Origin of the sequence: Actinoplanes sp. NPDC051851, from assembly GCF_040681165.1 — a bacterium.
Classification (GTDB): Bacteria; Actinomycetota; Actinomycetes; order Mycobacteriales; family Micromonosporaceae; genus Actinoplanes.
Genome location: NZ_JBFAYF010000007.1, coordinates 55,807 through 171,149, shown reverse-complemented (window position 1 = coordinate 171,149; position 115,343 = coordinate 55,807). Strand labels below are relative to the sequence as shown.

Sequence of the window (115,343 nt, the reverse complement as noted above, 5' to 3'; positions counted from 1 at the left end):
GCCCCGAGACGTCACCGCGCTGGACGGCCCCCACCAGCAAGACTGCGCACTTGAGGAGCCGGCACCGACCGCAACGCCCGCAGGAGCGGAGTATCGCACCGTCATATACCGAATGTCGGCTTCGGTCGCGCTGCCCGTCAGCCCGGCCCTCTGCCCCGGCCGGTCGCACATGAAGGCATTTCGATCGCTCGAACGGGTGTTGCCCCTACCCGGAAGCTCTCAAGCACCCGGTCCTGCCCCACCAGACGGTCGACGGCGACCACGTGCCCCCGCCGCGCACACCGACTCACCGGTGACGATCAGACGGTCTCCCGCGACTCCGGGCACTCCTCTTCGGGTTCCGGCTGCCCGGACTCCCGATGGCATTCCTCGATCACCTCGAAGAACCGGCGCTGACGGCGCGAACTCCCGAAGGCCCACCTCGGATGAGTCTTCGCCCACCAGCGATGAGCGGTCGGGTCCTGGAAGAAGGCCAGAAGCAGGACCCGTAGCTCGGGCTCGCTCATCACGCGGAGATCCCACTGCATGAGCCAGTAGCCGACCCACAGGTTCAGGTAGACGAACCGCCGCGTCTCCTCCAGGTCCTCGCTGAACGACCGGTCCCAGATCAACGTCGGATCCTCGAGCGAGAGCCTGTTCAGCTCGAAGTGGCGCTCACGAGCCGCGACCATTTTCATCTGCCGGTTCTGCTGCCACTGCAGGGTGACCGAGACCGCGATGCCACAGAAGGCCAACGCCGACAGCACCGCAGAGATCCCACCGTACGCCTGCCCGACGTCCGAGAGCGACGACCAGTCATCGGTCAGCCGCAACAGCCCGACCATGGCGAGCGGCGAGGCGAGAACCAGCCCTACGACGCACCCCGAGACGACCGCACCCAGGACGTACTGCCTCACGGATCGCTTCTCCACCGATCACCCCACGTGTCGAGCCGACTCCAGCACGCACACTATCCACAGTGGGCAAGCGGGACGACCCGGTCCTCGGGCCCGGCGTCAGGGGGCGAGCAACTCCCCGGTCCTCGGGTCCGGGCCCTCGCAGAAGCGCTTCAGCACCCGCTCGAACACGCCCGAGTCGTCGGCCCGGGCGAAGAGTGTCATCGACGAGCGCAGTTTCAGGTCGTCCGGGAAGCCGAAGATCCGCGAGACGTCGGCGCCCTCCGGCAACCCGAGCAGCGTCTCCGCGCACTCGATCAGCCGCGCGCCGAGCAGCGGGTGCGCCAGGTAGTCCCGCGCCTCGGCGAGGTCCCGGATCGCGTACCGCCGCGCCGTCGGGCTGGAACCCAGCCCGGCCAGCTGCGGGAACACGAACCACATCCAGTGTGACCGTTTCTGCCCCGCCGCCAGCTCTGCCAGGGCGCGTTCGTAGATCCCGTCCTGCGCGTCCACGAAACGCTGCAGTTCACTCATGGCTCCCCCGATCATCGGCCGTCAGCATGGATGCCCGGCCGGGGCTCAGGCAAACCGGGCGATGTGCGCGCCCGGATCCCCCGGCACCACCCGGGACGCGGCGCCCAGCCCGCTCACCCCCTCCACGGTCACCTCGACGATCCCCGCGTCGGCGAGGACCAGCGTCTCGCCGCCCACCGGCATCCGCAGGATCACCTCGCCGTGGTCCCGCACCTCCCCCCGCGCCGCGGAGAGCCCGCTGATCCCGCTGATCAGGTACCGGTCCAGGTGCGGGTGCGGCGTCGCCAGCAGCCGGCCGCCGTGCACCGACAGGATCCACGGCACGCTCAGCGTCCCCTCGTCGCTCCCGAGCCGCGCCAGCACCACCCGCCGGCCCCCGTCGTCGACGAAGGTGGCCGCCGGCCCGAGATCCCCGCGCCCGAAGACGTCCCAGCCGAGCGGCGTGAACGTCCGCCCGTCGTAGTCGCCGACCGCGTACTCGATCACGTCCCCGTTCCCCAGCAGCAGCACCCAGGCGCCGGCCAGCGGGAACAGCCGCGGACAGGAGGCACCGTCGCGCTCCACCAGCACCCCGTCGTAGTCCCAGCTCTCCAGGTCCACCGACCGGTACTGCAGCACCCCGCCGGCGCCCGCCACGATCATCCGCCAGCCCCCGTCCCCGTCCCCGAAGACGTAGGGATCCCCCAGCTCCCCCGCGATCACGGCGTCCGGTCCGGTGCTCCATCCCCCGAGACCGCTCGCCGCCTCGGCCTTGAAGACCCCTTCTCCGGTACGCCCGAAGAAGAGCACCGGCCCGCGTACCCCGTCGACGACGGACCCGCACCACCGGGGCCCCGCGCCGGGTGCCGCCACCACCGGCTGCTCCCGCCAGATCACCAGGTCGTCGGAGACCGCACGTCCCCACCCGCCCGGCGTCCCGTTCCCCGATCGATGCTCGTAGAAGAGGTGGTACCGCCCCTCGACGCGCAGCACCCCGAACAGATCGCCCACCCACCCGTCCCTCGGCAGGAAATGCAGCCGGGGACGCACACCCGCACTCGGCCCTGTGCTCATGCCCTCTGCCTAACATCACCGGCAGCCGTGCACCAGACCGCGATCTTGCCAATCCCGGACGTCATCCGGCCGCGCGCCGGTACCACTCGATCTTCTCGCGGACCCGGGACTGCTCCCGCCGGAGCCGCTCGACCTTCGCGTCGATCTCGGCGTCGTGCTCGGCGAGCAGGGCGACCCGCTGCTCGTACGTGTCGTCGCCGCCGCCGAGCAGCTCGGCGAACTGCCGCAGCCGGGCGATCGGCATCCCCGAGTCGCGCAGGCAGCGGAGCAGCCCCAGCCGCCCGAAGTCGTCCTCGGAGAAGACCCGGTGCCCCGTGGACGTGCGCTCGACCCCGTGCAGCAGCCCGATGCGCTCGTAGTAGCGGAGCGTGTCGATGCTGACCCCGAGCTTCCCGGCCACCTCGCCCGGCGTGTAAGGCACGCGTTACCCCCTCGGTTACCGTACGGTCGTGCGAACGGTACTTCACGTGGGCTGTGCGATGTGGTCCCTCAAGTCGTGGCAGGGCCGCTTCCTGCCGCATCCGGCGAGCCCGGCCGAGCGGTTGCGGGCGTACGCGAGCTGGTGCACCGCCGTCGAGGGCAACACCACGTTCTACGCCACGCCGACCCGGGAGACCGTCACCACCTGGGCCGAGCAGACGCCGCCGGACTTCCGAATGATCCTCAAGCTGCCCAAACGGATCACCCACGAGCTGCGGCTCACCGGCGCCGAACCCGAGCTGCGCGCCTTCCTGCACGCCGTCGAGCCGCTCGGCCCGCGCGCCGCCGCCCTCTGGGTGCAGCTCCCGGGTTCGTTCACCCCGGCCGACGCCGGCCTGCTGGTGCGCTTCCTGCGTTCGCTTCCGGATTCCTTCCGGTACGCCGTGGAGGTGCGTCATCCCGACTTCTTCGCCGCACCGCACCGCTTCGAGGACGCCCTCGGGCAGGTCGGCGCCGAATGGGTCCCGTTCGACACGACGACCATGTTCGCCGCGCCGCCGGCCAGTGACGCCGAGCGCGACGCGTGGACCAAGAAGCCCCGGATGCCCCGCCGCGACACGGCCCTGACCGACCGCCCGATCGTCCGCTACCTGGGCCGCGACGACACCGCCCGGACGATCGAGGGCTGGCAGCCGTGGGTCCCCCGGGTCGCCGGGTGGCTGCGCGAGGGCCGTTCGCCGACGTTCTTCCTGCACACCCCGGACAACGCGGACGCCCCCGAGCTGGCCCGCCGCTTCCACGCCGAGGTGGCCGCGCTGGTCCCGGGCCTGGAGCCGCTCCCGGAGCCGGAGCCGATCGCCCCGCTGACCCTGTTCTGACGACCATCCCGCCCCGGGGTGCAATCGGCCGCGACGGCGGTCGGGAAGGCGACACCTCACGCCGTCGAGTGAGCTGCCCCCGCGTTCCGTCAGACAGAATCGGAGCAGTCGGCTAGGGAGGTACGCGATGACGGAGAAGACGTACGCCGGAACCTTTGACCGGGACACCGCCAACTGGCTGCGCAGCACCCAGGCCCCCGACGGCACGGGCGAGTGCGTCGAGGTCGCCGGCCTGCCCGACGGCGGCCGCGCGGTCCGCGACTCGAAGGACCCCGAGGGGCCCATCCTGTTCTTCACCCCGGCCGAGTGGGACGCGTTCGTCGAGGGCGCCAAGGACGGCGAGTTCGACAACTGACGGCGGTTCAGCCGCGGTAGGCGCACCGGAGCACGACGAGCGCGTGCCGGACCACGTCCACCCGGCTGCCGGCCCGTGCCGTCCTCCGCCGGCGGGCGAGCAGCGGGTCCGCGGTGTGCGCCGCGATCTCCCACGCCGGACCGTACTCCCGGGACGGCAACGTGAACGACACGTCCTCGTCGAGGGGGTTGAAGAGCAGCAGGAACGAGTCGTCGGTGATCTCCTCGCCGAGCGGGCCCCGCTCCGGGATCCCGTGGCCGTTGAGGAAGACGGTCATCGTCATGCCGCTGCGGGTGTTCCAGTCCTCCTCGGTCATGATCTCGCCGTCGCGGCGCAGCCAGGCGATGTCGGGGAGCTTGTTGTCGTCCGCGACGGACCCGGTGAAGAACCGGCGGCGCCGGAAGATCGGGTGTTCGGCCCGCAGCCGGGTGAGCAGCCGGACGAAGTGGGTGAGCACGTCCTCCTCGCGCGCGGCCCGCCAGTCCACCCAGGCCAGTTCGTTGTCCTGGCAGTACACGTTGTTGTTGCCCTGCTGGGTACGCCCGAGCTCGTCGCCGTGCGCGATCATCGGCACGCCCTGGCTGAGCAGCAGCGTGGCGAGGAAGTTCCGCTTCTGCCGCTCGCGCAGCACGATGACGTCCGCGTCCTCGGACGGCCCCTCGGCGCCGCAGTTCCAGGACCGGTTGTAGCTCTCCCCGTCCCGGTTGCCCTCGCCGTTCGCCTCGTTGTGCTTCTCGTTGTACGACACCAGGTCGTGCATGGTGAACCCGTCGTGCGCCGTCACGAAGTTGATCGACGCGATCGGGCGGCGCCCGTCGATCTCGTACAGGTCGGAGCTCCCGGTGAACCGCGACGCGAACTCGCCCAGGCTGGACGGCTCGCCGCGCCAGAAGTCGCGCACCGAGTCCCGGTACTTGCCGTTCCACTCGGTCCAGTTGGGCGGGAACCCGCCGACCTGGTACCCGCCGTCCCCGACGTCCCACGGCTCGGCGATCAGCTTGACCTGGGAGACCACCGGATCCTGGTTGACCAGGTCGAAGAAGGCGGCGAGCCGGTCGACCTCGTGGAACTCGCGGGCCAGCGACGCGGCGAGGTCGAAGCGGAACCCGTCGACGTGCATCTCGGTGACCCAGTAGCGCAGCGAGTCCATCAGCAGCCGCAGCGACTCGTGGTGCCGGACGTTGAGGCTGTTCCCGGTGCCGGTGGTGTCGTAGTAGTACTTCCGGTCGTTGTCGACGAGCCGGTAGTACGCCGGGTTGTCGACACCGCGGAACGACAGGGTCGGCCCGAGGTGGTTGCCCTCGGCGGTGTGGTTGTAGACGACGTCCAGGATCACCTCGATGCCGGCCTGGTGCAGCGCCTTCACCATCGACTTGAACTCCTGGACCTGCCCGCCGCCCCCGCCGAACGAGGAGTACCCGTTGTGCGGGGCGAAGAAGCCGATGGTGTTGTAGCCCCAGTAGTTCCTCAGGCCCCGTTCGGCGAGCCCGCTGTCGTGCACGAACTGGTGCACCGGCATCAGCTCGACGGCGGTGATCCCGAGCTTCGTGAGGTAGTCGATCATCACGGGGTGGGCGAGGCCGGAGTAGGTACCCTGCACGTCGGCGGGGATCGACGGGTGCGCGACGGTCATGCCCTTGACGTGCGCCTCGTAGATCACCGTCTGGTGGAACGGGATCTTCAGCGGCCGGTCGTTGCCCCAGTCGAAGAACGGGTTGATCACCACGGACTTCGGCGAGAACGGGGCCGAGTCCGCCGCGTTGTACGAGTCCGGGTCGCCGAAGTCGTACGCGAAGAGCGCCTGGTCCCACCGGTAGTCGCCGTCGATCGCCTTCGCGTACGGGTCGAGCAGCAGCTTCTCCGGGTTGCACCGCAGTCCCCGGCCGGGGTCGTACGGCCCGTGCACACGGTAGCCGTACCGCCGGCCGGGGGTCAGGCGTGGCAGGTACCCGTGCCAGACCAGGGCCTCGCGTTCCGGCAGGTCGACCCGCGTCTCGGTGCCGTCCTCGTCGAAGAGGCAGAGCTCGACCCGCTCGGCCACCTCGGAGAAGATCGCGAAGTTGGTGCCGCCGCCGTCGTACGTCGCGCCCAGCGGGTACGGGTTCCCCGGCCAGATTTTCATGCGCCCAGCATTGCCCAGATCGAGGGCGCTCGAAAACGTGACCAACGTCCCCCGGAAACGGAATAGTTATAGGAGTACAACTAAAAGCGTGCCCCGCCGCTACCTGGTCCTGGCGATCTGCTGCATGAGCCTGCTGATCATCAGCCTGGACGTCACCATCATGAACATCGCCCTGCCCTCGATCCGCGAGGACCTCGGCGCCTCCGTCTCCGGTCTGCAGTGGACCGTGGACGCGTACACCCTGGTCCTCGCGAGCCTGCTGGTGCTGGCCGGCTCGACCGCCGACCGGGTGGGCCGCCGCCGGATCTTCCAGACCGGGCTGGCCCTGTTCACGGCCGCCTCCCTGCTCTGCAGCCTGGCCCCGAACCTGCCGATGCTGATCGCGTTCCGGGTGCTGCAGGCGGTCGGCGCCTCGATGCTCAACCCGGTCGCCATGTCGATCATCACGAACACCTTCACCGAGCCCCGCGAGCGCGCCCGGGCGATCGGCGTCTGGGGTGCGGTGACCGGTTTCGGCATGGCGATCGGCCCGGTGGTCGGCGGCTTCCTGGTGCACGGCCTCGGCTGGCGCTCGATCTTCTGGGTCAACGTGCCGGTCGGCGTCGCCGCGCTGGTGCTCACCACGCTCTTCGTACCGGAGTCCCGCGCGCCGAAGCCCCGCCGTCTCGACCCGGTCGGCCAGCTGCTGGTGCTCGCACTGCTCGCCACGGTCACGTACGGGATCATCGAGGGCCCCGCGGCCGGCTGGGCCTCACCGGAGATCGTCGGCTGCTTCGCGCTCGGCGCCGCCGCGCTGACCGGCCTGCTCCGCTGGGAGCCGCGGCGCCCCGAGCCGCTGATCGATCTCGGCCTGTTCCGCAGCCCGCCGTTCGCCGGCGCCACGCTGATCGCGGTCTGCGCGTTCGCCGGGCTGGGCGGCTTCCTCTTCCTGAACGCGCTCTACCTGCAGGAGACGCGCGGCCTCTCGGCACTCGAGGCCGGCCTCTACACGCTGCCGATGGCGGGTTCGGTCGCGCTCTTCTCGCCGCTCTCCGGCCGCCTGGTCGCGGCGCGCGGCACCCGCCTCCCGCTCCAGCTGGCCGGTGCCGGCATGGCGCTCGGCATGCTCCCGCTGACCTGGGCCGGAGCGGAGACCCCGGCCTGGCAGCTCTTCGCCGGCTACCTGCTCTTCGGGATCGGCTTCGCGATGGTCAACACGCCGATCACCAACACCGCGGTCTCCGGGATGCCCCGCGAGCGGGCCGGGGTGGCCGCGGCGATCGCCTCGACCAGCCGCCAGGTCGGCAGCGCCCTCGGCGTCGCGGTGATCGGCGCGGTGCTCGCCTCGGGCAGCACCCACGCCGGCTGGTGGATCCTCTGCGGACTCGGCGTGGCCGTGTTCCTCCTCGGGCGCCTCAGCACGGGAGAATGGGCCCGCAGCCGTGCCCGTACCCCCGAGAAGGCCCTCGCATGACCACCGAGCTCGCATGACCACCGGGATGGACCCGGCGATGGACCCGGGGATGGACCCGGCGGAGCGCGCCTGGCGCGCCCTGCGCGCGCTGGTGCACGACCAGTACGACACGAAGGCCGAGGTCAGCGCCGCGCTGGGGATGAGCTTCCTGCGGGTCAAGGCGATCGGCCTGCTCTCCGGCAGCGCCCTCTCCCTGCGTACGCTCGCGACGCGCCTGATCTGCGACCCCCCGTACGCCACGGTGATCGTCGACGACCTGGTCTCCCGTGGCCTGGCGGTCCGCTCCCCGAACCCGGCCGACGGACGCTCCCGCCTGGTCACCCTGACCCCGGCGGGCCACCGGGCGGCCGCCGAGGCCGACCGGATCCTCGGTACCCCGCCACCCGCCTTCGCCGCCCTGGACCCCGCCGACCTGGCCACGCTGTCCGAGATCCTGTCCCGGATCACCGGACAATGACCCCGTGACGGACCTTCTGGACATCACCCGGATCCACTACGAGCGGGCCGCGGCCGACCTCCCCGCGGCCGCGAGGTACTCGACCGCCGGCCGGGCGCGACGCTGGTCGAGGTGGCGAGCCATCAGCGGATCCCGGAGCTCCACGGCGACCTCCCGACCCACCACCGGGCGCTGCACGAGGTGAACCTGGGCTGGCACCCGCGCGCCGAGGACCTGCTCTGGCGCCCGGAACTCCAGCAGGTCAAGCGTTCGCAGAACGGCGACCTGAACGTCCGCTACCGGACCGGCGAGAAGGCCTCGTACGTGCGGGCACTGACCGCGCTGATCGCCGAGCACACCCCATATCTGAGGGTCCGGTACGCCTTCTGAAGAATGTCCCGGTGACTTCCGGCTACACCCCCGCACCCCTGCCTCCCCACGGATCGATCCACGACTGGATCTCCTCGGCGCCGCTGCGCGACCTCGTCGCGGAGTACGGCGCCCGCCCGCCGTCGGAGGCCCCGGCCGGCGAGCTGCTCGACTGGCTCGCCGACTTCTCCGCCGCGCACTGGGACTTCCGCCGGATCGGTCACGTCGAACGGCACCAGGTCACCGCGCCCGCGTTCACCCCCGCTCGCCGCGCGCTGATCGAACGAGTGGCCACCGCGCTCGGCTTCGTCACCGCCGTGCCGCCCCGCGAGGACGCCTACGACCACCTGCTCGTCCTCGGCGGTCTCGCCCGCACCTGCCTGCAGCGTGCCGAGTTCGCGGGCCGCCTGATCACCGAGCGCGGCCTCCGGGTCCCCGAGGTGACCGGGCTGGGCAGTCTCCGCCCACTCGGCCCGGAGGAGACGGCGACGCTGCCGGCCGGTGCCGAGCACGAGGTCGACGCCCTCGACGCCGCGTTCCGGGCCCACCTGGACGGGGTGCGGTTCCGGGCCCTCGCCGCGCCCTCCAGCGAGCCGGGTGTCCGCCGGGCCAACACCGCGGACACCTATCACTTCTGGGCGGAGCGGGCACGGCTCGGCGTGGGCGACCGGGTTCTCGTGGTCACCTCGCCGATCTTCGTGCCGTTCCAGCACTGTGACGCTCTCCGAACCCTCGCCGTACCGTACCGGTGCACGATCGAGACCGTGGGTCTCGACGCGGCCCGGGCCACCCTCCCCACGCCGCCGGAGGCGACCGGGCCGGACCGCTACCTGCAGGAGATCCGGTCCGCGATCCTCTCCCTGCGGCGGCTGTTTGCGGCGCTCTGAAAGGATCTTGGAATGGCACGGGACGTTTTCGACGAGGTGGCGGCGGAGTACGACAACCTGGGCGTGGACTTCTTCACGCCGATGGGCACGGCCCTGGTCGAGGCGGCCGGCGTGAAACCCGGCGACCGGCTCCTCGACGTCGGGTGCGGGCGGGGCGCGGTGCTCCTCCCGGCGGCCGAGGCGGTCGGCGCCACCGGGCACGTGACCGCGACCGATCGCGCTCCGGCGATGGTCGAGCTGACCCGGCGGTCCACCGCGCACCTGCCGCAGGTCACGGTCGAGGTCGGCGACGCGCAGGCCCCGGACTTCCCGGCGGGCTCGTTCGACGTGATCACCGCCGGACTGGTGATCTTCTTCCTGCCGGACGCGGCCGCCGCGCTGCACGCGTACCGGAAACTGCTCCGGCCTGAGGGGAAGCTCGCCTTCAGTACGTTCGCCGCGCAGGACCCGCGCTACGTGGCTGCCATCCGCGCGCTCTCCGCCCTGCTGGAGACCCCGCCGCCGCGGCCCGCGGCGATGACCTCGACGTTCCAGAACCCGGACTGGCTGCGTTCCACGGTCGCCGGAGCCGGTTTCCCGGACGCCCGGATCACGACGTTCACCGTCGAGTCCCGGTTCCGCGACGTGGCGCACCTGCTCGCCTGGACCGGCTCGCACGCCGGGGCCAACGTGGCGCGGCGCGTCCCGGTGGAACAGGCGGTCGGCGCGCTCACCCCGATCTTCCCGGACGGCCCGCCGTCGCTGACCACGACGATCAACCTGGTCGTCGCCTCGTAGGCTTCTCGCCTCCTCGGGCCACGACCAGGCTGACCGTCTCAGATCAGGCGAACCGGGCGGCGATCCAGTCGGCGACCAGGTCCGCGGACTGGATCACCGCCTCGTCGTGGCTCGCGCCGTCGATCACCACGAAGTCGACCGGCTGGGAGTACGCCTCCAGCTGCGGGATCAGCAGGTCCGCGGTGACGAAGTACGGGACCGCCTCGTCCTCGGTGCCCTGGACGACCAGGATCGGCGCGCTCGGGGCGGTCTGTGCCGGGTTGTCGTAGGTGGCCAGCTTGGTGAGCAGCGAGTCCGGCAGCGTCCCGCCCTCGACCAGCTCGGTGTCGCTGAGGTCCGCGTACGCGGCGAGGATCTCGTTGAGGCAACCGGTGGCGAGCACGGAGAGCTTCGCCTCGGCCGGGGCGGCCAGCACGGTCAGCGGGTTGAACGAGGAGTCCACCGCGGCGATCCCGAACATCGCCATCACCAGGTAGCCGTTCGCCTCGCTGCCCGGGATCAGCGGCGAGATCACGTCGGCGTTGGAGACCGGGGCGATCGCGGCCGTCCCCTTGAGCACCAGGTTCCCGTCGTACGACGGCGCCAACTGGTTGGCGAAGAGCGAGCCCTGCCCGCCCTGCGAGTGCCCGTCGATCGCGTAGTTCACCCCGAGCGACGAGTCCAGGTTCCGGGCCGCCTTGACGCCGTCGATCAGCGACCGCGCCTCACTGTTCCCGATCAGGTACGGGTGGGCCTGCGGCGTGCCCAGTCCCGGGTAGTCCGGCGCGGTCACCGTCCAGCCCCGGCTGATCAGCTCGGCGACCGCGATCCGGGCCTCCGCCCAGAACACCGCCTGGTTGGTCGAGGGCGCGCACCCGTCGGCGAGCCCGGTGGTGCCGTGCCCCCAGGCGACGATCTTGTTGTTCTTGCCGGTCTTCGGCGTCAGGACGAGCCCGGTGGCGGTGATCGTGGCACCGGTGATGGACGTGGTCACGTACGAGATCTTCTTGCCGGTCGCGACGGCGGAGAGCTCCGAGGGGAGCGACGCCGTGGTGCTGGTGAGCACGTAGCCCGGCGTGGCGTAGGCCGCGGCGGCCGGCGCGGCGGCCATGGCGGTCACCCCGCCCACGCTCAGCACCACGGCGAGGATCATGCGGAAGACAATCTTCATGTGCACCCCGTTTGGGATCCGAAGTGGATGATCGATAGGGTGCACAGCGTAATGCCGATCTCTATGTACCGCTCCGCATTCACGGCCAGAGATCAGTGGACCTTTCTCCTGATGATGCCGGTCAATTTAAGATCAACACCGGAAGAAAAGATCTACACCCCACTCGGGTACGTCTCCGGCTCGCGCGCGTCGACCCTCAGGGTGTGCAGTGGCCGCAGTGCGTGGGCCTCGTCGAACCAGAGGAACGCGTCGTACCGGTCCCCGACGACGCTCGGCACGTAGTTGCCCCACCGCTCCCGCTCCGGCCGGTACACCACCCCGATCGCCCGGTGCGGCAGCACCGTGGTGAGCAGATCCGGTCGCGCGTCCCCCGCCGGGAAGACGAAGAGCCCCCGCTCCGGCGCGCTCAGGTGCAGGATCTCCTCCAGCGAGCCCCCGCGCCCCGGCGGTACGCCCATCACCTCGGCCGGCGCACCCCAGGACGGCCCGGCCACCACGGTCCCCCGGTACGCGCCCATCCCCACGAGCAGCACCTCGTCCCACCCGAGGCGGTCCCGCGCGAGCTGCCCGAGCGTCAGCTCGCCCCGCCCCGCCTGATCGGTGGCCCGGGCGTCCCCGACGTGTGTGTTGTGCGCCCAGACGACCGCTCTCGACCGGGGCCCGTACCGGGTGAGCAGCCGGTCGAGCGTCTCGTCCATGTGCCGGTCCCGCCCGTTCCAGGCGTCCGGCCCGCCGCGCACCATGGTCCGGTAGTAGCTCTCCGCCCCGGCCACCACCGCCGCGTTCTGCCACACCCCGAAGTCCCGCCCGCGCAGCTCGGCGAGCATCCCCACGACACGGTCCTCGCAGGTGGCACTGACGAACTGGGTCGCCCACGCGTACGCGTTCGGATCCTCGCTGAACGGCTCGAAGCACCTGTACGCCTCCAGCGCGGCCGGCACCAGATCCGGATCGTGCTCCCGCAGCCAGGTGAGGATCTCCCGCATCGACTGCCACAGCGAGTACACGTCCAGCCCGTGGAACCCGACCCGATCGTCCGGCGGCGTGTGATCGTTGAACGCCCGCAACCACCGCGTGAAGTCCACGGTCTCCTCGTTCGCCCACATCCAGGTCGGCCACCGGTCATACCGCACGAGCGCGTCCCGCGGATCCGCCGGCACCCCGGGCCCACCCCGGACCGCGGCGTCCACCCGCTGACAGTCCGGCCAGTCCCCCTCCACCGCGACGAACGAGAACCCCCGCTCCGCGATCAGCCGCTTCGTCAGCTCCCCCCGCCACGCATAGAACTCATGCGTCCCATGCGTCGCCTCCCCGACCATGACAACGCGCGCGTCCCCCACCCGATCGATCAGGATCTCCAGATCCCCCGGGTCCCGTAACGGCCACGCCATCCCCGTCACTTCATCCCCAAACCTGATCACCCCACCTCACTACCCGCCCCGTTCCCCCACATACGTCGGATCTTTCCCCCACTCCGCAGCACCGAGCCACCCCGCCGCCGCGATCACTCCTCCGCCATTTTCAATTTCCCCAAGATCCCTCATCCAAGATCGACACCACCACCCCCACCCACCCGACCAGGGGGATTCCACCACCCAAAAAAAAGCGTCCCCGATTTCGCCGATCTTCGCTGACCGACTGTGGATAACAATCCGCTGTGGACAACGGCGGCCACGAATCCCACGACCCACCAGCCGACAACCCATCGCATGATCGTCTCGGATCCCGCTCACCACTCACCGCTCACCGCCACGCCGCTCACCGCTCACCGCCACGCCGCTCACCGCCACGCCGCTCACCGCCACGCCGCTCGCCGCTCACCGCCACGCCGCGCATAGCCCTCACCGTTCACGGCCACTGGGCGGTAGCAGCACACGACGGCTCAGCAGCGGGCGGTGCGAGCACACGATGTTCGACCGTGAAGCGTTGCCGCCCGCCCGGGGGCGCCGCGAGCACACAGAGTGCGATCGTGCGCCCCTACCGCCTCGAATCCACCATGATCGTGCACCCTCACCGCCCCACCCGACGCGAACGTGCACCCCCGCCGCCCCCGCCGACACGAACGTGCACCCGTGCTGCCCCCACGAACAGCCACGTGCACCCCCGCCGCCCCCGCCGACACGAACGTGCACTCCCGGCGGCGTTCGCCCGGCCCGGGTGCGCGGGCGGCTAATCGGCGACGATGCGGTTCAGCGTTCGGCGCAGATGCTCGCCATCGCCGGATTCGTCTCCGCGTAATACCAGATCGAGCCCATCGACTGCTGGAACGCCCACGCCCGCCCACGCGCCCATTCCCCGTCGTCACCGCCGAGCGCGGACCGCAGAATCCCCCGATCCGCCGATTCCAGCAGGTGCCATCCGCCGAGCAGATCGAGTGCCGGATCCGCCGCCCGCAACCCGCCGACGTCCAGCACCCCACTCAACCGCCCATCGGCGATCAGGACATTGCCCGGCATCAGATCCCCGTGGTTCATCACATCCGGCGTGTCCCCGCGCGGCAGCCCCCGCATCCCGGCCCATTCCCGCCGCAACCGCGACACCGGAACCCAGTCCTCCGGGAGCCCACCCCGCCGCTCCAGCAGCGCACTCTCCCGGAGACACTCCGCAACGTATTCATCATGGTCGAGGAGAATCCCGCCCCGGCCCGCACCGGAGAACCGCCGTCCCCCGGTCGGCATGGCACGGACCGCCCCGATGAACTCCGCGAGATCCCGCGCGAACGCCGCACCGGCACCGATCCCGGTGGCGACCGTTCCGGGAATCCACGTCTGCACCGACCACGGCAGCGGATACCCCTCCCCGGGCGCACCGGAAGCCACCGGCTCAGGCGTCGGGAATCGCGTCCACCCGGCCAGCCGGGCCGCTGCCGCCGCCTCTTTCTCAAGCTTTTCCCGTACGCCCGAGCGCTCCCCCGGTTCGAGCGGAAACCGGGCGGCGAGCCCCTCCCCGATCCGGAAGATGGCGTTCACCGTCCCGTCCGAGTCGACCGGTGTCACCGGCAACGGCGCCCACGCCGGGAACTGGGCCGCGATCAGGGACCGCACCGTCTCCACATCGACCGTCAACTGCCCCGCATGCATCATCGGCACCCGGCGAGCCTCACCAGTCCGGCGCCGGCCCCGCAACCGGATTTCGCCAGGCACGGGGAAAGCGCCCGACGGCTCGTACCCTGAGAGCATGGGTCGGTTGATCTGCACCGGGATCACCTCGCTCGACGGATTCATCGCCGACGAGCAGGGACGGTTCGACTGGAGCACGCCGAGCGAGGAGGTGCACGCCTTCGTCAACGATCTCGAGCGGCCGATCGGGACCCACCTGCTGGGGCGGCGTCTCTACGAGGTGATGCGGTTCTGGGAGAACGCGCACACCCGGCCCGGCATGTCGCCCGCGATGCTGGACTTCGCGACGCTCTGGCGGGCCACTGACAAGATCGTGTATTCGACGACGCTGACGAGTGCGGGCACGGAGCGGACCCGGGTCGAGCGCACGTTCGTACCCGAGGAGATCCGCAACCTGAAGCTGGCCGCCGACCGTGACATCAGCGTGGGCGGCCCGGACCTGGCCCGGCACGCGTTCCGGGCCGGCCTGGTCGACGAGGTCCGCGTGTTCCTGTCGCCCGTCGTGGTCGGCGGTGGCACCGCCTTCCTCCCGGAACGGATCCGGTGCACGCTCGACCTGATCGAGGACGAGCGCTTCACGAACGGCGCCGTGTTCCTGCGCTACCGCGTCAACACATGACGACCGGCAGCACGTGTAGACGACACGACCGGCAACGCGTGTAGACGACACGACCGGCAGCGCGTGCGGAACACGACGGCCGGTGACACGTGAGCGCCTAGGTCACGACGGCGGCGAGGATGCACGTGTCGTCGTCCGGGTTGGCGCGGCGCAGGCGGCCGAGCAGGTCGCTCAGCGGCTGGCGCGGGGCGGCCCGGACCGCGTCGTCGACCGTGTCGATCACCGCGTGCAGGCCCGCGTCCAGGCTCTCGCCGCGGTACTCGACCAGCCCGTCGGTGTAGAGCATCAGCACGTCGCCGGGGCGCAGCACGGTCAGCGCCGAGGCGTACCGGGCGTCCTCGACCACCCCGAGCATGGAACCGGCCGGACGGCCCAGCGGGATCGTCCGGCCGGAGCGGGTCAGCAGCGGGGGCGGGTGCCCGGCCTGGGCCCAGAGCAGTTCCCGGCGCAGCGGGTCGTACCGGGCCAGCACCGCGGTGGCGGCCAGCTCCGGCGTCTCCCGTTCCAGGTCGCAGGTGAGCCGGTTGAGGTGGCCGAGCAGGGTGCCCGGGTCGCTGTCCACCACGGTCAGCGCCCGCAGCGCATGCCGGAGCTGGGCCATCGTGGTGGCCGCCTGGGTGCCGTGGCCGGCCACGTCGCCGACGGCGAGCAGCACGCTACCGTCGCGCAGGGTCGCGGCGTGGAACCAGTCGCCGCCGACCAGGCTCTCCGTGCCGGCGGGCAGGTAGCGGACCGCAGCCTGCAGCCCGGCCAGTTCGATCGGCTCCTCCGGGATGGGCAGGATGATCTGCTGCAGGCGGGCGGCCATCTCGTGCTCGGCGGCGGTGCTGCGGCGCTGCTCGTCCAGCTCCTGCTCGACCTCGGCGAGCCGTTCGGTGAGCTGCTCGACATCCGGGGAAGGCGCGGAGACGTGCCCGGCGCGGGCGTCCACGGTGGAGGGAGTGCCGGCGCGCAAGCTCGCCTGCGCGTACGCCTGACCACCCACCAGCCGACCTCCCCGCCGCTATCGGGTTCCTGCTTACGCCAGCACGCGGCGGCACGGCATCCCCCGAACATCCGGGCAGCGCCCCGGCCTGCGGTGCCGTGGCACACGGGTCACCCGGTCGGGCGTCCGGCTTTCGAGTGTGCGGCGGTCCGCATGCCCGGACGGCTCAGCCGAGCCCGGCGAGGTCGCGCATCACAGTGGAGGTCCGCCGGGCCGGACGGCTCAGCCGAGCTCGAAGAGGTCGCGCATCGCATCGGTGAGGCGGGCCATGCTCGCGCCGGTGACCATCCCGATCCGCTCGGCGCCGACCGAGGCGGGCAGGCGGCGCATCCGGTTCACCACGACCACCCCGGTGATCGGGTCCTGCTCGGTCAGGGCTACCGCGTACGGCGGGAGCTCGGTGACCCCGCGCTGGCGCACGATCGGAGCGCAGTACGGCGAGGCGTTCTGCCGCTCGTTGTAGCTGTCCCCGGAGAGGACGAGCACGCGATATCGCAGGTCGGACCGATCCCCGATGGTCCAGATCTCACCGCGCCGCACGTCAGCACCGACCGGATGACGGTATGTTCCGGTTCGGCATGGCAGGAAGCGTACCGCCGCTCCGATCTCCATGGTGGCTTCCCCACCGGGCGTTTCCCGTTCGTTGCCAACCCGCGACCCGGCCGCCCACCGGAGTGCGTCACGCCGCGACCCGGCCGCCCACCGGAGCGCGTCATGCCGCGACCCGGCCGCCCACCGGGGAGCATCACGCCGCGACCCGGCGGGCCTCGGCGAGGGCTTCCTTCTCCAGGTACATCGCGTGATCGGCGGAGCGGATCAGCTCGTCGGCGCCGCGCCGCCCGTCGGAGAGGACCGCGCCGACACTCGCTCCCACCGTCACCGCCTCGCCGTCGATCAGCACGGGCTCGCCCAGGACCGTGCGTACGTGAGAAGCCAGCCGTTCCGCCGCCTCGGCCTGCGCTGGCTCCTCGCAGAGCAGGACGAACTCGTCGCCGCCGTACCGCGCCAGGGTGTCGCCGGACCGCAGCCCGGCACCGATCCGGGTCGCCACCTCGACCAGCAACCGGTCGCCGGCGAGGTGCCCGAAACGGTCGTTGACCTGCTTGAACCCGTTCAGGTCGCAGAAGAGCAGGACCACCGAGGGACGTCCGGCCGCCTCCTCCCGCGACAACGCGGCGTCCAGGCGCGCCCAGAGCTCGGCGCGGTTCGGCAACCCGGTGAGCACGTCGTGGGTGGCCTGGTGCCGCAGCCGCTGCTCGGCCCGCTCCCGCTGCCGGGCGAGCCGGCCGACCCGGACCATCACCAGCGGCACCACCAGCAGGTTGCCGACGAGCAGCAGCGGGACGTCCGCGGCCAGGCCGATCATCTCCCGCAGGGCGGTCATCAGCGGTACGGCGGCGACCATGCTCCCCAGGAAGACCAGGCGGCCGGTGGTGAGCCGGTCCTGCGGGGCGGGACCGGCGGCGGCGAGCTGCGGCGCGTCCGGGTGCAGCACGGCGAGGCCGAGGAAGACGTACGCCATCACGAAGAACAGCTGCCGCCAGGCGGTGGACTGCCCGCCGACCGAGCCGGTCGCGATGATCGTGACGACGTCGCCGCTCAGCTCCAGCAGGACCGCGCCGCTGAAGAAGAGCAGCGGCACCGAGTGTCCCCGGTTCAGGAAGACCAGGCGCAGCAGGGCGCCGAGCACACCGGCGAGCAGCAGCACCGGGGCCAGCATGGTCATCTCGCTGAGCCGCCCGACGCCCTCGGTCTCCAGCCGCGGCATCAGCACCGCGGTCCAGGTCAGGCCCGCCGCGACCACCGCGAAGACGGTACCGTCGAGCAGTCCGCCGACGTCGTTGCGGCCACGGCGGAGCACCAGCGCGACGGCGGCGGCCAGCATGATCCCGTTGGAGATGGTGACCACCAGGTCGAGGATCCGGGTGACCGCGTCCCCGCCGAACGCGATCAGATTGTTCAGCACCAGCCAGCCGGTCGCCGTCGCGAGCAGGATCGCGGGCGTCCGGTCCTCCCGGGGGACACGGGGGATGACCCGGAGGACCGCGGCTCCGGTCAGCAGGGAGACCAGGAGCATGATGACGTGACGCCCGGTCAGCGACGTGAACGGCATGGTCAGCACCATCGCACCGGTGGCGCAGAGGTAGGCGGACAGGCCGAGTCTGTGGGTCACATGGTGTGCTTTCGACACAGTACCGACCGACTTGAGCATGTCCGACACGTGGACGTGATCGAACTCCCCGGCCCTGGTTCCCGTAAGAATGACCGCGGGGCCCGTAACGGGTCGGTAACGAGGAAGGGTGTAGCAGCGAATGTCGCAGAAAGCGCAGATCGGAGTCACCGGCCTGGCGGTGATGGGCCGTAACCTGGCTCGGAACTTCGCCCGGCACGGCCACACCGTGGCACTGCACAACCGGTCGTACGGCCGGACCAAGGAGCTCGTGGAGGAGTTCGGCCACGAGGGCACGTTCCTCCCCGCCGAGACCGCGGAACAGTTCGTCGCCAGCCTGGAGCGGCCGCGCCGCGTCGTGATCATGGTGAAGGCCGGCCCCGCCACCGACGCCGTGATCGACGAGTTCGCCCCGCTGCTCGAAGAGGGCGACATGCTGATCGACGCGGGCAACGCGCACTTCGCGGACACCCGCCGCCGCGAGGCCGCGCTCAAGGCCAAGGGCCTGCACTTCGTCGGCGCGGGCGTCTCCGGTGGCGAGGAGGGCGCACTGCACGGCCCGAGCATCATGCCCGGTGGCCCGAAGGAGTCGTACGACGCGCTCGGCCCGCTGCTGGAGGACATCGCGGCGAAGGTCGACGGCGAGCCGTGCTGCGTGCACGTCGGCCCGGACGGCGCCGGCCACTTCGTGAAGATGGTGCACAACGGCATCGAGTACGCCGACATGCAGCTCATCGCCGAGGCGTACGACCTGCTCCGCCAGGTCGGTGGTCTCTCGCCGCAGGAGATCGCCGGCGTCTTCGGCGAGTGGAACGAGGGCCGGCTCGGCTCGTACCTGATCGAGATCACCGCCGAGGTCCTCAAGCAGAACGACGCCGTCACCGGCAAGCCGTTCGTCGACGTGGTGGTGGACCGCGCCGAGCAGAAGGGCACCGGCCGCTGGACCGTGCAGGCCGCCCTCGACCTGGGCGTCCCGGTCTCCGGCATCGCCGAGTCGGTCTTCGCCCGCGCCCTCTCCGGTGGCGCGGACGTCCGGGACGCGGCCGCCGCCGCGGGACTGCCGGGCCCGTCCGCCGGCGCCCAGCACACCGGTGACCTGAAGGCCGACGTCGAGCAGGCGCTCTTCGCCTCCAAGATCGTCGCGTACGCGCAGGGCTTCCAGCAGATCCAGGCCGCGAGCAAGGAGTACGGCTGGGACATCGACCCCGGCGCGATGGCCAAGATCTGGCGGGCCGGCTGCATCATCCGGGCCAAGTTCCTGGACTTCATCAAGCAGGCGTACGACAAGCAGCCCGAGCTCGCCACGCTGCTGGTGGACCAGTACTTCCTGGACGCGGTGAGCGGCGCCCAGGACGCGTGGCGCCGGGTCGTCGTCACCGCCACCCAGCAGGGCATCCCGGCGCCGGGCTTCACCTCGGCGCTGGCGTACTACGACGGTCTGCGGGCCGAGCGCCTGCCGGCCGCGCTGATCCAGGGCCAGCGCGACTTCTTCGGCGCGCACACCTACCACCGGGTGGACAAGCCGGGCGCGTTCCACACCCTCTGGGCCGCCGAGGGGCGCCCCGAGGTCGACGCCTAACCCGTACCTGATCGTTCTACCTGATCGGGTCGCGCCCCGGTCGCCTGCTCGGCAAGGCAGGCGACCGGGGCGTTCCGCTTTCTTTAGATATTCCTTATTTCTCCGTACGGCAGACCCATCCGGGACACCGCTCGCATCCGTAGTCACGGGCAGGACAACGGTGGCTGGAGGAACGATGAGCGAGGATTCCCCGTCCGAAGCTGATCAGCTGGTGACGTTCGCGGTGGGAACCCGGCCGCCGTCGGCGATATCCCGCCCGACCCTGCCGATCCCGGCCGGGCCCCCCGCGCCCGAGGCGGAGACGGAACCGGAGGCGGAGGCGGCACCGGAGTCCGCGGCGGACGACTCCCCGGAACTCCTGGAGACGCCCTACCTGGTGTCCGACAAGGACCCGGCCGAGCCCGCGGAGCCGCACGAGCCGACCTCGGAGTGGCCGGAACCACTCGCCACCTACGTCGAGGAGGACACCGATCCGGCCGGGTTCCCGCCGGCCGGCGAGCACGTCTATCCCCCGGCCACCGACCCGTACGACGACCCGGCCTTCACCTCGGCGTACCCGATGCCGGGCTGGACCGCGCCGCCGGACGCCGAACCGCTCCCCACCGAGCGCCAGCCGCGCCGCAGGCCGCTGCTGGCGCTCGCCGCGACCGTCGGGCTGGCCGGCCTGATCGGCGCGTTCCTGCTGGTCCCCCGGCAGAGCCCGGCCACCGACCCGGCCGCCGCCGACGCCACCTCGACCACCGCCCCGGCCTCGCAGGACGACGCCGACGGCGATGAGGCCGACGGCGACGGGGCCGGCGCCGACGGCGATGGGGCCGGCGACAACGGGGCCGATGCCGGCGGGGACGCGGCGGCGGGCGGCGCGCTCACCGGCACCGTCGACGGCCTCAGCGACGCCACGTTCCACCTGGTCGACGGCGCCACCAAGGTCCACCTGAGCGCCGCCGACCTGGGCGACGGTCTGTACCGGATCAGCACCGCGTCCGGCAGCGGCCTCACCCCGTCGGTGGACCGCGACGGCGGCGACGTCAGCCTGCACCTGGCCTCGGACGACAGCGGCGGCAACGCGACGGTCGAGATCGTGCTCAGCACCGCGGTCCGCTGGACGCTGAGCATGGAGGGCGGCAGCGCCAGCAGCGAGCTCGACCTCTCCGGCGCCGACGTGGAGAGCGTCGCCCTGACCGGCGGCGCCAGCCGGATCGCGCTGACCCTGCCCGACCAGAACGGCCTGATCCCGGTGACGATGACCGGCGGCGTCGACCAGTTCGTGGTGACGCTCCCGGACTCCACCCCGGTCCGGGTCCGGGTCGGTTCCGGCGCCGGCGAGGTGACCCTGGACGGCGCCACCCACAAGGGCATCGCCCCGGGCCAGTCCTTCACCGCCAACGGTTTCGACGGCGACGCGGGCATCGACCTCGACGCCGCCGCCGGCATGTCCACCCTGACCGTCAGCGACCAGTAGCATTCGTCGCACGCGCTCCCCTCACTGTCAGATCACGCTTGAGGGGAGCATCGTCACCGCGTCAGTCGCCGGGTTCACCGGGCTGGATCTGGGCAATCAGGTCGGCGACGAACTCCGCCGCGTTCCGGGCGGCCAAGGGCTGGTCACCGTCTGCTTTCTGAACTCCCCAGTCGGAAATACCCTTGATCAAGATCCAGTCACACTTGGCCTCCGCGGCTACCGCGTGCAGTCCTGCCAACTCCATCTCGCCGCCCACTGCCTCCTCGTGATGGGCACAGAGCCGCTCACGTTCCTCCCGGTTGTTGAGCAGGGTGTTACTCGACAGCACGGGGCCGAAGTGCACCTCAGGAGGCTTGGGCCTGCCACGGGTTAAGGCCCTGGCGTGGCTGAGCAGACCGCTCGCCGGTTCCGGACGCGGGCCACGACCGATCTCATGACGAGATCCGTCGGCCAGCGTCGTAACCTTCCGATGGTCGGCGGCATGCATCTGCGTCGAGACGACGATGTCACCGATCTCCTGGGTTCCTCCATCGATCTCTCGAGACTTGAGCCCATAGCAAACGCCGGTGAGTACCACGAACGTGGGCTTCACCTTGTTGATCAGGTTGTCGGCGGTCCTCGGCATCGCCCCAGCGCCGATGGTCGCCTGTTCACTCTGCGCCAAGACGATGCGCGCTCCGCCGAACGAACCCAACAGGTGCACGGCGTGCTTTCCCAGCGAGACGGTTTTCGGCACGAGACCGGGCGAACGCGAGCAGAAGGCCTCCACGACAGCGTCACGTTCGATCTCATTGACGACCAGGATCGCCACGGTCGGTTCCGCGGCCATCCGCGCGATATTGTTCTCCATGAGCTTCCTCCGGGCCTGCTGATACCGAACACGCTGGGAGACCGCGGCGACCGCGCTTCTGGCCATCACGAAGGTCGCGACCAGAGCCAACCCACCCAATACCTGTGACTGCCACGTCGCCGGACCCTGAAACCGGAAGACGAGGTGCTCCAACGTCCAGATCAGGGCCCGCTGGAAGGTCACCGGCCTATCGCCGCAGTCGGTGTCCGGGCAGACCCCACGCTCCTGGAGGGCGACGACCTGCGCGGTCGCGGCCAGACACATCACCGTGGCAACGACCATAAGCCGGAGTCCACCCAATGGCCGGACTGCGGCACGGTCGGGAGGCCGTTGCCAGCGTCCTCGCACACCGACGAGGAACCAGTCGGTTCCCTCATACGGAGTGACCGATTCCAGTGTTCCCAGCGCATTCCTGGCCTGAGGATCGGTGACGTGGGCAGCCCGGAACGCGAGAAGTCCGGACCCGAAGGCAGCGTCGGCCGGAAGCAAACCGGCCGTCAAGGCAGCAGAACGCTCGAACGCCTCCACAGCCATACGGTCCGCAGCCGCCGGCTCGGTGGCATGGAGCAGATTGATCGTCCAGTGATAGCCGCGCATTTCCGCGCCGATGATCTCGGCATCGGACGGTCCGGTCCTCAACCACGTTCCCAGCGACCACGTCGTCCGGACGACCCCCACGAGCAGGTCGGCGATGCCCGGCACCATGCCGCACAGAATGAGCGCCGTCGCGATGAGTGCCCACCCCCGGCCGGCCAAGGCCATGGGGACTCCAATGATCACAGCGATCAGGAGTGAACCCCAAGGCAAGAAGTACTCCCAGGCCCGAGCGACCCGGCTGAGCAACCGAACCCGCAGCGGCAGACACTTCATCGCTCTGGCCCATTCCGTCTTCCGGGCGATCGGGGGTTCGATCACCACGAAAGCGTCGGCCGACCGGCCGACCAGTCGACCTTCACCGGCCGCCAGATAGATCATCACAGCAAGCGAGGGCCCGGAACGACAAACACCGACACCCCGCGGACGAATGCCGAACAGGGCACGCCGGGTATCCCGGGTCCGTGGAAGAGCCGCAGCCCACAAACGACATTCCCGTAGCGTCAAGCTCATCCTCGCGCCAGCAGGCCAGGCGTCTTGCATAGCCGTTGACAATAAGGGAACGCGGGAGGGAGAGTTCGTGGAATTCCTCTGGGGAGTGCTCAGTTCCTTGGCAGCGAGCCTTCTGGTCGCCGGGGCCGCCTGGTCCGGCTCTCAGCGGCTTCGCAGCCGTCTGATCAGCTGGTTGTCCCGGTGGACAGGCGCCGGAGTGTTGCAGACGTACCCCAGCCAGTCGATGGCGAACTCCGCGCTGATCGCTGATCTGCGGAAGGCGAAGTGGGTATGCGCCTTCACCAGCAGAGGGAACGAGCTGACCCGTGACAGCTTCGCGGGTCTTTGGCAACGGCATTCCGGAAACGTGCCGGTGCGGGTCCTGCTTCCCGATCCGTCGACCAGCGGCACCGGAACATGGCTGGACCAGCGTGAGCACGAGGTCAGCGAGCATGATCACGCATTCCGCGCCGGGCTCCTCGGCCGACAGATCGATGCCAACCTCGACTATCTTCGGGCCCATGTGGCCGGGCGTCCCGATGTCGAGGTCAGGCTTTACGACTTCCCCCATCTCGCCCGGGTGATCGCCACCGATCGGGTCGCCTACCTGACCGTGTACTCGGCTCGGGAACACGGCCGCAATTCGCCGTGCGTCGTCTTCCAGCAACCGAGTCCGATGTATGACTTCTGCCTTCGTGTCTTCGACGTGGCTTGGGGACAGGCGAAAAGCAGCCCGACGTCTCACTGACCGGTAGGAGAACAGGCCCGGTGCTCCCCCCTCGCCAAGCACCGGGCCCGTCCCCACCGGGATCAGTAGTCCCGGAGCTGGAGGGTGTCCTTGTAGCAGGCCTGGTTCAGGCGGCCGCGGTACCGGCCGTAGAGCCCGTGGATGACGACGTTCTTCGGCACGCTCTTGCCGGACGCGACGGTACGGCCGGTGTCGACGTCCCAGACCGACCAGGGCGACTCGGTGCAGCCGAAGACGTCCGAGCGCGCGATGATCCGCAGATCGTGGGCGGCGTTCGAGTACAGGATCCCGGTCTTGCAGGTCCGGTTCCCGATCACCACGTACGGCAGCGCCGTACACGAGGTCGACGAGTTCGCCATCGCCGGCGCCGCGAACCCACCGACCAGCACCCCGCTCGCCACGACAACCGCCGCTATCCTCCGCGTCACTCCCATGTCTCTCCTCCCCGTGATCAAACAATGGTCACGGGGAGTGTAGTTGAGATGATCTTGCGAATCGGAAGCAGATCCCGCGATGCGGCACTGAGCAGCAAGGACACGCACTCCACCGACGCGACCGGCGATCGCTATCAATACGCAGAGTCACTCCACGGGAGTTCGCCACGGATGCCGGGCGAAAAAGTTACCGAGAGCGACCGCACCGAGGACCAGGCCGACGACGCCACCGTCGCCCCACCACCAGAGCGTGGCGGACACCCCGTTCCAGCCCTCCACGCGCGCCACCCAGACCGCGGTGTCCTCCGCCGACACGCAGATCGGCACCGTCGCCCCGGCCGTGACCGCGTCCCGCCGGTCGACGTGCAGCGTCCCGGCGTGCCGCACGCCGCCGAGGGTGTAGACGATCTCCGCGGTCCCACCGAGACCCCTGCCGTGCCACGCGCCCGTCTCGCCCACCTCGGCCGCGACACAAGTCCCGGCGAGCGCCCGCTCCTCGCCCCGGAACTCGCTCCGGAGCAGCAGCCCACCCCCGGCCAGCAGGACCAGCCCGACGACCACGAGCAGCCACTCACCGGCGTCCAGCCGCACCGCCTCCCGCAGCACGAACCGCGCCGGTGGCCCGGAATGACGTCCCATGACCGGGACAGTGGGGAACCGCGGCAAGGGCCGCGCCGGCGGACTCGGCGCGACCCTGGCCACGTTCTACCAGGTGATGCCGGACGACCAGGTCGACAGCTCGGTGCGGGCGGCGGTCAGGGTCGCGGCGGGGATCGAGGCGACGTCGGAGGTGTTGACGATCAGGGCGACGTGCACGGTGCCCGTTGTCGTCGTGGTCAGCTGGAGGCGCTGGGCGGTGGTGGCGCCGGACTCCGTCGTCGCGGCGATGGTGCCCGTGGAAGGGACGCCGGAGAGCGCGCCCAGGTCGCTGACGACCGTGGTGCGAGCGGGCAGGAAGGCGCCCGGCAGGTGCAGTTCGGTCGGGGCGGTGATCCCGGAGTCGCGCCAGACCAGGACGCCGTACTGGCGGCCGGAGACCAGCGAGGAGATCGTCGACAGCTTGGACGGGACGGTCAGCCACGCCTTCTGGGTGCCGGCTCCGGCGAAACCGTCGCGCGCCAGGTCCTCGTACGCGAAAGCAAGGGTCTTACCCGCGACCGCCGACGGATAGAGGCGGTCGAGCACCCGGCGGTCCAGGCGCAACGCCCCCGACGCGATCACCGAGTGGTCCTCGCCGTTCCAGGCGTCCCCGGTGGTCTGCACCTTGTTCGGGTTGAAGTTCATCAGCTCGGCGTGCTGTCCGCTGTAGATGTCCCAGTGCCACTGGGTGCCGGAGAGCACCACCCCCGAGGAGGCCGCGCTGTTCCAGAAGTTCGCGCCGGAGAGCCGCGAGTCGAGGCCCTGGTACATGGCGCGGACCATCCACGGCGTGCGGGAGCTGGACATCGCGTTGCCGAACTCGGAGACGAAACCGGTCGTGCCGAGCGCGACGGCCCGGTCCCGGATGCGGCTCATCGCCGACGAGTACGTGCCGTCGCCGGCCGCGGTCGGGTCGATCGTGATCCGGGCGCCGTCGTAGTAGTGGCTGTTGAAGACGTAGCGGGTGCCGAGCGCGGAGATCGTGGACAGGCCGCCCGCCTCACCGAACGTGGTGTTCCAGAAGACCAGCGGCTCGGCGTAGAGCGGGCGCGCGGACCAACCGGCGTTGTCCATCACCGTGCGGAACTTCGTGTAGAACGGCACCAGGTAGTTCTGTTCCCAGGTGGTGCCGGCCGCGCCGTCGAGGCCGCCGTCGAACGGCTCGTTGAACGGGTCGACGCCGAGCATCATGTCCATCGGCAGGTTCGCCGCGAAGTAGGTCAGCGCCGACTTCGCCTGGGCGAGATAGAGGTCCTGGACGGTGTACGTGTTGTGCCAGAAGTCGTACGCGGGCTCCCGAACGGCGTTGTTGGTCAGCATGTTCTGGCCCCAGAGCAGGCAGATCCCGCACGACTCGGTGGGGTAGTCGCCGAGGTCGTACACCCACTTCGGGGCGCCGTCCCCGGTGTACCAGCTGCCGGTGTTGAAGATGTAGGACGAGTAGAGGTCCTGGTGGTAGTCGATCAGGACCTTGATGCCGCGGTCGGTGAACTGCTTGATCTGTGCGGCCGCCTTGGCCAGGTACGCCGTGTCGATCACGCCCCGGGTGGGCTCGACGCCCTCCCAGCTGATCAGGAAGCGGATCGCGTTCGCGCCGGTCTGCTCGCGCATCAGCGCGGCGGAGGCGGCGGCGTCGGCGGTGCTGTGGAACGGCAGCAGGCCACTCTCGTGGAGCTTGGTGCTGCCGGACACGTTGAAACCACGGAGGGTGAGCTCTCGGCCGTAGGAGTCGGTGAACCCCGCGGGCAGGCCGGCGGCGAGAGCGGGCTGCGGCACGGCGACCGCGATCCCCAGGAGCACGAACACGAAAAACGCTCGGACTAGCGCCATGTATAGAAGTTAATGAATTTTTAAAAGTTGTGAAGCGCCCGAATACGCGTCAGGCGGCACGCACCGGCGCGGCGGCCATCAGCTTCCCGCAGTCGTCGGCGCTGAGCGGCTTGGCCATGTAGTAGCCCTGGCCGTACCGGTAGCCCATGTCGCGCAGCCGGTCGTACTGCTCCCGGCTCTCGATCCCCTCGGCGACCGCCTTGAGCTCCAGGTACTCCGCGAGCTGGGCGACGGCCGCGGCGACCGCGAGACGCCCCCGGTCCGCGCCGTCGGCGATCCCGTCGACGAACGACTTGTCCAGCTTGAGCACGTCGACCGGGAACGCCCGCAGCAGGCTCAGCGAGGACTGCCCGGTACCGAAGTCGTCCAGCGCCAGCTTCACCCCCATCGCGTGCAGCGCCTGCAACGTCTCGCGCACCTGCCAGCCGTCGACCACCGACGACTCGGTCACCTCCAGGATCAGGTTCCGCGAGGTCAGACCGGTCTCACTCAGCACTGCCGCGACCTCGTCGACGAATCCGGCCTCGCGCAGCTGGCGTACGGCCACGTTGACGTTGATCGCCTCGATCGCCCCGTCGCCGTACGCGGACCGCCAGCGGGCCAGCTGCTCACACGCCTCACGCAGCACCCAGGCACCGAGCGGCACGATCAGCCCGGAGCGCTCGGCCACCGGGATGAAGTCGCCGGGCGAGACGAAACCGCGCACCGGGTGCTGCCAGCGGACCAGCGCCTCGGCCCCGTGCAGCAGGCCGGTACGCAGGTCGAACACCGGCTGGTACACCAGGCGCAGCTCACCCCGGATGATCGCGTTGTGCAGTTCGCTGGCGATCCGGGCGTGCTGCACCATGTCCTGCCGCATCCGGGACTCGAACCGGACCCAGGACGCCTTGCCCGCCGCCTTGGCCGCGTACATCGCGATGTCCGCGTTGCGCTGCACCTCGTCGGCGGTCTCGCCGGTCTCCGCGACCGCGATGCCGGCGCTGGCGTGCACGAGCAGCTGCTGCTCGGCGACCCGGAACGGCTCGGCGAGCGCGGCGAAGAGCCGGGTGGCGGCGGCCTCGGCGGCGGCCGGGTCGTCGACCGGGAGCAGCACCGCGAACTCGTCGCCGCCGAGCCGGGCGGGCAGCTCGCCGGCCGGACAGTGCTGCCGGAGCCGCTGCGCGACCTGGTAGAGCAGCTGGTCCCCGGCGGCCGGGCCGAGCGTGTCGTTGATCATCTTGAAGTCGTCGACGTCGATCAGCAGGGCACTGGCCGGCTGGCGCGCGTCGAGCCGCTCGCCGAGCGCGACGCCGAACCGGGTGCGGTTGGGCAGGCCGGTCAGCGTGTCGGAGAGCGCCAGCCGTTCCAGTTCGGCCTGCTGCTGCCGGATGCCGCGCAGCGCCAGGGTGTTCTCCCGGAGGCTGAGCAGCTGGCGGACCACCACGAAACCGGCGATCAGCACGGCCCCGATCACCACCGTACGCTCGCGGGCGCTCATCTCCTGGGCGCTGACGCTGATCACCAGACCGGCGGTGGCGGTGGTGGCCAGGAACGGCAGCAGGTTGAAGATCGAGCGGCCGCGGTGCTCGGGCGCCTTCCGCGGCGCGGCGAGGGCCCGCCGCTGGAGGTAGGCCGCGCCGGCCAGCGAGACCCCGGTCATCGGGATGGCCAGCACGGCGAGGGCGAGACGGCCGCGGTCGGTGCCGGCGATCAGCAGCACGGTGCCGGCGATCGCGGAGAGCGGGGCGAGAGTCAGGAACCGCAGGGCGATCGGGTCGACCGTGGTCCTGGTCGAGGCGGCGGCCTTGCCGATCACCACGAGCAGCAGTACCCCGCCGACACCGACGACCGCGGCGGCGACACGCTTGGTGAGCGAGGTTCCGTCGGGGGCGAGGTCGAGGACGGCGTACCAGAAGATCAGCGCGCTGGCCACGGCGACCGTCGCGCCGTCCAGCAGCGCCCGGACCCAGCCCACCGGGGTCCGCTTCACGACCGGCAGGTGCACGAAGGACACCATGATCAACAGAACACCCAACATCAAGGGCATTCCCACGTACGGCGAGAGCCCGGCGTCGTTGTTGGCGTTCACGAGAGCCACCACGGCGGCCGCGAAGAGCGCCATCGCAGCCTGCTGGAGGCGTTTCCAGAACGAGCGGACCGGCCGTGGCAGCACGATCAGGCGGCCGAGGCGCTGACAGCCGAAGATCGCGGCCGCCATCGAGACCGGACCGGCGACGAACCCGAGGTGCAGGCTGCCCGGGGCGCCGATCGCGACCCAGACCCCGGTGGCGAGCGTCGCGGCCACCGCCACCAGGGCGGGCACGAGCCCGCCGGGGCGTGCGGTAGCGGTTGTGCTCACGGGCGGCTTCGGCTCCTCGCGACAGGCGGTCCTTCCTTGCGGACTTCCTGTCGGCCGCGCCCGCCCGAACCTGAGCGGAACCCGTTCCGCACCCGAGCGGACGCACGGCCCCGTGCCGGAAGCCGCGTTTTCCCGCTGCCCGGCCGCGTTTTCCGTCCCGCCCTCGCACGGGCCGGAGCCGCACGGGCCGGAGCCGCACGGGCCGGAGCCGCACGGGCCGGAGCCGCACGGGCCGGAGCCGCACGGGCCGGAGCGCGACGCCCCGGCCCGCGGCACGGCTCAGCCCCGCAGGGCGGCGGAGACCACCGCGCGGGCCTCCTCCTGGATCGCGGCGAGGTGCTCCCGGCCCCGGAACGACTCGGCGTAGATCTTGTAGACGTCCTCGGTGCCGGACGGCCGGGCGGCGAACCACCCGTTCTCGGTCACCACCTTCAGCCCACCGATCGCCGCGCCGTTGCCGGGCGCGCTGGTCAACACCGCGGTGATCGCCTCACCGGCGAGTTCCTTCGCGGTCACCTGCTCCGGCGAGAGCTTCCCCAGGATCGCCTTCTCCTCGCGGGTCGCCGGTGCGTCGATCCGGGCGTACGCCGGGTCCCCGAACCGCCCGGTCAGCTCCCGGTAGTGCTCGCTCGGGGTCCGGCCGGTGACCGCGATGATCTCGGAGGCGAGCAGGTCCAGCAGGATCCCGTCCTTGTCCGTGCTCCACACCCCGCCGTCGCGGCGCAGGAACGACGCGCCCGCGCTCTCCTCGCCGCCGAACCCGATCGACGCGTCCAGCAGACCCGGCACGAACCACTTGAAGCCGACCGGCACCTCGTCGAGGCGGCGGCCCAGGTCGGCGGCGACCCGGTCGATCATCGAGGAGGAGACCAGGGTCTTGCCGATGCCGGTCCCGCCGGGCCAGCCGGTGCGGTTGCGGAACAGGTAGTCGATGGCGACCGCGAGGTAGTGGTTCGGGTTCATCAGCCCGCCGTCCGGGGTGACGATGCCGTGCCGGTCGGCGTCGGCGTCGTTGCCGGTGGCGATCTGGAAGCGGTCCTTCTGCGCGATCAGCGAGGCCATCGCGTACGGCGACGAGCAGTCCATCCTGATCTTGCCGTCCCAGTCCAGGGTCATGAACCCGAACCGGGCGTCGACGGTGGGGTTGACCACGGTCAGGTCCAGCCCGTGCCGCGACGCGATCTCGCCCCAGTAGTCGACGCTGGCGCCGCCGAGCGGGTCCGCCCCGATCCGCACCCCGGCGTTCCGGATCGCGTCGATGTCGATCACGGCGGGAAGGTCGTCGACGTACGTACCCAGGTAATCGTATTTTTCTGATCTGTCCTTCAGGTTGGCGCGGCGGACGCCCTTGAGGCCCGCGGCGAGCAGCTCGTTCGCCCGGTCCTGGATCCACTTCGTGGCGTCGGTGTCGGCCGGGCCACCGTTCGGCGGGTTGTACTTGAACCCACCGTCATCCGGCGGATTGTGCGACGGCGTCACCACGACCCCGTCGGCTTTGACCGCGTTCTTCGCGTTGTAGGCCAGAATCGCATGTGAAAGCGCGGGAGTCGGGACATACCGGTCCCGGCTGTCCACCAGCACGGTCACGTCGTTGGCCGCGAAGACCTCCAGCGCGGTGACGGCGGCCGGCTCGCTCAGCGCGTGGGTGTCCCGGCCCAGGAAGAGCGGCCCGGAGACGCCCTGGTCACGGCGGTACTCCACGATCGCCTGGCTGGTCGCCGCGATGTGGTCCTCGTTGAAGGCGGCCCGCAGGCTGGAGCCGCGGTGGCCGGACGTGCCGAAGGCGACCCGCTGCTCGGGCGACGCCGGATCGGGGTGCGTGGTGTAATACCGGCTCACCACCCGCGGCACGTCGATCAGGTCGGCCGGCTCGGCAGGCAGGCCGGCACGGGGATGAACGGTCATAACGGCCTCCTCGGGGTGTACCCCGGATCGTATCGAGAGCAGCTCGTTGAACCTTTCCGCTCCCCCATCCGAACACTCCGGTGTGACCGGGCTCCCTCCACGCGTACTCCTGATGCTCCTGATCCTGATGGGAGTCATCCTCGCCCCGGCGAGTCCGGCCCTCGCCCACGCCGCGACGGTCGGCGCGGTCCCCTCGCCGGGCAGCGTCATCGGCACCTCGCCCACCGAGGTCACCGTCACCTTCAGCGAGTCGATCACCCCGGTCACCGGCCGCATCCAGGTGATCGCCCCCGACGGCGAGCGGATCTCCGGGCTGGCCACCGCGCGCGGCTCGATCCTGCACATCCCGGTCCGCAAGGCCACCCACCCGCTCGGCACGTACCTGGTCAGCTACCGCGTCATCTCGGCCGACAGCCACCCGGTCGGCGGCGCCGTCACCTTCTCGGTCGGCGCACCCTCCGCGCGCCCTTCGGCCGCGACGACCACCGGAACCCACCCGTCGGTCCGGGCCGCGGTCCCCACCTTCCGTTTCCTGGGGTACGCCGGCCTGACGCTGACCGTCGGTCCCGCACTCTTCCTCGCGTACCTCTGGCCCCGCCGCCGCTCCCGCACCGGCCCGATCCGCGCCATCCGCATCGGCCTGTCCCTGATCGCGGTGGCCGCCCTCGGCGCCCTCGGCACGCAGGCCCAGCAGGGCAGCGGCGCCGCCCTCTGGCAGGTCTCGGCAGGTGAGCTCGGCGAGGTGGCGTCCTCCCGTTTCGGCCTGATCCTCATCGCCCGCCTGGCCATCGTCGCCCTCCTGGCCTTCCTGCTCCCACCGCTACTCCGCACCCGCCGCCCGGCCCTGATCGTCTCCGCCGCCGCTTCCGCCCCGCTCTCCACCGTCGCCGAATCTCCCCGAACAGAAATATCCGATATGCCGCCTCCCGCGCGATCGCCGATCGGGGCACGGGTGCGGACCGGTCTCGTCCTCCTGCTCGCGATCGCCGGGATGACGACCTGGCCGCTGATCGGGCACGCCAGCGCCGCCCCGATCCCCGCCGTCAGCATCGCCGTCGACGTGGTGCACATCGCCGCCATGTCCGTCTGGCTGGGCGGGCTGATCACGCTGACCGTGTTCCTGCTGCGCGGCACCGACCGGCGGATCCTCGGCGTGCTGCTCCCGGTCTGGTCCCGCTGGGCCGCGCTGGCCGTCGTCTGGCTGGTCTTCGGCGGCGTCATCCAGGCCGTGATCGAGGTCGGCTCGGTGAGCTCACTCTTGGGCACCGGGTACGGCCGCCTCCTGCTCGCCAAGGTCGGCATCCTGGTGCTGGTCCTCGGGGCCGCCGCGCTGGCCCGCCGGATGGTGCGCGCGGCACGGTCCGGTGCGGGTCTACGGCGTACGGTGGGAATCGAGGTCGCCGCCACCGTCGTGATCCTCGCGCTGAGCGCCGTGCTGGTGCAGGTCAACCCGGGCCGCAGCGCCGCCGTGGACGACGGGGCGGTCACCGGCAACGGTGTCTCGGAGACCCTGACCTGCCCGCTCTACACGCTGCAGTTCAACATCTACCCGGTCGAGCTGGGCGAGTACAACACGGTGCACGCCTTCCTCTACACCCCGGAGGGCAACCCGCTCCCGCCGGCCGAGTGGCAGGTCTCCACCCGCCTGCTCGACCAGGACCTGGAGCCGGTCACGGAGCCACTGCTCGGCCTGACCCCGGCCAACCACGCGCTGGGCTCGGTCACCTTCCCGCTCCCCGGCACCTACGAGGTCGCGTTCACCATCCGCGTCGACGACCTGAACCGCGCCACGGTCAAGACCACCGTCAAGGTCACCTCCTGACCACCGGTCACCGTCCCGGCTGGCCCTCAGGGGTGTCCCGACGGCCCTGAGCCACCCCCGAACACCCACCGAACCGGTCAGCCGAGGCGTACGGCGGTGACCACGACCGAGGTGTACGACATCGTGAACGAGCCGCCCATCTCGTCGAGGAGGACGCCGAGCGCGGCCAGCAGTTCGGCGACCTTCGGCGGGGGCAGCCGGGTCAGCCCGCCGGACGTCGGGAGCAGGTCGAGCCACTCGTCGCGGGTGTAGACACGCTCCCACGCGTACTCCCACTGCTCGACCTCGCCGAACGCGCCCGCCGCGTGCATCCCGTCGGCGGCCCGGTCGAGCAGCGGCTGGTACCCGGCGAGCCCGGTACCGCCCGCGTTCTCCGCCATCGCCGGCGGGAGCTGCGGCAGCACCGTCCGGAAGACCGTGGCCAGCGGCTCCCGCAACTCCTCCGGCACCTGGAAGACGTGCCAGAACGGTGCGAGCCGCCCACCCGCCCGGAGCACCGACGCGGCCTTCGCGGCACCCGCCACCGGATCCACCCAGTGCCAGGCCGTACCCGCCACGACCAGGTCGAACATCCGCCCCCGCGACTCCCACCCCTCGATGGTGCCGACCTCGACGGCGACCCCGGCGCGCCGGGCGAAATCGGCCATCCGCGCATCCGGTTCGACCCCCAGGACCGTGCACCCGGCAGCCTGGAACTGCCGGGCCTCGATCCCCGTCCCGCACCCCACGTCGAGCACCTCGGGACCGTTCGCCACAAGACGTTCGATCAGAGCTTTCGGGTACGGCGGACGAGCACGGTCGTACCGCTCCGGATCCACGCCGAACGACTCGGCCACCGCACGCAGCTGATGGGGCTGTGTCTCGAACTCGTTAGTGGGCATCCGCCCACTCTAATGGGCACTCGCCCACTCGTCGACCCGGTAGGTTCGGGCCGAAAGCTTCGGGCCGACAGGCTCAGGCCATCGGGCTCGGGTTCGGGCCGACAGGCTCGGGCCGTCGGGCTCGGGTTCGCGACGGACGAGAAGGGGCGCCGGTGCCGACAGGGGTGGCCATCCGCGACGCGCGGCAGCAGTTGTTCGACGCGGCCGACCGGATCCTGCTGGGCTCGGGCCCGAGCGCGCTGACCAGCCGCGCGGTCACCGTCGAGGCGGGCGTCGCCAAGGGTGTCCTGCACCGCTACTTCACCGACTTCGACGCGTTCCTCGCCGAGTACGTACTGGACCGCGCCGACCGGATGGACCCCCACGCGGCCGCCCTGCGCGACGCCGCCGGCACCGGCACCGTGACCGGCAACATCACCGAGGCGCTGACCGCCCTCTTCGGCTCGGTCGCCGTCGCCATCGTCGCCCTGATCACCTTCCGCGACGAGCTCCGCGCCCGCCTGCGCCACGACTGGCCGGCCGGCATCCCGGTGCTCACCGAGGCCGCCCAGATCATCGCCGCGTACCTCGCCGCCGAACGCGACCTGGGCCGCATCTCCCCTGCCGCCGAGGTCGACTCCCTGGCCGCCATGCTGATCGGCACCGCCCACCTCCTCTTCGCCGACCGCACCGGCCCACCCCCGGACACCGCCCGCGTCCACCGCGCGGTCACCGCCGCCCTCTCCTCCGCCCTCCCCTGACCACACCCAGAGCGCCCACGCGCCCGAGCCACCCACACGCCCCGACCCACCCACACGCCCAGAGCCACCCACGCGCCCCGAACGACCCACGCGCCCAGAGCCACCCACGCACGCGCAAGCGGCTGCCCCTCCCGGCCGACCCCGCTGGTCCATTCCGGCCGGATCGTCACCGGCTGGGCGCCCTCCACACACCCCTCAGCACAGGCTGGACGAGGACGGTAGGTGACAGCGGGTCGTGAAGTGGGCAGAAGTAGGGTATGAACGTCTCGCTTCTCCACCGGGCCGGTGCCGTCGTGGTGACCGTGCGGGGCAACCTCGACCTGGACAGTGCTCCCCTCCTCGCCGACCGCCTCGACCAGGCGCTCGACCGTCCCCGCCCGCGCGTCGTCGTCGACCTCGCCGGAGTGGTGTTCTGTGACTCGACCGGCCTGAGCACCTTCGTCACCGGCCACCGCCGCGCCGAGGCGGCCGGCGGCTGGATCCGGCTCGCGTCCCCCGGCGAGTTCCTCGAACGCCTCCTCGACACCGTCGGCCTCGCCTCCCGCCTCGGCGTCTACCCCACCGTCGACGACGCCCTCTCCGGCCGCCCCGACGACGTCCCCGGCTGACCACGAACGGCACCCGGAAGCACGGCCGAACCCGCACCGCCCACCCCGAAAACGCACCCGGACCCGCACCCGGCCGCCCCGGGAACGCGGCCGGGCCCGCACCCGGCCGCCCCACGCGCGTCACCCTCTTGGCTGGTGCTGAGGGGTGTGTCAGGGCGCCCCACACACCCCTCAGCACCAGCCAGAAGCGGGCGGGAGCCTCCTGGCTGGCGCTGAGGGGTGTGTCGAGAGCGCCGATGCGGCCCTCAGCGCCGGCCGGGGGCCGGCGCGCTAGTCTCGCGGCGTGCTGATCCTCCTGCCGCCCTCCGAAGGTAAGACCCCCGCCACCGAGGGGGCGCCCGTCGACACCGCGAGCCTCTGGCTGCCCGCGCTCGCGCCCGCCCGCAGCCGGGTGCTGAACCGTCTGGTCGCGATGTGCAAGCGGAGCAGTGCCCGATCGATAGCGGACTCGCTCGCCGTGCTCGGGCTCAGCGAGGGGCAGCGTGGCGAGATCGGCCGGAACGCGGGGCTGCTCACCGCGCCCGCCGCGCCGGCCGCCGGGGTCTACACCGGAGTGCTCTACGAGGCCCTGGAACCGGGGAGCCTCGCACCGGAGGCGCGCGCGTGGCTGGACCGGACGGCGGTGGTCTTCTCCGGGCTCTGGGGTGTGGTGCGACTCGGCGACCGCATCCCGGCCTACCGCTGCTCCGTCGGCGTCTCACTGCCGGACCCGGTCGGCGGGCTCACCGCGTACTGGAAGCGGGAACTGAAGAAGGCACTCGACCCGGCGGCCGCCGACGGCCCGGTGCTGGACCTGAGGTCGGGCGCCTACGCGGCGATGTGGGCGCCGCCCGCGGAGACGGCGAACCGGACCGCGGCCCTGCGCGTGCTGCACGAGCGGGTGGTCGACGGCGTGCCGAAGCGGTCGGTGGTGAGCCACTTCAACAAGGCGACGAAGGGCCGGATGGTTCGCACCCTGGCGAGCGAGGCCGCCACCCCGGCGAGCGTGGACGAGCTGGTCACGGCCCTGCGGGACCTGAAGTTCACGGTGGAGGAACACCCCGCGGCGGCGGGCCGGTCACGCCGGCTGGACGTGGTCGTCACCGAGCTCTAGATCGGCCGAACGGCCGCGCCCATTGCGAGGCGCGGCCGTTGCGGGAAGCGGCCGTTGCGGGAAGCGGCCGTTGCGGGACACGGCCGTTGCGGGAAGCGGCCGTTGCGGGACACGGCCGGGCCGGGTCAGCTCGCCGAGAGGATGTCCACCACGAAGCGCAGGTCGCCCTGCTCGGCGCCGTACGCGAGATCCGCCGGGACGTCCAGCTGCACCCGGCTGCCCACCTTCTGCCCGGGGATCCCCTGGTCCCAGCCCTTGATCAGCTGACCGGTCCCGATCTGGGTGGTGAGCGGCTCGCCCCGGGTCCACGAGGAGTCGATCACGTCCCCACCGGCGTACGGGATGAGCTTGTAGTTGACCGTGATGGTCTGCCCGGCCTCGACCGCGGGACCGGTGCCCGGCACCAGGACCGTGGCGGTCAGCTTGTCGAGCGTGCCCGTCCCGCCCGCGACCTCGGGCTCGGTGGCGAGCTCGGCCGGAACACCGGCCGCGGACGTGGTCGCGGCCGGCGCGGCGGTCGACGCGGGCGCGGCGGCGGAGGATTCGTCGCCGGAGCGGACCACGAAGAAGACCACCGCCAGCACGACGAAGACCACGGCACCGGCGATCCCGCCGGCCACCGCCTGGCTGCGGCGCTTGCTGTCACTCATCAGGACTCCCGGAGGATCTGTCGGAAAACTCCGGACACCGTACTCGTCCCGCGACTCTTCGCAACCGGGAACCTCGGCCGAATCGCCGATGCGGATGATCACCCGTACGGTCCCGATCCGATCCCGGTCTTCTCCCTCTCCACCGAAGGTGAGATCGTTTCACCCGCCCGTCCGACCTCCTCCCCGCCCGGAGTGCCACTTGCCCCGCCGCCGCGCGAAGGTCCCGCCAGTGCTGTTGGAGCCGAAGGGTCCCTGGTGGAAGGAGTATCTGGGCCCCGCCGCCGTGATCCTCGCCGGGGTACTGGCCGTGCTGACCGTGGCCGGCGTGCTGTACGGCCTCTCCCATCCCCCGGCGACCGACGCCACCCCGCTGGTCGGTGAGGTCGCCGACCCGGCGACCGGGGTGCCGATCCCGCTGCCCAGCCCGTCGCCGTCGATGTCGACCACGCCGATCGACGACATCACCTTCGAGCGCGGCACGGTCCCGGACACGGTGAACCTGAGCAGCGAAGGCAAGATCGACTGGGTGCACTGGGGCGAGGAGGGCACGTACTCGCTGGAGCGCGCCACCGGGGGCGGCTTCGCGATTCTCGAGGGCACCCCGTCCTCGCCGCGACGGCGGCACACGCTGAGCCCGGAGAAGTTCCGCTGGACCGGCGGCACCCCGGCGCCGAAGGACACCGGCACCACCAGCGGGATCCGTACCTGCGGCAAGGGCCACGGATTCACGCTCTCGGCGCCCGCCGGGCCGGAACCGCAGACGCTGCGGCTCTACGTCGGCGCGGTCGCCGCCCGCGGCGAGCTGCGGATGAGCCTGAACACCGGCGGCGAGACGGTCACCACCACCTTCGAGCAGAAGGGGACGAGCATGGCCACCGCCCGGTACACGGTGAGCTACCGCGCCTCGGCGACTGGCAAGATCTCGATTGAATGGATCACCGACAAGTCCTACGACGAGGACTGCGGTGGGGTCGCGCTACAGGCGGCAACACTCTTCTAACCGTACGGAAGGGGACCAATCGGTGTTCGCGGGCTGGGGATCACGGGTCGCCCGACTCCGCTGGACGGTGCTGGCCGTCACGCTGGTGGCGGTGCTCGGCGCCGGATTCTGGGGACTGGGCGTTTTCGGACAGCTCATCGAGGGCGGATACGACGACCCACAGAGCGAGTCAAGCCGGGCCGCCGCGGTGGCCGCCACCGCGGTGGGCGAGGGTGGCGACGTCATCGCGATCTACACCCCGACCGGCGCCGCGACGATCGACGACGGGGCGCTGACCACCCGGATCAAGGACCGGCTGGCGACGATACCGGCGGCCTCGACGGCGAGTTACTGGGACGCCAAGAACGCCGCCTACGCCGCGAAGGACAGGTCCAGCGCCGTCGCGGTCATCACGCTGCCCGGTGCCGACGACGCCGCGAAGACCACCCGGTTCGCCGCGATCAAGGACGACTTCGCCGTCGACGGCGCCATCGTCCGGCTCGCCGGCAGCATCCCGCTCGCCGACGCCGCCAACACCCGCTCCACCGGTGACCTGGGCTCCGCCGAGGCGATCTCGCTGCCGCTCGTGCTGATCCTGCTGCTCTTCATCTTCGGCTCGCTGGTCGCGGCGTCCCTCCCGGTGATCGTCGGCGGGGCGGCGGTGCTCGGCTCGCTCGGCGTGCTGCACGCGATCTCGCTGGTGCACGACGTCAACTCGTTCGCGGTGAACGTGGCCAGCCTGCTCGGCCTCGGCATGGCGATCGACTACGGGCTCTTCATGGTCGGCCGGTTCCGCGAGGAGCAGGCCGCCGGGTGCACCCCCGCCGAGGCCGTGGAGCGGACCGTCGCCACCGCCGGCCGTACCGTGCTCTTCTCCGCCACGCTGCTGATGACCGCGCTGGCCGGCCTGCTCCTCTTCCCGCAGGGCTTCCTCAAGTCCCTCGCGTACGGCGGACTCGCCTCGGTCCTGCTCGCCATGCTGCTGTCCCTGACGCTGCTCCCGGCGCTGCTGGCGATCCTCGGCCCGAAGGTCGACCTGATCCCGATCCGGCTGCCGTTGCGGGGCCGCGCCGGAATCGGCTGGGAGCGCCTCGCCGCCGTCGTGCTCCGCCGCCCGGTCCTGGTCGCCCTGCCGATCCTTCTCGGTCTGATCGCCCTGGCGTGGCCGATCGGCTCGGTCCACTTCGGCGAGAACGACGAGCGCGTCCTGCCCGCCGCGGACCCGTCCCGGATCGCCGTCGAGACGCTGAAGGCCGACTACCCGCAGTTCAGCGCCGACGGCGTGCAGATCGTGCTGCGCGGCACCGACATCGACGTCACCGCGTTCATCGACCGGATCACCAAGATCGCCGGCGTCGCCTCGGTCGTACCTGCCGGGGAGAAGGGCGACGTCACCGTCCTCACCGCGGCGCTGAACAGCACGGACTCGTACAGCGACGAGGCACGCGAGGTGGTCGACGACATCCGTCTGCTCGGCCCGCCCGCCAAGGCCGGGATGCTGATCGGCGGCGCCACGGCCCGCAACGTGGACAGCCTCGCCGCGATCGGCGACCGCCTCCCCCTGATGATCGCCCTGCTCACCGGCGCGACGCTGCTCCTGATGTTCCTGGCCTTCGGCTCGGTCCTGCTCCCGGTCAAGGCCGTGGTGATGAGCGCCCTCAGCCTCACCGCCACGTTCGGCTCGCTGGTCTGGCTCTTCCAGGAGGGCCACGGCGCGGGCCTGCTCGACGTCACGCCGGCGCCGCTGGAGGCCGGCATCGTGGTCCTGATGGCCGCGGTCGTCTTCGGTCTCTCCACCGACTACGAGGTCTTCCTGCTCTCCCGGATGGTCGAGGCCCGCACGGCCGGCGCCTCGACGTCCGAGGCGGTCACCATCGGCCTCACCCGCACCGGCCGGGTGATCAGCGCCGCCGCCCTGCTCCTCATCGTGGTGACCGGCGCGTTCGCCCTCTCCACGGTCACCACCATGCGTTTCGTCGGCGTCGGCATGATCATCGCCCTGCTCCTCGACGCCACGGTCGTCCGCATGCTCCTGGTCCCGGCCACCCTCGCCCTGATGGGCGACGCCGCTTGGTGGTCCCCACCCTTCCTGCGCCGCTTCCAGCAACGTGCGTCTGTCTTTTCTCATACGCACGATCCGGCCGCCCACCGCGCTCAAAAGGCCGACCCCGACCCGGGCACCCCTACCGACGTCCTCGACTACGCCGCCGTCCAGTCCCACGTGATGTCCAGCCCCGACGCCACCGCCCTGGTCACCTCCCTGCGCTCCTCCTCCCCCGCCTCGTCCTCCCCCGCCTCGTCCTCCCCCGCCTCGTCCTCCCCGGCTTCCCCCTCTCCGGCCTCGGCCTCCCCGGCATCGTCCTCCCCGGCCTGGCCTTCCCCCCTCGTTTCTCCCCTGCCGCCCTTCCCTCCCCTGTCGTCTCCCCCCGAAGCCACCGCCTCGACTCCATCTGACGCTCCAGACTCGCCGGACTTTTCGGATTTGTCAGGCGCTCCGGAGCCCTCTTCCGCTCCCGCAGCCCTCGACCCCACCCCCACCACCCCGGATGAACCCGGCATCCCGGACGAACCCCTCACCGGTCCCTCCACAACGGACGCTGAGCCTTCATCCGCACGCCCCTCCACCCCCGTTGATCAGGACATGGCCACCCCGAAGATCGAGGACAACGACGCGGAACCCGCCCTGCTCGACCAGACCCAGGCGATCCCGATCTTCTCCGAGCCCTTCGACCCGGACGCCCCGCCCCCGGTGAGCGCCATCCCGAGCATCGACGACCCCGAGGCCCCCCTCTTCACCGAAACCGCCTCGGCCCACGTCATCAACCGTCTCCCGGTCCCCACCGACTCCGGCCCCACCCCGCTCTTCACCCAGGCCTCAGCCGACCTCCCCGACACCGACGAGCCCGACGACACCGAGCCCGGCGCCGCTGAGCCCACCGTCACTGAGCCCACCGTCACTGAGCCCACCGTTGCTGAGCCCACCGTTGCTGAGCCCGACACCGCTGAGGCCGACACCGCTGAGGCCGGTTTCCCCGAGTCCGCCGACACTGCCGCCGATCCCGCCGAGGGCCCTACCGACATGTCCCTTCCCGACGCGTCGTCCTCCGACGAACCCGCCGCCACCCCGGACCCGATCAGCACCCAGCACCCGGTGACCGCCGACCTCTGGGCCGAGGTGGAAGCCACCCTGGCCGCCGGCGCCGCCATCACTGCGGGCGACCTCCCGTCCATCGACGAGCCCACCCCTCCCCCCACCGAGGACCCCGGCGTTCCGACCGAACCCTCCCCAGAACTCACCGCAGAGCCCGAACAACTCACCGCAGAGCCGGAACCGGAACCGGAACCGGAACCGGAGCCCGAGCTGGCACCGGGACCTGAGCCGGAGCCGGAGCCGGAGCCGGAACTTGAGGCGGAGCCGGTCGACGAGACGGCCGACCCCGCGCTGGCCAGCTCATACTCGACCCCGGTCAGCATTCTCGACGACATCGACATCACCGACGTCGAGCCCGCCGCCGACTACCTGACTGCCCAGGAGCCCGCTCCCACCCCGCAGCCGGAACTCCCCGCCACCCCGCAGCCGGACCCGGTACCCGACCCCGAGGCGACGCTCCTCCCGGAACCCGAGCCGGCGTTCACGCACGAAACCGCAGAGGCCGGGCCGGCGTTCACGCACGAAACCGCAGAGGGCGAGCCGGCGTTCACGCACGAAACCGCAGAGGGCGAGCCGGCGTTCACGCACGAACTCGAGGGCGGGATCGAGCCGGGGGCTGAGGGGGCGCCGGAGGCGGCGGGCGGGGCGGCGGGCGGGGCGGCGGCCGTACCGGGAGAGGATTTTGAACCGCATCGGCCGGATCTCAGCGATCCCGAGATCGCGCAGGCCTTCGCCTGGATGAACGACCCCCGGCTCGCCTCGGTCGTCTCCACCGGGAACGGGCCGGACACGTTCCCCTGGCTCGCCGACGCGGGCGACCCCGAGACAGGCGATCCCGAGACAGGCGATCCCGAGACAGGCGATCCCGAGACAGGCGATCCCGAGACAGGCGATCCCGAGACAGGCGATCCCGAGACGGGTGATCCCGTATCGGGTGCTCCTGAGACGCGTGCTCTTGAAGCGGGTGACCCCGACGCGGCCGGGCCCGGGCTGGAAGTCGATGATCAGTCGGCGAGTCCGGACGGCGGCGAGTTCGCCGAGGTCACGGTCGGTGCGGCACCGGCGATGGCTGTGCCCGCGCGCAGGCCCCGTACGCTGGATGAATGGCTCAACGGGGACAAGGCCGCGCCGCAGCGGCCGCAGACCCTCGGTGACCTGCCCGCCTCCCCGGCAGTCGGCGTCAGCGAGTCGCCGGCGCCGCCGAGCCCCGCGGCACGGCGGCCGGAGACCCTGGACGAGTGGCTGCACGGGCCCACCACCACCCGGCCGCAGAGCCTCGAGGACTGGAAGCCCCGGGACGAGACCCCCGAACCGAACTGACAGCGAGCCGAACTGACAGCAGACCGAACTGACAGCGGGCCGAAACGGCAGCGAGCCGGGGCGGGATACCCTTCGCGAGCGCGCCCGGCGGCCGATAGGAGCCGCCGGGTTAAGTACAGTGCGTGCGGTAGAGGGCAAGAGAGGGACGTGGAGCATGACCGGCAGTGACTCGACCGTGGGCGTGGATCCGGACCGGCTCGCGGTCTGCCTCGCCGTCCTGGCCGAGGTGCAGACGCTGCCTCCGGAGCATCCGGACGCGGTGACCGTGCGCAGGGCCACGGCCGGGATCTTCAAGACGGTCAAGGTGCAGCGACGACGCGATCGTCGTGCGGCCGTACTGGAGAATGATCGTGCCGTGACCGAGGCGACCGCGACCGGTGCGCCGGGGCGGATCGACGACGAGACCGCGGGCATTCCGCTCACGAGTGCCACGCAGGGTGCCGTCGCCGGGGTGCTGAAGCAGGCGCGCGGCTGTTATGTCTGCAAACAGCGGTACACCGTGGTGGACGCGTTCTACCACCAGCTCTGCCCGGATTGCGCCAAGCTGAACCACGAGCGGCGGGACGCGCGGACCGATCTGACCGGCCGGCGGGCGCTGCTCACCGGCGGGCGCGCCAAGATCGGCATGTACATCGCGCTGCGGCTGCTCCGGGACGGCGCGGACCTGACGATCACCACCCGGTTCCCGCACGACGCGGTGCGCCGGTTCACCGCCATGCCGGACAGCGCCGACTGGCTGCACCGGCTGCGCGTGGTCGGGATCGATCTGCGGGATCCGGCCCAGGTGGTGGGCCTCGCGGACTCCGTCGTGGCGCGGGGACCTCTGGACATTCTGATCAACAACGCGGCCCAGACCGTACGCCGTACCCCGGGCTCGTACTCCGCCATCGCCGCCGCCGAGACGGCCGCCCTGCCCTCCGGAAACCTTCCCGAGCTGGAGTATTTCGGCACGGCCGGCACCCTCGGCACCTCTCCCGCCGCCGCCCTGACCGCCGGCAGCACCACGCTGAGCCCGCAGCAGATCACCGAGCTGGCGCTGACCGCCCGGTCGGTGGCGATCGACGCGGGCGGCCTGGTGCCGGACACGACCACGACCAACAGCTGGAGCGACCGGGTCCACGAGGTCGACCCGCTCGAACTGCTCGAGGTCCAGCTCTGCAACGTGACGGCGCCGTTCATCCTGGTCAGCCGCCTGCGCCCGGCGATGACCGGGTCGCCGCACCCCCGGCGGTACGTGGTGAACGTGTCCGCGATGGAGGGGATCTTCGCGCGCGGCTACAAGGGCGCCGGGCATCCGCACACGAACATGGCGAAGGCCGCGCTGAACATGCTGACCCGTACCAGTGCGGTGGACATGTTCGCCGACGGCATCCTGATGACCAGTGTGGACACCGGCTGGATCACCGACGAGCGGCCGCACCCGACCAAGATGCGCCTGCACGAGGAGGGTTTCCACGCCCCGCTGGACCTGGTCGACGGCGCGGCCCGGGTGTACGACCCGATCATCCGCGGTGAGCAGGGCGAGGACGTGTACGGCTGCTTCCTGAAGGACTACGCCCCGGTGGCCTGGTAACACGACCGCGGGCCACGCCCCCGGAGGGTGTGGCCCGTGATCAGGTGAGGCTACGTCACACTATTTCCGATATTTCAGGGCTGAGGCCAGGCCGCCTGGCCACGCGGCCCACTCCTGGGACCATGGTCATCCCGCCCGGGACCGTGATCGTCCCGCCCGGGACCGTGGTCATCGCGGCCAGGACCGTGATCGTCCCGCCCGGGGCCATGGTCGTCGCGCCCGGGACCGTGATCATCGCGCCCGGGACCGTGATCATCGCGCCCGGGGCCATGGTCGTCGCGCCCGGGACAGTGATCGTCGCGGCCAGGACCGTGGTCGTCCCGCCCGGGACCGTGATCGTCGCGGCCAGGACCGTGGTCGCGATCGCGGCCGGGTCCGTCCGGGATGTGGAAACGCTTGCCCGGGTAGTCCGGACGGTACGGCCACCCGCTCGGCCACGACCCGCCCCAGTCGTCCCAGCCCCAGTCGTCCCCGGCGACGACCAGCTGGTAGACCCGGCCCCGCGGACCCCAGTACGTCGGTTCGCAGTCGTAGTCGTACCAGGCCCCATTGTCGATCCCGGTCCACCCGGCCCGCTCGCACGCCCGCTCCGTCCGGAACGTCCCGGCGACGTAGTCCCCCCAGTGAGCCCCGGACCGCGGCGCCGCCTGCACCGGCCCGATCCCGATCATCGCCCCGGCGGCGACACCCATCCCGGCGATGGCCAGGAATCGCTGTGCCTTGTTCATGTCACACCTTTTCGGACATATGAGCCATAACGCGCCTAGCCGACCACGGCCGTCCGAGGGTTTCCGGGGTTTCGCGGTATCTAATCCGTTCGGCCGACCCCCTCAGTGTCCGAAAGGTGCTGATATGCCGGACGAAGCACCTCGTTTATGGGACGCCCGTGGTGCGTGAGCCGCGGCGGATCCAGCTGATCGAGGAGCGCGTCCGGATGCCCACCGGCGTCACCGAGGTCCAGCGCGAAGCCGAGCTCTCCCCAGAAGGCGCCCGGGTCCTCCGGGTCGACCAGGGGAGCCGGTTCATCGACGGGTTCCGCCTCGGGCACCGCTTCGGCGGGCGACGCCTCACGCAACCGCCGCAACCGCATCAGGAGCTCGTCCCGGGTACGCCCCCGCCAGGTGAACACCTCGAACGGGTCCGACTCGAAGGCCCGGGCCAGCGCGTAGCAGGTCGCCGCGAGGTGGATGCACGGCATCGGCCAGCGCTCGCAGGTGCAGTCCATCGCCACCTCGTCCAGCGAGAGCGGCAGCAGGCTCATCCCGTTCCCGGCGAACGTCGCCTCGATCCCGTCCGGCATCCGCCCGTCGAGCAGGCTCGCCGTGAAGCGCGCCTCCTTGACCAGCGTCTCCTCGATCCGCGCCCAGTCGGCGGCCCCGAACGCGCGGACCGCGATCCGGGCCCGGAACGCGACGGCGTCCTCCGGCCCACGGACCAGCGCGACCGCGAGACTGCTGGAGATCGTCAGGCTGCGTACGTGACCGGCACGCTCGTCCCGGCGGCCGCGCGCGAAGGTCGGCCCCATCCGGAGCGACTCGAACATGCCGAGGAACGCGAGGGGGAAATCAGTCAACGATCGCCTCCGGTGCCAGGGCGACCAGGTCGCGCAGATCCTGGGCGGAGAGCGCGCTCAGCCACCCCTCACCCGAGCCGACCACCCGTTCGGCGAGGACGCCCTTGTCGGCGAGCAGTCGGTCGATCCGCTCCTCGAGGGTGCCGAGGCAGACCAGCGTGTGGACGTGCACGTCCTTGCGCTGACCGATCCGGTACGCCCGGTCCGACGCCTGGGTCTCGGCCGCCGGGTTCCACCAGCGGTCCACGTGCACCACGTGGTTCGCCGCGGTGAGGTTGATCCCGGTCCCCCCGGCCTTGAGCGAGAGCACGAACACCCCCGGCCGGTCGGCCTGCTGGAACTCGGCCACCATCGCGTCCCGGGCGCCGCGGGCCGTACCCCCGTGCAGGAAGGGGACCCTGACCCCGAAGCGGGCGGCCAGATGCGGGGCGAGCATCCCGCCGAACCGCGCGAACTGGGTGAAGCAGAGGACGCTCTCCCCCGCCCCGAGCGCCCGGTCCACGATCTCCTCCAGCCGGTCCACCTTGCCGGAGCGGCCGGGAAGCGGCGAACCGTCCTTGAGCAGCAGCGCCGGGTGCACGCAGACCTGTTTGAGCTTGGTCATCGCGGCCAGCACGAGCCCCTTGCGCCAGCGCTCGCCCGGTTCGGCCATCTTGGCCAGCAGCTCGTCGAGGACCGCCCGGTAGAGGCTGACCTGCTCCGTCGTCATGCCGCACAGGTGCCTGACCTGACGTTTGGACGGCAGATCATTCGCGATCGCCGGGTCCGATTTCGTACGCCGGAGCAGGAACGGCCGCGTCGCCTGCCGGAGCCGGGCCGCCGCCTCCTCGTCCGCGTACCTTTCGATCGGAACGGCGAAACGGGCCCGGAAGGCGTGCGCCGACGCGAGCAGGCCGGGGTTGGCGAAGTCCAGAATCGACCATAGTTCGGAGAGCCGGTTCTCGACCGGCGTGCCGGTCAGCGCGATCCGGCTCCGCGCCGGGAACGTGCGCACCGCCCGCGCCGCCGACCCCGCGCTGTTCTTGATGTGCTGCGCCTCGTCGAGCACCACGCGGTCCCACTGGATCGCCGCGAGCGCCGCCGCGTCCTTGACCGCCGTCGCATACGTGGTCAGCACCAGATCGGCGTTTTCGATCAGCGCCGCCGGGTCCGCCCGGTCGGCCCCGTGCAGCACCGTGACCCGCAGCCCCGGCGCGAACCGCTCCGCCTCACGCTGCCAGTTGCCGAGGACCGAGAGCGGACAGATGAGCAGCGCCGGCCCATCCCTCCGGTGCAGCAGCAGCGCCAGGAGCTGCACCGTCTTCCCGAGCCCCATGTCGTCCGCCAGACACGCGCCGAGCCCCAGTTCGTCCAGGAAGTTCAACCACGACAGACCCCGCTTCTGGTACGCCCGGAGCTCCCCGTTCAGGCCGTCGGGCTGCTCGAGAACCTCCAGCCGCTGGTCGAGCTCCCCGCCGAGCAGGGCGCCGAGCCAGCCCTCGCCGCGCGCGTCGGTGACCGGGAGTGGCAGGTCCTCCGGCGGCAGCAGCCGTACCGTGCGCAGCGCCTCCCCGGCGGTCATCCGGCCACCGCCACGGCGCAGGAAGGCCAGCCCCGCGGCGAGCCGGTCCGCGTCCAGGAAGACCCAGCGCCCGCGCAACCGGACCAGCGGCACCTTCGCGCGCGCCAGGTCGGCCAGATCATCCTCGGTCAGCGGGCGCCCGCCGAGCGCCAGCCCCCACTGATAGTCGACCAGCTCGCGGAGCCCCGCCGTCCGGTCGCGCAGCACGTGGGCGACCGCCTCCCGCGACCGCACCCGCAGCGACAGCCCGAGCCCGGAGCTCCGTCGCCACCAGGCCGGGAGCAGGACGCCGTACCCCGCCTCGGTCAGTAGCTCCGCGTGACTGAGGAACCCGTGCGCCCCCTCGGTATCCATGATCATCTGGGTGGGCCGCACCTCGCGCAGCGCGTCCCCGAGCGCCGGCCAGAGCCGCGAGGCCCGCCCGAGCCCGGCGAGCAGCCGTTCCTGCGGATGCCCGGTCCACCGCCGCAGCGGCGCGTAGTCGTCCCGCCAGACGTCCGCCGCCCCGACGAGGACACTGGGCTCGTCGGCCGCCTGCAGCAGGAACTCCAGCCGCCACGAGTCCTCGGGCAGGCGCACCTCGGCGGGCATCACGGGTTCGTGCTCGCGGGGATCGCTGAGCCGGAAGCAGACCCGCACCGCCGAGCCACGGGCCGCCTGATCGAACCACCCGTCCAGCCGCTCGACCAGCTCATCCAGCCGCTCGACCCGGTCGTCGGCGAGCTCGGGCCCGGCGTCGAACTCCGGCTCCGCGGTGAGCGCCCCCAGCCATCCGTAGCCGGCCAGCGTCACCCCACGCTCGGCCAGCCGGGTACGCACGAGCCCGTCGACCAGCCTGCCGAGCGCGACCGCGACCAGGTCCTCGGGTCCGGCCACGTCCGCGGGTCTCTCCAGCGGCCCTCTCCCCGCAGCCGTTTCGCCCTTTCCTCCGCTTTCCCGGCTTCCTCGCGCGGCCGGGTCGCCCGTCTCCGCTCGGCAGGCGGCGGGCATGGCGGCCACCAGCGCCGCTCGCCGGGCCGCGTCCGCGCCGATCAGAACCGGTCGCCAGTAGGCGCTCGGGCGCACCCCCTCGATCCGCACCCCGGGCAGCACCCGCCCGCGCCGCACCAGACTCGCCGCGAAGGCGCACAGCTCGATCATCCACCGGACCCCCGGCGAGATCCGCCCCTCGAACTCCGCCGCCAGATCCGCGTCGAGGAACGGCACCTCCACCGCCGGCACCCGCCATGCCCGCGCCCGCGGAACCCCCCGTCGCGGCGACAGCCCGACCTGCGGCGACGGCAGCGGCCCGGCCCCGGTCGAGGGCAGCACCAGCGTCGCGGCCTCCCGCCGGTCACCGGCGGGCAGCCCCTCCACGGGGATCGCCCCCGGATGCCACGGCCCCGCGCCACGACCGTCCGTGCCGGCCTCACCCCACAGGTTCAGCCCACCGTCCCGCCCCACGAACCCGTGGAGGACACGCACATCCGCCTCGGGGACGGTCACCACTCCGCTGTGCACCCCGCCGACTCTAGGCCGCCCCACCGACACTTCCCGGCAGCGCCCACCTCCTGCCGTGCGCATCGGCATGCCCCTGCACATCGGCCTCGGTCCCGCCGATCGCCAAGCCCACCCACGTCCGGCTGGCCATCAGGGGCGACCCCGCTGGTCGATTCCGGCGAGATCGTCACCGGCGGGGTCGCGGGGTGGGCGTTCTCGGTCATGGTCCGGGTCGGGGGTTATCCACAGCCGGGGTTTATCCACAGGGCCCCGGGCCAAGATCACCGTTATGTGCCACTGTTCCGTCAGGGATGGGGGTTTCCCCCGGTCGGGGTGGGCCCCGACCGACCGGACTTGATCAACATTTCATGATCAACTACGGGTTGGATCTTGGTGGCTGGTGCTCAGGGGTGTGTCGGCGGGCTGGAGAGACCCGTGAGCGCCAGCTTTCCCGGCGCGGCTGGCGTTCACGGGTCACTCGGAGCGCCCGAGACACCCCTAACCACCAGCCGACCGGACTGAGACACACCCCGAGCGGCCAGCCTGCCGCCACACATCAGCACGCCACCACCACGCGGCGGGGGACAGATGTGCCCCGGTTGCGGGCGTACCCCGGGAGGGGTTTGGTCAGAAACGGTCAGTGAGGGGTCAGGACTCGCCGCTTCGTGCGGACCGGGAAGGTGAGCGGGCCGCGGATGATGCCGGCCGGGCGGCGGGTGAGCGGGCCGGCGCGGCGCAGATCGGGAAGCCGCTCGGCCAGGCGCCGGAGGGCGATCGTGGCTTCGAGGCGAGCCAGCGGGGCACCGACGCAGTAGTGGATGCCGCCGGAGAAGGCCAGGTGGTCAGATTCGGACGTACGGTGGATGTCGAAGGCGGCGGCGTCCGCGAAGACCGACGGGTCCCGGTTAGCGCCGCCGAGCAGGGTGATCACGAACTGGCCGGGGCGCAGCGTGACACCGGCGAGTTCGATCTCCTCCTGGGCGCCGCGGGCGGTGCGCTGGGCCGGAGTGTCCCAGCGCAGGGCCTCCTCGACGGCCGGGCCGGCCAGCCCGGCGGGGTCGGCACAGAGATCGGCCCACTGGTCCGGGTGGTCGAGGAGCGCGTTGACCGCGTTGCCGATCAGGTTGACCGTGGTCTCGAACCCGGCCACGAGCAGCAGACGGCACATCGGCAGCATCTCGTGCGGCTGAATCTGATCACCCTCGGCGGCGACGATCCGGCTCAGCGCGTCGTCGGACGGTTCGGTCCGCCGCAGGTCGAACAACCGGACGAACACGTCGTCGAGTGCCTCACTGGCCGCCTTGAGCTGGGCGGCGTGCCGCAGTGAGCGGACACCGGCGAGCGCCCCGCCGATCACCTGCCCGTACCGGGAGAACGTCTCCGCGTCGACGTCGGGCACGCCGAGCAGGTCGTTGATCACCTGGATCGGGACCGGGGCGGCGAAGTCCCCGATCAGGTCGAACGTGCCCTTCGCGGCGGCCGCGTCGAGCAGTGCGTCGACGGTGCGCTCGATGCGGGGCCGGAAGCCGGCGACCTGCTTCGGGCTGAACGCCGGCTGGGCCAGGCGGCGCAGGCGGGTGTGGTCGGGCGGATCCTTGTCCAGGAATGACATGTCGATCTCGTCACCGGGTGCTCCGGGACCGGCGAGGGCGACCGATCGGACGCCGAATCGCCGGTCCCGCAGCACCGCCTGGCAGACGGCGTAGTCCGCGGTCACGTAGTTCCCGAGGCGGGCGGTGGGCATCAACGGCCCGTACGCGCGAACCTGCTCGTAGATCGGGTACGGGTCGTCCCGCAGATGCAGCAGCGAGAGCGGGTCCCGCCGGACGTGCCCGTAGTACCGGATGGCGAGCTGACGCGAGTAGAGGGCTGTCGCGAATCGCAGAGCCTGCACGGTGAACCTCCCGTTCCCTGGCAGACTATGCGATGTATGTCCTAGATCGCGTGCCTACGACAACTCTGCGACATATCCGGACACCCGGGCGAGTGCCGCGTTCCAGTTGATCGCCTCCTCATTGGTCGACCAGGACTGAATGTCGTCGATGTAGCAGAACTGGCCGACACAGCCGCTGATCTTGCTCTGCGCGTACGGGTCCTGGATGGAGGAGTTCGCGCCACCGGCCAGGGTCCCGGTGGGCGGGTGCGGCAGGCTCGGGTCGAGCTCCGCGGCGTACCAGCGGCTGTGCTCGTTCTGGGAGCTGACCTCGCCGTACCCCGTGACGTAGGAGATGTTCAGGGCATTTCGGCCGAAGAGGTAGTCCAGACCGGTCAGCACGCCGTCCCGGTACTTCCGCTTGCCGGTGAGCTGATGAGCGGCCGAGATCACCACCAGGTTGTTCAGGACGGCACTGTTCGACCCCCAGTCCCACATGTTGTTCGCCGGCGCGTAGGTCACGCCGTACGGGTGCGCGGCCTGCACGGCCAGGTACTTCTCGGCGGCCTGGACCACCGACGCCTTCACGGACGAGAGACCGGGAAGCCGGTTCGGCACCAGCGCCAGGTCGAGCCGGGCCGCTCCGGCGGTCGACGCCCAGTCGAAGGCGCCCTGGCCGAAGACGTCCGCGGTGTGCACGGGCGAGGCGAGCACGTCGTCGGCGAAGCGCCTCTCCCCCGTGGTGAGGTAGAGCTCGGCCGCGGCCCAGTAGAACTCGTCACCGACGTTCGTGTCGTTGTAGGCACCTCCTCCCACGCCGTCGGACTCCGGCGCGTACGCGATCGGGTTGGTCGCCGCCGCGGTGTAGGCGGTGCGCGCCGCCTGGAGAGCGCGTGCCGCGAACGCCGCGTCGTACTGCTGGTAGACCCGCGCGGCCTGGGCGGCCACCGCGGCGAGGTTCAGCGTCGCCGCCGTCGAGACCGGGTGCAGCTCACGGGGCTGCGGGTCCTGGCTCGGCAGCAGCGGGAGGCCGGTCCACGCCGCGTCGTGGATCTTGTGGTGCACCATGCCGGAGGGCGCCTGCATCTTCAGCAGGAACTCCAGCTCCCAGCGGACCTCGTCGAGGATGTCCGGGGTGCGGTCGCCGCTCTCCGGGATGTCCAGACTGGTCTTGCGTACGTCCCGGGACTGCTCGTACTCGCTGAGCAGCTCCCCGACGGTGATGCCGCCGTTGACCACGTACTTCCCGTGGTCGCCGGCGTCGTACCAGCCGCCGCGGACGTCGAGCGTGTAGTCGCAGACGCCGGCCTGGCAGGGGACGTCGCCGTCCCCCTGGTTCGGCGCCACGTCCACGTGCCCGGCGGGTCGTGCGTAACCGGGCCGCAGGTCGTCGCGGATCTCGATGCCGGATCGCTGGGTGTAGTAGAACTTCAGCGCGTCGGCGCGCAGCCGCTCATAGGCGTCTCCTCCGATGTCGAAGGACCGGGAGGTCTCCCCGTCGGCGACGACGCTATACCCCTTTCCGGCTCGGGTGTAAGAGCTGAAATCGATCGTGTGCACGTACTGCCCTGAACTGGCATCGATCCCGTACGGCCTGGTCAGACCGTGTGCGACCACCGCCCCGGCGGCGTCGGTCAGCTGCCACGGTAGGGCGGCGGTGGCGTCGCTCACGAGGGTCGCCGCCTTCGGTCCGGAAGAAAGATAGACGACCTGGTTGACTCTGACCCTGGGTCCGGTATCAGGCTCGTAGACCTCGGGCGGCACGCCGCCGACCAGAGAGACGTCATCGACGCAGAAACGCCAGGGATCGGCGCTGCCACCGATCTGGAAGGCGACCTGCGCCTGGTCCGTGTCCACTCCAGCCGTGAAGGTGTACTCATAATGCTGACGATCACCGAGAACCGGGGACTGCTCGAAGTACGTGTCGTAGGGATCGACGGCGAGGCCGGTGATCGCGCGGACCACATGGCCCGCGGTCCCGCTCGCGTCGAAGCTGAATCGGTAGGTCTCGCCGGCGATCAGGTCGATGTCGTTCTGCCCGATCCCGACGTCCCACCGGTTGGTGGTGCCGCCGGGCACATCGGCACAGGCCTGCCCGTCGACGAGTTCGATGGCCGTGTTCGAGGTCGACCAGAAGGGGTCGGCGGTGCCGTCGAATCCACCGTTGACCACCTGCTCGACCTCGTCGGCCCGGGCCGGCGCGGCGGCGCCGACGATGAGCAGGGCGGATGCGGCGGCAATGATGCGGGAGCGCTCCCATAGACGCATGGACACATCTTGATTGCCTACGTGTTACGCCGTCAACGACTCCTGGTCCCGGATCCACGCGTCGATCAGCCCACCGAAGTGAGCGAGGAACCTCTCGTGCTCGTGCACCGGATACATCGCCCGCACCGTCTCACGCAGCAGCGAGCGGAACTCCTCCGAGCAGACCCAGTCGTAAACGATCTCGTCGACGTCGCCCAGGTGCTCGTCGCAGAACTCCCGGTACCGGTCGATCTCGAAGTACCGATCGGTCAGCTCACGATAACCGGCCAGCTTCTCGCGATAGCCCCGGTCCGGGTCACCGGCGACCGCGAAGTAGTCGGCGATGTCGGTGTCCAGGCGCGGCCTGCGGCCGGTCACCACACAGAAGACCGTCCAGCGCAGCAGCGCGGTCATCGCCCACGGGAAGTAGTAGTGCAGCGAGGTCAGCGCCACGTCCGGGCAGGCGTTCGCGTAATCGATGGGGTGCACCTCGTCACCGCGGACCAGCGACTCGCACGAGTTGAACTCCCAGCGGAAGAACGCGTTGACCAGCCGGGAGATGGTCACCACCTCGTCGCCGGCGGTCGCGGAGAGGAAGTGGTGGTCCACCTCGTACCGGGAGTGCACCGGCTGGTCCGGGCGGAACCGCATGACCATGGTCTCCGGGCCGATGGTCAGCGCACGGGCGAACACGTCGTACCCCTCCACCGACGCCTGCAGGTGCATCAGCCGCTCCCCCGACGCGTCGTAAGCGGCGTGCAGTTCGGCCGGGTTCCGGACCCTCGAGACCCCGACCCAGGCCCCACCGTCGTACGGCTTCATCCAGAGCGGATACCCGATCGGCGCCGCGGTCGCCTCCAGGTCGAACGGGCGGTTGTAGCGCGCGGCGGTGTAGGCGTACCGCGAGTTGTCCAGCGGGTTCTTGAACGGCACCAGCACCGTCTCCGGGACCTTCAGGCCGAGCCGCATCATCGCGCAGTACGCCGCGTGCTTCTCCATCGACTGGAACGTGAACGGGCTGTTCAGCAGGTACACGTCGTCCATCAGCGCGATCTTCTTGAGCCACTCGCGCGGGTGGTAGTACCAGTACGCGAGCCGGTCGATGACCAGGTCGTGCCGGGGCCGGTCGCGCAGGTTGAACGGCTCGATCGTCACCCGCACCGGCCGGGTCCGGTGCGACCGCCCGTCCGGCCCGGAGACGGTGCCGAGACGGCGCAGCAGGGCCTCGTAGGCACGCGGCCAGTCGTCCTCGGTGCCCAGCAGCAGTCCGATGGTGTGCTCGACGTCGGCCACGGCCGCCTCCTCAGGTCAGTCCGGCCAGACCCGGCACAACAGGGTGGTCGGATGCGGATGAGGTGCGTCCCGCCATCCGCTCCAGGTGTGCCCACCGGCGGTGATCACGACGTCGACGGGATGCCCTCGCCCGCGCAGGAAGTTCGCCAGGCCCCGGTTCGTTGCGCACGTCCTCCTCCAACGCCCCACGGGCCGATACCGGCAGCGGCAACCGGGCACGGCACCGGAACCCGGACGGCACGGGCAGGCGCCACCGGTCGGGCTCCCGCTCGACCGCGCGCACCGCCACCATGTCCGCACACTAACGCCGCGCCGCCCTCCCCGCCGGTCATCCCCGGATTGATCCCTTTCGCAGCCCACACCACGAGGCGCGGGCCGACCGGACGGTGCCACCACGCGAGCATCCGGCACCGAACGAGCGGCGCCACCACGCGAGCATCCGGCGTGGGCGAGATCTCGTCGTGCCTGGTCACCGGGCGGGGGCGGTCTATCGTCGGCGGCATGCGGATGCGGATCGAGGGGTACGACCTGCCGGGGCGGGCCGGTGCTCCGCAGGCCGAGGCGCTACGGCTGGGGAACGTGCACGTCGGGGTGCAGCGCCGCGCCGACGTGGTGGAGCGGTTCCCGGTCTCGGCCGAGCACGTCGCGTGGGACCTGGACGTCGAGGCCCGTGAGGTGACGGACGGGCTGCTCGACGTCGGTGGGCCATGGGTTCACGGGCGGCCGGGGGCCCGGTTCCTCTACCTGAGCTGGGGTGCGGTCACCGGTGACGAGTTCGCTGGGTTCCGGCGGGCGAAGCTGATGTTCGGCGACGTGCCCGGGCCGGTCCTGCGGTCCGCGTTCGACGACCCGGCGGTCGTGCTGGTCGGCCGCCTGGGTCTGACCGGCCCGGACGGCGGGCCCCGGTGCGCCCGCGTCCGCCCGCCCGCGATCACGTGGACCGCCGCACCCCGAGACTCCGTGCGGGAATCGGATGACGCCGACTCCGGAACGGCCGCGGATCACGACAGGTAGGCGGCCACGAAAGGCGGGCGGTCACGGCGGGCAAGCAACCACGGCGGGCGGGCGACCACGGCACTTGAGCAACCACGGCGGGCGCGACCACGGCACTCGAGCAACCACGGCGGGCGCGATCACGACGGGCGGGCGATCACGGCGGGTGCGTCTTCACCGCGGTTAGGGGATCACGACGGGTAGGTGTGGGTGGTGGGTAGGCCCAGCAGGTCCGTCAAGCCGGTGACGCGGAGTTGGCGGTGGACGAACTCGCTCGGGTTGCGCAGCTGGAGCCGGGTGCCGATCCTGCGGGCCGCCTGATGACCCGCGACCAGGGCGCCGATGCCGACCGAGTCCATGAACGTCACGTACGTCAGGTCGACGATCATCTGGGTGGGCCGGTCACGGTGGAGGGTCTCCAGCAGGACCTCGCGGAGTCCGTCGACGGTGGCCGAGTCCAGGGTTCCGCGCACCTCGACGACGATCACGCCGTCCGCCTGCCGCCGGGTCGTCATCGCGGCGCCGTTCATTGCCATCCCGTCTGCCCGGCCCGGCCCGATGACCTGTCCGTCATCAGGCCCAGCCGGGCGATTTGCCCGTTATCGACACGGTACCCGCACCCCCGCACCCCCGCAGGCTGCCGCGCGGTCCAGCGATCGGGCCGCACATCAGGTACGCCGGCCGCCACTGTCACCCTCCGCGATCGGACCGCACCCCGTACACCGGCCGCCACCGTCACCCTCCGCGATCGGACCGCACCCCGTACACCGGCCGCCACCGTCACCCTCCGGGATCGGGCCGCACACCCGGTACACCGGCCGCCGTTGCCACCCGCGGGGATCGACCGGGGCGGGGAGAGCACCGGCGATCGAGCAGGGATACCGTGGCGGAGACCGCGATCAGGGTGGCGGCGGCAGCGGGTGGGACGTGCGGCGACACGCCCACGACCACGCCCGCCAGGGCCGTACCCGCGGAGCCCGCACTGATCTTCAGGGCGCCGATCCAGACGAAGACCTGGCCCCGGTACTCCGGCGGCGAGTACTCGCTCCGGGCCGCCAGCGTCGCCGCGAAGAAGAAGGAGTTCACGAAACCCGCGACGGCGTACACGATCACCGTCACCGGGAAGCCCGGCAGCAGGGCCGCCGACGTCAGCGCCACGGCCACCACCGCGGCCAGGCGGGTCATCAGGCCGTCCGCGGCGCCCCGCTGCGGGCGGATCATCAGCACCGCCGAACCGGCGAGACCACCGAGGCCGTACGCCGCGGTCAGGATGCCCGCCGCCGCGTGACCCACCCCGAGCACCCCGGTCGCCGCCACCGCGGTCACCGGCAGGACCGCCAGGCCGAGCGACACACTCGTGGTCAGGTACAGGGTCCGGCGTAACGGTCCCGAACCCACGACCAGGCGCAGCACCCGGACCGGACCGGGTACGGCGCCGGGCGAGCCCGCCGGCGGCGCGTACGGCAGCAACCACACCAGACCCGCCGCCGCGAACGTCGCCCCGGCCAGCAGCAGCGCCGCGACCGACGGTGACCACCACGCCGCGACCGCCGCGACCAGGCTGGGCCCGATCGTGCCGCCGATCCCGTAGGTCGCCACGTCCCAGCCCTGCGCCCGCCGCTGGCTGACCAGCCCGGGCCCGGCGATCGCGGGCAGGCGGCTGCTGATGCCGCCGGTGAGCAGCGGCCCGACCACCCCCGAGGCGATCAGCAGCAGCGCCGGCACCAGCGGCGGCGTCACCGGATAGAGCAGCACCGCCGCGGCGAGGGTCGCGCCGTGAACCACACAGGCGAGGACGATCACGGTACGGCCGTCCCGCGCGGTGTCCAGCCTCCGCGCCACGAACGGCCCGGCCAGGTGCGGGGCGGTGATGCTCGCCCCGAGCAGCCCGGCCAGCCACCCCGGCCGTCCGCTCATGCTCACCATCAGCACGACCGCGACGACCGCCCCACCGTCGGCCGTCCGGGCCAGGGTGGCCGCCACGACATACCGCGCCAGCCCGCCCCGAACGGCCACCGGCGCACTCACGGGAGGAGCCCGCCGGAGTCCCCGCCGGGAACAGAGCGAGCGGAAGCGGTGGAGACGGAGGCGACGAGATCCAGATCGGTCACCACTCGCACCACCTCGGCGCGCGCGGCGTCGTCCAGGCCCTGGATCGGCAGGGGCAGCGACGACCGGCGGACCAGCCCCAGATGTTCGGCGACCGCGGCGATCACCCGCAGGCTGCCGTACGCCGCGTTCAGGTCCCACAACGGCTGTAGCCGGGCCGACAGCGCCGCCGCACCCGCGTGGTCCCCGGCCTGCGCCGCCCGGGTGATCGCCAGCGCCGGCCCGGGCAGCGTCCCGCCGAGCACGGAGTACCAGGTCACGCACCCCGCGGCGAGCCCCTCCGCGGCGAACGCGTCCCCGGCCACCCCGACCGTCACCGTGCCGGGCAGAAAACCGGGCGAGAAGACCGGCGGGGAGGCGGGCGCGGAGGCCGGCACGCCCGGCACCTTGATCGAGGCGATGTGCGGCAGCTCGGCGATCCGGGCGAAGAGCTCCGGCGTGAACCGGAAGTGCGTGGTACCCGGATTGTCGTAGACGATCACCGGCACCGACACCTCCCGGCTCACCGCCCGGAAGAGCTCGAACACATCGTTCTCGGTCAGCGGCTGGTAGGAGACCGGCGCGAGCAGCAGCCCGGCCACCCCGGCGCGCTGGGCGTCCTCGGCGTGTTCGAGGACGTGGCGGGTCCGCAGCCCACCGATCCCGGCCAGCACCGGGACGGATCCGGCGTGCGCCACCCCGAGCTCCGCGATCCGCTGCCGCTCCGCACGCCGGAGGTACGCGTACGACCCGGTCGACCCGAGCACCGTGATCGAGTCGACGCCCGCCGTGGCCAGCCGGGTGACCAGTCCGGCGAAGGACGCCTCGTCGATCTCCTCGTCCACGAACGGCGTCAGCGGGAAGGCACTGAGTCCAGCGATCACAACGAGCTCCTCGATCCGGGTGGTGACGGGTGGCGGGCCAAAACAGGGCAGCGGGTCAAGCAGGGCGGCGGGCCAGAACAGGGCGGCGTGCCAGAGCAGGGCGGCGGGCCAAAACAGGGCGGCGGGTCAGAGCAGGGCGGCCAGGTCCGCGGCGAATCGGGTGGCCTGGCCGGCGGTGATGGTCGACGTGGTGACGCGGACGGCGGGATGCGGACGGCCGGTGACGGCGAAGTCGGCCCCGGACCGGACCGCCCAGCCCCGATCGGCCAGCCCCGCGATGACCCGGGTGGCAGACGACGCGGGGCCGGGATGGGAGGGCAGGGGTACCCAGACGTTCAGGCCGTCGGTGCGGGGGTTGACCGGGATGCCCTGGGCGGAGAGGGCATCGGTCAGCAGGCGGACGCGGGTGGCGTAGGCGGCGCGGGCCGCGGGGATCAGGGGTGACGGGAGCAGGGTCGCGGTGACGTGCTGGAGCAGGTGGCTGACCCAGGTCGGCGCGCCGAGCCGGGCCTCCAGGCGGGCCGCGGTGTCCGGGTCGGCGAGGACGAAGGCGAGCCGCAGGTCGGGACCGAGGAACTTGCTGACCGAGCGGATCAGGGCGTGCCGGGGCGCGTCCGGTGGGGTGATCCGGTGGTACGGCTGCGACGACACGGCCGAGAAGTGGTCGTCCTCGACGACGAGCACCCCGGGGTGGGCGGCCAGCACGTCCCTCAGGTCCGCCGCCCTCGACGCGGAGAAGCCGGCACCGGTGGGGTTCTGCGCTCTCGCCGTACCCAAGACTGCGCGGACGCCGCGGGAAAGCACGGACCGTAACCCATCGGGGGTCATGCCCTCGTCGTCGGCCGGGACCGGCTCGGCGCGGTAGCCGTTGAGGCGCAGCGTGCCGATGGCGGAGATGTAGCCCGGATCCTCGACGGCCACCCGGTCACCGCGGGTGAGGTGGGCGCCGAAGAGGCGCTCGAACGCGTCGACGGTGCCGTGGGTGAGGACCAGGCGGTGCGGCGCGTCCACGTCCGGAGCGTGGTGCCGCGCCGACCAGGCGGCCAGGGCCTCGCCGATCGGCGGATGACCGTAGACCGCGGTCGTGTACCCGTCGAGGGCGATCGGCCCGGCGGCCGGGAGCAGGGCCGGGTCCGGGTTGCCGGCGGCCAGGTTGATCAGCTCGCGCCCGGCGGCGCGCCCCTCCCCGGGCACGTCGGGAACGGGCCGGATGATCGTGCCGCCGCGCCGCCGGGACTCGACCACGCCGGCCGCCGCGAGCTGCGCGTACGCCGCGGCGACGGTGTTCCGGTTGAGGCCCAGGCGCACGGCGAGGTCCCGGATGGACGGCAGCGCGTCACCGGCGCCCAGCCGGCCACCGGCGGCGAGCGTGCGCACCGAGTCCGCGATCTCGCCCGCGGTGCTCCCCTGGATCTCCACGGAGGCGACCGTACCAGATATGTCCTAGGACATAATCCGCGCAGAGGAATCCGGGCAGAGGAATCCGGGCTCCGCAACTCGAAAGACGGAGATTCCAGATCGCGATGATCGGCCGATGACCCGGCCAGCGGAGGGTAAGCGTGACGTAACACGATGGAGGAGGCGCGCCCATGGCCTGGTCAGGACTGTTCGCGACCCGGGATGTCGGGACGATGGTCAGCGAGACGGCGGAACAGGGGGTCGAGCTCAAGAAGGCGGTCGGCGTCACCCAGCTGACCGCGATGGGGGTCGGCGCCATCATCGGCACCGGCATCTTCGTGGTCATCGGCAAGGGCTCCGGCATCGCCGGGCCGGCGGTGATCCTGTCGTTCGTCCTGGCCGCGGTCGCCTGCGCCTTCTCGGCCCTCTCCTACGCCGAACTGGCCTCCTCGATCCCGGTCTCCGGCAGCGCGTACACCTACAGCTACGCGACCCTGGGCGAACTGGTCGCCTGGATCATCGGCTGGGACCTGATCCTGGAGTACGGCGTCTCGGTGGCCGGCATCGCGATCGGCTGGGGCGGCAACCTGAACGCGTTCCTGGACTCGGCGTTCGGGGTGAGCCTGCCGGACGCCATCGCCGAGTCCCCCGAGGACGGTGGCACGTTCAACCTGCCGGCCGTCTTCGTGGTCCTCGCCATCACGTTCCTGCTGGTCCGAGGGGTGACCGAGAGCGCCCGCGCGAACCTGGTGATGGTCGCGGTCAAGCTGGTCGTGCTGGTCTTCTTCATCGTGGTGGCGTTCGCGAACTTCGGCACCGGGAACTTCCAGCCGTTCGCCCCGGACGGTGTGGACGGGGTGACCGCGGCGGCGGCGATCATCTTCTTCGCGTACATCGGGTTCGACGCGGTCTCCACCGGCAGCGAGGAGGCCCGCAACCCGGCGAAGGACCTGCCGATCGCGATCATCGGCTCGCTGCTGATCTGCACGGTGTTCTACGTGCTCACCACGGTCGCCGCGCTCGGCATCGCCAGCCCGGACCAGATGAAGGACAGTGACGCCCCGCTCGCCGCCGCCCTCGACCAGGGTGCCGGGATGAGCTGGGCGGCGGCGATCCTGGCGCTCGGCGCGGTCGTCGCGATCACCAGCGTGGTGCTGGTCATCTTCTACGGCCAGACCCGGATCTTCTTCGCCATGTGCCGGGACGGCCTGCTGCCCCGCCGGATGGCCGTGGTCCACCCGAGATACGGCACCCCGGCCCGGCTCACGATCACGCTCGGCGTGCTGATCGCGATCCTCGCCGCGCTGGTGCCGCTCGGCACCATCGTGGAGCTGGTCAACATCGGTACGCTCTTCGCGTTCGTCCTGGTCAACATCGGCGTGATCATCCTGCGCCGGACACGGCCGGACATGCCGCGCCCGTACCGGGTGCCGTGGTCGCCGCTGCTCCCGCTGATCGGGATCGCCTTCGCGATCTACCTGATGAGCGACCTGCCGCTGGAGACCTGGATCCGCTTCCTGGTCTGGCTCGCGGTCGGCCTGATCATCTATGCGGCGTACGGCTACCGGCACTCCCGCCTGCGCGGCCCCTCGCCGAAAGCGGGCGGCGGCGAAGAGCCCGCGCCGTAGAAGGTCAAGCCCGGTGCCGCCCCACATGGGACGGATCGGCGGCGGACGAGGTGGGCGCCTCGGCCGCCGACGTGGTCCACGGCGGGACCACCGGCGCCGTCTCCAGGTCGATCATCGGGACGTAGACGCGGGCGTCCACCGCCTCGGCCAGCAGCAGCGCCGCGACCAGCGCGGTCGGCCTGGCCTCCGGATCGCGGTCCAGGCACCGGCTGACCAGGTCGAGGACCTCGGGCGGCATCCCCGCCGTACGGGGCAGCGGCTCGGGGTCGTCCTGGCACTGGGCCGCGATCAGCTCGGTGTTGCTCCGCGCGCGCCACGGCAACCGCCCCGCGAGGCAGTGGTAAAGGAGCGTGCCCAGCGCGAACATGTCCGCGGACGGGGTGGCCGGGTGCCCCTCGAAGCGCTCCGGGGCGACGTACGCCGGCGTACCCATCACCATGCCGTCGACCTCGGACTCGGCCGCGCCGACCGCCGCCGCGATGCCGAAGTCGAGGACCTTCGCGCCGGACGGGGTCAGCATGACGTTGGCCGGCTTGATGTCGCGGTGCACCACCTTCTCCGCGTGGGCGGCCGCGAGTCCCGCCGCCACCTCGGCGCAGACCCGCACCCCGATCCGCCAGTCCAGCGGACCGGCCGCGAGGTGCGCGCTCAGCGTCTGCCCCTCGACCAGCTCCATCACGATGTACGGCACGTCGAGCCGCCCCGGCACCGGCGAGGTGCCGAAGTCGTGGACCGCCGCGACGTTGGGGTGCGCCAGCCGCGCCGCCGAGCGGGCCTCGGTGCGGACCAGCTCCACGCCGACCTCGCCGAGGGTCCCCTCCACGGCGGGCGCCATGATCTTCACGGCGACCGGCCGGTCGAGCACCCCGTCGTGTCCCCGCCACACCTCCGACATGCCGCCGAGCCCGATGCGGTGCACCAGCCGATACCGCCCGCCGAGTGTCCGCATACCCAACTCCCTGTCGCCCGAGCCTTTCCCGGCCAGTCGTTACCCGGGGCCCGGAGACGCAAAACACCGGAGCTATTTCCATTAATCAATGAAAGAGTTATTCCGCCATTCACAGGGTCGCCACGGATCCAGCAAATCGGACACCCGGGTTTCACCGTCAGTGACCGGGTCCGGCGCCCCGCGAATCCGGGACCACCGGCACCGGCGATCACCATGGGTAACGTCACGAAACAACAAAAATGGCGGAGCCGGTCCTTGTGAGAACGACTCCGCCATTGACAGTACGGGCTTGGTACCGCGCCGCACCTGACGTCCTGACGACGGTATGCCATGCCCGTCAGGCGCCGCGCAGGCACCCCACCCAGAGTGACGACACTCTCAGTTAGCAACCCTTGCTGAACTCCGGAAAGCCGCACTGAGCTGCCACTTCACATCACAGTCACCCTTACCGATGATCACCCTGTGCGAACTCTGCGTAGTAATAGATCAGGCCAGCTCGGTACGCAGGTCATGCGCCCCGTCCGCGCGGGTCGCCTCGTAGTAGATCCGCTGCCCTCCGTCCGGCAGGTCCACCAGGCTGAGGTAGCGCAGGCCGTACGGCGCGTGCGGGCTGCCCACCGGGTCCCGCTCCTCCGCGGTGAGCTCGCCGAACGTGCCGTCCGGCAGCCGCACGCCGCGGGCCACGCCGGTCCGCTCCTCCCAGTTCTCCCCCGCGGTGGCCCGGCCGTCGTACGCGACCGTGATCTCGTCGCCGATGACCTGGACCGAGGAGACCCGCACCCCGCGCGCGTCCCAGGCGCCGGGCCGCCCGCGCAGCGCGGTCCGCCGCCACGTCCAGTGCACGCCGTCCGGGCTGGTCGCGTACTCGGTGGTCATCCGGTCCGCGTCGTCCCAGGACTCCAGGGGGTGCACCGAGGCCCAGAGGTGCCAGCCGTGCTCGTCGTGGTGCAGCACCGGGTCCTTGACCCCGGCCGCCTCGTCACCGGCGAGGACCGTCACCGGCACCGCGCCGGCCAGCCCCTCCGGGGTGTCCGCCTCGAGCAGGTCGACCCGCCAGTGCTTGGTGCCCGGGGTGGCCGCGCTGACATAGAGCCGCCAGCGCCCCTCGGGTGTCCGGACGATCGCCGGGCGCTCCAGGGACTCGGCGCCGAAGCGGTCCTTGTCCACCTCGGCCACCACCTCGAAGGCGAGGCCGTCGGCGGAGCGGGCGATCACGTTCGCGATACCCCGGCCGGCACCGATCGGCAGGCGCAGCCGGTACGCGAGATAGATCTGCCCGTCGGACACGATCGAGCTGGGCGCGCCGGACCACGCCCCTGGTTCGGTGCCCGGCGGTTCCACCACGACGGTGGACTCTTCCCAGCGGGGCAGGGGCAGGGTGGTGGTTCCGGTGCTCAAAGCGGCTCCCGAGGTCGCGTCGTCGAAACCTGAGTGTGCATTATCTATCAGCTTAGTGGGGTTTGCACCGAACGGGCGTGTCGGTCAAGGCTGAGCCAGTCGTCGTACGACTCGCCGGTCACGTCCTGCAGGAGCCGGATGTCCTCGGCGAAGTAGGGCAGCAGCGCGGCCCGCTCCTCCGGCGTGGTGACCGGGCGTTTGCCCTGCTTGCGGTGGAGCAGGGTGAGCAGCGGCCCGCGCGCGGCCAGGCGCAGCGGCACCGGGAAGCGGTGCCCGAACTCCCCGCCGGAGCGCAGCAGCCCGCGGAGCACCCGGTTCAGCCCGTTGTCCTCGACCACGTGCCGGTTCACGTTCTCCTTCGGGATCGCGGTGAGGACGCCGGTACGCACGCCGAGGAAGGCGCAGACCCGGTCCAGCGTCTCGGCCGGCGCGTCCCTGAGGTCCCGGTAGCGCAGCAGCAGCACCTGGTCGCGCGCGAAGCGCTGGAAGAGGTGTTCGAGCTGACTGCCGTACAGGCCCATCCCGATGTAGTGCCAGAAGTCCGCCCAGTGCGCGGCCTTGCGCTGCTCCTCGGCGTGGCACGCGGCGAGGAAGTCGGCCTCGGGCTCCAGCCCGGCGATCCAGAGGTGCGTCCAGTTGGAGTGGGCGCGGTCCACCGGGTCCCGGAGCAGGATGATCATCTTCACGTCCGGGATCAGCGTCGCGATCCGGTCGTGCGCGAGCAGGTCGTACAGGTAGAAGGGGGTGGCCTCGCCGCGCAGCGCGCCGGCCGGCGCGTCCGCGAAGAGCGTCTCGTAGTCGGCGCGCCGCCAGACGTGCTCCTGGTAGGTCTGCACGTCACCGGGTCCGCCGACGGTCGGCGGCGGTCCGCCGGAGAGGAAGAACTTGGGTTCCTTCACCTTCGAGAGGAACAGCTGCGGATGGCCGGCGAGGGCGGCGTGCAGCGCGGTCGTACCGGCTTTGGGCACGCCGGCTATCAGGAAGTCGGGCAGTGGCATGCGGGTACCCCCTAGCGCGCGAAGTCGGAGTTAGCCTACAGAAGTTGTAGGATTTAGGAACCCCTCGGCGCAGGCGATGTTTCCCCGGGTGCGCGGCGTGAAACCCCGGTCAGGGCAGGCGGAGGAGACGCCGCCACCAGGTGGCACGGCGGAAGCGCGGGCACTCCCCCGCCGGGCATGCGGAGCACTCGCTGCCGGGCCGGTAGTGATCGTGGGCGCGGCGGGGATGCCCGCAGAGACAGAGCACGTCGTCCATCGTCATCGACTCACCAACGCACGGTGGCGGAACGGGCAACGGGCGACAGCGCGGGGTTTCACGGCACGGGACGCTAAACAGACGGAGCGTCACCCGCCACCGGCCCGCCTTCTACCCAGCGTCACCAATTTTGCCCCCAAGACTCCCCAAGCCGGACATATCCGATTTATTAATTCAACCCCATTTCCCGTACGATATACGCGCACCCCGAGCAATGCGGTATTCGCCCGGAAAAGCCACCTGAACGGGCAATCGCCACCACGCAGCGTGACAATGCCGCCGAGTAACCTCCACGGCCACTCAGAGAAACATCGGAAAACGCTGTGAACAAAGGCTTTGTGGCACCTGTGATGTGAGACTTTCTTGCCCGCTGTTGACGCTATGTAATCCCTTGCTAGGTTGTTTCCCTGAGGCCGGCGGCCGCGTATTTCCGCTAACTGGAAATTCACAGGGAAAGCCGCATCACCGCCGGGCGGAAGGGAATGAAGTGGAGCCACCGCACTTGTCCGCGAACACCCACGGTGACCGTGCCGTCTCACCAACCGTGAGTGTGGTCATCCCCACGCTGAACGAGGAACGGAACCTGCCGCACGTGTTCGAGCGGCTGCCCGCGCTGGTCACCGAGGTGATCGTGGTGGACGGCGGCTCGGTGGACCGGACCGTCGAGGTCGCCCGCGCGCTGCGCCCCGGCGTGAAGGTCGTCCAGCAGACCCGCCGCGGCAAGGGCAACGCACTGGCCTGCGGATTCGCGGCCTGCACCGGCGACATCATCGTGATGATCGACGCGGACGGCTCCACCGACCCCGCCGAGATCCCGTACTTCGTGGCGAAGCTGACCGGCGGCGACCAGTTCGTCAAGGGCACCCGCTTCGCCGAGGGCGGGTACAGCCACGACATCACCCGGCTGCGCAAGCTCGGCAACGACGGGCTGAACCTGGTGGTGAACACGCTCTTCAGGACCCGGTTCACCGATCTCTGCTACGGCTACAACGCGTTCTGGCGCGAGGTGGTCCCGGCCCTCGACCTGCCGGACATCTCGCTGCCCCGGCCGCGCGACGACGGCAAGCTCTGGGGCGACGGCTTCGAGATCGAAACCATGATCAACATCCGGGCGGTCGCCGAGCGTCTCCGGGTCGGCGAGGTCGGCAGCACCGAACACCGCCGGATCCACGGCCAGAGCAACCTCAACACCTTCCGCGACGGCTTCCGGGTGCTGCGCACGATCTTCTCCGAGTACGCCCGGGCGCGCCGGCGCCGGAAGGCCGGCCTCGAACCGTTCGCCGCCGCCCTGGCCCGCAACGCCGCCGCCCGCCGCGCCCAGGGCCCGCACCCGGTCGACCCCCGGCGCAGCCGCTTCTCCACCCAGGAGCTCCGCATCCTGAGCACCCGCGCCCCCTACGACGACTGACGTCCCCCTCCCCCGATCCCCCACCGGAGTCCGCCCCCTCGTGAACCGCACCCCCCTCGTGAACCGCGCCCCCCTCGCCACCACGATCGTCATCCCCACCTACGCCGAACAGCGCTGGGACAGCCTCGTCCGGGCGCTCGACTCGGCGCGGAAGCAGGACCGCCCGCCGGCCGAGATCGTGGTGGCCGTCGACCACAACCCGGCGCTGGCCCGCCGGGCCCGTCGTGAGCTGGGCGACGTCACGGTGCTGCAGAACGCGTACGCCCGGGGCGTCTCCGGCAACCGCAACACCGGGGCGTTCCACGCGCGCACCCCGCTGGTCGCGTTCCTGGACGACGACATCGTGGCCGACCGGCACTGGCTGGGGCGGCAGATCGAGCCGTTCGCCGACCCGTCCGTGGCCGGCACCGGCGGCGCGATCGACCCCGCGTGGCAGGGCGACCGGCCGCGCTGGATGCCGGGCGAGTTCCTCTGGGCGGTCGGTGGCTCGTACGCCGGCATGCCCACCGAGACCGCGCCGATCCGCAACGTCTGGTCGGCCGGCATGGTCGTCCGCCGCGAGGCGTTCACCCGGGTCGGCGGGTTCCGGGTCGGCTTCGGCAAGCTCGGCGACCGGAACCGGCCCGAGGACACCGACCTCTGCCTGCGGATCAGCGCGGCCGGCGGCGGCCACTGGGTGTACGTGCCGGGCGCGGTGATCCGGCACGAGGTGCCGCGGGAGCGCGCGACGTTCCGGTTCTTCCTGCGCCGCTGCTACGCCGAGGGCCGGGGCAAGGTGCAGATGGCGGGCCTGCACGAGGACGACGCGCTCGGCGCCGAGCGCGGTTACCTGTGGTCGCTGCCCGGCGCGGTCGCCCGTCACCTCGGCGCGGCGATCCGCGGCCGTGGCGCACACGAACTGCTCCAGGCCGGCGGCGTGCTCGCCGGGGTGGCCGCCGCGGGCGTGGGCGGCGCCGTGGAGAAGCTGACCGGCGCCCGCACCACGAACGGCGGGGCGCCGGACGGCGGAGCCGCGGGCCGGCGCAGTGACGGGGCGGCCGCGTGATGACCGGCGAGATCGCCGCCACCGTGCTCGACCTGGACCTGTCCGAGCCGCTGCCGCGCGTCGAGCCGGTCGCGCCGCAGGCCTGGGTGCTGGTCCGGCTCTTCACCGAGCCGCTCGGCACCGCCCTGATCGACGTACCGGCGGAGGGTCTCGCCCCCGCCGCGCTGGCCGCCGCGATCGACGCCGAGCTGGGCCCGGTGGTCCGGCCCCGGCTGGCCGGCGGCCCGGTGCCGGCCGGCGGGTTCATCCCGGACCGGGAGCCGGGGTTCCTGGTCACCCGCCGCCGGGTGCTCGCCTCGGCACCGGAGATCACCGTGGTGGTCTGCACCCGGGAGCGGCCCGCGGCCCTGGCCCGCTGCCTGGAGAGCCTCTTCGCCCAGCGCTATCCCGGATTCCGGGTGCTCGTGGTGGACAACGCGCCCGAGTCCGGCGCGACCGCCGCCGTCGTCCGGGACGCCGCCGCGACCCGGGACTGGGTGCGCTACCTGGCCGAGCCGCGGGCGGGTCTCTCGTACGCGAGGAACACCGCGGTCGCGGCCTGCCCGGGCCGGATCCTCGCCTGGATCGACGACGACGAGATCGCCGACCCGCACTGGCTCGCCGAGATCGCCCGCGCGCTGCACGACCATCCGGAGGCCGACGTGGTCTCCGGGGTGATCGTGCCGGCCGAGCTGGAGACCCGGGCGCAGCTCTGGTTCGAGCAGTTCGGCGGGCACAGCAAGGGACGCGGGTTCCGGCCGGACGTGTTCGGCCCGCACACCGCGGACCGGCAGAGCCCGCTCTACCCGCTGCCGCCCTTCGGCACCGGGGCGAACATGACGTTCCGTCCCGGGGTGATCGAGCGGATCGGCGGCTGGGACACCGCGCTCGGGGCCGGCACCCCGGCGATGGGCTCGGAGGACACGCTCGCCTTCACCCAGGTGCTGCTCGGCGGCGGGACCATCGTCTACCAGCCGACCGCGGTCACCCACCACTACCACCGGCGCGACCTGGCGGGGCTGCACCGGCAGATGGTCGGGTACGGCACCGGGCTGACCGCCGCGTACACCGGCCTGCTGCTCCGGCGCCCGGGTCTGCTCTGGCGGCTGATCGGGCTGGCGCCGACCGCGTACCGGGACCTGACCGGCGCGGACAGCCTGCGGGTGTCGACGCTGCGGGACGACTTCCCGCGCGAGCTGCTCGCGGCCAACCGGCGCGGGATGGTCGCCGGTCCCGCCGCCTACCTGCGCGGACGCCGCGCCGCCCGGTTCGCCCGGTAATATCCCTATTAATACTGGTAACGGAGGCCGGAGACTCATGGGGGACGAGCCGAGGATCGGCCGGAGGCGGGCTCCGGAGGATCCCGACCCGAAGGCCTCCCCGCAGGCCGTCCGGAAGGCCGCCGACCTGATCGGCGAGGCCCGGGCCCGCGCCGCCCGTTCGTCCTCGCCCTCGTCCTCGTCCTCGCCCTCGTCCTCGTCCTGGAACGAGGAGACGCAGGTCATCCGCCTGCCCGGCAACCACGGGCCGGACACCACCTCGAACGACGAGACGATCGCCATCCCTCAGGTGGCGCCGAAGAAGCGGCCCGGATTCACCGACACGGTCATCATCCGGCTGCCGGTCGCGCCGAAGTCGCAGTCCGGGCCGGTCACGGCGCGCGGCACCGCCACCGTCGGGGCGATCCTCACCGAGGACACCGTCCTCATCAAGCTCCCGGCCCGGATCACCCCGGTGGTCGAGGCCGCCGGCGAGGAGATCCCCACCGACCTCGGGCGGGCCCCGTGGGTGCTCGCGCTCTCCAGCGTCGGCGTCGCGATCGTCGCCCTGGCGTACGCCGGTGGCCGCGACGCCGCCGGGTGGGCGATGACCGCGTACTGGATCGGCCAGATCATCGTCTTCACCCCGGTGGTGTTCCGGCTGCTCAGCCGGCTGGCCGGGGTGGCCGAGTCGTTCGCGCTGGTGATGGGGCTGGCCACCAACCAGTACATGCTGAAGTGGATGTACAGCCCGGACCAGTTCCGGTTCCCCGACGAACTGCAGCACTGGCTCGCCACCACCCTGATCACCGAGAACGGGCAGCTGTTCCGCCCCAACCTGGCCCTGCCCCCGGCCGTGCACTTCCCCGGGCTGGCCGAGATGGGCGCCGCGCTGGCCGAGCTGACCGGGCTGCCGGTGACCGCCGCCGGGGTGATCGTCGCGGGCGTCGCGCACCTGGTCTTCGTCGGCGCCTTCTTCGCGACCACGCTGCGCGCCAGCAACTCACCGGCGATGGCCGGGGTGGCCTGCGTGACGTACGCGACCGCGATGCACTACCTCTTCTTCAACTCGATGTTCCTGTACGTGACCGCCGCGCTGCCGTTCTTCATGCTGACGATCTGGGCGACCCGGCGGTGGCGGACCGGCGGCGGGCGGCGGTTCGTGGTCCTCGCACTGATCGGCATCGCGATGACCACGGTGAGCCATCACGTGACCGCCTTCGCGCTGGTCGCCACGCTGACCCTGCTCGCCCTCGCCGAACTGGTCATCCACCGGCCGCGTCCCTGGTCCACCCTGCTGGTGCCGGGCCTGGCCGCGGTCATCGTGCTGGGCTGGGTGCTCGTCGTGGCGAGCGACGTGATCGCGTACCTGGAGGCCCCGGTCCGGGAGGCGATCGCGGCCCTGCGGAGCATGCTGGGCGGCGCCGCGGGCGGGGGCACCGGCACGTCGGTGCCGCTGGTCCAGCTGCTCGTCCAGGGTCTCGGGCTGCTCGGGCTGCTGGTGCTCTTCCTCGCCGTGGGCCGGGACATGATCCTGCGGCGGGATCGGGACACCTGGCGCTGGGCGGCGCTCGGCGGTTCCGCGGTCTTCTTCGCCGGGAACGGCGCCCGCTTCCTCGGCGCGAACGGGCCGGAGATCGCCGGGCGGCTCTCCACGTACACGTACATCCCGATCTCGATCATCGCGGCGATCGCCATCGTCTACGCCGTCCAGATCATCCCGCCCCGCGACGAGTTCGGCCGGCGGTGGCGCTCCGCGCTGGTCCCCGGCTACTCGATCACCACCGGACGGCGGCTCGCCCAGCAGGTGTACCTGGGCACCGGGCTGATCACGCTGCTGATGATCGGGGCGCGGACCGGCGGCTACCCCTCGGTCTCCGCGCTGCTGCCCGGGCCGTACCTGCCGGCGGCGTACGAGCGGTCGGTGGACGCGTACGGCGTGGAGGCCGCGCGCTGGCAGGAGCGGACGCTGGGCCGGGGCAACCGGGTCGGCGGGGACATCACCGCGGTGGCGCTCTCCTCGACGTACGGCCGTCAGGACCCGGTCCGCGAGGTGGCCGGCCTGTACTACGCGGAGACCTGGACCGACGAGGACGACGAGGAGGTCGACCAGCTCGGGCTCCAGTACCTCGTCGTCGACCACCGGCTCGGCGACGGGCTGCCGGCCGAGGGCGCGTACTTCGAGGACGACCCGCATGCCGGGCAGATCACCGCGCCGCTCAGCGCGAAGCAGCTCGGCAAGTTCGACGACGCCGACCGGCTCTCCCGGCTCTACGACAACGGCCAGGTCCGGATCTACCGATGGGACGCCCCGTGAGAGGCTCGCACGCCGGCGCGTACGCCGGGCTGACCGTGCTCTCCGGCGCCGCGGTGGTCACCGGTGTCCCGGTGCTCTCCGTGCCCGGCGGGCTGCTGCTCGGCTTCGTGCTGCCCGGGTCGGCGCTGGTCGGCGCGCTGTTCCGGGAGGGCCGCCGCGACCTGGGCGTGGTGGAGCGCCTGGTGCTGGTCCCGGCGCTGAGCCTGGCCACCCTGGTGCTCGGCGGGCTGGCCCTGTGGACGGCCGGCGGCACCCTGAACCGGACCGGCTGGCTCCTGGTCAGCGCCGTGACCACGCTGCTCGCCGCCGGAGCGGCCGTCGCCCGCGCTCGCCTGCGGCCCGCCGCACCCGCACCCGGCGCACCCGGCGCACCCGGCGCACCCGGTGCACCCGGTGCATCCGGCGTGCCGGACAGGCGGTTGCGGCTGCCCGGCCGGGAGAAGATCCGCCCGGTCCACGACGTCCTGCCGCTCGCCCTGATCGTGCTGCTGCTCGCCGGGGTGGGGTGGTGGTCGTTCCGGGACTCGGAGCGACACTACGACAACGCGGTGGTGGCGTTCTCCGCGGCACCGCCCGGCGCGGCCGGCGACGACGGGAACCGGACGGTCCGGCTCACCGCGACCGGGCTGAGCGCGAGCGGCGGGCCCTACTCGATCGCACTGACCGGGGACATCGGCTACGCGAGCAAGAAGACGATCACGCCGTCGTCGCACGGCGCCTGGTCCGGATCGGTCAGCGTGCCCGCCGACGAACGGATCACCATCGTCCTGCTGCGGGGTGGCTCCTCGGACGCGTACCGCACCGTGATCATCGCGGCGGCCGCCTAGCTCGAGTTTGACGTGCGGTGGGGTGGCATCGACCCGCCACACGTCAAAACCCAGGCTAGGTCCAGGAACGTCCGGCCAGGCGGGCCGCCCGCCGGACCAGGCGCCAGCCCGGCTGGGCGGCGTGCTTGAGCCGGGGCAGCAGCAGCGAGCCCCGGCCCTCGACCAGGGCGAGCAGGTCGGCGCCGGTGTGATCGGGCGTGGGCTGGAAGCGCGGCACCGCGAACCGGTCGTCGCGGGGCGTGTGCGGGCGGCGGCCCACCTCGGTGGCGTTCTCGTGCCCGGTCTCCGCGACCACCTCGCGGACCCGGCGGCCGTGGTAGCCGTGCGGGTAGGCGAACGAGCGCACCCGGACCTGCAGGCGCTGTTCGAGCCGGTCCCGGCCGACCCGGACCTCCTCGCGCAGCCGCGCCGGGGAGAGCACGTCGAGCGGGTGGTGGATCAGGCTGTGGTTGCCGATCTCGATCCCGGCGGCGGCGACCTCGGCCAGCTCGTCCCAGGTCAGCATCGGCCCGAACGCCGCCGACCACTCGCCCAGCCAGCCCGCATGGCCGCCGAGGTGACCGACCGAGGCGTAGAGCGTGGCGTTCTTCACGATCGGCAGCCCGCGGGTGAGGAAGTCCCGGTACCCGTCGTCGAAGGTGACCGCGACCACCCGGCCCTCCCCGCGCCTCGCGAGCGCCTCGGTCAGGCCCGTCAGCTCATAGCCGGAATCGGTCAGCGCGGCCAATTGCTCGGCGAGACGCTCCGGCGGCACCGCGAGATCGCGCAGCGGACCGTCGACCGCCGACACCGAGTGGTACATCAGCACCGGCAGATCCGACACCCGCGACCCCCTCCATCACTTCCCAATTCAGATTACACGGAGTAATGTGCGATGCCTCCCGGGCCGCCTGCCAGCGCAAACTTCGTCACGAACCGCTAACTTAGCGTAGTGACTGAACTTTTGACGTACGGCCGACGTACCGGAAGGTGACACCGAAACCGCTCTACCCTCCGGGAGCGTGCTCCATGTTCCGGCTCATCCAACTGCACACCGACGCCGGTGTGCCCCGCATCGGCGTGGACGCCGACGGCTACGTCAGCGCCCGCGCCGCCCTGGCTCGCTACCGCACCGCCCCGGCGACCTTCTTCGCCGTCGGCCGCTTCGACCACGAGGGCACCCTCACCGAGGTCATCCTCGACCCCGCCTGCGGTCTCGACGGAGCCTGCCAGCGCCCCGCCGCGGTGATCCACGCCAAGACCTTCCAGCGCCTCTGCGAGAACTGCGCCGCCGGGCTCGACGTGCTCACCGTCCCGCAGCTGGCCCGCCGCCTCGGCATCGCCTGCCGCCTGGCCCCGCCGGTCACCACCCACCGGCGCAACACGATCGGCACCATGCGCTCGCCGTCCGGCAACCGGATCGCCCGCGAGTTCCCGGACCACGTGCACGACCCGGCCTGGCGCCAGGAGCTCTGCGGCGAGCTCTCGCAGAGCCCGACCGCGCTGAACGGCCTGCTGATCGGCGCCGGCGCGCTGAGCCACCGCCAGGTGCTGGACCTCTACCCCGCGCTCTGCGCCCTCGGCGAGGAGTTGCCCACCGGTGTCCGCAACGACCTCTCCCGGGCGACGGCCCGGCCCCTCTCCCCTGCCGGAGTGGCCGGACTCCGCCTCGGCCTGGGCTAGATCCGGACGCGCAGCACCGCCCCGTTCTCCCCACCGGTGCTGATGTACGCGTCACGGCCACGGATGGCCAGGCCACCCGGAGCGGTCAGGACGGCACCGAGGATCACCCGGTGCCGGCCGTCCGCCCCCACCCGGACCAGCCCCGCCCCGCTCCCCTGCAACACATGGAGCGACCCGTCCCCTCCCCCGCCACCGGCTCCCCGGCCGCCCTCTCCCCGGCCGCCACCGCTTTCCCGGGCGCCCTCTCCCCGGACGTCGTCTCCCCGGGCGTCGTCTCCCCATGCGAGATCGACGATGTCCGTGAAGCCGTCGGCGTAGAGCGTGGGCGCGTGCCCCGGGACGATCCGCCAGATCCGGGTGCCCTCGCTCAGGTAGGCGGCGCCGTCCGGCCCGCTCGCCAGCGCCGTGGGCCGCCGCGGAAAGGTCGCCACGGTCTGCACACGCCCGCGCGGCCCGATCCTGCGCAGGTCGCCACCGGCGATGACGAGAAAACCGCGTTCCACCGCGAGGACCGACGTCGCTTCCCCGACCGTACGCACCGAGGCCCGTCCATCGGCCCGCCGGAAACCCCACCCGTCGACGAGGTAGACCTCCCCGTCCCCACCGAGCGTGACGTCCGACGGCCCGGCGGCCGCCGCGATCCGCCGCACCCGCCCGTCCCGGATCGCGGTGACCGCCCCGTTCGTCCCGTCCCCCGCCTCGGCCACGTAGAGCGTGCCGTCATCCCCGAAGGCCATCCCCCGCGGATGATCGAGCCCACCGGCCACCGGCGGCGACGCCTGCCCGTTCACCGTCAGCAGGAGCGCCACGACCAGCACCTTGGTGATCATCTGCTTCCTCTCCACAGTCTCCTCTGTGGATTCCGTACCTCGGGAGACCCGCCCCTTCGTCCGTGGTGTCCTCGATCCGACCCGTCCCGCGAAAGGTACGGTCACCCGATGGCGCACACCTTCGCTGACCTCCTGGACCGGGCCCGTGCGCTGGTCTGCGCCCCGTCCCCCACCACCCCGGCGCCGCAGCCCTCTCCCGGCGCTTCCCCCACCGCGGCTTCTCGCATTTCCCCCACCGCCGTCGCGGGCCGGGCCGTGCTGGGGATCGCGGGGGCGCCCGGTGCCGGGAAGACGACGCTGGCCGAGGAGCTGGTCAAGGCCCTGGCCTCGAGCCCGCCGCCCGGAATGTCCGCCGACTGGGTGGCACACGTCCCGATGGACGGCTTCCACCTCTCCGACGCCGCACTCGACCGCCTGGGCCGCCGCGACCGCAAGGGCGCCCCCGACACCTTCGACTCGTGGGGCTACGCCGCCCTGCTCCGCCGCCTGCTGGACGACCGGGACGAGATGATCTACGCCCCCGGCTTCGAGCGCGTCCTGGAGCAGCCCATCGCCGCCGTGATCGGCATCCCCCGCGAGGCCCGCCTGATCGTCACCGAGGGCAACTACCTGCTCCTCGACACCCCGCAGTGGCGCCCGGTCCGCGCCCTGCTCAGCGAGTCCTGGTACGCCGACCTCGCCCCCACCGTCCGCCTGCACCGCTTGATCGCCCGCCACATCCGCTTCGGCAAGCCTCCCGCCACGGCACAGGCCTGGGCCACCGGCACCGACGAGCACAACGCCCGCCTGATCGCCACGACCCGCCCCCACGCCGACGTGATCATCCCGTCCGAGGTGCTGCTGACCCTGGGCACCCCACCCGACTGACCCGCCCCGGCCAACCCGACCGCCCCTCACCCAGCCCGCCCCTCACCAGCCCGCCCCTCACCCAGCCCGCCCCTCGCCCGGCCCGGCACTCGCGATCCCCGTGGCTGGCGCTCCGGGGTGCCTCAGCCCGCCCGACACACCCCGCAGCACCAGCCACGAGCCGGCGGCTGGCGCTCAGAGGTCCCTCGGGCCCCGCGACACACCCGCCAGGACCAGCCAGAACCCGGCGGCTGGCGCTCAGGGGTCCCTCCGGCACCACGACACACCCGCGAACGCCAGCCGCCGGGGAATGCCGGGGACTGTCCACCGATCGCCGTGACGGCGGTGCGCGGACGGCGTCGACCTGGCACTCCGCGATCGATGCGGTGCCGTTTACACCGTTTCCCGGGCAGTCCCGAATGCCGGCCCTGGGGAACCGCAGACGATCTTCGGGGGCGGGCCGGGGAGCGGACGGCGGGTGGGGTGGGGGGATCCGGGGCGGGAACGGGGTGTGGGCGGTAGCGGCGGAGCCGGGGGCGGACGGGACCGGTGGGGGAGGTGTGGGGCGTACCGGAAACGGGGTGGTGTCATGCTTGCGGACATGTCGGTGGGTGAGGCGGTCGAGACGCGGCCGAGGCGCAGGGGGCGTGCGGGGTTCGGCGGGCTCCTGGTGGTCGTTCTGGGGCTGCTGTTCGGGGTGCCGTGGGTGACGCTCGTGTGGTCCGGGAATCAGTGGCCGACCGGTGTGTTCGTGGCGGGGACGGTCGTGTTCGTGCTGGTGCCGGCGGTCTTCCCGGTGCTGATGTTCCGGGGGCACGGGAGTCATCGCGATGATCGGGCGGCGCGGATCGCGGACACCACGCTCGGGGTGATCTGGGTGCTGTTCACCTGGTCGGTGCTCGGGCAGGTGCTCGGGCTGGTGCTGCTGGCCGCGGGGGTGCATGACCCGGTTCGGTCACGCGTCGTCAGTGTGGTGGTCGTTCTGGTCGCCCTGGTCCTGCTCCTCTGGGGGTACGCCGAGGCGATGCGCGTCTCGCGTGTCCGCCGGGTCGACGTCACCATCGACCGGCTCGGGGCGGGGCTCGACGGGCTGAAGGTCGTGCTGATCACCGATACGCACTACGGGCCGATCGACCGGGCGAAGTGGTCGCGCGGCGTGACCGAGGTGGTCAACTCCCTCGCACCGGACGTGGTCGCGCACACCGGGGACATCGCGGACGGTGAGGTCGATCAGCGCCGGGAGATGGCAGCGCCGCTCGGGGACATCCGGGCGTCGATGGCGCGGGTCTACGTGACCGGGAACCACGAGTACATGAGCGGCGCCCAGGGCTGGGTGGAGCACATGTCGGCGCTCGGCTGGGACGCGCTGCACAACCGGCACATCCTGGTCTCCCGGGGCGGGGACTCGCTGGTGGTGGCGGGTGTGGACGATCGTACGGCGGCCGGCTCGGGGGTGCCGGGGCACCACGCGGACCACGAGGCGGCGCTCGCCGGGGCCGATCCGGGGCTGCCGGTGCTGCTGCTCGCCCACCAACCGCAGATGATCGCCGGTGCGGTGGCTCACGGGGCCGACCTGCAGCTCTCCGGGCACACGCACGGCGGGCAGATCTGGCCGTTCCACTACCTGGTCCGCACCGATCAGCCGTCGCTGCAGGGGCTGTCGCGGCACTCGGAGCGGACGCAGCTCTACACCAGCCGGGGCACCGGGTTCTGGGGCCCGCCGTTCCGGGTCTTCGCGCCGAGCGAGATCACGCTGCTGACGCTGCGCCGCCCCGCATAAAGATTGTCCCGAATAAACCGGTTGAGGAGTCATCCGGGGTCCGCGCAGGATGGGGACACCGCCCGCCCCATCCCGTGAGGACTCCGCCATGCGCCTGTTACGCGATCTTTGGGTGACCTCCCGGAGACGCACCGCGCTCGCCGCGTTCCTCATCACGCTCGGCGCCGCCGGATCGGCTCTCTCGCTCGCCCTCGCCGGCCAGGTGCTGGTCAACCACTCGATACCGCTCTTCGCGGTGCTCGCCGCCGCGCTCGGTGCGGCCGTGCTCAGCGACGTCTCCGTCGGGCTGGTCGCGGCCCGGCTGACCGCCGACTGGGCGGCCCGGGTCCGTCGTGGACTCAACCGGGTCGCCTTCGGGCAGGACCTCCCCACGCTGGAGAACACCCCGGTCGGCGAGCTGCTCGACCGGATCGACTCGGACGTCTTCCAGGTCGGCGCCGAGCTGCGCGGCAGCGGCGTGCGCCTGGCCCAGTCGCTGGCCACCGCCTCGCTCTCCATCGTCACCACGTTCGCCGTCTGGTGGCCGGCCGGCGTGGCGATGGTGCTGGTCAGCGCCCTGATCTTCGTCACCATGAACAAACCCATTCAAAAGATCTCTCCGGTACGCATCGCGGAGGAGGAGGCCTGGTCCGACCTCGCCGCCGTGATGGAGGAGGCGATCCACGGGCAGGACGACGTGCGCACCAGCCTGGCGGCACCCTATGTGCGGCGCCTCTTCGCGCTCCGCTCCGCCGAGGTGCTGGCCCGCGGGCGCCGGGTGTGGCGCGCCTCCTCCCGGGTCACCATGTGGGCCGGGGCGATCACCCGGTCGCTGATCGCGGCGCTGGTGCTGGTCGGCGCGTGGGCGCTGGCCGCCGGGCACATCGACGGCGCCCGGCTGACCGCGGTCTGGCTGCTGGCGCTCGGCTTCGGCGGCACCCTGGAACACGTCACCCGGATGGTCCCCGAGCTGCAGAACGCCCTCGGCGCGTGGAGCCGGGTGCAGCTGCTCAGCGAGGTGCCGCAGGAGCCGACCGAGGGTGTGCCGCCGGCCGACGGGGATCTCACGGTCCGCGATCTGACCTTCCGGTACGCGGAGTCGGACGGCGATCGTCCGGCCGCCCTGCACGGGGTGAGCCTGACGTTCGCCCGGGGACGGTCGTACGCGCTGATCGGGCGTACCGGATCCGGCAAGTCCACCCTGGCCAAGGTGCTGACCCGGGCGGTGGACGTCCCGGACGGCACGGTATTCCTCGGCGACCTCGACGTGAACCGGATCGGCGTCGAGGGCCTCCGGCGCTGGACGGCGATCGTCCCGCAGCGTACCGAGATCCTGGCCGGCACCCTCGCCGAGAACATCGCGCTCTTCGACCCGGAGCTGCTCCCCCGGGCCGGCACGGCCGTCGCGGAGCTGGGCCTCGCCGGCTGGGTCGCCGGGCTGCCGGACGGCATCGGCACCCGGCTCGGCGAGGGCGGCTACAAGCTCTCCGCCGGCCAGGAGCAGCTGGTGGCGTTCGCCCGGATCCTGGTCCGCGACCCGCAGGTGGTGATCCTCGACGAGGCCACCGCCCGGATGGACCCGGTCACCGAGTCCTGGGTGCAGCGGGCCACCGACCGGCTGCTGCGGGGACGGATCGGCGTGATCGTGGCGCACCGGCTCTCCTCGGTGCAGCGCTGCGACGAGGTCGTGGTGCTCGCCGACGGCCGGGTCGTGGAGTCCGGGCCGCTCCGCGAGTCGCAACGGTTCGCCGAACTGATGGCGAGCAGCAACCTGGCCATCCCGGCCGCCGCGCCCGCGTCCGGCACCGGCGTGCTGGTGGAGGAGCACGACTGGGACACCGCGATGCAGGTCGAGCTCGGCCCGGACGCGCTGGCCCACCCGCTCCCCACCGTGGAGCCGCCGCCGCTGCCGGAGCCGCCGCCGACCCGGACACTGCGGGAGATCGTCCGGCTGGCCCGCAACGACGCCCGGTACGGTCTCGGCGCGGTCAGCCTCTTCGCGCTGATGGTCCTCTTCGGACTGGACGGCGCGGTGCTGCCGCTGCTCTGGGCCGACGTCGTCGACGGGGTGGGCAGCCCGATCCTGCCCGCCGCCGGCATCGCGGCCCTGCTGCTCGCGCTGATCCCGACGCTGTACTACACCGGAGCCTGGTTCCCCGAGTGGTGGGTCCGGCAGATGCTGCGGATCAGCCTGCGCCTGGTGCACGGCCAGATCGGCCCGCGCCGGGTCAGCAAGCACACCCCGGCCGAGGTGGTCGCGCAGGGCGGCGACACCGAGCGGGTGGTGATGCTCGCCGACAACCTGATCGACAACGGCATCGCGCTGATCACCGCCGCGGCGATGACGGCCACCTCGCAGTCGCCGGTCCCGGCGCTCTTCTTCCTCGGCACCATGGCGGTGTCCGGGCTGGCCGCGACGCTCTTCGGCCCGCGGCTGGCGCAGGCCGCCCGGCGTACCGTGGCGGCCCGGGCGGCGTTCGCGACCTCGCTGGTCTCGGCGCTCTCCGCGGCGCGTACGGTCAAGCTGGCCGGCGCGACCGAGCCGGTCCTGGCGCACCTGGCCACGCTCGACGCGACCCGCAGCGAGCTGCAGCGCCGGGAGATCGCGATCCAGGTGTGGGCGCGGTCCACGCCGTCGATCGCGAGCGGCCTGCTGCCGATCGGCGTCTGGGCGCTCTACCTGAACGGCGGTCTCAGCGCCGCCGCCACGCTGATCGCGGTGGCGACGCTCGGTTCGGCCCGCTGGTTCGCGTGGACCACGGCCTCGCTGATCTCGCACTTCCCGTCGGCCCGGGTGTGGACCCGCCGCACGGTCGCGATGACCGGTTCCGGGGAGTACTCGTCGGACGTCACCGGCGTGGACATCTCGGCGGGGACGGCGCCCGCTCCGCCGATCGCGCCGCGCGAGGCGTTGCGCACGCTGGAGCTGCGCGACTTCAGCGCCGTGCACGAGAACGGCGCCCTGGGGGTACGCGGCGTCGACCTCACGGTGAACCGGGGCGAGCTGGTACTGGTCGTCGGCCCGGTCGGCTCCGGCAAGTCGTCGCTGCTGCGGGCGCTCGCCGGCATCGTGCACCACACCGGTGCGCTGCACTGGAACGGCGAGCCGGTCCGCGACCCGGAGCTCTTCCTCCGGCCGAACCAGGTGGGCTACGTCGCGCAGCTCCCCCGGGTGCTCTCCGGCACGGTCGCCGACAACATCCGGCTCGGTCACGAGGTGGACGCCGCCGACGCGGTCTCGGTCGCCCAGCTCGACCACGACCTGGCGGCGTCCGGCGGCGGCCTCCAGCTGCTGATCGGCCACAAGGGCACCCGCCTCTCCGGCGGCCAGCTCCAGCGGCTCGCCCTGGCCCGGGCACTGGCCCCGCGCACCGAGCTGCTGATCGCCGACGACGTCTCGTCCGCCCTGGACGTGACCACGGAGCTCGAGCTGTGGCGCGCGCTGCGCTCCCACGGCGTGACCGTGGTCGGCTCGACCTCCAAGCGGGCGGCGCTGGCCCAGGCCGACCGCGTGATCGTCCTGATCGGCGGCCACCCGGAGGACCAGGGCCCATGGTCCACCCTCCAGGACCGCTGGGGCCACCTGGCCGGCTGACCCTCCCCGTTCGTGTGCACCCGCGGGCCGGCCCGCGCCGTTCGTGTGCACGCGCCGCCCAGCCCGCGCCGTTCGTGTGCACGCGCCGCCCAGCCCGCGCCGTTCGTGTGCACGCGCCGCCCGGCCCGCGCCGTTCGTGTGCACGCGCTGCCCAGCCCACGCCGTTCGTGTGCACGCGCTGCCCAGCCCGCGCCGTTCGTGTGCACGCGCTGCCCAGCCCACGCCGGTCGTGTGCGTGTGTTGCGCGGACCGTGCTCGGCAGGCGTGCGGGGTTCGCGAGTGTGGAGCTGAGAGAGGGCTGAGGAAAGTGCGGGGCACGCATCTTTGCGGGGGGCGCATGTTTTGGTAGCGTTGCTGGGGTGACGGGGCTGAGGGAGCGGAAGAAGCGGCAGACCCGGGCCGCGCTGAGCTGGGCGGCGATCCGGCTCATCGTCGAGCGCGGCTATGACAAGGTGCTCGTGGAGGAGATCGCGGCGGCCGCCGGGGTGTCGCCGCGGACGTTCAACAACTACTTCGCCGGGAAGGCGGAGGCGGTCGCGAGCCGGCATCTCGACCGCTGCCTCGGTGTGGCGGACGCGCTGCGCGAACGACCCGCCGGTGAACCGTTGTGGGATGCGCTGACCCACGCCGTCCTGGCCCAGTTCGTGGCCGGGCCGGAGGTCACCGCGCATCCGGTGCCGGACCGGGAGGAGTGGGCCGCCGGTCTGCGCCTGATGCTCGACGTGCCGGCCGTGCAGGCCGCGGTGCTGCACGCCGCGGCGGCCGCGGAACGGGTGATCGCGGGTGCCGTGGCCGAGCGCACCGGCACCGATCCGAACGACCTCTATCCGAAACTCGTGGCGGCGACACTGCTCGCGGTCACCAATGTGGCGTCACACCATTTCACCGAGGCGGGCGGCGAACGACGGGCCGACATGCACGCCCTGCTGACCGAGGGTCTACGCCAGATCCGCGCCGGACTGCCCCAGCCCTGACCCCTCCCGGGCACCCGTCACACTCTGAATTCTCGGGCACCTGCCTCGCTCTGATCATTCCCGGGCACCCGTCTCGCTCTGATCATTCCCGGGCACCCGTCTCGCTCTGATCATTCCCGGGCACCCGTCTCACTCTGATCAGCTCTGGGGACCCGGCTCATCCCGATCACTCTCGGGCGTTCGGCTCGACCCTGCGCTCCGGCAGTCCACAGTGGATCATGCTTGCCTTTTGAGTGGAATCGATAACCCGACGTGCGTACTGGAAGAAGGTTTTGACGTGGAATTCGACGTTGACGTTGTTGTCGCCGGGGCCGGGCCGAATGGCCTGATGGTGGCGGCGGAATTGGCGCTGGCCGGGGTGCGGCCGCTGATTCTGGAACGGCGGATCGGGCCGTCGCAGGAGCAGCGGGCCAACGGGCTCGTCGGGCAGGTGGTGCCGATGCTGCACCGGCGCGGGCTCTACGAACGACTCGCCGGGCGGGAGGGCGATCCGGAGCCGTTGAACGGATTCGTCTTCGGCGCGTTTCCGCTGGCCCTGACGAAAGCGCCGGAAACGCCGCTGCACGTGATTCAGGTGCCGCAGCGCCGCATCGAGGAAATGCTCCGGGAACGGGTTGCCGAGCTCGGTGTCGAACTCCGCGAGGGCCACGAGCTGACCGGATTGGAACAGCGGGAGCACGGGGTCGTCATCGAGGTCGACGGGATTCAGCGGATCACGGCGCGGTACCTGGTCGGGGCGGACGGCGGGCGGAGCGTCACCCGCAAGCTGGCCGGCATCGGCTTCCCCGGCGTGACCAACGACGACGCGGTCTCCCGGTCGGCGCACGTCAGCGTGCCGGTCGAGTACCGCGATCCGGCCTCCGGCGGGCTGATCGTGCCCGGCTACGGAACGATCCCGCCGTTCATGCACCATCGCACCGAGCGGGGGCTGATCGCCTACGCGGTGTTCCAGGACGGGCGGACACTGCTCAGCGTGAGCACCACGACGTTCCCCGAGCCGCCGGAGCCGTTCACTCTGGACGAGCTGCACGCGGTGGCGGAGCACGTCCTGGGCGTGGACATCCCGTTCGGGCCGCCCACCGGCGACGGGCCACACCTGCTGCGGCGACTCTCCGGTGGCAACACGCGCATCGCGGAGCGTTACCGCGAAGGACGGGTGATCCTGCTCGGCGACGCTGCTCACGTGCACTCGGCGATCGGCGGTCCCGGCCTCAACCTCGGCCTGCAGGACGCGATCAACCTCGGCTGGAAGCTCGCCGCCACGGTGCGCGGCTGGGCGCCGGAGGATCTGCTGGACACCTACGAGTCGGAGCGCCGGCCGGCGGCCGAGCGGGTGACCATGCACACCCAGGCGCAGGGGCTGCTCTCCGGCCCGGGTCCGCAGGTCACGGCGTTGCGCACGCTCTTCGCCGAACTGCTGGAGGAACCTGCGGTGGTCCGGCACATCGCGGCGATGATGGCCGGTTCCGATGTCACGTACGCGGTCACCGACGGCCCCGCACATCCGGGCGAGGGTCGCCTGGCCCCGCCTCTCGGCGCGTTCACCCACTCCGGGCGTCCGCTCCTGATCACCGAGCGCGCGGACCTCGCCGCGGTGGCGGCGAACTGGTCGGACCGGGTCGACGTCGTCGCCGTGCCCGGAACCACATCGATGCTCGTCCGACCCGACAATTACGTGGCCTGGGCCCGGAATGACACCGCATCGCTGGAGTCCGCATTGGACCGCTGGTTCGGGAAGGCCGCGGTCAGCTCGGGATCTGCGCTTCCATCTGCGTGATGGCGGCGGTGACGGTGTCGGCCGGAATGGCGAACCCGAGGCCCACACTGCCGGTGCTGTCACCCGAGGTGGCGATCGCGACGTTGATGCCGACGACGTTTCCGGACGTGTCGACGAGCGCGCCGCCGGAGTTGCCCTGATTGATGGCCGCGTCGGTCTGCAGCAGTCCGGTGAGCTTCTCCTCGCCGGTGTCCAGGCTGCGATCCAGAGCGGACACGATGCCGGAGGTCACGGTGCCCTCGAGTCCGAGCGGGGCGCCGAAGGCCAGGACCGTGTCACCCACCGCGACGGTCGAGTCGGTGCCGAAGGTGACCGGGGTCAGCCCGCTGAGCCCGGTCGCCTGCACCAGCGCCAGGTCGTGCGTGGTGTCGGTGGCGACGACCGACGCCGGGACCGTCTGGCCGCTGGCGAGCCGGACGCTGACCGTGCCGTTCGACGAGATCACGTGGTTGTTGGTGAGGATCAGGCCGTTCGAGCCGATCACCACACCGGAGCCGAGCGACGACTCGTTGCTGCTGTCGACCAGCACGGTGACGATGCTGTTCTGCACCTTGGCGACGATCGGGGCGAGGTCGTCGCCCTCGGTGACGGTGGTCGCCGCGACGGTCGTCCCGCTGGTCGCCGTCGACGTGGTGGCCTTGCTGTCCAGGTACTGCTCCGCCAGGTACGCCCCGCCGCTTCCCCCGCCGGCGACCAGGACCAGCACCGCGACACCGCCGACCGCGCGCCGCTTCCAGCGCGGCTCCCGCGGCGGGGTCTGCCACATCTCCGGCGGGATGTGCGTCGGGGGCATCAGCACGGGGCCGCTCAGGGGCTCGCCGGAGTTGCGGTCGTCGATGCCGGGGCGGTTCAGCAAGTCGGTCATGTCCATCAAGGTGGCTCGCCAAAATGTCCCGGACCGGTGAGCGCTCTGTGACTTCGCTGTGCGCCTCAGATCACTCCGACGCGCCGATTGGCCCGAGTATCTACCGGCAAATCGTGATCTAGCGTACTTCAAGTGCTTCACACTGATATTTCCCCTGACGCCGGGCCGCAGCCGCAGGCCGAGGCCGCTCCGCCCGCCCCCGTTCCGGGCATCGTGATCACCGACGAGCGCCGCTCGATATTCAGCGGGCTTACAGGAACGCGCTCCCGCCTGCGCCCCGCACCGCCCGGTCCGTGCCGGACGGGTACGCCGTAGTCACCAGCCGTCTCGGAGTCACCCGCCGTCTCGGGATGCCCGTCCTTTCGGTCCGCCACCCGGGCGGCCGGGCGTCCACAGCCCCTGCCGCCGGTTCCGGCCGCCGGCCCCTGCCACTCGCTCCTGTCGCCGGCCTCTGCCACTCGCTCCCGTCGCCGGCCTCTGCCACCCGCTCCTGTCGCCCGTCCCTTTGCCGCTGGCCTCACTTACTCTGGCTTCAAACGGATATTTCCGATTTATCCCCTACTCCCGGCGGATCGCGGCGAGCCGGACCACCGGCCCCGCTCACGGACGGCTACGACTTTCGGCCGACCCGCGCACAGGAACTGGAGACGCGCGACAGATGGCGCACACAGAAACCGCGCCGATGCTGGAGTCACATATCGACGCGGGGAGGTAACGATGTCCACACGAGGAGTGCTCAACCTGGTCGGCACGGCGGTCGGCGGCGTGATCGGCTGGTCGGAGACGCCGCCACCGGCGGAACCGGCGAGCCTGCGCGCCCTCTTCAGCGACCTCGGCATCCGGGTCGGCCCGGCCGAGGCGGACCTGCACGACGCGGTGCTCGCCTTCCAGCAGCGCACCGGCATCGACGAGGAGGGCGAGGCCGGCCCACGCACGGTGCACCTGCTCGCCCGGTACGCCGCCGAGTCCCGCGAGCTCACCCGGTTCCGCTCGGCCGCCTGACGGTGGTCCGGTGACGTGAGTGAACTCCCAGATCGGGTGAATAGATCCGGCCGCATAGCGGATCAGCCGGGCATATCCCCCGCAATCGCCGGTGCGGACGGGCCGGTCCTGGGGATAGGTTGGCCCGCGATGAGCACTGAGGCTGTCGACCGGCGGACCGCCGAGTTGATCACGTACTACGACGACGCGACCGGGGAGCGGACCGGGCTGAGCGCCGCCGACCTCGGTGCGTGGAGCGCGGCCACCGCCTCGCTGCTCACCGGGGAGTGCGGGCTCGGGCGGGGCAGTCGTGCCGGGGTGCTCCTGCCCCCGCACTGGCAGACCGCCGCGGTGCTGCTCGGGGCCTGGGCCGCCGGGCTCGAGGTCTCCTACCGGGGCTGGGCGACGGCGGGTCTCGAGGCGGCCGGGCCGGATCTCGACGTGACCTTCGTGGAGCGGCGCCGGGTCGGCAACTGGCTCGACGAGGTGCCCTCGGCCCGGCATCAGTTCGTGCTCGGCCTGGCTCCGGACGGTGCGCCGTCCCCCGACGTACCCGCGGGGTATCGGGATTTTCCGCCCGCCGCCCGCGCCCTGCTCGGCGCTCCCCCGCCGGCGGATCGCGCCGGCCCGCTGGAGGCCGCCACCGCCGACGGCACGACCTATGCGGAGTACGGTGCGGTCGCGGCCGAGGTGGCGGCGATGCGCGGAATCAGCACCGGCGACCGGGTGCTGATCGACGTGTCCGGTTCCGAGCAGCCGCTGAACTGGCTGCTCGCCCCGCTGACGGTCGGCGCCTCGATCGTTCTCTGCGCCAACCTCGACCGTTCCCGCCTAGACGAGCGGGTCGCCGCGGAGGCCGTCACCCTCGTTCTCTGACGGTACCCCTCCACTGTGGAGGATCTTGCGGGTAGCGTGCAGGCGCATGGAGGCATTCGATCAACTAGCCGATAAATACCAGGGCGAACACAGCCATAATCCTTTCCAGTACGCCGTGACGGAGAAGCTCCTGTCGCAGCTCCCGGCCGGCGCCTCGGTGCTCGATCTGGGTTGCGGCACCGGCGTACCCACCGCGAAGACCCTGACCGAAGCCGGCCACCGCGTCGTCGGCGTCGACATCTCCGAGGGCATGCTCCGCCTGGCCCGCGAGCAGGTCCCGGCGGCCGAATTCGTTCACGCGAACGTCGCCGAACTCCCCGACGACTTCGGCACCTTCGAGGCCGTGACCGCGTTCTTCTCCCTCCTCATGCTCAGCAAGGCCGACATCGAGCGCACCCTCGACAAGGTCACCCACTGGCTCACCCCCGGCGGCCACCTGGCCATCGGCATGGTCAACTTCGACGCCGACAGCCTCCCGATCGAGTTCCTCGGCGTCCCGGTGACCGTCTCCGGCTACCTGGAACCGGACCTCGCCGCCGTCCTCGAATCCCACGGCCTGAAAATCATCTCCATCGAGACCGTGACGTTCACCCCGGCCAACGAGCCCGAGGAGAGCCAGATCTTCGCCCTCGCCCAACTCCCCGCCTAGCGCAGCGCGGGCCGGGCGCGCCAGGCCGGGCGCGCTGGCCGGGCGGGCACGCTGGCCGGGCGGGCACGCTGGCCGGGCGGGCACGCTGGCCGGGCAGGCACGCTGGCCGGGCAGGCACGCTGGCCGGGCAGGCACGCTGGCCGGGCAGGCACGCTGGCCGGGCGGACCGGGCTGGCCTGCCTGCGGGGCGGGCCAGCCTGCGGGGCGGGCCAGCCTGCGGGGCGGGCCAGCCTGCGGGGCGGGCCAGCCCGGGCAGGCGGGTGGGCTACTCGTCGAAGTCGATCACCACCTTTGGTGACGTTGCGGTCGACTGGCAGGTCAGGACGAAACCGGCGGCCAGTTCGGCGGGCTCCAGGGCGAAGTTGCGGCGCATCGTGACGTCGCCCTCGACCACGCGGGCCCGGCACGTGCCGCAGACGCCGCCCTTGCAGGCGAACGGCAGGTCCGGGCGGGAGCGCTGCGCGCCGTCGAGCACGGTGACGCCCTCCTCGACGGTGACGGTGGTGGCGCGGCCGTCCAGACGCACCGTGACCTCGCTGCTCGGGCCGCGCGGCGCGTCCTCGGGGCGGACCGGCTCCGGCGGCGGATCGTCCACCCAGAACAGTTCGCGATGCACCCGTTCCGGGGGGACTCCCGCCTCGGCGAGCACCGCCGTCGCGTCGGCGACCATCCCGTACGGACCGCAGAGCCACCAGTGGTCCACCGCCGGCACGTCGATGAGCTGCGGTAACAGCGTGCGCAGCCGGGCCGCGTCGAGACGGCCGCTGAACAGGTCGGCCTCGCGCGGCTCCCGGGACAGCACGTGCACGAGCTCCAGCCGTGACGGGTGCGCGTCCTTCAGATCGGCGAGCTCCTCGGCGAACATCACCGTTCCCGCGCGCCGGTTCCCGTACAGCAGACCGACCTCGGCGCCCTCCTCCCGCAACAGGGACGCCGCGATCGAGAGCAGCGGGGTGATCCCGGAACCGGCCGCGACCAGCACGTGCCGCCCGCCCGCCGCGATGTCCGGCGTGAACGTCCCGGCGGGCGGTGCCACGTCGACCAGGTCCCCAGCCCGCAGCTCCCGCACGATCCACCCGGACACCCGGCCGCCGGGGACCTCCCGCACCCCGATCCGCGGCGCTCCCCCGGCCGCCGCGCAGATCGAGTAGGTCCGGCGCTCGTCCGCCTCCTCCCCCGGCCGGCGAACCGTCAGCGACTGCCCCGGCCGGAAGTCGAACGTCCCGGCCAGCTCCGGCGGCACCGCGAACGTCACCGCCACCGCGTCGGGGCACAATCGGTCGACCGCGGCGACCCGGAGCGCGTGGAACACCGCCACCTCAGATCTCCTTCATGTGCTCGAAGGGTTCCCCGCACGCCGGGCAGCGCCGCAGTTCCCGGCAGGCCGTCGCGCCGAACGCCGCGATCTCCTCGGTGGCGGTGTCACCGCAGCGGGGACAGGCGATCACTACTGGTCGTGGCGTGAGCGTGAGAGGCACCGGTCCGGCCGCCCTGCGCGGTGCCGCCCCAGGCGGCGCGATGCCGGCCTCCGCGAGCTTCCGCCTGCCGCTCTCGCTGATCCAGTCGGTGGTCCATGCGGGCGCTATTCGCGTACGCACCACGGCGTGTGTCCACCCCGCTCTCCGGAGCGCGCCGAGGATGTCGTCCCGGATCGCCTCCATGGCCGGGCATCCCGAGTACGTCGGCGTGATCGTCACCAGCACCGCCCCGGCGTCCTCACGAACCTCCCGCACGATCCCGAGCTCCACCAGCGTGACCATCGGCAGCTCCGGATCCACGACCGCCCCCACCACCGCGGCAGCCGACCGGGGCGCGGCCATCGGATCGGGCGCAAGGGTGCTCACTCCGGGAGCCGTGTTCACCACACACCCCAGGGGACCGCCCTCGCCAGCTGCTGCAACTCCGCGAGGATCTCGGACAGCGCCTCGGTGTGCTCCCCGTCCCGCCCACGCCCGGTCGGGTCGGTCCCACGCCCGGTCGGGTCGGTGCCCCGCCCGGTCGGGTCGGTGTCGTGACCAGGCGATTCGGTGTCGTGACCGGCAGGTTCGGCGTTGGTCGCGGCCATCGGTGCAGGCTTCAGGGTGGCCGCCGCGAAGACCTCGGCGAGGACCGCGTCGAACTCGGCGCGCAGCGAGGACGGGTCGACGGCGATGCCGGACGCGGACAGCCGGAGCTCGACCTCGCTCGGCTGGAACAGTTCCTCCGTCAGCGGGAGCAGCGCGCCGACCGCCGCCGTCATCCTGCGGTGAGAGAGATCGGTCCCGTCGCCGAGCCGGACCACCCAGCGGGCGGCGTAGTCCCGGTGGTACGTCAGCTCCTTGACGCCCTTGGCCGCGATCGCCGCGAGCATCGGGTCCGGTGCCGAGGCGAGCCGGTCGAAGAGGGACAGCCGCCACGTCGTGAAGAACAGCAACCGCCCCACGAGATGCGCGAAGTCGGCGTCGCCGCGCTCGGCGAGCCGGACGTTGCGGAACTCGGCGGGCCCACGGTGGTAGGCGAGCGCGTCCTCGTCCCGGCCCTCGCCCTCGGCCTCGCCCGCCCGGGTCAGCAGCAACCGGGCCTGGCCGAGCAGGTCGAGCCCGATGTTCGCCAGGGCCAGCTCGTCCTCCAGCTCCGGCGCGTGGGTGACCCACTGCTGCAGCCGGTGCGACATGATCAGCGCGTCGTCCCCGAGCATCAGGTGGTAGGCCGCCAGGTCGGCGCGGTCCACCCCCTCGGGGAAGCCGCCCGGCACGCCGGCGAGCGGGTCGGTGAAGCCGGTGCCGTACGCCCAGCGGGCATCGTCGTCGTGATCGGTCAGGGCCTGGTACGCATCGTCGAAAGCCATGGCGCGCCTCAGATGTGCGGAACCGAGTCGGGGATGGCGTAGTGCGTCGGGTGCCGGTAGACCTTGTCGGCGCTTGGTGCGAAGTACGCCTCCTTCTCCGCCGGATCGCTCGCCACCACATCGTCGGAGCGGACCACCCAGATGCTGACCCCCTCGTTCCGGCGCGTGTAGAGATCCCGGGCGTGCTGCACCGCCATCCGGTGATCGGCCGCACGCAACGACCCGACGTGCACGTGGTTGAGCCCTCGCTTGGCCCGCACGAACACCTCGAACAGCGGCCACTCGTGCCGAACGCTCTCCTCGCTCATCGCCCGCTCCCCTGCTCGTCGCCGACGGCTGCCGGGGAGGAAGCCCCGGGGAATGAAGCCCCGGGGAATGAGGCTCCCGGGGAGGACGCAGACAGGGGTGAGGCTCCCGGGACCGTGGCGACGGAGGCTGGGGAAACCGGGGGTGGGGCCTGCGGGGAGACAGCGGGAGGCCGCGGGGCAGCCGCCCGCGGGGAGACCGGGCGCGGGGAGGCGGGCGGGCCGGGTGGGGCAGCAGGGTGCGGGGAGGTGGGCGGGCCGGGTGGGGTGTGCTTGGCGGCGTGAGCGGCGGCGGCCTCGCGGACCCAGGCGCCCTCGGTGTCGGCGTCGCGACGGCGGGCGATGCGCTGGCGGTTGAGGGGGCCGTCGCCGGAGATCACCCGTTTCAGCTCGGACCAGTCGGGCTCGCCGAAGTCGTAGTGGGCGCGGTCCTCGTTCCAGCGCAGGGCCGGATCGGGCAGGGTGACACCGAGCGCCCCGGCCTGGGGGACGGACATGTCGACGAAGCGCTGGCGGAGCTCGTCGTTGGTGTGGCGCTTGATCTTCCAGGCCATCGAGCGGGCCGAGTTCGGCGAGTCGCCGTCGGGCGGGCCGAACATCATCAGCGACGGCCACCACCAGCGGTCCACCGCGTCCTGCACCATGGCGCGCTGGGCCGCGGTGCCGGTCATCATGGTCATCAGCAGCTCGTAGCCCTGCCGCTGGTGGAAGGACTCCTCCTTGCAGATCCGGATCATGGCGCGGGCGTACGGCCCGAACGAGCTGCGGCAGAGCGGGACCTGGTTGCAGATCGCGGCGCCGTCGACCAGCCAGCCGATCACGCCGACGTCGGCGAAGCTCAGCGTCGGGTAGTTGAAGATCGACGAGTACTTCTGCCGCCCCTCGATCAGCCGCCGGGTCAGGTCACCGCGGTCGGCACCGAGCGTCTCGGCGGCGGAGTACAGGTAGAGGCCGTGACCCGCCTCGTCCTGCACCTTGGCGAGCAGGATCGCCTTGCGCCGCAGCGAGGGCGCCCGGGTGATCCACTCCCCTTCCGGCTGCATGCCGATGATCTCGGAGTGGGCGTGCTGCGCGATCTGCCGGATCAGCGTCTGCCGGTACCCGTCGGGCATCCAGTCCCGCGGCTCCACCCGCTGATCCCGCGCGATCGTGTCAGCGAAGACCTCTTCCCCGCTCACGACCCCTCCTCTCGATGAACACGCTTCGACGGAAATACCCGCCTCCAGCCTCTATATCCGAAAAGAGCCACTCTGCGCGGGCGGGAGACGACAGAACCGCGAGATGAAACGACCGCACCGCCGCCCGGGCCAGGCTGCCGGGGCAGGGCAGGCAGGGCAGGGCAGGCAGGGCAGGGCAGGCGGGCAAGGCAGACGGGTAGGGCAGGCAGGCGGGCAAGGCAGCCAGGACGGGTCGAGGCAGGACGGACGGGCTGCCGGGGCGGGCGGCAGCCCGATGCAGGTTCCTGTGGCGGCGTGGGCGGGTCATGTCCGTTGCTCGGGTCACGCCGTGGGGGTGGATGGGACGTGGTGACGCGATTGCAGGGTGAAGAAGCGGCCCGTGACGAAGTAGTCGTCGGTGAGGGAGGCCGTGGCGGCCGGGTTGGCGCCGGTGCCGTGCAGGTCGCTGAACGCGGCCGTCTGGTTGACGAAGACACCGCCCGTCAGGTTCTCCGAGAGGTGGACGCCGGCGTCGAGGGCGGCCTCGCGGGCCGCGGTCAGCACCGACGGGGAGCTGGAGTGGACCAGGGCGGTCAGTGCACCGTGCGCGCGGACCGTCTCGGTGAGGATCCGCAGGCTGTGGCCGGTGTCGTCGGTGGTGATCAGGAACGAGACCGGGCCGAACCACTCGCGGGTGTAGAGCTTCTCGTCGGCCGCGGCGAGCCGCAGCACCACCGGGGTCCGGATGGTCGCGCCGGGGAACTGCTCGTCGGCGATCTCGGCGGACGGGCTCACCACGCCGGGCAGGCCGCCCGCCTCGGCGAGCCGGGCCAGCACGCCGTCGTTGACGATCGCGCCGAGCGTACCCGCTGCCCGTTTCGGATCACCGAGGAGCTTGCCGAGCGCGGTGGCCAGGTCGGCGCCGAACTCCTCGGGAGTCCGGTGGCCCGCATCGGTGTCGATGCCGGAGCGCGGGATCAGCAGGTTCTGCGGTGTGGTGCACATCTGTCCGCTGTAGAGCGAGAGTGAGAACGCCAGGTTGCGGAGCAGACCGCGATAGTCGTCCGTCGAGTCGAGGACCACCGTGTTCAAGCCGGCCTTCTCGGTGTAGACCACCGCCTGCCGCGCATTCGCCTCCAGCCAGTCACCGAACGAGCTGGAGCCGGTGAAGTCGACGATCCGGACGTCCGGATGGGTGGCCAGCGTCGCGGCGATGCCGTCGCCGGGCTCCTCGGCGGCGAGGGTGACCACGTCGGGGTTGAGCCCGGCCTCGGCGAGCACCTCGCGGCAGACCTGCACGGTGATGGCGAGCGGCAGCACCGCCCCGGGATGCGGCTTGACGATCACCGGGTTGCCGGTGACCAGGCTGGCGAAGAGGCCGGGATAGCTGTTCCAGGTGGGGAACGTGGTGCAGCCGATCACCAGCGCGACGCCGCGGCCGACCACGGTGCCGGTCTTGGTCATGGCCAGCGGGTCGCCACCCCGCTGCGGTTTGGTCCACGACGAGGTGGACGGCATCCGGACCGCCGCGGAGAGGGCGAACGCGATCGCCTCGAGGGCGCGGTCCTGCGCGTGCGGGCCGCCGGCCTGGAACGCCATCACGAACGCCTGGCCGGTGGTGTGCTGCACGGCGTGGGCCAGCTCGAACCCGCGCGCGTTGATCCGGCGCAGGATCTCGACGGCGATCCCGGCCCGCCCCCGCGGCCCGACGGCACGCCAGGACGGGATGGTCGCGCGGGCGGCCGCGACCAGAGCCAGCGGGTCGGCCCTCGGATAGGAGAGGCCGAGCTCCATACCGTACGGCGAGTGCTCGGTGGAGACCGTGCCGACGGCGCCCGGCACGTCGACCGGGAACGTCGCGCCGAGGAGGGCGGTGAAGGCCCGCTCGCCGGAGGGGGCGGCGTCCTCCCCGTAGATCGACTTGCTCGGGGACTCGGGGAACGCGGACCAGTAGTCGCGCTCGACCGCCGCCCGGGTGGCGCGCTCGAGTAGCTCACGGTGGGATTCGTAGAGCTCAGCGGGTGTGCTCATCTTCTTCGCTCCGTTGCGATCGGCTGCCTTCCTATTTACCGTCCTACCGGTCGGTAAATCAAGCCCCGGCTTCTCTCCACTCGCGAGGTCTGACATATTGCGCGTACGCCACGCGTACGGGAAAGGAAGCGTGACGATGGACGGGGAGCGACCACCGCAGAGGCGCCGCGGGCGCCCGGGCCATGACCAGGACGCGGTGCTGAACGCGGCCGTCCGGCTCTTCAACGCGCGCGGCTACGACGCGACGAGCATGTTCGACGTGGCCGAGACGCTGGGCATCACCAAGTCCACGCTGTACCACCACGTCAGCGGCAAGGAGCAGTTGCTCGCGATGGCGGTGGACCGCGCGCTGGACGGCCTGTTCGAGGCTGCCGCCCAGGTCAGCGGCGAGAAACGGGCGATCGACCGGCTGGAGCGGCTGATCAGCAGCAGCGTCCTGGTGCTCGCCGAACGACTGGAACTGGTCACCCTGCTGCTGCGCGTCCGCGGCAACACCGAGGTGGAGCAGCACGCCCTGGCGCGGCGGCGGGAGTTCGACGGCATCGTGACCGATCTGGTCAAGCAGGCACAGGCCGAGGGCTCGATCCGGTCCGACGTGGATGCCGCGACCGCCGCGCGCCTGATCTTCGGCATGGTCAACTCACTGGTGGAGTGGTACCGGCCGGAGCGCGGGCACCCGGAGACGCTGGCCCGCACGGTCGTCGAGCTGGCCTTCCGCGGGCTCCGGACCGAAGCGACAAATACCACGCAAGATGATCAACGCCGACAATGAGCTAACCTTGGTCCAGCGGGATACAAACCGCCGAGACCGGGTGTCATCGTCGCCAACGGCGTCGGCGGTGACACTCTCGCCGCCCCGGCCGGCGCCTGCGGACCGGACGCCTACAGACCGGGTAACTGCGGACCGGACGCCTACAGACCGGGTACCTGCGGACCGGACGCCTACAGACCGGGTAACTGCGGACCGGACGCCTACAGACCGGGTAACTGCGGACCGGACGCCTGCGGACCGGGCGCCTGCGGATAACGCGAAAACGGGCGCGCCGGCTGCCGGATGGTCCTCGTGGTGAGCGCACGTTCGGTGCTGAGAGGCGCTGCCGAGAGGTGTGGAGTGGTCAGCGGCCCAGCTCCGCGGAGAGGGTGTCCAGTTCGGAGCCGCCCGCCATCTGGGCGGTGAGCTCCTCCAGGGTCACCTCACCGCGGCGGGCGTCGAGGGCGACGGCGCCGAGCTTGAGTACGATGAAGTGGTCGCCGACCAGCAGCGCGTGCTGCGGGCTGTGGGTGATCAGGAGGACCGCGAGGCCCTCGTCGCGGGCGGCGGCGATACGGCGGAGGACCAGCGCGGACTGCTTCACGCCGAGGGCGGCGGTCGGCTCGTCGAGGATGAGGATCCGCGCGCCGAAGTAGACCGCGCGGGCGATCGCGACGCACTGGCGCTGGCCGCCGGAGAGCGTGCCGATCGGCCGGTCCACGTCGGCGTCGATCCCCATGCTCCGCAGCTCCCGGGCCACGATGCCGCGCATCTCACGGATCCGCAGCCCGAAGCCGAGCCGGCGCCCGAAGCCGTCGCGCGGGGACGACCCGTCGCGCAGGGAGGAACCATCGCGCAGGGACGAGGCGTTGCGCGGGGAGGAACCGTCGCGCAGAAACGAGGCGTTGCGCGGGGAGGAACCGTCGCGCGGGGGCGAGACGTTGCGCCGGTCGGAGCGGCCGGTCAGCTCGGCGCCGAGGAAGAAGTTGCGCCAGACCTCCATCAGGGGTACGACGGCGAGGTCCTGGTAGACCGTCGCGATGCCGAGGGCCAGGGCCTCGCGCGGGGAGGCGAAGACCCGGGACTCCCCCGCTACCCGGAAGTCGCCGGACGTGTGCGGGTGCAGCCCCGACATGATCTTGATGAGGGTGGACTTGCCGGCGCCGTTGTCGCCCAGCACGCAGGTCACCTCGCCCGCCGCGACCCGCAGGTCGATGTCGTGCAGGGCGCGGACCGGACCGTAGTCCTTGCTCACCCCGGTCATCTCGATCATCGGGAGCCCACCCTTCGCGCCGCCAGGTTGACCAGGACGGCGAGCAGGAGCATCACGCCGAGGAACGCCCGGAACCAGTTCGGGTCCCAGCCGGCGTACACGATGCCCAGGCTCGTCATGCCGAAGATGAAAGCGCCGACTGCCACGCCGAGGGCGTTGCCGAAGCCGCCGGTGAGCAGCGTGCCGCCGACCACCGCCGCGATGATGTAGAGGAACTCGTTGCCGACGCCGTTGCCCGCCTGCAGCGTGTCGAAGCGGTACAGCAGGTGCATCCCGACGAACCAGCCGAGGAACGACACCGTCATGAACAGGCCGATCGTGGTCCGCTCCACCGGCACGCCCGCGGCCCGGGCGCTGGCCGGCGCCCCGCCGACGGCATAGATCCAGTTGCCGATCCGGGTGCGCCGCAGGGTCCAGGCGGAGATCACTACGAAGAGCAGCCAATAGGGTACGGTCGTCCAGAGCGTCACGCCCCCGATCGGTACGCTGCCCGCGAAGATCCGCCGCAGCGCGGAGAACCCGCCCATCGCGCTGATGTCCGCGCTCGACACCGATCCGGTGACCAGCTTGGTGACGCCCAGGTTCGCGCCCTGCAGCACGAAGAACGTGCCCAGCGTGATCAGGAAGCTCGGGATTCCGGTACGCGTCACGAGATAGCCGTTGACGAACCCGACCAGCAGGCAGAAGGCGAGCGAGAGCACGGCGCCGGCCCAGAGGTTCACGCCGAGGTACCAGCAGAAGAGCGAGTTCACCAGGCCCGCCGTCGTGGTGATCACCCCGGCCGAGAGGTCGAACTCGCCGCCGATCATGAGCATGCCGACGGCGACCGCGACGATGCCGATCGTCGACGACTGGTAGAGCACCGAGGCGAACGACCCGGCCGACCGGAACGCGGGCGCCACGGCCAGGAAGAACCCGAAGATGACCACGGCGGCCACCAGCGCGCCCACCTCCGGGCGGGCCAGGAGGCGGCGCGCGGGAAAGGGGCGTGCCGTCAGACGGCGCGCCGGGACCGAGGGCGCGGGGAGAGGAGCCGCAGGGAGAGGGCTCACCTGGTGTTCTTCTCGGTGAACGGGAGGATCTTGTCGATGTTGGTGCTGTCCACGAAGGACGGGCCGGTCAGCACCGGCTTGCCGCCGCCGAGGTCGTTGCCGTTCTTCAGGTACAGGTAGAGCGAGGTCACGGACATGTACCCCTGGGCGTACGGCTGCTGGTCGATCGCGAACTCGACCTCGCCGTCCTTGATCTTCTGGGCCATCTCCTGGTTGAGGTCGAAGGTGACCAGCGTGGCGGAGCTGCCCGCCGCCTGCTTCGCCTTGATCGCGTCGAGGGCGATCGGCGCGCCGAGGGTCACCACGTAGTCGATCGTCTCATCCTGGGCCAGCTTCGCCTGCTGCGTGGTGGTCACGGCGCTGTCGTCGGCACCGTTGACCTGCAGGTTCTCCGTACCGGGAACGGCGCCCTTGACTCCTGCGCAGCGAGCCTCGAGGGAGACCGAGCCGGTCTGGTGGATCACGCAGAGCGGATGCTTGGCGCCGGTGCCGGCGATCCGCTCGCCGAGGCTGGTGCCGGCCAGGGACTCGTCGGAGCCGAAGTACATCAGCGCGCCGAGCTTCCGGTACTGATCGATACCGGCGTTCAGGCCGACCACCGGGATGCCCGCCGTGGTCGCCGACGTGACCGCGCCGGCCAGTGCGTCCGGGGTGACCAGGGTGGTCGCGATGCCGTCCACCTCGGCGTCGACGGCGCTCTGGATCAGCCCGGCCTGCTTGGCGGCGTCCGGGTCGTTGGAGTACTTGAGGGTGACGCCCTCGTCCTTCGCGGCCTGCTCGGCGCCGGCCCGGACCTTGTCCCAGAAGGTGTCACCGGGCGTCTCGTGGGTGACGAAGGCGATGGTGTAGCCCGCCTCTCCGGACGTCTCCGGCGCCTCGCGGCCGCCCGAGCTGCACGCGGTGAGGAGGAGGATGCTGCCGCCGATCACGGCGAGGGTGCGCTTCACGCGACCACCACTTCCGGGTAGATGTTCATCGATGGTCGCACATGATCGATCACGGTCTTCTCCTCTCCCGCGCCGAGGTCAGCGGCAGGCGGGGATCGGGGCCGGTCGTCGCCCAGGAACGGCGTACCCAGGCGTGTGCCGGGTCGTCCCGGACCAGCCAGCGGCGCTCGCCCGGCCCGGCCATCACGGTCAGGTGGTAGAGGTCGTAGCCGGGTGCGGCCATCGCCGGGCCGTGCCAGCCGTACGGGACCAGCACCACGTCGCCGCTGCGGACCTCGGCGCAGACGTCGATCGGGCGGTCGGGGTGGCCGTAGACCCGGTGGTACCCGCAGCCGGGTTCCCCGGAGGGCGACGGCGACACCTCGAAGTAGCAGATCTCCTCCAGCCGGTCCTCGTCCGCGGCGGCCTCGTCGTGCTTGTGCGGCGGGTACGACGACCAGTTCCCGCCGGGTGTGAGCGACTCGCAGGCGATCAGCGCGTCGGCCTCGAAGGTATCGGGCGTACAGAAGGAATTGACCTGACGACTCGCGTGTCCGGCGCCGCGTACCTCGATCGGCACCTCCTCGGCCGGGCCGTACCGGAAGGGGAGCCGTCGCCCGGCACGCGCGGCCGGGAGGGCGAAGCGACCGCCGTTGGGTGCCCGGAGGGTGACCGCGGCATCGCGAGGGAGATAGGCGAAGTCGGTCACCCGGGAGAAGACCGAGCGCCGCCCGGTGAGCGTGAGCCGCTCGTCGTCACAGGCCACGTCGCACCCACCGGTGAGCGGCAGGACCAGCACCTCGTCGCCGCCGGTGGCGAAGGTGACCCGCCCGCCGACCGGCAGCCGCACCACGCGCAGACCACTGTGCCGCCACCCCACCGTCTCGGGCGAGATCACCACGTCGAAGGGGCGCTCCGCCGAGCTGCCGCGGCGCACCAGCGGGTTGACCCGAGCCTCCGGCACGTTTCGATGTAATTACGGGAGTGGATCCACGTCAATACCCGGGGTAGAACGGCAGGAGGGGTACGGGCACTGAGCCCATACCCCTCCCGGTGCGTGTCCGGTCAGGACGCCGGCGGGCGCCACATCCGGTAGAACGCGGTGCCGTCCGGCAGGTACATCTCGAAGGGGTCCATGTCCTGGTACCCGTAGCGGCGGTAGAGCCGGACGTTGTCCGGGTTGGTCGCCTCCAGGTACGCGGGCAGGCCCTCGGCGTCGAGACCGTCGTGGACGTTCTTCATCAGCAGGCCGCCCAGGCCCCGGCTCTGCTCGCCGCGGCGGACCGCGAGGAACGCCAGGTGCCAGTGCGGGTCGGCCGGGTGGTTCTTCTCGAAGAGCTCACCCAGCTCGCCGAAGCGGTCGATGTGCTCGCCGACGGCCGCGGCGAGGCGCTCCATGTAGCCCTCCGGCTCGGCCAGCGGCTGGGTCCGGTCGAACCACACGGCGACGGCCGCGTAGCCGCCGTCCGGGTGATCGACGACCTCGACCCGGCCCTGACGGAAGGCGTTCTCGGTCTCCAGCGTGAAGAACGCGGCCATCAGGCGCTCCCGGTCCGCCGGGACCGGGATCAGGTACGCGTCCGCGGCGAGGTCGTCGAAGGAGTTCGAGACCTGGGCACCGACCGCGGCGATCTCGTCCGCACGGGCCGGACGGATGCGGGCCGGGGGGATGGCGGCGTCGCTCACCGGTTCTCCTCCGCGTTCAGCGCCGCCGCGAAGCCACCGCCGCCGCTGGTCGCGCTGTTCGCGCCGAGGCCGATGCCCTGGTAGACCTGCGGGCGGGCGGCCTTCAGGAAGAACGCCCAGACCATGCCGCCGACCAGCAGTACGGCGAACGAGGCGGGCACCACGAGGGCCGGGGTGCTGCCGGGCTCGACACCGAGCAGCGTGGCGATGTTGTCCAGCGCCAGGTACGACATGACCACCAGCAGCACCGCGCCGACGACCGGGGCGACGACCCGGTGCAGGACGTCCTCGCCGTCGGAGTTGCGGGCGAAGTAGCCGATGACGGCGAACGCGGTCAGCGTGATCAGCAGCAGCACGCCGAGGCCGCCGCCGGTGCCGCCCCAGAAGAAGAGCTGGACCAGCGGGTCCCAGCCCATCACCGCGAAGACCACGATGACGACGAGGCCGACCACGGACTGGGCCAGCGAGCCGTTCTTCGGGGCACCGGTGCCGGGGACCGTACGGCCGAACATGCGCGGGACGACGCCCTCACGGCCGAGCGAGAAGAGGTACCGCGAGATGATGTTGTGGAACGAGATCATCGCGGCGATCAGCGAGGTCAGGAAGAGCGCGTGGCCGGCGTGCAGCGCGGCCGAGCCGATGGTGTCCGAGGCCAGGTTGAAGAAGAGGTCCGGGCCCTCGGCGCCGGCCCGCGCGACGACCTCGTCCGGGCCGGCGGCGGAGATCATCGCCCAGGAGGCGAACGCGTAGAGCACCGCGATCATCGCGATCGAGATGTACGTGGCCCGGGAGACCGTACGCCGCGGGTCCCGCGACTCCTCGCTGAAGACCACCGACTGCTCGAAGCCGACGAAGCCGGTGATCGCCATGACCAGCAGCGCGCCGGAGCCGGCACCGGTCAGGGTGCCCGGGTCGAGCGGCGCGGACGACGGGTGGAAGCTCGACGAGGTGATCTCGGCGAGGCTGAACAGCACGGTCAGGATGATCTCGGCGACCAGCAGGGTGGCGAGCACCTTGCCGTTGACCGCGACGTCCCGGACACCGAGCACGGCGACGAGCGCCCAGACGACCAGGGCCAGCGCCCACCACGGGGCGTCGACGCCGAACCAGTCCAGGAAGAGCGGCTGCGCGATGGCGCCGAAACCGCCGTACGAGGCGACCTGGAACATGTTGTACGCGAGCAGCGCCATCCACGAGGCGCCGACACCCGCCGGACGGCCCAGGCCACGGGCGACGTACGCGTAGAACGCGCCGGCGTTGGAGATGTGCCGGGCCATCGCCACGTAGCCGACCGAGAAGACGCCCAGGACGAGGGCGACGGCGACGAACGCGATCGAGATGCCGGTCAGGCTGGTCACCGCGATGCCGGTGGGCACGACACCGGCGACGACGGTGAGCGGCGCGGCGGCCGACATCACGAAGAAGACCACCGCGGCGACGCCGAGCCGGTCTCGGGCGAGAGCGTTGGAGAGCTGGCTCTCCGCGGGTGAGGTTGCGGTCGAAGACACGCGTATCTCCAGTTTTTAAATGGGGGGTGGGTGTTTCGGTGGAGCTTCAGGCGCGGCGGGCCATCACGGCGTCGCCGACGGCGGCCTCGGCGTGCGCGACGAGTTGCTGGAGCATCGCCGGGAAGAGCCGGCGGAACTGCTCGAACAGCCGGGTGCGGTCGCGGGCCTCGAGGCTGGCGAGCACGTGCTGGTCCAGGCCGGTGGCGAGGATCAGGCCGGAGAGCAGCAGGTCGGCCACGTCGAGCTGCTCGTCCCGGCCGACCTTGGTACGGATCCGGGTGGCCGGCCAGCCCGCGGTCATCGAGTCGGCCGGCACGAAGGAGACCTTGGTGCCGCCGAGCAGGCTGCGCTTCTCGACCCGCTTGATCAGGCCGGCCCGGGCCAGGCGGCGCTCGACCAGGTCGGTGGCGATGCCGGTGGAGAGGTAGGCGATCCAGTTGCGTACGCCGTGCTGGCCGGCCTCCCGGCGGATCTGCTCGAGGAGGGCGGTGGTCGCCGCGTCGCCGGTCGGGCGCTCGTCGATGACCTGCAGCTCGGTCTCGACCAGGTCGATCCTGCGCCAGAGCATGAGCTCGCCGAGCAGCGCGGAGCCCAGGCCCAGCCCCAGGGTGACCGGGGTGAGCAGGGATTTACCACGGATCGAGTCGTGCGCGACCAGGAACAGGTCGTCCGCGGGCGGAAGCTGCGGCGGCGACGCCACGGCGGTGTCTCCTCTCGACGCTAAGGAATGCCCGCGTATTTCACCCTGAGTAATCATGGTGAGGTTTCACGAAGCAACTACGGAGCGCTCCCCGCAGCGCGACCGCGTGTAGCCTGCCAAACCCGGGCGCTTGTTGCAACGTCCAAATGCCGGATTCGCGCTCTCCACTGTGGCAGAAGTTGATCACAGAGCTGCGCAGCGTGGTTGAGCGTTGATCAATAAAAGTTCGGTACGCGAACGTCCCCTTAGAAGTTTATTAATTCAAAATCGTTGATCTCAAGCCACCCGCGACCCCGAGACGAAGCGTAACGATGGACGCCGATGCAACATCACGGAGAGTACTTATTTGCGGGATCAACTAATTCGGCGTACAGTAGCCCTATTAGTTGAAGCTTCAACGGAGGTCACCGTGCGGATGCCCACCCTGTTCCTGAGCCACGGTGCGCCGCCCCTGGTGGACGACCCCACCTGGGTGGCGCAGTTGCGCGAGCTCGCCGCCACCCTTCCGCGGCCGAAGGCGATCCTGATGGCCTCGGCACACTGGGAGTCGGCACCGCTGATGCTCGGCGCCACCGAGACCGTTCCGCTGGTGTACGACTTCGGCGGCTTCGCCCGGCACTACTACGAGGTGCAGTACCGCGCTCCCGGCGCACCGGTGCTCGCCGATCAGGTCGCCGCGCTGATGCCGGACGGGGAGACCGTCGCCCGGACGAACCGGGGTCTCGACCACGGGGCGTACGTGCCGCTCACCGTGATGTACCCGGAGGCGGACATCCCGGTGCTGCAGATGTCGCTGCCCACCACCGAGCCCGACCGGCTCCTCGAACTCGGCGCCCGGCTCGCGCCGCTGCGTGACGAGGGCGTGCTCATCGTCGGCTCCGGTTTCACCACGCACGGTCTGCCGTTCCTGCGCGACTGGCGGCCCGACGCGGCGGCGCCCGGGTGGTCCCGGGAGTTCGACGCGTGGGCCGCGGAGACCCTCGCCCGGGGCGCCGTCGACGAGCTGGCGGACTTCCGGTCGGTGGCGCCCGGGATGCCGTACGCGCACCCGACCATCGAGCACTTCGCGCCGATGTTCCTGACGCTGGGCGCCTCGGGTGATCCGGAGCAGCCGGCGGACCAGCCGATCGACGGGTTCTGGATGGGCCTGGCGAAGCGCTCGTTCGTCACCGGCTGACAGCGAGCGCGGCTCGGACGTACCGGAAAGGGGTCTATAAGTCTGTTATTCAGGATCTTCGCAGTATCTTCCGAGATCCTGGAAAGCATGCTAGAGGTCAACGCGCTCGGCTGGACCCTGACGATCGGTGTCATCGTCGCCCTGCTCGCCCTCGATTTGACCTTGGGGGTGCTGCGTCCGCACGTCGTCGGATTCCGCGAGGCCGCGGGATGGTCGATCTTCTACATCGCCGTCGCGATCGCCTTCGGGGTGGTCTTCGGCAGCGTCGCGGGCTGGGATCACGGCACCGAGTACTTCGCCGGATACATCGTGGAGAAGAGCCTGTCGGTCGACAATCTCTTCGTCTTCGTCATCATCATGAGCAGTTTCGCCGTCCCGGAGCGCTACCAGCAGGAGGTGCTCACCTTCGGGATCATCATCGCGCTGGTGCTGCGCGTCGTCTTCATCGCGCTCGGGGCGGCGCTGCTCAACCTCTTCTCGTTCATGTTCCTGATCTTCGGGCTGATCCTGATCTACACGGCGGTACAGCTCTTCCGGCATCGCGACGAGGACCCCAGCATCGAGGACAACGGCCTGGTCCGGGCGGGCCGCCGGCTGCTTCCGGTCACCGAGGAGTACGTCGAGGGCAAGATGATCACGCGGGTCGACGGCCGCCGCATGGTCACCCCGCTCTTCCTGGTCCTGCTCGCGATCGGCAGCACGGACATCCTCTTCGCCCTCGACTCGATCCCCGCGGTCTTCGGCGTGACCGAGTCGGCGTACATCGTCTTCGTCGCCAACGCGTTCGCCCTGCTCGGCCTGCGCGCCCTCTTCTTCCTGGTCAAGGGCCTGCTGGACAGACTGGTCTACCTCTCCACCGGGCTCGCGGTGATCCTCGCGTTCATCGGCGTCAAGCTGGTGCTGCACTGGGCGCACAAGGACCTGAGCCACGCGGTACCGGAGGTCGGCACCCCGGTCTCGCTCGCCGTGATCATCGGCATCCTGGTGATCACCACGGTGGCCAGCCTGATCAAATCCGGTAAAGATCCGTCACTCAAGGCACACGCCGGCAGTCTCCGTGAGCAGCCTCATAAAGAGGAGTCCTAGAGTCTTCTTTTAGCTATCGTCGATCTCGTGCGACTGAACCGTTCCACGGACATCGGTCTCCGCGTCCTCATGCTGGGCGCGGTCACCGATGACCTGCTGACCGTCGACCGCCTCGCCGAGTCGCTCGACGTGCCCCGGCACCACCTCGCCAAGGTGGTCCAGCGCCTGCAGCACCTCGGCCTCCTCTCGACGGTCCGCGGCCGCAACGGCGGCGTCCGCCTCGCCCCCGCCGCGCACACCGCGTCGATCGGCGCCGTCGTCCGCGAGCTGGAGGGCGACGCCGAGGTCGTGCAGTGCGAGGGCGACACGCCCTGCCCCCTCAACCGGGGCTGCCGGTTGAGGGGCGCGCTGCGCGCGGCTCAGGAGGCGTTCTACGTCGCACTCGACCCGATCACCGTCGGCGAGCTGACCGATCCGCCGGCCCGCCAGGTGCTGCTCACCCTCTCCTCAAGGAGCTGACGCGCATGCTCTCCGCCTCCAGCACGCCGATCGTCGCAGCGACCCTGCCGGTCGTCGCGGAACACCTCGACGCGATCTCCGAGACCTTCTACGCGACGATGCTCGGCGAGAACCCGGCGCTGCTCGACCTCTTCAGCCGCAGCGCCCAGGCGACCGGCGAGCAGCGTTCCGCCCTGGGCGGCGCGGTCGCCGCGTTCGCGTCCCACCTGATCGGCGCGGGGCCTTCACCCGCCACGTTCGAGCACATCGTGGACCGGATCGCCCAGCGGCACTGCGCCCTCGGCATCACCCCCGAGCAGTACGCGATGGTCGGCAAGTACCTGCTCGGCGCGGTCGGCACGATCCTCGGCGACGCGGTCACGCCGGAGATCGCCGCCGCCTGGGACGAGGTGTACTGGCTCTTCGCGGTCCGGCTGATCGGCCGGGAGGCCCGGATCTACGCCACCGCCGGGGTCACCGGGGAGGACCCGTGGCGCGAGTACCTGGTCGCCAGCCGGGTCGACGAGGCCGAGGAGACCGTCTCGTTCGTGCTGACCCCGGCACACGGCGGGCCCGCGCCGGACTTCCGCCCCGGCCAGTACGTGACGGTCGCCGCCGACCTGCCCGACGGTTCGCGGCAGCTACGGCAGTACTCGCTCTCCCAGGCGCCGGGCGGCGGCTCGCTGCGGATCACCGTGCGGCGCGTCCCGGGCGGCGCCGTCTCCGGCCACCTGCACGACGTGGTCCGGGCCGGGGACACGCTGCGGCTCAGTCAGCCGTACGGCGATCTGGTCCTGCGGTCCGGCGATGATCCGCTGCTGCTGATCAGCGCGGGAGTCGGGATCACACCGATGGCGGCGATCCTCGACCACGTGGCGCGTACCCAGCCCACCCGGCGGGTCACGGCGGTGCACGCGGACCGCTCCCCCGCCCGGCACCCGCTGATCGTCGACACCACGGCGAACGGGGCGCGGTTGCGCTCCTTCCAGCATCTGACCTGGTACGAGTCGACCGACGGCCGGATCGACCCGGACGCCGTCCCGCTGGACCCGGGGGCCGAGGTCTACCTGTGCGGTCCGGTTCCGTTCATGCAGACGGTGCGCGCGGCGCTGCACCGTCGCGGGGTACCGGAGGAGCGCATCCACTACGAGGTGTTCGGATCCGAGCAGTGGCGCACTCCCGCTCCGCTCCCCACCGCCGCCTGATCCTCTTCACCCAGCTGGCCCTCTTCACCCGGCTGTCCCTCTTCACCCGGCTGTCCCTCTTCACCCGGCTGGCCCTCTTCACCCGGCTGGTGGCGACGGGTGTATCGCGCTCGTCTTTCCACACCTGGTCACCAGCCGAGGGGGCACGAGCGGCGCTCGCCGACCACCGGCTGGCGACCACTCAGGTAATCACCCGGCCATTCCATGCGTGGGCACCAGCCGCGTGGCCGCGGCTGGCGTTCACGCGTGGCCCACAGTGGTCCGAGAGCCGGAGTCCGCGCTGACCTGACCGTCGCGACGGCCCTGTCAAGGACGCTCGAAACCGGTTTTCAGGCGCCGTCGACAGGTGCCCGGTTCCGGCTGGCGCTGGGGGGGTGTCTCCAGGCCCGCGAGGCACCCCACAGGGCCGGCCAAGACCGGGTGGCTGGTGCTGGGGAGTGTCTCGCGAGGGCTGAGGGACACCACAGGGCCAGCCGGGAGCCGGGAGCGAAACGCCCCCGCCCCGGCGAACCCGGGCGGGGGCGGTCCTTAAGGTGAGTGCCTCTGTGGTCCGGGGACGGTCCGGGCCGGTAGAGGCGTCACCCGTCGGGCCGGTGCTCGGCCCGAGGTTCGTCGACGACCGGGGTCACCGATCGATCACCATCGCCATCTGATCACCCCGGTCGCGATCAGTCCAGGACATTGCGGTCCGGAACTGATCAGCTCGGTCCGGAGGCTGCGCGCCCGGAGAGCAACGCGCCCGGGATACGGCGCGGTCTGGAAAGCCGCGCGGTTCCGGAAAGCCAAGCGGTTCCGGAAAGCCGTGTGCTCTGGAGAGCCGTGCGGCTGGGGAGGGTCAGAAGGCGGAGTGGACGGTGGAGTGGTAGCGGCGGTCGGCGTCCTGGCGGCTGAGGATGGCCTCGATCTCGCGGGTCTCCTCGGCCGTGTGGCGGCCGACGATCAGGTCGAGCTCGGTGCGTTCCGCGGCGGTGCGGAAGGCGGCCAGCTCGTCGGCGAGGCGGCGGTGTTCGCGGCGCTCGGCGAGGTGGGTGGTGATCGTCCGGCGGATCTCACGGATGAACGGCATGGGGCACTCCTTGACGGATAGTGACGGAGAAAGCCTCGTCGCTTCCGGGTACCAGAGTGCCGTGTTCGTGCGACATCCCCAAACCGAGCAGGTAAAACTCTGATGATGAAAGTGATCGGCACCACCGGATCCCGGTAACCGGGGTCACTCTCCGTCGCTAACGGCCTGGTCAGGCGGGTGAGGTGATCTCCGACACCGGGGGGCCCTCGAGAGCCTGCAGACGGGAGGAGAGCTGGGTTCGCGAGCGCACGCCGAGCTTGCGGTAGACCCGGGTCAGGGTGGCCTCGACCGTCTTCACGCTGAGGTACAGCCGGCTGGCGATCTCGCGGTTGCTGGCGCCGTCCCGGACCATGCCGGCGATCCGCAGCTCCGTCGAGGTGAGACCCTGCTCGGGGGCGATCGTGCCCTCGGTGCGGGCCAGGGCGCGCTCGGTCTCCTCGGCCCACGGACGGGCATCGGCGGCGAGGAAGATGGCGAGCGCGGCGCCGATCGCGACCCGGGCGGCGGCGTACCGGCGGCGGCGGCGTTCGGCGCCGCCGGCGACCAGCAGTGCGTGTGCCTGCTCGACCGGCTGGCGGAGCTGTTCGAAGAGCGCGGCGGCCGCGGTGGAGAGGGCGACCGCGGTGTCGGACTGGCCGGACTCGGACTCCACGATGGCCGCGGCCCGGTCCAGGTATCCGGCGAGCGCGGGGGTGCTGCCGACCATCTCGGCGGCCTTGCGGGCGCGGGCCAGGGTCTCGGCGGCCTCCGCGTGCTCGCCGAGTGCGGCCAGGCCCGCGGCGAGGTCGGCGTGCCAGCGGACGATCGACGGGTCGGTGCTGCCGGATTCGGACTCCAGGTCGCGCAGCCGCCGCAGGGTGGCCACGGCGGCCCGGGTGTCACCGGAGCGCAGCTCGGCCTGGCCCAGGGCGTGCAGGTTGCGGCGCAGGTAGAGGCCGTCACCCTCCTGTTCGGAGGCGCGGATGCCCCGGCGGGCGAACCCGGCGGCCCCGGCGAGGGTGCCACCGGCGAGCTCGGCGACGGCGGCGGTGTACCACGTCGGGCCGGGACTCAGGCCCGCCTGTTGCGCGGCGTCGACGGCGCGGTGGGCGTACCGTAAGGCCTCTTTGCATCTGCCGGCCCTGGTGGCCACCTCCGAGAGGCTGCGCAGCACCTCGACCCTCGCCTCGCCGACCCGGTCGTGCTCGGCGACCGCGAGCAGCGTCAGGAGCTCGGCACGGGCCTCGTCGAGACGGTCGTCGAAGAGCGCGAAGCGGGCGGCCATGTACTGCGGGCCGTAGTGCAGCCAGTCGGGCGCGGGGGTGGCGGGCAGTGCGCGGGCCCGGTCCAGGGTGGCGCGCCACTCGGGCTCGCCGCGCATCCGCTGGATCTGGGCGAGGATGCTGAGCGCCATCGCCTCGGTGGTCGGGTCGCCGGCCAGGATGGCGGCCTGCTCGGCGCGGCGGGCCTCGGCGAAACCGCCGTCCAGATCGCCGGTGAGGAACGCGGCCCAGGTCAGCCGGAGCCGGACCGGGGCCGCCAGGGCCGGGTCGTCACCGGCCTCGGCGAGCGCGGCGGCGAACATCTCGCCCATGTCGGCGAGCGCCTGACCGGCGAGGTCTATCAGGACGACCCGGGCGCGGACCCGGTGCCCGGCCGGTGCGTCGGCGGCGATCACCGCCTCGGCGGCGCGGCCGGCGAGCGCGGGGGCGCCTCCGGTGACCGCCGTACGCGCGGCCGCGACCAGCCAGTCGAGCCGGTCGGCGATCAGCCCGGGCGGGCAGCGGTCGGCGGCGAGCAGGTAGAACTCGGCGGCGTTGCGGTCGTCGCCGCGGGCCGCGCAGCGCTCGGCGGTCTCGGCCAGCTTGCGGGCGACCACGGTGTCCGGGCGGGCACTGCGCAGGGCCCGGTGCCAGAGCGCGGTGACCGGGTCCAGGGCGGCGTCGGTGAGCACGGCGTGCGTCCGGGCCCGCTCCACCGCGGGCGTCTCGTCGACCAGCACCTGGGCGAGCAGCGGCGGGGTGAAGCGCAGCGCCTCGCCGTTCGTCTCGATCACGCCGGCCGCGGCGGCCAGCCGCAGCTCGCGGTCGGCGTCGTCGCGCCCGGCCCGCAGCAGCAGGGTGAGGGTGGGCTCGGTGGCGAGCGCGGCGGTCAGCAGGGTGGCGCGGACCTCGGCGGAGAGGCAGGAGAGGCGGTCCCGGGCCAGGTCGCGGGCGTCCTCGGGGAGCGGTGCGGGCCGCCAGGCGGGGCCGTGGGTGACCGCGCCGCCCAGGGAGAGGGCGAGGAACGGGTTGCCGGCGCTCGCCTCGTGCAGGCGGCTCGCCGTACGGCACGGCAGGCCCCGGGCCTCGAGCAGGGCGGTGAGGTCGTCCGGCTCCAGCGGCGGCACCGGGATCTCGGCGGCGGGCGCGGGGCAGAGCCGGACCACGCGCCGGCTGGTGTGGTCGGGGCGCCGGCTGGTGTGGTCCGGGCGGCGCTCGGCGGCGATCATCCGGATCCGCGGGCCGGGCCGGCGGCGCATCGCGAACCCGATCAGCTCCGCGGAGTGCGGGTCGAGCCACTGCGCGTCGTCGAGCACGAGCAGCACCGGTGAGCTGCGGGCGCAGTGCGCGAGCAGGGCGGGGAGCATCAGCCGCCGGGCCAGCGCGGGTGCGCCGGAGCGGGGCGGGCGGCCCTGGCGCAGGGCGGCGAGGGCGTTGCGGGAGGCCGGGGCGAGGGCGGCGAGGGCCTCCGCCGGGACCTGCCGGACGAGGTCGGCGACTCCGGCGTACGCGATGGCGCGCTCGACGTACGCCGGGCGCAGGCGAAGGACCAACTCCCCGCGGGCCGCCGCCTGGTCGGCGACGGTGTCGAGCAGCGCTGTCCGGCCGATGCCGGGTGGTCCGTACAGGGCCACCCCGCCACCGGCCGCGAGCCTCGCGTCGATCTCCGCGAGCAACGCGGCCCGGCCGTGCAGTGCGGGCGCGTCGCGCGGCACGCGGCTCACCCCCTAGGTCTGAGCTGGGCTCAGCCTAGGGAGCGAGTGCGCGGTCATCAATGGGTGTAACTGATCCGGGATGTTCGGAATCATCACACCTCGAATCCTGTCGGATTCCTTACTCAACTACTTGCTCTGTGACGTCACTGATTTAGCGGTGACCGAGCCGTCGGTGGCGGACTCGCCGGTGACGGTGATCGAGTCGCCCGCCTTGACGTCGCTGAGCTTGCCCTTCGTCGCGGTCGACACGGTGGTGTCGTCGCTGGTCTTGACCGTGACGACGCTGCCGTCCGCGGTCTGCACGTAGATGGTCGTGCCGGTGACCAGCTTGACGGTGCCCGTGGTGCCGGAGCTCGCCGCCGCGTCGGTACCGGTGCCGGTGCCCGTACCGGTGCCGGTGCCCTGGCCGAAGCCGCCGCCACCCGGCATGCCGCTCGCGCTCATCCCGCTGGGGAAGCCGCCCGAGCCGGACCGGCCGCTGCCGCCCATCCCGCCGGCGGCGGCGGACGACGTGCCCCACTGCTTCTGGGAGTAGACGCCGCCGAGGAAGCCGCCCATCAGGACCGCGGCCGCGGCGAGGCCGATGGTGGCCTTGTTCCACCACTTCTTCGGAGCCGCCGCGGCGAGCTCCTTGGCGAGGCCCTCGTGGTCCGAGTCCTCGGGCTCGGTCGGTCCGACCGAACCGGCCGGTACGGTCGGCAGCAGGGCGGTCTCGTCGTTCATCCGGTTCACAGCAGAGTCCTCACTCGTAGCGCAGCGCGTCGATGGGACGCAGGCGGGCGGCGCGGGCGGCGGGCAGACCGCCGAAGAACAGCCCGATCGCGATGGACACACCCAGGGCGTACCCGATCGAACTGGGCACGATCACCGGTTTGACGCCGACGATCTCGAAATGGGCGCCGATCAGCGCGGCCGCCACACCGAGGCCGCCGCCGAGCACGCTCAACAGACTGGCCTCGATCAGGAACTGGGTCAGGATCACCCGGCGGGGTGCGCCGAGCGCCTTGCGGATGCCGATCTCCCGGGTCCGCTCGGTCACCGTGACCAGCATGATGTTGGTGATGCCGATGCCGCCGACCAGCAGGCTGATCGCGGCGACCGCGCCGAGCAGCGTGGTGAACGTGTCGGCGGTCTCGGTCTGCGTCTCCAGCAGCGAGGAGGCGTTCTGGATCCGGTACGGCGTACTGCTGCTGTCCGACGACGAGGAGTCGACGTTCAGCTGCTGGTCCAGGATCGTGGAGACCTCGCTCTCCACCAGGTCCACGTTGTCGGAGTCCTTGGCCTCGACGATGATCGAGCTCAGCGACCCGTAACCGGAGAGCACCTGCTGCACCGCGGTGAGCGGCGCGACCGCCGTGTCGTTGGAGTCGGACTGCCCGGTGGAGCTGCTCTTCTCCTCCAGCACACCGACGATGGTGAAGAGCGCGCCGCTGACGGTGACCTGCTTGTCGATCGGGTCGACCCCGGGGAAGAGCTCCTCGGCCACGGTCTGGCCGATCACCACGACCCGGCGGCCCTGGTTCACGTCGTCCTCGGTGAACATCGCCCCGGTGCCGACCGGGGTGCTGGAGGCGGTGAACCAGTCCGGCGTGGTGCCGACGAAGGTGCCGACCGAGTGGTCGGTGCCCTCGTACGTCATGGTCGCCGAGGAGGCGCTCACCACCGGCGACACCGACTTGATGTCCGGCGCCAGCTCCGGGTCGATCAGAGCGTCGGCCATCTTCTTGGTCAGCGCCGTGCTGCTGGAACCGCCGCGGCCGGTGCTCATCACGGTGATGGTGTTGGTGCCCAGCGCCTCGATCCGGTCGCTGATCGCCTTGGCCGAGCCGTTACCGACCGCGACCAGCAGGATGACCGCGGCGACACCGATCAGGATGCCGAGCATGGTCAGCGCGGAGCGCAGCTTGTTGGCCGAGAGCCCCCGCAGGGAGAACCGGACGACCTCGAAGAAGCTCATGCGGTGTGCCGACCCCCACCCATGTTGACCGACGCCCGGCCGGTCGGCGCCGCGTACGGCGACTCGTGCGGCCGCGAGGTGACGCCGTGCCCGGCCGCCACGTGACCGGCGGCGACCGACTGCACGCGGGCGTGCGCGGCGGCCGCGCCGATCGGCGGGAGCTCGATCGGGGACTGCCGGTTGTCGGTGACGATGCCGCCGTCGACCAGGCGGATCAGCCGCTTGGCGCGGGCGCCGACCTCGTCCTCGTGCGTGATGATCACGATGTTCTTGCCGGCGGCGCTGAGGTCGTCGAAGACCTGCAGCACGTCGTCGGTCGACTTGGAGTCGAGGTTACCGGTGGGCTCGTCGGCGAGCAGCAGGGCCGGCTCGGTGACCAGGGCCCGGGCCACCGCGACACGCTGCTGCTGACCACCGGAGAGCTGGTTCGGCTCGTGGTCGCCGCGGTCCGCGAGACCGACGATGTCCAGGGCCGCCAGGGCACGGCGGCGGCGCTCCTTGGGCTTGACGCCGGCGTACGCCAGCGGAAGCTCCACGTTGGCCACCGCGCTGGTCCGCGGGATCAGGTTGAACGACTGGAAGATGAAGCCGATCAGCCGGTTCCGGGCCAGCGCCAGCTGGCCGTCGGAGAGCGCGCCGACGTCCACGCCGTCGAGCAGGTACTTGCCCGAGGTGGGGATGTCCAGGGCGCCCAGGATGTTCATCAGGGTCGACTTGCCGGAGCCGGACGAACCCATGATCGCCACGTAGTCGCCGCGGTGCACGGTCATCGAGACACCCCGCAGGGCGTGGACCGTCGCCTCGCCCTCGCCGTAGCTCTTCTTGAGGTCACGGACCTCCAGGACCGGCCGGCTCATCGGCCACCGCCGCCGCCACCGGGAGCGCCACCGCCACCGCCGAAGTTGCCGCCACCGCCGCCGGTGAGACCGCCGCCGCCCATCATGCCTCCCTGCTGACTGCCACTGTCGCTGGTGGTCGTCGAGGTCTTCACGGTGACCTTCTCGCCGGCCGTCAGACCGGAGGTGATCTCGGTGCCGGAGTCGCCCTCCAGGCCGATCTCGACCGAGCGGGTCTCGGTGACGCCGTTGCTGACGACGCTGACCGTGTGCTTGGTGCCGACCGTGGTGATCGCCGCCGAGTTGACGAAGACCACGTTCTCCTTGGAGCCGGTGGTGACCACGACCGAGACGGTCTGGCCGACCTTGGCGCCGTCCGGCACCGTGTCCAGGGTCAGCGTGACGCCGTAGGTGACCACGCTGTTCGAGGTGCTGCCGGAGGGGTCGATCGCGGTGACCTTGGCGGTCTCCTCGGTGCCGCTCAGCGCGTTCCAGGTGACGGCCGCGGTCTGGTCCTCCTTGAGCGCGGTCGCGTCCGCCTCGGCGAAGGAGGCGGTGATCTGCATCTTGGTCAGGTCGGAGATCTCGACGAAGCCGCTCGACGAGGAGGACGAGGAGGACGAACTCGAACCGCCGGAGGACGATCCACCGCCGGAGGAGGAGCTCGACGACCCGGTGCCGGAGGCGGTGCCGCCGATGGTGCCGTTGACCGCGGTCACGGTGCCGGCCATCGGGGCCTTCAGGGTCGTACCGGTCACGCCGGCCTCGGCGTCGTCGACCGCGAGCTCGGCCTCCTCGACCGAGTTCTCCGCGTCGGTGGTGTCCGAGCCGGCGTCCTCGGCGCGGTCCAGCGCGTCGTTCGCGGCGTCCAGGTCGGCCTCGGCGGAGGCCAGTGTCCGCTTCGCGGCGGCCGGGTCGACCTTGGCCAGGACCTGGCCCTTCTTGACCTTGTCACCGACCTTCACGCTGATCGACGTGACCGTACCGCTGGTCTCGAAACTGGCGCTCGCGGTGCTCGCGCTCTCCACGGTGCCGTCCGCGGTGACGGTCTTGGTGACCGTCCCCTGCGAGACCGTGACCGTACGGTCGGAGGACGCGGCGGCCGTCGTCCCGTCGTCGGAACCGGAAAAAGTCTCGTATGCCGCGATCGCGCCGGCGACGAGCACGACGCCGATTACGGCGTTGACCACCAATGACGGGTGGCGGCTCAGGCGTACCTTCATGCCGCACACTCTCGGTGTACGGCCTAGGAGGAGATTCGGCGCAACCTGGGAGCCAGCTCAGAATCTCAGGGGATACAAATGCTTTACTCAGCGTCACCGAGAGCAGGCAGCACAACCCGGAACGTGGCACCGCCGCCGAACGTCTCGTGCAGCTCGACCCAGCCGCCGTGACCAGCCACTATCGCCGAGACGATGGCGAGCCCGAGCCCGGATCCGCCACCCCTGGCCCGGGTCCGGCTGGAGTCCGCGCGGTACAGCCGTTCGAAGATCCGTGACGCGTGCTCGGCCGGAACCCCCGGGCCGTCGTCCTCGATCTCCAGGATGGCGACCGGCAGACCGGGACCGAGAGTGACCGGACCGGAGCACGCCGCAGCGCCCTCGGGTTCCGCGCTCCGCTCCACCCCGACCCGTACGGTGACCGTGGTCCCCTCCGGGGTGTGGTTCAGCGCGTTCGCCACCAGATTGGTGGCGATCTGGCGCAGCCCGTGGTCGTCGCCGAGCACGATGGCCGGCTCGAAGATCTCCTCGTCGTCGCTGAGCCCGGCGAGCAGCACCTTGCGGCCCGGAGCGCGGGCGTGCGCGTCCCGGATGGTGTCCGCCGCGATCTCCAGCAGGTCGATCCGGCGCAGGTCCAGGGTCCGCTGCCGGTCCATCCGGGCCAGCATCAGCAGGTCCTCGACGAGGACGCCCATCCGGCCGGCCTCGGCCTCGATCCGGCTCATCGTCTCGTCCAGCTGCGGTCCCGGCGGGGCGCCGCCGCGCCGGTACAGCTCGGCGAAGCCGCGGATCGAGGTGAGCGGGGTGCGCAGTTCGTGCGAGGCGTCCGCGACGAACTGGCGCAGTCGCTGCTCGGAGGCGGTCCGGGCGCTCACCTCGGCCTCGATCCGGGTCAGCATCGAGTTCAGGGCCAGGCCCAGGCGGCCTGGCTCGGTGTGCGGGTCGGCGGCGAGCAGCCGGCCGGCGAGGTTGCCGCCGGAGATGTCCGCGGCGGCGTCCTCCATCTCGGTGAGCGGGCGCAGGCCGAGACGGACCACGAAGGCCGCGCCGAGCCCGAGCAGGGCCAGTATCAGCAGCATCACGCCGGCGTCGATGATCAGGAGACGGTTGGTGGTCTGCTCGACCTCGAGGAGGGAGGAACCACTGAGCACGTACTCGCCGTCGTCACCGACCGGGATGGCGAACAGACGCCACGCGGTGCCGTCCGGGGCGTTCACGGTGTACGGCCGTCCGGTCGCCGCCCGGCTCGCCACCTCGGCGATCTCCGGGGTGGTCGGGCGGCTGGCGTCCGGGGTCGAGCTGTGCTCGGAGTCGAGCGTCCCGTCGGCCAGGTATATGTAGCCCACCTGGTCCGGGCCGATCCGGGTGAACCGGCCGGTGCGGGGGAAGAGCCGGCCGTCGTCCTGCTGCTGTTGCTGCTGGCTCGCGAAGGCCATCGGCCGGGCCATCTGGGTGAGCTGCTCGTCGATCCGGTCCTGGAGATAGTTCCGGATCAGCACGAGTCCCGCGAGGTTCGCCGCGATCAGCGCGACCGCGGCGAGCGCGCCGACGACCAGGACGAGGCGCGACCGCAGGGTCCAGTGCCGCCAGGGACGCCGGCTGGGAATCACCATCCGACCGCCCCTCCCACCACCCTTGAACGGACTGAAGGCTAATCCTCGCCGCCCCTGGGCAGTCTGAGTGCGTAACCCACGCCGCGCACGGTGTGGATCAGCGGCGGGTCGGTCCGGTCGATCTTCCGGCGCAGATAGTAGACGTACGACTCGACGATCCTTCCGTCGCCGCCGAAGTCGTACTTCCACACCCTGTCCAGAATCTGTGCCTTGCTGACCACCCGGCCAGCGTTGATCATCAGGTACCGCAGGAGGTTGAACTCGGTCGGCGACAGCTCGATCAGCCGGCCCGCCCGGCGTACCTCGTGGGCGTTCTCGTCCAACTCCAGGTCGGCGTACCGGAGCACCCCGGTGTCCGGTGTCGGTTCCTCCGGCTGGCTGCGCCGCAGGATCGCGCGGATCCGTAGCACTACCTCCTCGAGGCTGAACGGCTTGGTGACGTAGTCGTCGGCGCCGGCCGAGAGCCCGAGGATCCGGTCCTCGACGGCGTCACGCGCCGTGAGGAACAGGACCGGGACCCGGGACCCCGCGGCGCGCAGCCGCCGGGCCACCTCGAAACCGTCCACGTCCGGCAACATCACGTCGAGCACGATCAGGTCGGGCTCGAAGTCACTCACCGCCACCAGGGCGGCGTGCCCGGTCTCGGCGACCCGGACATCGAAGGAGACGAGCCGGAGCGTGGCGCTGAGCAGCGCGGAGATGTTCGGCTCGTCATCGACGACGAGGACGCGCGTGGTGCGCGCAGCCGGTTCACCGAGAGTCATGGAAGCACGGGTATCGGAAAGCACCGCAAAGAACTATCAACGTTTTCTTTGAATGAGCTATGAGGCTCCGAGGAGGCCGCTGAGGCGGCCTCCTCGTCACCGTCACCAGGATTTGGTGACCACGTCACCCTCCGCGAGGCCGGAGGAGATCTCAGTGTACTGGTCGCCGCGGAGACCGATCTCCACCTTCGTCTCCACACCGTTCTTGAGCACCGTGCCGCTGGTGCCCGAGACGTCGTGCACCGCGGTGCTGGGCACCCGGAGGACGTCCGCCACGCTGCCGGTGGTCACCTTCGCCTGGGCGCTCTGGCCGACCAGCAGGTCGTCCGGGGCGTCGACGAAGGAGAGCACCACGCCGAAGGTGGTCAGCGTGCCGTCGCTGGTGCCGACCGGGTCGCACTCGACGACCGTGGCGTCGAAGGTCTCGCCCGGCTTGTCGGCCAGGGTGATCACGGCCTTCTGCTTGACCTCGAGGTGGTCGGCGTCCGCCTCCGGGAAGCTGGCGGTGATCTGCATGTCGTAGATGTCGGCGAGGCTGATGAAGGTCGAACCGGAGCTGACCTGGCTGCCGACCTTGCCGCTGACCGAGAGGATCCGGCCGGCGATCGGCGCGGTGATGGTGGCGCCCTCCAGGGCGTCCTCCTTCTCCTCC

Annotated in this window: 96 protein-coding genes and 2 pseudogenes (1 of these 98 running past the window's edge); 40 read left to right on the top strand and 58 right to left on the bottom strand. The window is 71.5% G+C overall.

Annotated elements, in window-relative coordinates:
* Positions 1-299 precede the first annotated feature (299 nt).
* From AB0M08_RS10045 to AB0M08_RS10030, 4 genes are all read right to left on the bottom strand, one after another.
* Positions 300-896: a DUF6082 family protein gene (locus AB0M08_RS10045; RefSeq protein ID WP_364491114.1), complete on the bottom strand. Its 597-nt coding sequence runs from the start codon at positions 894-896 to the stop codon at positions 300-302.
* A gap of 99 nt (positions 897-995) precedes the next feature.
* Positions 996-1,409: a DUF1810 domain-containing protein gene (locus tag AB0M08_RS10040; protein ID WP_364491112.1), complete on the bottom strand. Its 414-nt coding sequence runs from the start codon at positions 1,407-1,409 to the stop codon at positions 996-998.
* Between the two features lie 45 nt (positions 1,410-1,454).
* The gene (locus AB0M08_RS10035) at positions 1,455-2,462 is read right to left on the bottom strand and encodes a hypothetical protein (protein ID WP_364491110.1); all 1,008 of its coding nucleotides are present in this window, start codon (positions 2,460-2,462) and stop codon (positions 1,455-1,457) included.
* A gap of 61 nt (positions 2,463-2,523) precedes the next feature.
* Positions 2,524-2,883, bottom strand: coding sequence for a MerR family transcriptional regulator (locus AB0M08_RS10030; protein ID WP_364491108.1), 360 nt, complete (start codon positions 2,881-2,883; stop codon positions 2,524-2,526).
* Positions 2,884-2,941: 58 nt separating this feature from the next.
* Between AB0M08_RS10030 and AB0M08_RS10025 the strand changes: the two genes are divergently transcribed.
* Positions 2,942-3,760 (top strand): DUF72 domain-containing protein, encoded by an 819-nt coding sequence (locus AB0M08_RS10025; protein ID WP_364491259.1) that lies wholly within the window; start codon positions 2,942-2,944, stop codon positions 3,758-3,760.
* Positions 3,761-3,887: 127 nt separating this feature from the next.
* Positions 3,888-4,115: a DUF397 domain-containing protein gene (locus AB0M08_RS10020; protein ID WP_364491106.1), complete on the top strand. Its 228-nt coding sequence runs from the start codon at positions 3,888-3,890 to the stop codon at positions 4,113-4,115.
* A 7-nt stretch (positions 4,116-4,122) separates the two neighbouring features.
* Here the strand turns inward: AB0M08_RS10020 and glgX are convergent, their stop codons facing one another.
* On the bottom strand, positions 4,123-6,237 hold the full coding sequence (gene glgX / locus AB0M08_RS10015; RefSeq protein WP_364491104.1) for a glycogen debranching protein GlgX: 2,115 nt from the start codon (positions 6,235-6,237) through the stop codon (positions 4,123-4,125).
* Positions 6,238-6,325: 88 nt separating this feature from the next.
* Here glgX and AB0M08_RS10010 point away from each other — a divergent pair, with 88 nt between their 5' ends.
* The 5 genes from AB0M08_RS10010 to AB0M08_RS09990 all read left to right on the top strand — a co-directional run bounded on the left by AB0M08_RS10010 (position 6,326) and on the right by AB0M08_RS09990 (position 10,159).
* Positions 6,326-7,690, top strand: a complete 1,365-nt coding sequence (locus tag AB0M08_RS10010; protein ID WP_364491102.1) for an MFS transporter — start codon at positions 6,326-6,328, stop codon at positions 7,688-7,690.
* A 13-nt stretch (positions 7,691-7,703) separates the two neighbouring features.
* Positions 7,704-8,147 (top strand): MarR family transcriptional regulator, encoded by a 444-nt coding sequence (locus AB0M08_RS10005; RefSeq protein ID WP_364491100.1) that lies wholly within the window; start codon positions 7,704-7,706, stop codon positions 8,145-8,147.
* Positions 8,148-8,258: 111 nt separating this feature from the next.
* The gene (locus AB0M08_RS10000) at positions 8,259-8,516 is read left to right on the top strand and encodes a hypothetical protein (protein WP_364491098.1); all 258 of its coding nucleotides are present in this window, start codon (positions 8,259-8,261) and stop codon (positions 8,514-8,516) included.
* Between the two features lie 11 nt (positions 8,517-8,527).
* Positions 8,528-9,382: a hypothetical protein gene (locus tag AB0M08_RS09995; protein ID WP_364491096.1), complete on the top strand. Its 855-nt coding sequence runs from the start codon at positions 8,528-8,530 to the stop codon at positions 9,380-9,382.
* Between the two features lie 12 nt (positions 9,383-9,394).
* The gene (locus tag AB0M08_RS09990) at positions 9,395-10,159 is read left to right on the top strand and encodes a methyltransferase domain-containing protein (RefSeq protein ID WP_364491094.1); all 765 of its coding nucleotides are present in this window, start codon (positions 9,395-9,397) and stop codon (positions 10,157-10,159) included.
* Between the two features lie 43 nt (positions 10,160-10,202).
* Here the strand turns inward: AB0M08_RS09990 and AB0M08_RS09985 are convergent, their stop codons facing one another.
* The 3 genes from AB0M08_RS09985 to AB0M08_RS09975 form a co-directional block, all read right to left on the bottom strand.
* Positions 10,203-11,309: an alpha/beta fold hydrolase gene (locus AB0M08_RS09985; RefSeq protein ID WP_364491092.1), complete on the bottom strand. Its 1,107-nt coding sequence runs from the start codon at positions 11,307-11,309 to the stop codon at positions 10,203-10,205.
* 152 nt (positions 11,310-11,461) lie between these two features.
* The gene (locus tag AB0M08_RS09980; protein WP_364491090.1) at positions 11,462-12,700 is read right to left on the bottom strand and encodes an erythromycin esterase family protein; all 1,239 of its coding nucleotides are present in this window, start codon (positions 12,698-12,700) and stop codon (positions 11,462-11,464) included.
* Between the two features lie 798 nt (positions 12,701-13,498).
* Positions 13,499-14,392 carry a phosphotransferase gene (locus tag AB0M08_RS09975; RefSeq protein WP_364491257.1) on the bottom strand — a complete coding sequence of 298 codons (894 nt, stop codon included), beginning with the start codon at positions 14,390-14,392 and terminating at the stop codon, positions 13,499-13,501.
* A gap of 94 nt (positions 14,393-14,486) precedes the next feature.
* Here AB0M08_RS09975 and AB0M08_RS09970 point away from each other — a divergent pair, with 94 nt between their 5' ends.
* Positions 14,487-15,047 (top strand): dihydrofolate reductase family protein, encoded by a 561-nt coding sequence (locus AB0M08_RS09970; protein WP_364491088.1) that lies wholly within the window; start codon positions 14,487-14,489, stop codon positions 15,045-15,047.
* Between the two features lie 97 nt (positions 15,048-15,144).
* Here the strand turns inward: AB0M08_RS09970 and AB0M08_RS09965 are convergent, their stop codons facing one another.
* The 3 genes from AB0M08_RS09965 to AB0M08_RS09955 form a co-directional block, all read right to left on the bottom strand.
* Positions 15,145-16,032, bottom strand: a complete 888-nt coding sequence (locus AB0M08_RS09965) for a PP2C family protein-serine/threonine phosphatase (RefSeq protein WP_364491086.1) — start codon at positions 16,030-16,032, stop codon at positions 15,145-15,147.
* A gap of 222 nt (positions 16,033-16,254) precedes the next feature.
* On the bottom strand, positions 16,255-16,572 hold the full coding sequence (locus AB0M08_RS09960) for a type II toxin-antitoxin system PemK/MazF family toxin (protein WP_364491084.1): 318 nt from the start codon (positions 16,570-16,572) through the stop codon (positions 16,255-16,257).
* 205 nt (positions 16,573-16,777) lie between these two features.
* On the bottom strand, positions 16,778-18,205 hold the full coding sequence (locus AB0M08_RS09955; protein ID WP_364491082.1) for a GGDEF domain-containing protein: 1,428 nt from the start codon (positions 18,203-18,205) through the stop codon (positions 16,778-16,780).
* A 139-nt stretch (positions 18,206-18,344) separates the two neighbouring features.
* Here AB0M08_RS09955 and gndA point away from each other — a divergent pair, with 139 nt between their 5' ends.
* Both gndA and AB0M08_RS09945 read left to right on the top strand, forming a co-directional pair.
* Complete coding sequence (gene gndA, locus AB0M08_RS09950; RefSeq protein WP_364491080.1) at positions 18,345-19,781, top strand: NADP-dependent phosphogluconate dehydrogenase; 1,437 nt, start codon at positions 18,345-18,347, stop codon at positions 19,779-19,781.
* Between the two features lie 175 nt (positions 19,782-19,956).
* Positions 19,957-21,243 carry a hypothetical protein gene (locus AB0M08_RS09945; RefSeq protein ID WP_364491078.1) on the top strand — a complete coding sequence of 429 codons (1,287 nt, stop codon included), beginning with the start codon at positions 19,957-19,959 and terminating at the stop codon, positions 21,241-21,243.
* 61 nt (positions 21,244-21,304) lie between these two features.
* Here AB0M08_RS09945 and AB0M08_RS09940 read toward each other — a convergent pair whose 3' ends face one another.
* Positions 21,305-23,068, bottom strand: coding sequence for a hypothetical protein (locus AB0M08_RS09940; RefSeq protein WP_364491076.1), 1,764 nt, complete (start codon positions 23,066-23,068; stop codon positions 21,305-21,307).
* A 199-nt stretch (positions 23,069-23,267) separates the two neighbouring features.
* Between AB0M08_RS09940 and AB0M08_RS09935 the strand changes: the two genes are divergently transcribed.
* Positions 23,268-23,927 (top strand): hypothetical protein, encoded by a 660-nt coding sequence (locus tag AB0M08_RS09935; protein WP_364491074.1) that lies wholly within the window; start codon positions 23,268-23,270, stop codon positions 23,925-23,927.
* A 62-nt stretch (positions 23,928-23,989) separates the two neighbouring features.
* On the opposite strand, the gene AB0M08_RS09930 is transcribed toward AB0M08_RS09935, so the two are convergent.
* The 5 genes from AB0M08_RS09930 to pgm all read right to left on the bottom strand — a co-directional run bounded on the left by AB0M08_RS09930 (position 23,990) and on the right by pgm (position 31,073).
* A complete protein-coding gene (locus AB0M08_RS09930) occupies positions 23,990-24,361 on the bottom strand; it encodes a hypothetical protein (RefSeq protein WP_364491072.1) in 372 nt (123 codons plus the stop codon).
* Between the two features lie 147 nt (positions 24,362-24,508).
* The gene (locus AB0M08_RS09925; RefSeq protein ID WP_364491070.1) at positions 24,509-25,000 is read right to left on the bottom strand and encodes a hypothetical protein; all 492 of its coding nucleotides are present in this window, start codon (positions 24,998-25,000) and stop codon (positions 24,509-24,511) included.
* Positions 25,001-25,066: 66 nt separating this feature from the next.
* The gene (locus tag AB0M08_RS09920) at positions 25,067-26,830 is read right to left on the bottom strand and encodes a cellulase family glycosylhydrolase (protein WP_364491068.1); all 1,764 of its coding nucleotides are present in this window, start codon (positions 26,828-26,830) and stop codon (positions 25,067-25,069) included.
* A 49-nt stretch (positions 26,831-26,879) separates the two neighbouring features.
* Positions 26,880-29,168: a bifunctional diguanylate cyclase/phosphodiesterase gene (locus AB0M08_RS09915; protein ID WP_364491066.1), complete on the bottom strand. Its 2,289-nt coding sequence runs from the start codon at positions 29,166-29,168 to the stop codon at positions 26,880-26,882.
* Between the two features lie 279 nt (positions 29,169-29,447).
* Complete coding sequence (gene pgm / locus AB0M08_RS09910; protein ID WP_364491064.1) at positions 29,448-31,073, bottom strand: phosphoglucomutase (alpha-D-glucose-1,6-bisphosphate-dependent); 1,626 nt, start codon at positions 31,071-31,073, stop codon at positions 29,448-29,450.
* A 112-nt stretch (positions 31,074-31,185) separates the two neighbouring features.
* Here pgm and AB0M08_RS09905 point away from each other — a divergent pair, with 112 nt between their 5' ends.
* The gene (locus AB0M08_RS09905) at positions 31,186-32,895 is read left to right on the top strand and encodes a copper resistance protein CopC (RefSeq protein WP_364491062.1); all 1,710 of its coding nucleotides are present in this window, start codon (positions 31,186-31,188) and stop codon (positions 32,893-32,895) included.
* A 77-nt stretch (positions 32,896-32,972) separates the two neighbouring features.
* Here AB0M08_RS09905 and AB0M08_RS09900 read toward each other — a convergent pair whose 3' ends face one another.
* Positions 32,973-33,776 (bottom strand): class I SAM-dependent methyltransferase, encoded by an 804-nt coding sequence (locus AB0M08_RS09900; RefSeq protein WP_364491060.1) that lies wholly within the window; start codon positions 33,774-33,776, stop codon positions 32,973-32,975.
* 152 nt (positions 33,777-33,928) lie between these two features.
* On the opposite strand from AB0M08_RS09900, the gene AB0M08_RS09895 reads away from it, so the two are divergent.
* The 3 genes from AB0M08_RS09895 to yaaA all read left to right on the top strand — a co-directional run bounded on the left by AB0M08_RS09895 (position 33,929) and on the right by yaaA (position 36,217).
* Positions 33,929-34,516 carry a TetR/AcrR family transcriptional regulator gene (locus AB0M08_RS09895; protein WP_364491058.1) on the top strand — a complete coding sequence of 196 codons (588 nt, stop codon included), beginning with the start codon at positions 33,929-33,931 and terminating at the stop codon, positions 34,514-34,516.
* A gap of 257 nt (positions 34,517-34,773) precedes the next feature.
* A complete protein-coding gene (locus AB0M08_RS09890) occupies positions 34,774-35,124 on the top strand; it encodes an STAS domain-containing protein (RefSeq protein WP_364491057.1) in 351 nt (116 codons plus the stop codon).
* Between the two features lie 283 nt (positions 35,125-35,407).
* Positions 35,408-36,217: a peroxide stress protein YaaA gene (yaaA, locus tag AB0M08_RS09885; protein ID WP_364491055.1), complete on the top strand. Its 810-nt coding sequence runs from the start codon at positions 35,408-35,410 to the stop codon at positions 36,215-36,217.
* Between the two features lie 125 nt (positions 36,218-36,342).
* Here the strand turns inward: yaaA and AB0M08_RS09880 are convergent, their stop codons facing one another.
* Positions 36,343-36,867, bottom strand: coding sequence for an FKBP-type peptidyl-prolyl cis-trans isomerase (locus AB0M08_RS09880; RefSeq protein ID WP_364491054.1), 525 nt, complete (start codon positions 36,865-36,867; stop codon positions 36,343-36,345).
* Between the two features lie 229 nt (positions 36,868-37,096).
* Between AB0M08_RS09880 and AB0M08_RS09875 the strand changes: the two genes are divergently transcribed.
* The 3 genes from AB0M08_RS09875 (at position 37,097) to AB0M08_RS09865 (ending at position 43,890) form a co-directional block, all read left to right on the top strand.
* The gene (locus AB0M08_RS09875; RefSeq protein WP_364491053.1) at positions 37,097-37,867 is read left to right on the top strand and encodes a hypothetical protein; all 771 of its coding nucleotides are present in this window, start codon (positions 37,097-37,099) and stop codon (positions 37,865-37,867) included.
* 22 nt (positions 37,868-37,889) lie between these two features.
* On the top strand, positions 37,890-42,317 hold the full coding sequence (locus tag AB0M08_RS09870) for an MMPL family transporter (protein WP_364491051.1): 4,428 nt from the start codon (positions 37,890-37,892) through the stop codon (positions 42,315-42,317).
* A gap of 154 nt (positions 42,318-42,471) precedes the next feature.
* Positions 42,472-43,890 carry an SDR family NAD(P)-dependent oxidoreductase gene (locus AB0M08_RS09865; RefSeq protein ID WP_364491049.1) on the top strand — a complete coding sequence of 473 codons (1,419 nt, stop codon included), beginning with the start codon at positions 42,472-42,474 and terminating at the stop codon, positions 43,888-43,890.
* A 74-nt stretch (positions 43,891-43,964) separates the two neighbouring features.
* On the opposite strand, the gene AB0M08_RS09860 is transcribed toward AB0M08_RS09865, so the two are convergent.
* The 6 genes from AB0M08_RS09860 to AB0M08_RS09835 form a co-directional block, all read right to left on the bottom strand.
* Complete coding sequence (locus tag AB0M08_RS09860) at positions 43,965-44,618, bottom strand: hypothetical protein (RefSeq protein ID WP_364491047.1); 654 nt, start codon at positions 44,616-44,618, stop codon at positions 43,965-43,967.
* An 80-nt stretch (positions 44,619-44,698) separates the two neighbouring features.
* Positions 44,699-45,463, bottom strand: coding sequence for a hypothetical protein (locus tag AB0M08_RS09855; protein ID WP_364491045.1), 765 nt, complete (start codon positions 45,461-45,463; stop codon positions 44,699-44,701).
* Positions 45,456-48,524, bottom strand: coding sequence for a DEAD/DEAH box helicase (locus AB0M08_RS09850; protein WP_364491043.1), 3,069 nt, complete (start codon positions 48,522-48,524; stop codon positions 45,456-45,458). Before AB0M08_RS09850 ends, AB0M08_RS09855 begins: the two co-directional genes overlap by 8 nt.
* Before the next feature lie 616 nt (positions 48,525-49,140).
* Positions 49,141-50,397, bottom strand: coding sequence for a cytochrome P450 (locus AB0M08_RS09845; protein WP_364491041.1), 1,257 nt, complete (start codon positions 50,395-50,397; stop codon positions 49,141-49,143).
* A gap of 54 nt (positions 50,398-50,451) precedes the next feature.
* On the bottom strand, positions 50,452-52,644 hold the full coding sequence (locus AB0M08_RS09840) for a glycoside hydrolase family 9 protein (RefSeq protein WP_364491039.1): 2,193 nt from the start codon (positions 52,642-52,644) through the stop codon (positions 50,452-50,454).
* 24 nt (positions 52,645-52,668) lie between these two features.
* Entirely contained in the window at positions 52,669-53,916 is a 1,248-nt protein-coding gene (locus AB0M08_RS09835; protein WP_364491037.1) for a hypothetical protein, read from the bottom strand.
* Positions 53,917-54,417: 501 nt separating this feature from the next.
* Here AB0M08_RS09835 and AB0M08_RS09830 point away from each other — a divergent pair.
* Positions 54,418-54,930 (top strand): DUF5990 family protein, encoded by a 513-nt coding sequence (locus AB0M08_RS09830; protein WP_364491035.1) that lies wholly within the window; start codon positions 54,418-54,420, stop codon positions 54,928-54,930.
* 170 nt (positions 54,931-55,100) lie between these two features.
* Here AB0M08_RS09830 and AB0M08_RS09825 read toward each other — a convergent pair whose 3' ends face one another.
* From AB0M08_RS09825 to AB0M08_RS09810, 4 genes are all read right to left on the bottom strand, one after another.
* Positions 55,101-55,445 (bottom strand): STAS domain-containing protein, encoded by a 345-nt coding sequence (locus AB0M08_RS09825; RefSeq protein ID WP_364491033.1) that lies wholly within the window; start codon positions 55,443-55,445, stop codon positions 55,101-55,103.
* 244 nt (positions 55,446-55,689) lie between these two features.
* Positions 55,690-56,937, bottom strand: coding sequence for an MFS transporter (locus tag AB0M08_RS09820; protein WP_364491031.1), 1,248 nt, complete (start codon positions 56,935-56,937; stop codon positions 55,690-55,692).
* Positions 56,934-57,881 (bottom strand): dihydrodipicolinate synthase family protein, encoded by a 948-nt coding sequence (locus AB0M08_RS09815; protein ID WP_364491029.1) that lies wholly within the window; start codon positions 57,879-57,881, stop codon positions 56,934-56,936. The genes AB0M08_RS09820 and AB0M08_RS09815 overlap by 4 nt, the downstream gene beginning before the upstream one ends.
* A gap of 126 nt (positions 57,882-58,007) precedes the next feature.
* Entirely contained in the window at positions 58,008-59,300 is a 1,293-nt protein-coding gene (locus AB0M08_RS09810) for an aminotransferase class I/II-fold pyridoxal phosphate-dependent enzyme (protein WP_364491027.1), read from the bottom strand.
* A gap of 170 nt (positions 59,301-59,470) precedes the next feature.
* On the opposite strand from AB0M08_RS09810, the gene AB0M08_RS09805 reads away from it, so the two are divergent.
* On the top strand, positions 59,471-60,907 hold the full coding sequence (locus AB0M08_RS09805) for an amino acid permease (protein WP_364491025.1): 1,437 nt from the start codon (positions 59,471-59,473) through the stop codon (positions 60,905-60,907).
* Between the two features lie 4 nt (positions 60,908-60,911).
* Here AB0M08_RS09805 and AB0M08_RS09800 read toward each other — a convergent pair whose 3' ends face one another.
* From AB0M08_RS09800 to AB0M08_RS09785, 4 genes are all read right to left on the bottom strand, one after another.
* The gene (locus AB0M08_RS09800; protein WP_364491023.1) at positions 60,912-61,856 is read right to left on the bottom strand and encodes a serine/threonine-protein kinase; all 945 of its coding nucleotides are present in this window, start codon (positions 61,854-61,856) and stop codon (positions 60,912-60,914) included.
* 486 nt (positions 61,857-62,342) lie between these two features.
* On the bottom strand, positions 62,343-63,254 hold the full coding sequence (locus AB0M08_RS09795; protein ID WP_364491021.1) for a hypothetical protein: 912 nt from the start codon (positions 63,252-63,254) through the stop codon (positions 62,343-62,345).
* A 47-nt stretch (positions 63,255-63,301) separates the two neighbouring features.
* Entirely contained in the window at positions 63,302-64,252 is a 951-nt protein-coding gene (locus AB0M08_RS09790; RefSeq protein ID WP_364491019.1) for a sulfotransferase, read from the bottom strand.
* A 109-nt stretch (positions 64,253-64,361) separates the two neighbouring features.
* A complete protein-coding gene (locus tag AB0M08_RS09785) occupies positions 64,362-64,514 on the bottom strand; it encodes a hypothetical protein (protein WP_364491017.1) in 153 nt (50 codons plus the stop codon).
* A gap of 538 nt (positions 64,515-65,052) precedes the next feature.
* On the opposite strand from AB0M08_RS09785, the gene AB0M08_RS09780 reads away from it, so the two are divergent.
* Genes AB0M08_RS09780 through AB0M08_RS09760 form a run of 5 tightly spaced genes read left to right on the top strand, consistent with a single transcriptional unit; the run spans position 65,053 to position 71,343 of the window.
* Positions 65,053-65,916, top strand: a complete 864-nt coding sequence (locus tag AB0M08_RS09780; protein ID WP_364491015.1) for a glycosyltransferase family 2 protein — start codon at positions 65,053-65,055, stop codon at positions 65,914-65,916.
* A 40-nt stretch (positions 65,917-65,956) separates the two neighbouring features.
* Positions 65,957-66,961, top strand: coding sequence for a glycosyltransferase family 2 protein (locus AB0M08_RS09775; protein ID WP_364491013.1), 1,005 nt, complete (start codon positions 65,957-65,959; stop codon positions 66,959-66,961).
* Positions 66,961-68,220 carry a glycosyltransferase family A protein gene (locus AB0M08_RS09770; protein ID WP_364491011.1) on the top strand — a complete coding sequence of 420 codons (1,260 nt, stop codon included), beginning with the start codon at positions 66,961-66,963 and terminating at the stop codon, positions 68,218-68,220. Before AB0M08_RS09775 ends, AB0M08_RS09770 begins: the two co-directional genes overlap by 1 nt.
* A 37-nt stretch (positions 68,221-68,257) precedes the next feature.
* Positions 68,258-70,516, top strand: a complete 2,259-nt coding sequence (locus AB0M08_RS09765; protein ID WP_364491009.1) for a hypothetical protein — start codon at positions 68,258-68,260, stop codon at positions 70,514-70,516.
* Positions 70,513-71,343, top strand: coding sequence for a hypothetical protein (locus tag AB0M08_RS09760; protein WP_364491007.1), 831 nt, complete (start codon positions 70,513-70,515; stop codon positions 71,341-71,343). The genes AB0M08_RS09765 and AB0M08_RS09760 overlap by 4 nt, the downstream gene beginning before the upstream one ends.
* A gap of 55 nt (positions 71,344-71,398) precedes the next feature.
* Here AB0M08_RS09760 and AB0M08_RS09755 read toward each other — a convergent pair whose 3' ends face one another.
* Positions 71,399-72,166, bottom strand: coding sequence for a polysaccharide deacetylase family protein (locus AB0M08_RS09755; RefSeq protein ID WP_364491005.1), 768 nt, complete (start codon positions 72,164-72,166; stop codon positions 71,399-71,401).
* 185 nt (positions 72,167-72,351) lie between these two features.
* On the opposite strand from AB0M08_RS09755, the gene AB0M08_RS09750 reads away from it, so the two are divergent.
* A complete protein-coding gene (locus AB0M08_RS09750) occupies positions 72,352-73,005 on the top strand; it encodes a hypothetical protein (protein WP_364491003.1) in 654 nt (217 codons plus the stop codon).
* On the opposite strand, the gene AB0M08_RS09745 is transcribed toward AB0M08_RS09750, so the two are convergent.
* Positions 73,002-73,850 (bottom strand): hypothetical protein, encoded by an 849-nt coding sequence (locus AB0M08_RS09745; protein WP_364491000.1) that lies wholly within the window; start codon positions 73,848-73,850, stop codon positions 73,002-73,004. The two genes, AB0M08_RS09750 and AB0M08_RS09745, sit on opposite strands and share 4 nt — an antisense overlap.
* Before the next feature lie 93 nt (positions 73,851-73,943).
* Here AB0M08_RS09745 and AB0M08_RS09740 point away from each other — a divergent pair, with 93 nt between their 5' ends.
* From AB0M08_RS09740 to AB0M08_RS09720, 5 genes are all read left to right on the top strand, one after another.
* Entirely contained in the window at positions 73,944-74,702 is a 759-nt protein-coding gene (locus AB0M08_RS09740) for a nucleoside/nucleotide kinase family protein (RefSeq protein ID WP_364490998.1), read from the top strand.
* Positions 74,703-75,270: 568 nt separating this feature from the next.
* Positions 75,271-76,461, top strand: coding sequence for a metallophosphoesterase (locus AB0M08_RS09735; protein WP_364490996.1), 1,191 nt, complete (start codon positions 75,271-75,273; stop codon positions 76,459-76,461).
* An 88-nt stretch (positions 76,462-76,549) separates the two neighbouring features.
* Positions 76,550-80,035, top strand: a complete 3,486-nt coding sequence (locus AB0M08_RS09730; protein ID WP_364490994.1) for an ABC transporter ATP-binding protein/permease — start codon at positions 76,550-76,552, stop codon at positions 80,033-80,035.
* Between the two features lie 359 nt (positions 80,036-80,394).
* Complete coding sequence (locus AB0M08_RS09725) at positions 80,395-81,009, top strand: TetR family transcriptional regulator (protein ID WP_364490992.1); 615 nt, start codon at positions 80,395-80,397, stop codon at positions 81,007-81,009.
* Between the two features lie 277 nt (positions 81,010-81,286).
* Entirely contained in the window at positions 81,287-82,786 is a 1,500-nt protein-coding gene (locus AB0M08_RS09720) for an FAD-dependent monooxygenase (protein WP_364490990.1), read from the top strand.
* On the opposite strand, the gene AB0M08_RS09715 is transcribed toward AB0M08_RS09720, so the two are convergent.
* Complete coding sequence (locus AB0M08_RS09715) at positions 82,755-83,651, bottom strand: trypsin-like peptidase domain-containing protein (protein WP_364490988.1); 897 nt, start codon at positions 83,649-83,651, stop codon at positions 82,755-82,757. The two genes, AB0M08_RS09720 and AB0M08_RS09715, sit on opposite strands and share 32 nt — an antisense overlap.
* Positions 83,652-84,368: 717 nt before the next feature.
* Here AB0M08_RS09715 and AB0M08_RS09710 point away from each other — a divergent pair.
* From AB0M08_RS09710 to AB0M08_RS09700, 3 genes are all read left to right on the top strand, one after another.
* Entirely contained in the window at positions 84,369-84,653 is a 285-nt protein-coding gene (locus AB0M08_RS09710; protein ID WP_364490986.1) for a peptidoglycan-binding protein, read from the top strand.
* A gap of 129 nt (positions 84,654-84,782) precedes the next feature.
* Positions 84,783-85,508 carry a TIGR03089 family protein gene (locus AB0M08_RS09705; protein ID WP_364490984.1) on the top strand — a complete coding sequence of 242 codons (726 nt, stop codon included), beginning with the start codon at positions 84,783-84,785 and terminating at the stop codon, positions 85,506-85,508.
* A 46-nt stretch (positions 85,509-85,554) separates the two neighbouring features.
* Positions 85,555-86,157: a class I SAM-dependent methyltransferase gene (locus tag AB0M08_RS09700; protein ID WP_364490982.1), complete on the top strand. Its 603-nt coding sequence runs from the start codon at positions 85,555-85,557 to the stop codon at positions 86,155-86,157.
* Between the two features lie 265 nt (positions 86,158-86,422).
* On the opposite strand, the gene paaE is transcribed toward AB0M08_RS09700, so the two are convergent.
* The 6 genes and pseudogenes from paaE to paaN all read right to left on the bottom strand — a co-directional run bounded on the left by paaE (position 86,423) and on the right by paaN (position 92,477).
* On the bottom strand, positions 86,423-87,475 hold the full coding sequence (gene paaE / locus AB0M08_RS09695) for a 1,2-phenylacetyl-CoA epoxidase subunit PaaE (RefSeq protein ID WP_364490980.1): 1,053 nt from the start codon (positions 87,473-87,475) through the stop codon (positions 86,423-86,425).
* 1 nt (position 87,476) lies between these two features.
* Positions 87,477-87,977 carry a 1,2-phenylacetyl-CoA epoxidase subunit PaaD gene (paaD, locus tag AB0M08_RS09690; protein ID WP_364491255.1) on the bottom strand — a complete coding sequence of 167 codons (501 nt, stop codon included), beginning with the start codon at positions 87,975-87,977 and terminating at the stop codon, positions 87,477-87,479.
* Positions 87,978-88,015: 38 nt separating this feature from the next.
* Entirely contained in the window at positions 88,016-88,984 is a 969-nt protein-coding gene (gene paaC / locus AB0M08_RS09685; RefSeq protein ID WP_364490978.1) for a 1,2-phenylacetyl-CoA epoxidase subunit PaaC, read from the bottom strand.
* A gap of 8 nt (positions 88,985-88,992) precedes the next feature.
* A complete protein-coding gene (gene paaB, locus AB0M08_RS09680; protein WP_364490976.1) occupies positions 88,993-89,292 on the bottom strand; it encodes a 1,2-phenylacetyl-CoA epoxidase subunit PaaB in 300 nt (99 codons plus the stop codon).
* Positions 89,293-89,561: 269 nt separating this feature from the next.
* Positions 89,562-90,467, bottom strand: a pseudogene (gene paaA / locus AB0M08_RS09675) (1,2-phenylacetyl-CoA epoxidase subunit PaaA); the annotation flags it as partial.
* Positions 90,468-90,788: 321 nt separating this feature from the next.
* Entirely contained in the window at positions 90,789-92,477 is a 1,689-nt protein-coding gene (gene paaN, locus AB0M08_RS09670) for a phenylacetic acid degradation protein PaaN (protein ID WP_364490974.1), read from the bottom strand.
* Positions 92,478-92,613: 136 nt separating this feature from the next.
* Here paaN and AB0M08_RS09665 point away from each other — a divergent pair, with 136 nt between their 5' ends.
* Complete coding sequence (locus AB0M08_RS09665; RefSeq protein WP_364490972.1) at positions 92,614-93,249, top strand: TetR/AcrR family transcriptional regulator; 636 nt, start codon at positions 92,614-92,616, stop codon at positions 93,247-93,249.
* Between the two features lie 343 nt (positions 93,250-93,592).
* Here AB0M08_RS09665 and AB0M08_RS09660 read toward each other — a convergent pair whose 3' ends face one another.
* From AB0M08_RS09660 to AB0M08_RS09630, 7 genes are all read right to left on the bottom strand, one after another.
* A complete protein-coding gene (locus AB0M08_RS09660) occupies positions 93,593-94,501 on the bottom strand; it encodes an ATP-binding cassette domain-containing protein (RefSeq protein ID WP_364490970.1) in 909 nt (302 codons plus the stop codon).
* A complete protein-coding gene (locus AB0M08_RS09655; RefSeq protein WP_364490968.1) occupies positions 94,498-95,553 on the bottom strand; it encodes an ABC transporter permease in 1,056 nt (351 codons plus the stop codon). The genes AB0M08_RS09660 and AB0M08_RS09655 overlap by 4 nt, the downstream gene beginning before the upstream one ends.
* Entirely contained in the window at positions 95,550-96,500 is a 951-nt protein-coding gene (locus tag AB0M08_RS09650; protein WP_364490966.1) for a substrate-binding domain-containing protein, read from the bottom strand. Before AB0M08_RS09650 ends, AB0M08_RS09655 begins: the two co-directional genes overlap by 4 nt.
* A gap of 49 nt (positions 96,501-96,549) precedes the next feature.
* Positions 96,550-97,443, bottom strand: coding sequence for a 5-deoxy-glucuronate isomerase (gene iolB, locus AB0M08_RS09645; RefSeq protein WP_364490964.1), 894 nt, complete (start codon positions 97,441-97,443; stop codon positions 96,550-96,552).
* Between the two features lie 101 nt (positions 97,444-97,544).
* The gene (locus AB0M08_RS09640; RefSeq protein WP_364490962.1) at positions 97,545-98,165 is read right to left on the bottom strand and encodes a GNAT family N-acetyltransferase; all 621 of its coding nucleotides are present in this window, start codon (positions 98,163-98,165) and stop codon (positions 97,545-97,547) included.
* Positions 98,162-99,673, bottom strand: coding sequence for an APC family permease (locus tag AB0M08_RS09635; protein ID WP_364490960.1), 1,512 nt, complete (start codon positions 99,671-99,673; stop codon positions 98,162-98,164). The genes AB0M08_RS09640 and AB0M08_RS09635 overlap by 4 nt, the downstream gene beginning before the upstream one ends.
* A 46-nt stretch (positions 99,674-99,719) precedes the next feature.
* Positions 99,720-100,373 carry a GPP34 family phosphoprotein gene (locus tag AB0M08_RS09630; protein ID WP_364490958.1) on the bottom strand — a complete coding sequence of 218 codons (654 nt, stop codon included), beginning with the start codon at positions 100,371-100,373 and terminating at the stop codon, positions 99,720-99,722.
* Positions 100,374-100,788: 415 nt separating this feature from the next.
* Between AB0M08_RS09630 and AB0M08_RS09625 the strand changes: the two genes are divergently transcribed.
* From AB0M08_RS09625 to AB0M08_RS09605, 5 genes are all read left to right on the top strand, one after another.
* Positions 100,789-101,550: a class III extradiol ring-cleavage dioxygenase gene (locus AB0M08_RS09625; RefSeq protein WP_364491253.1), complete on the top strand. Its 762-nt coding sequence runs from the start codon at positions 100,789-100,791 to the stop codon at positions 101,548-101,550.
* Positions 101,551-101,637: 87 nt separating this feature from the next.
* On the top strand, positions 101,638-102,636 hold the full coding sequence (locus AB0M08_RS09620; protein WP_364490956.1) for a TerC family protein: 999 nt from the start codon (positions 101,638-101,640) through the stop codon (positions 102,634-102,636).
* Positions 102,637-102,663: 27 nt separating this feature from the next.
* Positions 102,664-103,095: an Rrf2 family transcriptional regulator gene (locus AB0M08_RS09615; RefSeq protein ID WP_364490954.1), complete on the top strand. Its 432-nt coding sequence runs from the start codon at positions 102,664-102,666 to the stop codon at positions 103,093-103,095.
* Between the two features lie 5 nt (positions 103,096-103,100).
* The gene (locus AB0M08_RS09610) at positions 103,101-104,279 is read left to right on the top strand and encodes a globin domain-containing protein (RefSeq protein WP_364490952.1); all 1,179 of its coding nucleotides are present in this window, start codon (positions 103,101-103,103) and stop codon (positions 104,277-104,279) included.
* Positions 104,243-104,563 carry a hypothetical protein gene (locus AB0M08_RS09605; RefSeq protein WP_364490950.1) on the top strand — a complete coding sequence of 107 codons (321 nt, stop codon included), beginning with the start codon at positions 104,243-104,245 and terminating at the stop codon, positions 104,561-104,563. Before AB0M08_RS09610 ends, AB0M08_RS09605 begins: the two co-directional genes overlap by 37 nt.
* Positions 104,564-105,114: 551 nt before the next feature.
* Here the strand turns inward: AB0M08_RS09605 and AB0M08_RS09600 are convergent.
* The 9 genes and pseudogenes from AB0M08_RS09600 to AB0M08_RS09560 all read right to left on the bottom strand — a co-directional run.
* Positions 105,115-105,345 (bottom strand): hypothetical protein, encoded by a 231-nt coding sequence (locus AB0M08_RS09600; protein WP_364490948.1) that lies wholly within the window; start codon positions 105,343-105,345, stop codon positions 105,115-105,117.
* A 169-nt stretch (positions 105,346-105,514) separates the two neighbouring features.
* Positions 105,515-108,301, bottom strand: a complete 2,787-nt coding sequence (locus AB0M08_RS09595) for a LuxR family transcriptional regulator (RefSeq protein ID WP_364490946.1) — start codon at positions 108,299-108,301, stop codon at positions 105,515-105,517.
* Positions 108,302-108,427: 126 nt separating this feature from the next.
* On the bottom strand, positions 108,428-109,024 hold the full coding sequence (locus AB0M08_RS09590; protein WP_364490944.1) for a hypothetical protein: 597 nt from the start codon (positions 109,022-109,024) through the stop codon (positions 108,428-108,430).
* A 19-nt stretch (positions 109,025-109,043) separates the two neighbouring features.
* The gene (locus tag AB0M08_RS09585; protein WP_364490942.1) at positions 109,044-110,258 is read right to left on the bottom strand and encodes an ABC transporter permease; all 1,215 of its coding nucleotides are present in this window, start codon (positions 110,256-110,258) and stop codon (positions 109,044-109,046) included.
* Positions 110,259-110,431: 173 nt separating this feature from the next.
* Positions 110,432-111,115, bottom strand: a pseudogene (locus AB0M08_RS09580) (ABC transporter ATP-binding protein); the annotation flags it as partial.
* Complete coding sequence (locus AB0M08_RS09575; protein ID WP_364490940.1) at positions 111,112-112,317, bottom strand: biotin/lipoyl-binding protein; 1,206 nt, start codon at positions 112,315-112,317, stop codon at positions 111,112-111,114. The gene AB0M08_RS09575 and the pseudogene AB0M08_RS09580, both read right to left, overlap by 4 nt.
* Before the next feature lie 83 nt (positions 112,318-112,400).
* Positions 112,401-113,927 carry a HAMP domain-containing sensor histidine kinase gene (locus tag AB0M08_RS09570; protein WP_364490938.1) on the bottom strand — a complete coding sequence of 509 codons (1,527 nt, stop codon included), beginning with the start codon at positions 113,925-113,927 and terminating at the stop codon, positions 112,401-112,403.
* 38 nt (positions 113,928-113,965) lie between these two features.
* Positions 113,966-114,691 carry a response regulator transcription factor gene (locus AB0M08_RS09565; protein WP_364490936.1) on the bottom strand — a complete coding sequence of 242 codons (726 nt, stop codon included), beginning with the start codon at positions 114,689-114,691 and terminating at the stop codon, positions 113,966-113,968.
* A gap of 102 nt (positions 114,692-114,793) precedes the next feature.
* Positions 114,794-115,343: the 3' end of an efflux RND transporter periplasmic adaptor subunit gene (locus AB0M08_RS09560; RefSeq protein WP_364490934.1), read on the bottom strand. 755 nt of this gene lie beyond the right edge of the window; only the last 550 of its 1,305 coding nucleotides appear in the window; its start codon lies beyond the right edge, outside the window — the gene reads right to left on this strand; the stop codon is at positions 114,794-114,796.

Coding starts and splice junctions, on each gene's coding strand:
- AB0M08_RS09570 (WP_364490938.1), bottom strand. CDS start 113,927: ATGGTGATTCCCAGCCGGCGTCCCTGGCGGCACTGGACCCTGCGGTCG.
- pgm (WP_364491064.1), bottom strand. CDS start 31,073: ATGACCGTTCATCCCCGTGCCGGCCTGCCTGCCGAGCCGGCCGACCTG.
- glgX (WP_364491104.1), bottom strand. CDS start 6,237: ATGAAAATCTGGCCGGGGAACCCGTACCCGCTGGGCGCGACGTACGAC.
- AB0M08_RS09945 (WP_364491078.1), top strand. CDS start 19,957: ATGAGCGAGGATTCCCCGTCCGAAGCTGATCAGCTGGTGACGTTCGCG.
- AB0M08_RS09905 (WP_364491062.1), top strand. CDS start 31,186: ATGCTCCTGATCCTGATGGGAGTCATCCTCGCCCCGGCGAGTCCGGCC.
- AB0M08_RS09920 (WP_364491068.1), bottom strand. CDS start 26,830: ATGGCGCTAGTCCGAGCGTTTTTCGTGTTCGTGCTCCTGGGGATCGCG.
- AB0M08_RS09600 (WP_364490948.1), bottom strand. CDS start 105,345: ATGCCGTTCATCCGTGAGATCCGCCGGACGATCACCACCCACCTCGCC.
- AB0M08_RS09800 (WP_364491023.1), bottom strand. CDS start 61,856: ATGCGGACACTCGGCGGGCGGTATCGGCTGGTGCACCGCATCGGGCTC.
- AB0M08_RS09715 (WP_364490988.1), bottom strand. CDS start 83,651: ATGACCGACTTGCTGAACCGCCCCGGCATCGACGACCGCAACTCCGGC.
- AB0M08_RS09880 (WP_364491054.1), bottom strand. CDS start 36,867: ATGAGTGACAGCAAGCGCCGCAGCCAGGCGGTGGCCGGCGGGATCGCC.
- AB0M08_RS09700 (WP_364490982.1), top strand. CDS start 85,555: ATGGAGGCATTCGATCAACTAGCCGATAAATACCAGGGCGAACACAGC.
- AB0M08_RS10040 (WP_364491112.1), bottom strand. CDS start 1,409: ATGAGTGAACTGCAGCGTTTCGTGGACGCGCAGGACGGGATCTACGAA.
- AB0M08_RS09840 (WP_364491039.1), bottom strand. CDS start 52,644: ATGCGTCTATGGGAGCGCTCCCGCATCATTGCCGCCGCATCCGCCCTG.
- gndA (WP_364491080.1), top strand. CDS start 18,345: ATGTCGCAGAAAGCGCAGATCGGAGTCACCGGCCTGGCGGTGATGGGC.
- AB0M08_RS09805 (WP_364491025.1), top strand. CDS start 59,471: ATGGCCTGGTCAGGACTGTTCGCGACCCGGGATGTCGGGACGATGGTC.
- AB0M08_RS09585 (WP_364490942.1), bottom strand. CDS start 110,258: ATGAGCTTCTTCGAGGTCGTCCGGTTCTCCCTGCGGGGGCTCTCGGCC.
- AB0M08_RS09620 (WP_364490956.1), top strand. CDS start 101,638: ATGCTAGAGGTCAACGCGCTCGGCTGGACCCTGACGATCGGTGTCATC.
- AB0M08_RS10035 (WP_364491110.1), bottom strand. CDS start 2,462: ATGAGCACAGGGCCGAGTGCGGGTGTGCGTCCCCGGCTGCATTTCCTG.
- AB0M08_RS09980 (WP_364491090.1), bottom strand. CDS start 12,700: ATGGCGTGGCCGTTACGGGACCCGGGGGATCTGGAGATCCTGATCGAT.
- AB0M08_RS09790 (WP_364491019.1), bottom strand. CDS start 64,252: ATGCCACTGCCCGACTTCCTGATAGCCGGCGTGCCCAAAGCCGGTACG.
- AB0M08_RS09970 (WP_364491088.1), top strand. CDS start 14,487: ATGGGTCGGTTGATCTGCACCGGGATCACCTCGCTCGACGGATTCATC.
- AB0M08_RS09625 (WP_364491253.1), top strand. CDS start 100,789: ATGCCCACCCTGTTCCTGAGCCACGGTGCGCCGCCCCTGGTGGACGAC.
- AB0M08_RS09610 (WP_364490952.1), top strand. CDS start 103,101: ATGCTCTCCGCCTCCAGCACGCCGATCGTCGCAGCGACCCTGCCGGTC.
- paaN (WP_364490974.1), bottom strand. CDS start 92,477: ATGAGCACACCCGCTGAGCTCTACGAATCCCACCGTGAGCTACTCGAG.
- AB0M08_RS09785 (WP_364491017.1), bottom strand. CDS start 64,514: ATGACGATGGACGACGTGCTCTGTCTCTGCGGGCATCCCCGCCGCGCC.
- AB0M08_RS09710 (WP_364490986.1), top strand. CDS start 84,369: ATGTCCACACGAGGAGTGCTCAACCTGGTCGGCACGGCGGTCGGCGGC.
- AB0M08_RS10005 (WP_364491100.1), top strand. CDS start 7,704: ATGACCACCGGGATGGACCCGGCGATGGACCCGGGGATGGACCCGGCG.
- AB0M08_RS09940 (WP_364491076.1), bottom strand. CDS start 23,068: ATGATCTATCTGGCGGCCGGTGAAGGTCGACTGGTCGGCCGGTCGGCC.
- AB0M08_RS09890 (WP_364491057.1), top strand. CDS start 34,774: ATGAACGTCTCGCTTCTCCACCGGGCCGGTGCCGTCGTGGTGACCGTG.
- AB0M08_RS09830 (WP_364491035.1), top strand. CDS start 54,418: ATGCGGATGCGGATCGAGGGGTACGACCTGCCGGGGCGGGCCGGTGCT.
- AB0M08_RS09975 (WP_364491257.1), bottom strand. CDS start 14,392: ATGATGCATGCGGGGCAGTTGACGGTCGATGTGGAGACGGTGCGGTCC.
- AB0M08_RS09985 (WP_364491092.1), bottom strand. CDS start 11,309: ATGAAGATTGTCTTCCGCATGATCCTCGCCGTGGTGCTGAGCGTGGGC.
- AB0M08_RS09900 (WP_364491060.1), bottom strand. CDS start 33,776: ATGCCCACTAACGAGTTCGAGACACAGCCCCATCAGCTGCGTGCGGTG.
- paaC (WP_364490978.1), bottom strand. CDS start 88,984: ATGGCTTTCGACGATGCGTACCAGGCCCTGACCGATCACGACGACGAT.
- AB0M08_RS09565 (WP_364490936.1), bottom strand. CDS start 114,691: ATGACTCTCGGTGAACCGGCTGCGCGCACCACGCGCGTCCTCGTCGTC.
- AB0M08_RS09990 (WP_364491094.1), top strand. CDS start 9,395: ATGGCACGGGACGTTTTCGACGAGGTGGCGGCGGAGTACGACAACCTG.
- AB0M08_RS09735 (WP_364490996.1), top strand. CDS start 75,271: ATGCTTGCGGACATGTCGGTGGGTGAGGCGGTCGAGACGCGGCCGAGG.
- AB0M08_RS09750 (WP_364491003.1), top strand. CDS start 72,352: ATGTTCCGGCTCATCCAACTGCACACCGACGCCGGTGTGCCCCGCATC.
- AB0M08_RS09575 (WP_364490940.1), bottom strand. CDS start 112,317: ATGAAGGTACGCCTGAGCCGCCACCCGTCATTGGTGGTCAACGCCGTA.
- AB0M08_RS09705 (WP_364490984.1), top strand. CDS start 84,783: ATGAGCACTGAGGCTGTCGACCGGCGGACCGCCGAGTTGATCACGTAC.
- AB0M08_RS09740 (WP_364490998.1), top strand. CDS start 73,944: ATGGCGCACACCTTCGCTGACCTCCTGGACCGGGCCCGTGCGCTGGTC.
- AB0M08_RS09925 (WP_364491070.1), bottom strand. CDS start 25,000: ATGGGACGTCATTCCGGGCCACCGGCGCGGTTCGTGCTGCGGGAGGCG.
- paaD (WP_364491255.1), bottom strand. CDS start 87,977: ATGGCCGCGCCCCGGTCGGCTGCCGCGGTGGTGGGGGCGGTCGTGGAT.
- AB0M08_RS09765 (WP_364491009.1), top strand. CDS start 68,258: ATGGGGGACGAGCCGAGGATCGGCCGGAGGCGGGCTCCGGAGGATCCC.
- AB0M08_RS10020 (WP_364491106.1), top strand. CDS start 3,888: ATGACGGAGAAGACGTACGCCGGAACCTTTGACCGGGACACCGCCAAC.
- AB0M08_RS09825 (WP_364491033.1), bottom strand. CDS start 55,445: ATGGCAATGAACGGCGCCGCGATGACGACCCGGCGGCAGGCGGACGGC.
- AB0M08_RS10025 (WP_364491259.1), top strand. CDS start 2,942: ATGTGGTCCCTCAAGTCGTGGCAGGGCCGCTTCCTGCCGCATCCGGCG.
- AB0M08_RS09770 (WP_364491011.1), top strand. CDS start 66,961: ATGACCGGCGAGATCGCCGCCACCGTGCTCGACCTGGACCTGTCCGAG.
- AB0M08_RS09590 (WP_364490944.1), bottom strand. CDS start 109,024: ATGAACGACGAGACCGCCCTGCTGCCGACCGTACCGGCCGGTTCGGTC.
- AB0M08_RS09865 (WP_364491049.1), top strand. CDS start 42,472: ATGACCGGCAGTGACTCGACCGTGGGCGTGGATCCGGACCGGCTCGCG.
- AB0M08_RS09860 (WP_364491047.1), bottom strand. CDS start 44,618: ATGAACAAGGCACAGCGATTCCTGGCCATCGCCGGGATGGGTGTCGCC.
- paaB (WP_364490976.1), bottom strand. CDS start 89,292: ATGAGCGAGGAGAGCGTTCGGCACGAGTGGCCGCTGTTCGAGGTGTTC.
- AB0M08_RS09930 (WP_364491072.1), bottom strand. CDS start 24,361: ATGGGAGTGACGCGGAGGATAGCGGCGGTTGTCGTGGCGAGCGGGGTG.
- AB0M08_RS09660 (WP_364490970.1), bottom strand. CDS start 94,501: ATGATCGAGATGACCGGGGTGAGCAAGGACTACGGTCCGGTCCGCGCC.
- AB0M08_RS09665 (WP_364490972.1), top strand. CDS start 92,614: ATGGACGGGGAGCGACCACCGCAGAGGCGCCGCGGGCGCCCGGGCCAT.
- AB0M08_RS09730 (WP_364490994.1), top strand. CDS start 76,550: ATGCGCCTGTTACGCGATCTTTGGGTGACCTCCCGGAGACGCACCGCG.